115 protein-coding genes and 2 riboswitches (2 of these 117 running past the window's edge) are annotated in these 113,878 nt (G+C 56.8%); of the genes, 70 read left to right on the top strand and 45 right to left on the bottom strand.

The features are described 5' to 3' along the window. The 5 genes in view from L6418_RS13240 to L6418_RS13220 are tightly spaced (at most 29 nt apart) and all read left to right on the top strand, a layout consistent with a single transcriptional unit that may run on beyond the window. On the top strand, window positions 1-407 hold the 3' portion of the coding sequence (locus tag L6418_RS13240; protein WP_237247397.1) for an NYN domain-containing protein. It extends 385 nt beyond the left edge of the window; only the last 407 of its 792 coding nucleotides appear in the window; its start codon lies beyond the left edge, outside the window; its stop codon occupies window positions 405-407. Window positions 408-413: 6 nt separating this feature from the next. Further along, window positions 414-953 carry a gamma carbonic anhydrase family protein gene (locus L6418_RS13235; RefSeq protein WP_237247396.1) on the top strand — a complete coding sequence of 180 codons (540 nt, stop codon included), beginning with the start codon at window positions 414-416 and terminating at the stop codon, window positions 951-953. A 24-nt stretch (window positions 954-977) separates the two neighbouring features. Further along, the gene (locus tag L6418_RS13230; RefSeq protein ID WP_237247395.1) at window positions 978-1,523 is read left to right on the top strand and encodes an NADPH-dependent FMN reductase; all 546 of its coding nucleotides are present in this window, start codon (window positions 978-980) and stop codon (window positions 1,521-1,523) included. Next, complete coding sequence (locus tag L6418_RS13225; RefSeq protein WP_237247394.1) at window positions 1,520-1,822, top strand: DUF2288 domain-containing protein; 303 nt, start codon at window positions 1,520-1,522, stop codon at window positions 1,820-1,822. Before L6418_RS13230 ends, L6418_RS13225 begins: the two co-directional genes overlap by 4 nt. A gap of 29 nt (window positions 1,823-1,851) precedes the next feature. Further along, window positions 1,852-2,307, top strand: coding sequence for a hypothetical protein (locus tag L6418_RS13220; RefSeq protein ID WP_237247393.1), 456 nt, complete (start codon window positions 1,852-1,854; stop codon window positions 2,305-2,307). A 9-nt stretch (window positions 2,308-2,316) separates the two neighbouring features. Here L6418_RS13220 and pap read toward each other — a convergent pair whose 3' ends face one another. Both pap and L6418_RS13210 read right to left on the bottom strand, forming a co-directional pair. Further along, a complete protein-coding gene (gene pap, locus L6418_RS13215) occupies window positions 2,317-3,807 on the bottom strand; it encodes a polyphosphate:AMP phosphotransferase (RefSeq protein WP_237247392.1) in 1,491 nt (496 codons plus the stop codon). 17 nt (window positions 3,808-3,824) lie between these two features. After that, window positions 3,825-4,277 (bottom strand): histidine phosphatase family protein, encoded by a 453-nt coding sequence (locus L6418_RS13210; protein WP_237247391.1) that lies wholly within the window; start codon window positions 4,275-4,277, stop codon window positions 3,825-3,827. A gap of 87 nt (window positions 4,278-4,364) precedes the next feature. Here L6418_RS13210 and L6418_RS13205 point away from each other — a divergent pair, with 87 nt between their 5' ends. Next, window positions 4,365-4,706, top strand: a complete 342-nt coding sequence (locus L6418_RS13205) for a hypothetical protein (protein ID WP_237247390.1) — start codon at window positions 4,365-4,367, stop codon at window positions 4,704-4,706. Here L6418_RS13205 and ppk1 read toward each other — a convergent pair. The 5 genes from ppk1 to L6418_RS13180 form a co-directional block, all read right to left on the bottom strand. Further along, on the bottom strand, window positions 4,703-6,790 hold the full coding sequence (gene ppk1 / locus L6418_RS13200; protein WP_237247389.1) for a polyphosphate kinase 1: 2,088 nt from the start codon (window positions 6,788-6,790) through the stop codon (window positions 4,703-4,705). The genes L6418_RS13205 and ppk1 overlap by 4 nt on opposite strands. A gap of 38 nt (window positions 6,791-6,828) precedes the next feature. Beyond that, window positions 6,829-7,101: an oxidative damage protection protein gene (locus L6418_RS13195; RefSeq protein WP_237247388.1), complete on the bottom strand. Its 273-nt coding sequence runs from the start codon at window positions 7,099-7,101 to the stop codon at window positions 6,829-6,831. 106 nt (window positions 7,102-7,207) lie between these two features. Continuing rightward, the gene (gene argA, locus L6418_RS13190; protein WP_237247387.1) at window positions 7,208-8,539 is read right to left on the bottom strand and encodes an amino-acid N-acetyltransferase; all 1,332 of its coding nucleotides are present in this window, start codon (window positions 8,537-8,539) and stop codon (window positions 7,208-7,210) included. A gap of 95 nt (window positions 8,540-8,634) precedes the next feature. Continuing rightward, window positions 8,635-8,820 carry a 4-oxalocrotonate tautomerase family protein gene (locus tag L6418_RS13185; protein ID WP_237247386.1) on the bottom strand — a complete coding sequence of 62 codons (186 nt, stop codon included), beginning with the start codon at window positions 8,818-8,820 and terminating at the stop codon, window positions 8,635-8,637. An 18-nt stretch (window positions 8,821-8,838) separates the two neighbouring features. Next, complete coding sequence (locus L6418_RS13180; protein ID WP_237247385.1) at window positions 8,839-9,576, bottom strand: 16S rRNA (uracil(1498)-N(3))-methyltransferase; 738 nt, start codon at window positions 9,574-9,576, stop codon at window positions 8,839-8,841. Between the two features lie 78 nt (window positions 9,577-9,654). Between L6418_RS13180 and L6418_RS13175 the strand changes: the two genes are divergently transcribed. Genes L6418_RS13175 through L6418_RS13100 form a run of 16 tightly spaced genes read left to right on the top strand, consistent with a single transcriptional unit; the run spans window position 9,655 to window position 29,114 of the window. Further along, window positions 9,655-10,206, top strand: coding sequence for a thioredoxin family protein (locus L6418_RS13175; RefSeq protein WP_237247384.1), 552 nt, complete (start codon window positions 9,655-9,657; stop codon window positions 10,204-10,206). 28 nt (window positions 10,207-10,234) lie between these two features. Continuing rightward, entirely contained in the window at window positions 10,235-11,608 is a 1,374-nt protein-coding gene (gene trkA / locus L6418_RS13170; RefSeq protein ID WP_237247383.1) for a Trk system potassium transporter TrkA, read from the top strand. Then, complete coding sequence (locus tag L6418_RS13165; protein WP_237247382.1) at window positions 11,608-13,065, top strand: TrkH family potassium uptake protein; 1,458 nt, start codon at window positions 11,608-11,610, stop codon at window positions 13,063-13,065. The genes trkA and L6418_RS13165 overlap by 1 nt, the downstream gene beginning before the upstream one ends. A gap of 51 nt (window positions 13,066-13,116) precedes the next feature. Next, window positions 13,117-13,584, top strand: coding sequence for a PleD family two-component system response regulator (locus L6418_RS13160; RefSeq protein ID WP_269807816.1), 468 nt, complete (start codon window positions 13,117-13,119; stop codon window positions 13,582-13,584). After that, window positions 13,574-13,939, top strand: coding sequence for a PleD family two-component system response regulator (locus L6418_RS13155; RefSeq protein ID WP_237247381.1), 366 nt, complete (start codon window positions 13,574-13,576; stop codon window positions 13,937-13,939). Before L6418_RS13160 ends, L6418_RS13155 begins: the two co-directional genes overlap by 11 nt. Window positions 13,940-13,952: 13 nt before the next feature. Beyond that, on the top strand, window positions 13,953-14,450 hold the full coding sequence (locus L6418_RS13150) for a chemotaxis protein CheW (RefSeq protein WP_237247380.1): 498 nt from the start codon (window positions 13,953-13,955) through the stop codon (window positions 14,448-14,450). A 23-nt stretch (window positions 14,451-14,473) separates the two neighbouring features. Then, window positions 14,474-16,495, top strand: coding sequence for a methyl-accepting chemotaxis protein (locus tag L6418_RS13145; protein WP_237247379.1), 2,022 nt, complete (start codon window positions 14,474-14,476; stop codon window positions 16,493-16,495). A 9-nt stretch (window positions 16,496-16,504) separates the two neighbouring features. Beyond that, window positions 16,505-21,691, top strand: coding sequence for an Hpt domain-containing protein (locus L6418_RS13140; RefSeq protein ID WP_237247378.1), 5,187 nt, complete (start codon window positions 16,505-16,507; stop codon window positions 21,689-21,691). Window positions 21,692-21,739: 48 nt separating this feature from the next. Next, window positions 21,740-22,300 (top strand): YqgE/AlgH family protein, encoded by a 561-nt coding sequence (locus L6418_RS13135; RefSeq protein ID WP_237247377.1) that lies wholly within the window; start codon window positions 21,740-21,742, stop codon window positions 22,298-22,300. Beyond that, window positions 22,293-22,748 (top strand): Holliday junction resolvase RuvX, encoded by a 456-nt coding sequence (gene ruvX, locus L6418_RS13130; RefSeq protein WP_237247376.1) that lies wholly within the window; start codon window positions 22,293-22,295, stop codon window positions 22,746-22,748. Before L6418_RS13135 ends, ruvX begins: the two co-directional genes overlap by 8 nt. Further along, the gene (locus L6418_RS13125; protein WP_237247375.1) at window positions 22,745-23,701 is read left to right on the top strand and encodes an aspartate carbamoyltransferase catalytic subunit; all 957 of its coding nucleotides are present in this window, start codon (window positions 22,745-22,747) and stop codon (window positions 23,699-23,701) included. The genes ruvX and L6418_RS13125 overlap by 4 nt, the downstream gene beginning before the upstream one ends. Continuing rightward, complete coding sequence (locus tag L6418_RS13120) at window positions 23,698-24,975, top strand: dihydroorotase (protein ID WP_237247374.1); 1,278 nt, start codon at window positions 23,698-23,700, stop codon at window positions 24,973-24,975. The genes L6418_RS13125 and L6418_RS13120 overlap by 4 nt, the downstream gene beginning before the upstream one ends. 7 nt (window positions 24,976-24,982) lie before the next feature. Next, the gene (locus L6418_RS13115; RefSeq protein ID WP_237247373.1) at window positions 24,983-27,025 is read left to right on the top strand and encodes a M3 family metallopeptidase; all 2,043 of its coding nucleotides are present in this window, start codon (window positions 24,983-24,985) and stop codon (window positions 27,023-27,025) included. A 12-nt stretch (window positions 27,026-27,037) separates the two neighbouring features. Next, window positions 27,038-27,553: a glutaredoxin family protein gene (locus tag L6418_RS13110; RefSeq protein ID WP_237247372.1), complete on the top strand. Its 516-nt coding sequence runs from the start codon at window positions 27,038-27,040 to the stop codon at window positions 27,551-27,553. Then, a complete protein-coding gene (gene xth, locus L6418_RS13105; protein ID WP_237247371.1) occupies window positions 27,550-28,308 on the top strand; it encodes an exodeoxyribonuclease III in 759 nt (252 codons plus the stop codon). The genes L6418_RS13110 and xth overlap by 4 nt, the downstream gene beginning before the upstream one ends. Further along, window positions 28,305-29,114: an alkaline phosphatase family protein gene (locus L6418_RS13100; RefSeq protein ID WP_237247370.1), complete on the top strand. Its 810-nt coding sequence runs from the start codon at window positions 28,305-28,307 to the stop codon at window positions 29,112-29,114. Before xth ends, L6418_RS13100 begins: the two co-directional genes overlap by 4 nt. 35 nt (window positions 29,115-29,149) lie before the next feature. Here L6418_RS13100 and ntrC read toward each other — a convergent pair whose 3' ends face one another. From ntrC to L6418_RS13075, 5 genes are all read right to left on the bottom strand, one after another. Beyond that, a complete protein-coding gene (ntrC, locus tag L6418_RS13095) occupies window positions 29,150-30,550 on the bottom strand; it encodes a nitrogen regulation protein NR(I) (protein ID WP_237247369.1) in 1,401 nt (466 codons plus the stop codon). 1 nt (window position 30,551) lies between these two features. Next, complete coding sequence (gene glnL, locus L6418_RS13090; RefSeq protein WP_237247368.1) at window positions 30,552-31,607, bottom strand: nitrogen regulation protein NR(II); 1,056 nt, start codon at window positions 31,605-31,607, stop codon at window positions 30,552-30,554. Between the two features lie 36 nt (window positions 31,608-31,643). Beyond that, a complete protein-coding gene (locus tag L6418_RS13085; RefSeq protein ID WP_237247367.1) occupies window positions 31,644-32,108 on the bottom strand; it encodes a DUF4124 domain-containing protein in 465 nt (154 codons plus the stop codon). A 117-nt stretch (window positions 32,109-32,225) separates the two neighbouring features. Next, a complete protein-coding gene (glnA, locus tag L6418_RS13080; protein WP_237247366.1) occupies window positions 32,226-33,641 on the bottom strand; it encodes a type I glutamate--ammonia ligase in 1,416 nt (471 codons plus the stop codon). Between the two features lie 190 nt (window positions 33,642-33,831). After that, complete coding sequence (locus tag L6418_RS13075; protein WP_237247365.1) at window positions 33,832-35,001, bottom strand: cation diffusion facilitator family transporter; 1,170 nt, start codon at window positions 34,999-35,001, stop codon at window positions 33,832-33,834. A gap of 75 nt (window positions 35,002-35,076) precedes the next feature. On the opposite strand from L6418_RS13075, the gene L6418_RS13070 reads away from it, so the two are divergent. Beyond that, window positions 35,077-35,529, top strand: coding sequence for a rhodanese-like domain-containing protein (locus L6418_RS13070; protein ID WP_237247364.1), 453 nt, complete (start codon window positions 35,077-35,079; stop codon window positions 35,527-35,529). A 42-nt stretch (window positions 35,530-35,571) separates the two neighbouring features. Here the strand turns inward: L6418_RS13070 and L6418_RS13065 are convergent, their stop codons facing one another. From L6418_RS13065 to L6418_RS13050, 4 genes are read right to left on the bottom strand one after another with little or no spacing between them, the layout of a single operon-like run. Beyond that, window positions 35,572-36,462 (bottom strand): undecaprenyl-diphosphate phosphatase, encoded by an 891-nt coding sequence (locus L6418_RS13065; RefSeq protein WP_237247363.1) that lies wholly within the window; start codon window positions 36,460-36,462, stop codon window positions 35,572-35,574. Between the two features lie 9 nt (window positions 36,463-36,471). Next, window positions 36,472-36,684: a DUF1289 domain-containing protein gene (locus L6418_RS13060; RefSeq protein WP_237247362.1), complete on the bottom strand. Its 213-nt coding sequence runs from the start codon at window positions 36,682-36,684 to the stop codon at window positions 36,472-36,474. 7 nt (window positions 36,685-36,691) lie between these two features. Continuing rightward, window positions 36,692-36,952 (bottom strand): YkgJ family cysteine cluster protein, encoded by a 261-nt coding sequence (locus tag L6418_RS13055; protein WP_237247361.1) that lies wholly within the window; start codon window positions 36,950-36,952, stop codon window positions 36,692-36,694. Beyond that, entirely contained in the window at window positions 36,949-37,407 is a 459-nt protein-coding gene (locus tag L6418_RS13050) for a very short patch repair endonuclease (RefSeq protein ID WP_237247360.1), read from the bottom strand. The genes L6418_RS13055 and L6418_RS13050 overlap by 4 nt, the downstream gene beginning before the upstream one ends. A 42-nt stretch (window positions 37,408-37,449) precedes the next feature. Between L6418_RS13050 and L6418_RS13045 the strand changes: the two genes are divergently transcribed. From L6418_RS13045 to L6418_RS13025, 5 genes are all read left to right on the top strand, one after another. Next, on the top strand, window positions 37,450-39,003 hold the full coding sequence (locus L6418_RS13045) for a DNA cytosine methyltransferase (RefSeq protein ID WP_237247359.1): 1,554 nt from the start codon (window positions 37,450-37,452) through the stop codon (window positions 39,001-39,003). A 109-nt stretch (window positions 39,004-39,112) separates the two neighbouring features. Further along, window positions 39,113-39,349: a hypothetical protein gene (locus tag L6418_RS13040; protein ID WP_237247358.1), complete on the top strand. Its 237-nt coding sequence runs from the start codon at window positions 39,113-39,115 to the stop codon at window positions 39,347-39,349. Between the two features lie 60 nt (window positions 39,350-39,409). Continuing rightward, on the top strand, window positions 39,410-41,311 hold the full coding sequence (locus L6418_RS13035) for a hypothetical protein (RefSeq protein ID WP_237247357.1): 1,902 nt from the start codon (window positions 39,410-39,412) through the stop codon (window positions 41,309-41,311). Continuing rightward, window positions 41,308-42,141: a hypothetical protein gene (locus L6418_RS13030; RefSeq protein ID WP_237247356.1), complete on the top strand. Its 834-nt coding sequence runs from the start codon at window positions 41,308-41,310 to the stop codon at window positions 42,139-42,141. The genes L6418_RS13035 and L6418_RS13030 overlap by 4 nt, the downstream gene beginning before the upstream one ends. After that, window positions 42,141-42,896, top strand: coding sequence for a DUF6339 family protein (locus tag L6418_RS13025; protein WP_237247355.1), 756 nt, complete (start codon window positions 42,141-42,143; stop codon window positions 42,894-42,896). Before L6418_RS13030 ends, L6418_RS13025 begins: the two co-directional genes overlap by 1 nt. 81 nt (window positions 42,897-42,977) lie before the next feature. Here the strand turns inward: L6418_RS13025 and thiC are convergent, their stop codons facing one another. Further along, on the bottom strand, window positions 42,978-44,849 hold the full coding sequence (gene thiC, locus L6418_RS13020) for a phosphomethylpyrimidine synthase ThiC (protein ID WP_237247354.1): 1,872 nt from the start codon (window positions 44,847-44,849) through the stop codon (window positions 42,978-42,980). A 22-nt stretch (window positions 44,850-44,871) separates the two neighbouring features. Beyond that, window positions 44,872-44,962, bottom strand: a riboswitch (TPP riboswitch). A 128-nt stretch (window positions 44,963-45,090) separates the two neighbouring features. On the opposite strand from thiC, the gene L6418_RS13015 reads away from it, so the two are divergent. Beyond that, complete coding sequence (locus L6418_RS13015; RefSeq protein ID WP_408641564.1) at window positions 45,091-45,735, top strand: protein-L-isoaspartate O-methyltransferase family protein; 645 nt, start codon at window positions 45,091-45,093, stop codon at window positions 45,733-45,735. Between the two features lie 92 nt (window positions 45,736-45,827). Further along, complete coding sequence (locus tag L6418_RS13010; RefSeq protein WP_237247352.1) at window positions 45,828-47,168, top strand: TolC family outer membrane protein; 1,341 nt, start codon at window positions 45,828-45,830, stop codon at window positions 47,166-47,168. Here L6418_RS13010 and rfbD read toward each other — a convergent pair. Genes rfbD through L6418_RS12975 form a run of 7 tightly spaced genes read right to left on the bottom strand, consistent with a single transcriptional unit; the run spans window position 47,149 to window position 53,369 of the window. Continuing rightward, window positions 47,149-48,066: a dTDP-4-dehydrorhamnose reductase gene (gene rfbD / locus L6418_RS13005; protein ID WP_237247351.1), complete on the bottom strand. Its 918-nt coding sequence runs from the start codon at window positions 48,064-48,066 to the stop codon at window positions 47,149-47,151. The genes L6418_RS13010 and rfbD overlap by 20 nt on opposite strands. After that, window positions 48,063-48,611, bottom strand: a complete 549-nt coding sequence (rfbC, locus tag L6418_RS13000; protein WP_237247350.1) for a dTDP-4-dehydrorhamnose 3,5-epimerase — start codon at window positions 48,609-48,611, stop codon at window positions 48,063-48,065. Before rfbC (L6418_RS13000) ends, rfbD begins: the two co-directional genes overlap by 4 nt. Further along, a complete protein-coding gene (gene rfbA, locus L6418_RS12995; RefSeq protein WP_237247349.1) occupies window positions 48,611-49,522 on the bottom strand; it encodes a glucose-1-phosphate thymidylyltransferase RfbA in 912 nt (303 codons plus the stop codon). Before rfbA ends, rfbC (L6418_RS13000) begins: the two co-directional genes overlap by 1 nt. Then, window positions 49,522-49,893: a four helix bundle protein gene (locus L6418_RS12990; protein ID WP_237247348.1), complete on the bottom strand. Its 372-nt coding sequence runs from the start codon at window positions 49,891-49,893 to the stop codon at window positions 49,522-49,524. Before L6418_RS12990 ends, rfbA begins: the two co-directional genes overlap by 1 nt. Window positions 49,894-49,906: 13 nt before the next feature. After that, window positions 49,907-50,977, bottom strand: a complete 1,071-nt coding sequence (gene rfbB / locus L6418_RS12985; RefSeq protein WP_237247347.1) for a dTDP-glucose 4,6-dehydratase — start codon at window positions 50,975-50,977, stop codon at window positions 49,907-49,909. Beyond that, on the bottom strand, window positions 50,974-52,290 hold the full coding sequence (waaA, locus tag L6418_RS12980; RefSeq protein WP_237247346.1) for a lipid IV(A) 3-deoxy-D-manno-octulosonic acid transferase: 1,317 nt from the start codon (window positions 52,288-52,290) through the stop codon (window positions 50,974-50,976). The genes rfbB and waaA overlap by 4 nt, the downstream gene beginning before the upstream one ends. Further along, complete coding sequence (locus tag L6418_RS12975; protein ID WP_237247345.1) at window positions 52,287-53,369, bottom strand: glycosyltransferase family 9 protein; 1,083 nt, start codon at window positions 53,367-53,369, stop codon at window positions 52,287-52,289. The genes waaA and L6418_RS12975 overlap by 4 nt, the downstream gene beginning before the upstream one ends. Before the next feature lie 87 nt (window positions 53,370-53,456). On the opposite strand from L6418_RS12975, the gene L6418_RS12970 reads away from it, so the two are divergent. The 33 genes from L6418_RS12970 to L6418_RS12810 all read left to right on the top strand — a co-directional run bounded on the left by L6418_RS12970 (window position 53,457) and on the right by L6418_RS12810 (window position 88,370). Beyond that, window positions 53,457-53,795 carry a hypothetical protein gene (locus tag L6418_RS12970; protein WP_237247344.1) on the top strand — a complete coding sequence of 113 codons (339 nt, stop codon included), beginning with the start codon at window positions 53,457-53,459 and terminating at the stop codon, window positions 53,793-53,795. After that, on the top strand, window positions 53,792-55,303 hold the full coding sequence (locus tag L6418_RS12965) for a lipopolysaccharide biosynthesis protein (RefSeq protein ID WP_237247343.1): 1,512 nt from the start codon (window positions 53,792-53,794) through the stop codon (window positions 55,301-55,303). The genes L6418_RS12970 and L6418_RS12965 overlap by 4 nt, the downstream gene beginning before the upstream one ends. Before the next feature lie 30 nt (window positions 55,304-55,333). Then, window positions 55,334-56,047 carry a bifunctional 2-polyprenyl-6-hydroxyphenol methylase/3-demethylubiquinol 3-O-methyltransferase UbiG gene (locus tag L6418_RS12960; RefSeq protein ID WP_237247342.1) on the top strand — a complete coding sequence of 238 codons (714 nt, stop codon included), beginning with the start codon at window positions 55,334-55,336 and terminating at the stop codon, window positions 56,045-56,047. A 2-nt stretch (window positions 56,048-56,049) separates the two neighbouring features. Then, the gene (locus L6418_RS12955; RefSeq protein WP_237247341.1) at window positions 56,050-57,132 is read left to right on the top strand and encodes a glycosyltransferase; all 1,083 of its coding nucleotides are present in this window, start codon (window positions 56,050-56,052) and stop codon (window positions 57,130-57,132) included. Window positions 57,133-57,136: 4 nt separating this feature from the next. After that, complete coding sequence (locus L6418_RS12950) at window positions 57,137-58,168, top strand: glycosyltransferase family 2 protein (RefSeq protein WP_237247340.1); 1,032 nt, start codon at window positions 57,137-57,139, stop codon at window positions 58,166-58,168. Continuing rightward, window positions 58,155-59,186: a glycosyltransferase family 2 protein gene (locus L6418_RS12945; RefSeq protein WP_237247339.1), complete on the top strand. Its 1,032-nt coding sequence runs from the start codon at window positions 58,155-58,157 to the stop codon at window positions 59,184-59,186. The genes L6418_RS12950 and L6418_RS12945 overlap by 14 nt, the downstream gene beginning before the upstream one ends. Continuing rightward, window positions 59,186-60,151 (top strand): GDP-mannose 4,6-dehydratase, encoded by a 966-nt coding sequence (locus L6418_RS12940; RefSeq protein WP_237247338.1) that lies wholly within the window; start codon window positions 59,186-59,188, stop codon window positions 60,149-60,151. Before L6418_RS12945 ends, L6418_RS12940 begins: the two co-directional genes overlap by 1 nt. 21 nt (window positions 60,152-60,172) lie before the next feature. Continuing rightward, complete coding sequence (locus L6418_RS12935; RefSeq protein ID WP_237247337.1) at window positions 60,173-61,414, top strand: class I SAM-dependent methyltransferase; 1,242 nt, start codon at window positions 60,173-60,175, stop codon at window positions 61,412-61,414. Window positions 61,415-61,482: 68 nt separating this feature from the next. Next, window positions 61,483-62,499: a glycosyltransferase family 2 protein gene (locus L6418_RS12930; protein WP_237247336.1), complete on the top strand. Its 1,017-nt coding sequence runs from the start codon at window positions 61,483-61,485 to the stop codon at window positions 62,497-62,499. A 1-nt stretch (window position 62,500) separates the two neighbouring features. Next, the gene (locus tag L6418_RS12925; RefSeq protein ID WP_237247335.1) at window positions 62,501-63,256 is read left to right on the top strand and encodes a glycosyltransferase; all 756 of its coding nucleotides are present in this window, start codon (window positions 62,501-62,503) and stop codon (window positions 63,254-63,256) included. Continuing rightward, window positions 63,253-64,218 (top strand): SDR family oxidoreductase, encoded by a 966-nt coding sequence (locus L6418_RS12920; protein WP_237247334.1) that lies wholly within the window; start codon window positions 63,253-63,255, stop codon window positions 64,216-64,218. Before L6418_RS12925 ends, L6418_RS12920 begins: the two co-directional genes overlap by 4 nt. Then, on the top strand, window positions 64,215-65,186 hold the full coding sequence (locus L6418_RS12915; RefSeq protein WP_237247333.1) for a glycosyltransferase family 4 protein: 972 nt from the start codon (window positions 64,215-64,217) through the stop codon (window positions 65,184-65,186). The genes L6418_RS12920 and L6418_RS12915 overlap by 4 nt, the downstream gene beginning before the upstream one ends. A 57-nt stretch (window positions 65,187-65,243) precedes the next feature. Further along, on the top strand, window positions 65,244-65,591 hold the full coding sequence (locus L6418_RS12910) for a MarR family EPS-associated transcriptional regulator (protein WP_237247332.1): 348 nt from the start codon (window positions 65,244-65,246) through the stop codon (window positions 65,589-65,591). Window positions 65,592-65,646: 55 nt separating this feature from the next. Next, entirely contained in the window at window positions 65,647-67,074 is a 1,428-nt protein-coding gene (locus L6418_RS12905) for a mannose-1-phosphate guanylyltransferase/mannose-6-phosphate isomerase (RefSeq protein WP_237247331.1), read from the top strand. Window positions 67,075-67,097: 23 nt separating this feature from the next. Beyond that, on the top strand, window positions 67,098-68,192 hold the full coding sequence (gene gmd / locus L6418_RS12900; protein ID WP_237247330.1) for a GDP-mannose 4,6-dehydratase: 1,095 nt from the start codon (window positions 67,098-67,100) through the stop codon (window positions 68,190-68,192). A gap of 80 nt (window positions 68,193-68,272) precedes the next feature. Next, the gene (rfbF, locus tag L6418_RS12895) at window positions 68,273-69,046 is read left to right on the top strand and encodes a glucose-1-phosphate cytidylyltransferase (protein WP_237247329.1); all 774 of its coding nucleotides are present in this window, start codon (window positions 68,273-68,275) and stop codon (window positions 69,044-69,046) included. After that, entirely contained in the window at window positions 69,028-70,119 is a 1,092-nt protein-coding gene (gene rfbG, locus L6418_RS12890) for a CDP-glucose 4,6-dehydratase (protein ID WP_237247328.1), read from the top strand. Before rfbF ends, rfbG begins: the two co-directional genes overlap by 19 nt. A gap of 13 nt (window positions 70,120-70,132) precedes the next feature. Next, on the top strand, window positions 70,133-71,446 hold the full coding sequence (rfbH, locus tag L6418_RS12885; RefSeq protein ID WP_237247327.1) for a lipopolysaccharide biosynthesis protein RfbH: 1,314 nt from the start codon (window positions 70,133-70,135) through the stop codon (window positions 71,444-71,446). Beyond that, the gene (gene rfbC / locus L6418_RS12880) at window positions 71,447-71,995 is read left to right on the top strand and encodes a dTDP-4-dehydrorhamnose 3,5-epimerase (RefSeq protein ID WP_237247326.1); all 549 of its coding nucleotides are present in this window, start codon (window positions 71,447-71,449) and stop codon (window positions 71,993-71,995) included. A 13-nt stretch (window positions 71,996-72,008) separates the two neighbouring features. Further along, window positions 72,009-72,902 carry an NAD(P)-dependent oxidoreductase gene (locus L6418_RS12875; RefSeq protein WP_237247325.1) on the top strand — a complete coding sequence of 298 codons (894 nt, stop codon included), beginning with the start codon at window positions 72,009-72,011 and terminating at the stop codon, window positions 72,900-72,902. A 12-nt stretch (window positions 72,903-72,914) separates the two neighbouring features. Then, the gene (locus L6418_RS12870) at window positions 72,915-74,453 is read left to right on the top strand and encodes a hypothetical protein (protein WP_237247324.1); all 1,539 of its coding nucleotides are present in this window, start codon (window positions 72,915-72,917) and stop codon (window positions 74,451-74,453) included. A 60-nt stretch (window positions 74,454-74,513) separates the two neighbouring features. Further along, window positions 74,514-75,587, top strand: coding sequence for a glycosyltransferase family 2 protein (locus L6418_RS12865; protein ID WP_237247323.1), 1,074 nt, complete (start codon window positions 74,514-74,516; stop codon window positions 75,585-75,587). A gap of 139 nt (window positions 75,588-75,726) precedes the next feature. Beyond that, the gene (locus L6418_RS12860; RefSeq protein WP_237247322.1) at window positions 75,727-77,466 is read left to right on the top strand and encodes a hypothetical protein; all 1,740 of its coding nucleotides are present in this window, start codon (window positions 75,727-75,729) and stop codon (window positions 77,464-77,466) included. A gap of 72 nt (window positions 77,467-77,538) precedes the next feature. Continuing rightward, a complete protein-coding gene (locus tag L6418_RS12855; protein ID WP_237247321.1) occupies window positions 77,539-77,895 on the top strand; it encodes a multidrug efflux SMR transporter in 357 nt (118 codons plus the stop codon). A gap of 82 nt (window positions 77,896-77,977) precedes the next feature. After that, entirely contained in the window at window positions 77,978-78,847 is an 870-nt protein-coding gene (locus L6418_RS12850; RefSeq protein WP_237247320.1) for a glycosyltransferase, read from the top strand. Window positions 78,848-78,859: 12 nt separating this feature from the next. Beyond that, the gene (locus L6418_RS12845; RefSeq protein WP_237247319.1) at window positions 78,860-79,612 is read left to right on the top strand and encodes an FkbM family methyltransferase; all 753 of its coding nucleotides are present in this window, start codon (window positions 78,860-78,862) and stop codon (window positions 79,610-79,612) included. Between the two features lie 15 nt (window positions 79,613-79,627). After that, entirely contained in the window at window positions 79,628-81,058 is a 1,431-nt protein-coding gene (locus tag L6418_RS12840) for an O-antigen ligase (protein WP_237247318.1), read from the top strand. Continuing rightward, window positions 81,055-82,065: a glycosyltransferase family 4 protein gene (locus tag L6418_RS12835; protein ID WP_237247317.1), complete on the top strand. Its 1,011-nt coding sequence runs from the start codon at window positions 81,055-81,057 to the stop codon at window positions 82,063-82,065. The genes L6418_RS12840 and L6418_RS12835 overlap by 4 nt, the downstream gene beginning before the upstream one ends. A gap of 151 nt (window positions 82,066-82,216) precedes the next feature. Continuing rightward, a complete protein-coding gene (locus L6418_RS12830) occupies window positions 82,217-83,353 on the top strand; it encodes a glycosyltransferase family 4 protein (RefSeq protein WP_237247316.1) in 1,137 nt (378 codons plus the stop codon). 16 nt (window positions 83,354-83,369) lie between these two features. Continuing rightward, complete coding sequence (locus L6418_RS12825) at window positions 83,370-84,329, top strand: GDP-mannose 4,6-dehydratase (RefSeq protein WP_237247315.1); 960 nt, start codon at window positions 83,370-83,372, stop codon at window positions 84,327-84,329. 32 nt (window positions 84,330-84,361) lie between these two features. After that, window positions 84,362-85,762 (top strand): undecaprenyl-phosphate glucose phosphotransferase, encoded by a 1,401-nt coding sequence (locus tag L6418_RS12820; protein WP_237247314.1) that lies wholly within the window; start codon window positions 84,362-84,364, stop codon window positions 85,760-85,762. Between the two features lie 44 nt (window positions 85,763-85,806). Then, window positions 85,807-87,609, top strand: a complete 1,803-nt coding sequence (locus tag L6418_RS12815) for a nucleoside-diphosphate sugar epimerase/dehydratase (protein WP_237248744.1) — start codon at window positions 85,807-85,809, stop codon at window positions 87,607-87,609. A 2-nt stretch (window positions 87,610-87,611) separates the two neighbouring features. Next, a complete protein-coding gene (locus L6418_RS12810) occupies window positions 87,612-88,370 on the top strand; it encodes a glycosyltransferase family 2 protein (RefSeq protein WP_237247313.1) in 759 nt (252 codons plus the stop codon). 75 nt (window positions 88,371-88,445) lie between these two features. Here the strand turns inward: L6418_RS12810 and L6418_RS12805 are convergent, their stop codons facing one another. Together L6418_RS12805 and L6418_RS12800 are read right to left on the bottom strand one after the other, a co-directional pair. Next, the gene (locus L6418_RS12805; RefSeq protein ID WP_237247312.1) at window positions 88,446-89,285 is read right to left on the bottom strand and encodes a glycosyltransferase family 2 protein; all 840 of its coding nucleotides are present in this window, start codon (window positions 89,283-89,285) and stop codon (window positions 88,446-88,448) included. Window positions 89,286-89,287: 2 nt separating this feature from the next. Continuing rightward, window positions 89,288-90,283 carry a bifunctional 2-polyprenyl-6-hydroxyphenol methylase/3-demethylubiquinol 3-O-methyltransferase UbiG gene (locus L6418_RS12800; RefSeq protein ID WP_237247311.1) on the bottom strand — a complete coding sequence of 332 codons (996 nt, stop codon included), beginning with the start codon at window positions 90,281-90,283 and terminating at the stop codon, window positions 89,288-89,290. Window positions 90,284-90,347: 64 nt separating this feature from the next. On the opposite strand from L6418_RS12800, the gene L6418_RS12795 reads away from it, so the two are divergent. From L6418_RS12795 to L6418_RS12780, 4 genes are read left to right on the top strand one after another with little or no spacing between them, the layout of a single operon-like run. Beyond that, window positions 90,348-91,409: a glycosyltransferase family 4 protein gene (locus tag L6418_RS12795; protein WP_237247310.1), complete on the top strand. Its 1,062-nt coding sequence runs from the start codon at window positions 90,348-90,350 to the stop codon at window positions 91,407-91,409. Further along, window positions 91,406-92,644, top strand: coding sequence for an O-antigen ligase (locus L6418_RS12790; protein WP_237247309.1), 1,239 nt, complete (start codon window positions 91,406-91,408; stop codon window positions 92,642-92,644). Before L6418_RS12795 ends, L6418_RS12790 begins: the two co-directional genes overlap by 4 nt. 44 nt (window positions 92,645-92,688) lie before the next feature. Then, entirely contained in the window at window positions 92,689-93,285 is a 597-nt protein-coding gene (locus L6418_RS12785) for a class I SAM-dependent methyltransferase (protein ID WP_237247308.1), read from the top strand. After that, on the top strand, window positions 93,282-94,196 hold the full coding sequence (locus tag L6418_RS12780) for a glycosyltransferase family 2 protein (protein WP_237247307.1): 915 nt from the start codon (window positions 93,282-93,284) through the stop codon (window positions 94,194-94,196). Before L6418_RS12785 ends, L6418_RS12780 begins: the two co-directional genes overlap by 4 nt. A 2-nt stretch (window positions 94,197-94,198) precedes the next feature. On the opposite strand, the gene L6418_RS12775 is transcribed toward L6418_RS12780, so the two are convergent. Then, window positions 94,199-95,203, bottom strand: a complete 1,005-nt coding sequence (locus L6418_RS12775) for a hypothetical protein (RefSeq protein ID WP_237247306.1) — start codon at window positions 95,201-95,203, stop codon at window positions 94,199-94,201. Window position 95,204: 1 nt separating this feature from the next. Further along, window positions 95,205-96,692, bottom strand: coding sequence for an MBOAT family protein (locus tag L6418_RS12770; RefSeq protein ID WP_237247305.1), 1,488 nt, complete (start codon window positions 96,690-96,692; stop codon window positions 95,205-95,207). A 114-nt stretch (window positions 96,693-96,806) separates the two neighbouring features. Here L6418_RS12770 and L6418_RS12765 point away from each other — a divergent pair, with 114 nt between their 5' ends. Next, window positions 96,807-97,628: a symmetrical bis(5'-nucleosyl)-tetraphosphatase gene (locus L6418_RS12765; protein WP_237247304.1), complete on the top strand. Its 822-nt coding sequence runs from the start codon at window positions 96,807-96,809 to the stop codon at window positions 97,626-97,628. Between the two features lie 73 nt (window positions 97,629-97,701). Here L6418_RS12765 and infA read toward each other — a convergent pair whose 3' ends face one another. From infA to gcvT, 9 genes are all read right to left on the bottom strand, one after another. After that, window positions 97,702-97,962, bottom strand: coding sequence for a translation initiation factor IF-1 (infA, locus tag L6418_RS12760; RefSeq protein ID WP_013030991.1), 261 nt, complete (start codon window positions 97,960-97,962; stop codon window positions 97,702-97,704). A 100-nt stretch (window positions 97,963-98,062) separates the two neighbouring features. Beyond that, window positions 98,063-98,269, bottom strand: coding sequence for a cold-shock protein (locus tag L6418_RS12755; RefSeq protein ID WP_237247303.1), 207 nt, complete (start codon window positions 98,267-98,269; stop codon window positions 98,063-98,065). Window positions 98,270-98,450: 181 nt separating this feature from the next. After that, entirely contained in the window at window positions 98,451-99,338 is an 888-nt protein-coding gene (locus L6418_RS12750; RefSeq protein WP_237247302.1) for a fructosamine kinase family protein, read from the bottom strand. Between the two features lie 42 nt (window positions 99,339-99,380). Then, the gene (locus tag L6418_RS12745) at window positions 99,381-99,959 is read right to left on the bottom strand and encodes a VOC family protein (RefSeq protein WP_237247301.1); all 579 of its coding nucleotides are present in this window, start codon (window positions 99,957-99,959) and stop codon (window positions 99,381-99,383) included. Window positions 99,960-100,106: 147 nt separating this feature from the next. Continuing rightward, entirely contained in the window at window positions 100,107-101,045 is a 939-nt protein-coding gene (locus L6418_RS12740; RefSeq protein WP_237247300.1) for a carbohydrate kinase family protein, read from the bottom strand. A gap of 39 nt (window positions 101,046-101,084) precedes the next feature. Then, window positions 101,085-101,606, bottom strand: a complete 522-nt coding sequence (gene tpx / locus L6418_RS12735) for a thiol peroxidase (protein ID WP_237247299.1) — start codon at window positions 101,604-101,606, stop codon at window positions 101,085-101,087. A gap of 143 nt (window positions 101,607-101,749) precedes the next feature. Beyond that, entirely contained in the window at window positions 101,750-104,608 is a 2,859-nt protein-coding gene (gcvP, locus tag L6418_RS12730) for an aminomethyl-transferring glycine dehydrogenase (RefSeq protein WP_237247298.1), read from the bottom strand. 103 nt (window positions 104,609-104,711) lie between these two features. Continuing rightward, window positions 104,712-105,101 (bottom strand): glycine cleavage system protein GcvH, encoded by a 390-nt coding sequence (gcvH, locus tag L6418_RS12725; protein ID WP_237247297.1) that lies wholly within the window; start codon window positions 105,099-105,101, stop codon window positions 104,712-104,714. 19 nt (window positions 105,102-105,120) lie between these two features. Continuing rightward, on the bottom strand, window positions 105,121-106,206 hold the full coding sequence (gcvT, locus tag L6418_RS12720; RefSeq protein WP_237247296.1) for a glycine cleavage system aminomethyltransferase GcvT: 1,086 nt from the start codon (window positions 106,204-106,206) through the stop codon (window positions 105,121-105,123). Window positions 106,207-106,475: 269 nt separating this feature from the next. Next, a riboswitch (glycine riboswitch) is annotated at window positions 106,476-106,564 on the bottom strand. Between the two features lie 34 nt (window positions 106,565-106,598). On the opposite strand from gcvT, the gene L6418_RS12715 reads away from it, so the two are divergent. Then, on the top strand, window positions 106,599-107,609 hold the full coding sequence (locus L6418_RS12715; RefSeq protein WP_237247295.1) for an NAD-dependent epimerase/dehydratase family protein: 1,011 nt from the start codon (window positions 106,599-106,601) through the stop codon (window positions 107,607-107,609). Window positions 107,610-107,682: 73 nt separating this feature from the next. Next, entirely contained in the window at window positions 107,683-108,150 is a 468-nt protein-coding gene (locus L6418_RS12710; RefSeq protein ID WP_237247294.1) for a DUF2269 domain-containing protein, read from the top strand. A 12-nt stretch (window positions 108,151-108,162) separates the two neighbouring features. Here L6418_RS12710 and L6418_RS12705 read toward each other — a convergent pair whose 3' ends face one another. The 8 genes from L6418_RS12705 to dsbD form a co-directional block, all read right to left on the bottom strand. Next, window positions 108,163-108,957: a DUF3426 domain-containing protein gene (locus L6418_RS12705; protein WP_237247293.1), complete on the bottom strand. Its 795-nt coding sequence runs from the start codon at window positions 108,955-108,957 to the stop codon at window positions 108,163-108,165. Beyond that, window positions 108,954-109,844: a 50S ribosomal protein L11 methyltransferase gene (prmA, locus tag L6418_RS12700; RefSeq protein WP_237247292.1), complete on the bottom strand. Its 891-nt coding sequence runs from the start codon at window positions 109,842-109,844 to the stop codon at window positions 108,954-108,956. Before prmA ends, L6418_RS12705 begins: the two co-directional genes overlap by 4 nt. Window positions 109,845-109,847: 3 nt before the next feature. Further along, a complete protein-coding gene (gene accC / locus L6418_RS12695; protein ID WP_237247291.1) occupies window positions 109,848-111,203 on the bottom strand; it encodes an acetyl-CoA carboxylase biotin carboxylase subunit in 1,356 nt (451 codons plus the stop codon). A 60-nt stretch (window positions 111,204-111,263) separates the two neighbouring features. Next, the gene (locus L6418_RS12690) at window positions 111,264-111,404 is read right to left on the bottom strand and encodes a hypothetical protein (RefSeq protein WP_237247290.1); all 141 of its coding nucleotides are present in this window, start codon (window positions 111,402-111,404) and stop codon (window positions 111,264-111,266) included. A 4-nt stretch (window positions 111,405-111,408) separates the two neighbouring features. Continuing rightward, window positions 111,409-111,867: an acetyl-CoA carboxylase biotin carboxyl carrier protein gene (accB, locus tag L6418_RS12685; protein WP_237247289.1), complete on the bottom strand. Its 459-nt coding sequence runs from the start codon at window positions 111,865-111,867 to the stop codon at window positions 111,409-111,411. A gap of 2 nt (window positions 111,868-111,869) precedes the next feature. Continuing rightward, a complete protein-coding gene (gene aroQ / locus L6418_RS12680; protein ID WP_237247288.1) occupies window positions 111,870-112,313 on the bottom strand; it encodes a type II 3-dehydroquinate dehydratase in 444 nt (147 codons plus the stop codon). An 81-nt stretch (window positions 112,314-112,394) separates the two neighbouring features. Next, window positions 112,395-112,763 (bottom strand): YidH family protein, encoded by a 369-nt coding sequence (locus L6418_RS12675; RefSeq protein ID WP_237247287.1) that lies wholly within the window; start codon window positions 112,761-112,763, stop codon window positions 112,395-112,397. A 20-nt stretch (window positions 112,764-112,783) separates the two neighbouring features. Next, window positions 112,784-113,878: the 3' portion of a protein-disulfide reductase DsbD gene (dsbD, locus tag L6418_RS12670; RefSeq protein ID WP_237247286.1), read on the bottom strand. 693 nt of this gene lie beyond the right edge of the window; 1,095 of the gene's 1,788 nt are visible here — the last part of the coding sequence; the start codon falls outside the window, past its right edge — the gene reads right to left on this strand; it ends in the stop codon at window positions 112,784-112,786.

The following is a 113,878-nucleotide window of genomic DNA, read 5'->3' as shown; positions in this document are numbered from 1 at the left end:
CAAGCAAAACTCCAGAGCCCTTTGTAGATGCTTGTTCCCAATTTTTAGATTTGGACAAAATAGGTCAAGAGATTCCCGTTGATGCTGCGGGTAACCTGCAGGCAGAAACACCTTCAAAACCAGCAACCCCGATAAAGGTACCACCAGCTAAACTGCGCCAAGATACTCGTCTAGTAAGTTTATTGAGGAATGCTGTTGATGCCGCGCAAGGTGATGATGGATGGGCGTTGTTGTCATTGGTTCGTAATCACATTTCCAATCAAGCATCATTTGACCCACGAAATTACGGATATACAACATTTAGTAAATTGGTCAGTGCGACAGAATTGTTTGAGATGTCGGGCGAAGGCACTCCACGAGTTTCTGTAAGGGATGTTCGTAAATCGAAAACGAGTAAGTCAACATAAGTCATTATGCCTATCTCTCAATATCTAAAAACCTCCCCCATCCTCGGCGAACGCGTCTATCTGCATCCTTCCTGCCAGGTCATCGGCGACGTGAAGATCGGTGATGACGCCTCCATCTGGTGCAACGCGGTGCTGCGCGGCGATGTGAACCGCATCGTGATCGGGCGCGGGACCAACATTCAGGACCTGAGCATGGGCCATGTGTCGCACCACGTGCCGGAGAAGCCGGAAGGGTCGCCGCTGATCATCGGCGACTACGTGACGGTGGGCCATTCGGTGATCGTGCATGGCTGCCGCATTGGCAACGAGTGCCTGATCGGCATGGGCTCGATCATCATGGACGATGTGGTGATCCCCGACCATGTGATGATCGGCGCCGGCAGCCTGGTCTCGCCCGGCAAGACGCTGGAGAGCGGCATGCTCTACATGGGCCGCCCGGCCAAGGCGGTGCGCGCACTGACGAAAGAGGAGATCGCCTACCTGCGCTATTCCGCCGAGCATTACATGAGGGTGAAAGACAATTACCTGATCGGCCCGGAGCTTTAGGGCGGTCACGGTTCGGTCAAGCCGATGCGGAAATACCGGCTCCTTGCCATCTCGGGCAGTCTGCGCGCCGCCTCGCTCAACAGCGCTGTGCTGCGGATGGCAGCTACGCTCACGCCGGATGACGCGCAGATCCATATCTACGAGGGGCTGGCTGACCTGCCGCATTTCAATCCCGACCTGGAAGGGCGGGAAGCGGCATCGGTGCTCGATCTGCGCAGGCGGCTGCGGGATGCGGACGGAGTCCTGATCGCCTGTCCGGAATATGCCCATGGCTTGCCGGGGGCTTTCAAGAATGCGCTGGACTGGGTGGTGGCGAGCGGGGAGTTCGTGAACAAGCCGGTCGCCTTGATCAACCTGTTCGAGCGTTCGACCTGGGCGCCCGCCTTGCTGAAGGAAACGCTGGCCATGATGACGGCAAATGTCGTCGAACCGGCTTCGGTCACATTGCAGCTTTTCAGCAATAAGGTGAGTGAGGACTTCATCATGGCGGATGTTAAAATTGCGCAAGCATTGCGATCCTCGCTGGATGCCCTGATGCAGGCGATCAAGGAACAAGAAACCGGAACATGACCACCCTGAACCCGCAAGACTTCAAACGCGCCAGCGTGAATCTGGAGACCGCGCGCATCGCGTGGAAGGAATTGCAGCGCTTCTTTGCCAGCGGCTCGGCGATCCTGGTCGGCGCCGAACTCGACCTGGTCGAGGTGGCGTTCCAGATCTCCGAAGACAACAAGGCGCAGGTGCTGGAATGGATGCAGAGGGGGCAGCTCGCCCGCGTTCCCGACGCGCAGGCGCTGGCTTGGTATGAGGCCGATGCCGATGTCTGGGCGGTGGTGGTCAGGCCCTATGTGCTGGTGCAGCAGGCTTGATGTCGTGCAAGTGCGATGAAAGAAAGACGATGAAGAAGATATTGGTCCTGGGGCTGTTGCCCTTGCTGGCGGCCTGCCAGAGCACGCCCAAACTGGAAGACGATACGCGCTACGTGAAGCTGGCAAAGGTGGTGGATGTGCATGTGTTCACCGATGCGGAGCGCAAGGAAGCCGCCAAGACGCTGCCGCCTGGCGACAGCGGGGTCGGCTTCGGTATCGGCATCGGCGTGGGTACCGGCGGCGGTTTCGGCGGGATGATGATCGGTGCGGGCACCGGCCTGGGCGGGCGCGACCGGCGCAAGGAACCGCCGCAAGTCGCTTACGGCGCGAACCGCTTCACGGTGCAGCCGCTGAACACCAGCGAGCGCATCGAGGTGATGAGCTACAAGCATTACAAGGCGGGCGATTGCGTCAAGGTCCTGACCGGGCACCCGACCGAATTTGCGCGGCTGTTCGACCCGAAAGAGGGCGAGCTCTGCAACTGACCGCAACGTCTAGAGCTGCTTCATGGCCGCTTCGATGCGCTGGCACAAGGTCTTGAGTATCTTGATGCGGGCGAAGTTCTTGTCGTTGGCTTCCACCAGCGTCCACGGTGCCGCCTCGGTGCTGGTGCGGTCGACCATGTCGCCGACCGCCTGTTCATAGGCATCCCACTTTTCCCGGTTGCGCCAATCCTCCTCGGTGATCTTGAAGCGCTTGAAGCCGATCTTCTCGCGTTCCTTGAAGCGGCGCAGCTGCTCTTCCTTGCTGATCGACAGCCAGAACTTCACCACCACGGTCTGGTGGCGCACCAGTTGTGCCTCGAAGTCGTTGATCTCGCCGTAGGCGCGCATCCAGTCGGCCTCGGAACAGAACTTCTCCACCCGTTCGACCAGTACGCGCCCGTACCATGAACGGTCGAAGATGGTGACGCGGCCCTTGCGCGGGATGTGCCGCCAGAAGCGCCACAGATAGGGTTGCGCGCGCTCTTCCTCGGTCGGCGCGGCGATGGGGACAATCTGGTACTGGCGGGCTTCGAGCGCGCTGGCGATGCGGCGGATGCTGCCGCCCTTGCCGGCGGCATCGTTGCCCTCGAAGACCGCGATGACGGTGATGTCCTTGAATTTCTCATGCCGGGTCAGCAGCGCCAGCTTGCCCTGGTATTTTTCCAGCTCGGCCTCGAATTTCTTCTTCTCCAGCTTCTGGGTGAGGTCGAGCGTCTCGAGGATGTTCAGCTTGTCGATGGGCGGCAACAACGGTGCAGCGCGGATCGCCGTCTCCTTCTTTTTCTCGGCCTCGGCCAGGCGTTTGCGCAGCGCTTCCAGGATGACCTTGCCGATGGTCAGGCTACGGTAGCGCGCGTCCGCACCTTCGACCACGATCCACGGCGATTCGGCGGTGCTGGTGTGGCGGATGACGCTCTCGTGGATGGTGAGGAACTTGTCGTAGCGCTTGAAGCGTTCCCAGTCGCGTTTGGTGACGCGCCAGCGCGTCTTGGGATTCTTCTCCAGCGCCCGCAGGCGGGCTTCCTGCTTCTCCTTGGACAGGTGCAGCCAGAACTTGATGATGAGCGCGCCTTCGTCGGTCAGCATCTTCTCCAGGCGCTTGGCACGCTCCAGGCTCTGGTCGAGTTCGGCGGCCTTGGTCCTGCCCATGGCCCGGTTCAGGATCGGCCACGTGTACCATGAGCCGAGGAACACGCCGATCTTGCCCTTGGGCGGCAGGGCGCGCCAGAAGCGCCACATCATGGGGCGCTCCATCTCTTCGTCGGAGGGTTCGCCCATGCCGTGGGTCTGGATGAAACGCGGGTCCATCCATTCGTTCAGCAGGTTCACGGTCTCGCCGCGTCCCGCGCCGTCCACCCCGCCGACCAGGATGATGACCGGAAATCTCGCTTTCTCCGCCAGATCGAATTGTGCATCCAGCAGCGCTTCGCGCAGCTTCGGCACTTCCTTGTCGTAGGTCGCCTTGTCAATCTTGTGTCCGAGCTCGGCTGATTCAAACATGACATCTCCTTTCAGAGCTACAGTTGATCCGGTGCAATGACGAGGCGCAATACGGTCTGGAAATCGCCTTCGCGTTCACGCCGGCTGAACCACCAGATGGCCCCCTTCTTGATGCTCCAGTAATCAGCATGTCCCGTCATCAGCAGCGAGGCGAGTTCGCCCATCCAGGGCTGATGCCCGACCAGCAGGGCCGCGCCGCCAGCCATCGGCCAGCCGGCGGTGGCGATCGCCGTTTGCGGGGTGGCATGCACGCCGAGGTTGGGTGCGGTGATGAAACCCTTGTTGAGTGCGGCGGCGGTCTGCTGCGCCCGCACCGCCGGACTGACCAAGATGCGCGTTCCTTGCGGCAGGCGCTCGTTGAGGAATCGGGCCATGTGCTCGGCTTGCCGCCGCCCCTTGTCGGTGAGCGGACGCGAGCTGTCCGGAACACCTTCAGCAGCCTCGGCATGTCGCCACAGAATCAATTCCATCTTCACCGCTCTCCCGTTTATTACACTATCGGATGGCAGGATATACCGTATATACTGAATTCGCCACACTCACTCAGGGAGATCGATATGACCAGAACCGCCCCGCGCAAACCCGCTGCCAGGAAGCCTGCTGTCGCCCGCAAAGCTGTCCCGGCAAAGACTGCCACCAAGCCCGAGAGAAAACAGAAAAAAGAAAAGAAAGCCGACGCCAAGGTGAAGGTGGTGCGCGACAGTTTCACTATGCCGCAAAGCGATTACGAATTGATTGCAGCGCTGAAGCAGAAGGCGCTCAAGGCCGGGCTGCATGTGAAGAAGAGCGAATTGCTGCGCGCCAGCCTGCAGACCCTGAACAAGGTGAGTGCCGCGCAATTGAAGCGCGCCATCTCCGGGCTGGAAAAGATCAAGACCGGGCGCCCGAAGAAAGGTTAGTCTTCCTCGACTGCCTGCAGTTGTCCCAGCTCCTGCAGCAACAGATTCTGGGCGCAGGATGCCGCGCCGCGGGCCGGCGTCTTGCGATGCCAGAAGCCGTTGCAGTCCATCTCCCACGCTTGTACATTGTCTTTCAGGTAGCTCTTCAATCCCTCGTCCAGCACGCGCTTCTTGAGCTTCTCGTCGAGCACGGGGAAGCACACCTCGATGCGCCGGAAGAAATTGCGGTCCATCCAGTCGGCGCTGGCCAGGTAGACATCGTGCGCCAGGTCGTTGCGGAAATAGAATATGCGCGTGTGCTCGAGGAACCGGCCGATGATGGAGATCACGTGGATGTTCTCGGACAGCCCGGCGACACCCGGCCGCAGGGCGCACACGCCGCGCACGATGAGGTCGATCTTCACGCCGGCCTGTGAGGCTTCATACAGCGCGGTGATGGTCTCCGGCTCCAGCAGCGAATTCATCTTGGCGATGATGTGGGCGCGCTTGCCGGCCTTGGCCAGCCGGGTCTCGTTGCGGATCGCATCCAGTATGCTGGTATGCAGGGTGAACGGCGATTGCCACAGGTGTTTCAGCTTGCTCGCCTTGCCCAGGCCGGTGAGCTGCATGAACACCTGGTTCACGTCGGCACAGACCTCTTCGTTGCTGGTGAACAGGCCGAAGTCGGTATACAGCCTGGCAGTGCGCGGATGATAGTTGCCGGTGCCCAGGTGCACATAACGGCGCAGCTTGTTGTCCTCGCGCCGCACGATCATCAGCATCTTGGCGTGGGTCTTGTGCCCGACCACGCCGTACACCACATGCGCGCCCACCTCTTCCAGGCGGCCGGCCCAGTTGATGTTGGCTTCCTCGTCGAAGCGCGCCAGCAGTTCCACCACCACGGTGACTTCCTTGCCGCGCATCGCGGCGGCGATCAGCGCTTCCATCAGTTCGGAATCGACCCCGGTGCGGTACACCGTCTGTTTGATGGCCACCACGTTCGGGTCGGCGGCAGCCTGCTGGATGAAATCGATCACCGGCTTGAACGACTGGTAGGGATGGTGCAGCAGCACGTCGTTCTTGCGCAGCACCTTGAACATGTCCGCGCCCTTTTTCTGCAGCAGAACCGGCATGCCCGGCACGAAAGGCGCGAACTTGAGGTCGTCGCGCGCCACCTGGTCCGGGATGCGCATCAGGCGCACCAGGTTGACCGGGCCTTTCACGCTGTACAGGTCTTCCGCCTTCAGTTCGAACTGCTGCAGCAGGAACTCCGACATGGCGGGCGGGCAGTTGTCGGCGACCTCCAGCCGCACAGCATCGCCGAAGTGGCGTTGCGGCAATTCGCCCTGCAGGCTGACGCGCAGGTTCTTCACTTCCTCCTCGTCCACGAACAGATCGCTGTTGCGGGTCACGCGGAACTGGTAACAGCCTTGCACTTCCATGCCAGCAAACAGCTCGCCGACATGCGCGTGCAGGATGGAGGAGAGGAACACGAAACCGTACGGGCAGCCGGAGATTTCCGGCGGCATCAGGATGGCGCGCGGCAAAACGCGCGGCGCCTGCACGATGGCCTTGGCCGAATTGCGCCCGAAGGCGTCCTTGCCTTGCAGCTCGACGGCGAAATTCAGGCTCTTGTTGAGCACGCGCGGGAACGGATGCGCCGGATCGAGCCCGATCGGCGTCAGCACTGGCATTACCTCGCGCATGAAGAAGTCCTTCACCCAGGCCTGCTGTGCCTCGTTCCATTGCGTGCGGCGCAGGAACTTGATGCCCTGTTGCGCGAGTGCCGGCACCAGTTCTTCGTTGAACAGCTGGTACTGCCGCGCGATCAGCTGGTGCGTCGGGGCATACAGGCGCTTGAGGATCTGGGTTGCTTCCAGCCCGTCGGGGCCGGCCGCGAGGCCGCCCAGCTTGGCCTGTTCCTTCAGTCCGGCGACCCGGATCTCGAAGAACTCGTCCAGGTTGCTGCTGACGATGCACAGGTATCTCAGCCGCTCCAGCAAGGGCACCGACGCGTCTTCTGCCTGCGCCAGCACGCGCCGGTTGAATTCGAGCAGGCCTAATTCGCGGTTGAGGAAGTTTTGCGTCGGGAAGGTCTTTGCCATGAGCGGGTTCGTCAGCGCGCTGACGGGTCAGCGGTGATTCAGTTTTTCGGAGGAACGTATCCTGTCGGCATCTGGGTACCTGCGCCGAAGAAATAATTCTCCATCTGCTCGGCCAGGTATTTGCGCGCCTTGGCATCGGCGAGGTTGAGGCGGTTCTCGTTCACCAGCATGGTCTGGAACTTGATCCAGCCCTGCCAGGCTTCCTTCGATACGCTGTCGAAGATGCGCTGACCCAGCGCACCGGGATAGGGAGGGCGATCCAGCCCTTCCGCCTCGCGGCCGAGTTTTACGCACTGTACTGTTCTTGCCATGATGTAGTTCACTCCGTGAGTATGTTTGAAGAATATGACATTACCGTGAATCCCCGCCCAAATCCAGCGGGCCGGCACGGAAAGCCGTGCACGCCCGCCTTCCGGCCTAGCGCAGCGATCTGACGAAGACCTTGGAGCGGCGCTGGTAGTTGTACAGCGATTTTTTCTGTGCCGGCAGCTGTTCCACGTCGACCTCCTTGAAGCCGCGCTCGATGAACCAGTGCGCCGTGCGCGTGGTCAGCACGAACAGTTTTTGCAGCTTCAGGGCCTGCGCCCGGGCAGCGATGTGCTTGAGCAGGATGTCGCCGTAGCCGTGGTTGCGGTAGGCCGGCTGGATGGCGAGGCAGGCCAGTTCGGCCGCCTTCTCGTCAGCGAAGGGGTACAGCGCGGCGCAGCCGATGATGCGGTGGCCGTGTTCCAGCACCACGAAGCGCCCGATCTCGCGTTCCAGCAGTTCGCGCGAGCGCCGCACCAGGATGCCTTCGGCTTCCAGCGGCTGCAGCAGCTGCAGGATGCCGCCGACATCCTTGATGGTCGCGTCGCGCAGGGTGTTGAGGGTGCTTTCCACCACCATGGTGCCGATGCCTTCGTCGCTGAACAATTCCTGCAACAGGGCGCCGTCGGCGTGGCGGCTGACCAGGTGGGTGCGTGCCACCCCGGCCTCGCAGGCGCGCACGGCGCAGGGCAGGAACAGGCCCACATCGTCCGGCAGCTTGCGCCTGCCGGACAGGATCTTGCCGGCCTCGGCGATGGTCAGTTCCTTCAGCAGCGCGCCTTCCTTGTCGTGCACACCATCGGTATCGGTCAGGAAGATCAGCTTGTCCGCGTCGAGCGCGATGGCGGTGGCGGTGGCGACGTCTTCCAGCGTCAGGTTGAACACTTCGCCTGTGGGGGAATAGCCCAGCGGCGACAGCAGCACCACTTCGCCGAATTCCATGCGGTCCTTCAGCGCGGCGACATCCACCTTGCGCACGCAGCCGGTGTGCATCAGGTCCACGCCGTTGATCACGCCGATGGGCTGGGCGGTGATGAAGTTGCCGCCGGCCACGCGGATGTCGGCGTTGGCCATCGGCGAATTTGCCAGGCCCAGGGACAGCAGCGCCTCGATCTCCACGCGTACGCGGCCGACCGCTTCCTTCACGCACTGCATCGTCTCGGCATCGGTGAGCCGGATGCCGTGGTGATAGCTGCCTTCGATGTTGCTCTGCACCAGCCGCTGTTCGATCTGCGGACGCGCGCCATGCACCAGCACCAGGCGGATGCCCAGAGAAGCAAGCAGGTTGAAATCGTGCGTCAGTTCGAGGAACTTGCCGTCGGCCACCACCTCGCCGCCAAAGGCGATCACGAAGGTCTTGCCGCGAAAGGCGTTGATGTACGGCGCTACGGAGCGGAACCAGGCGACGAATTCCGGAGAAGAGCTGGCGGGGGCGACTGGCATGGTGTTCGGTTAACTCCTCAATTCGGTGGAGAGGCGCAAGATTCGGGCACGGGCATTATATTTCAAATCATGCGGATGATCGGTGCGGCAAGGCGTTACTCTTCGTCGAGCAGCTTGCCCGCAATCGCCCAGTTCTCGTCCGGCAGCTCGTCGAAGGCGATATAGGTATACGACTTCGGTTTGTGCGCGATGCGCTCCAGGGTGTCGGTGATTTCTTCTGCGATCCTGGCTTTCTGTTCGCGGCTGAGAATACCGGCGATGCGGATGTTGACGTAAGGCATGGCAGCTTCCTTTCAGAGTCAGTTGAAATCCCCCCACAGCGTCTGCAGTGCGGCGATGCCGGCGATGGCGGCGGTCTCGGTACGCAGTACGCGCGGACCCAGCAGGATGGGGGCGAATCCGGCTTGCTGGGCGATGTTGGCCTCGTCGGCGGTGAAGCCGCCCTCCGGCCCGATCAGCAGTGTAGCGCGTCCTTGCGGCCTGGGCTGGTTCTGCAGGTTGCTTGCGCCGCCCGGCAGCAGGATGAATTTGCCGCCGGGTTGCTGGCGCTCGGCGTGCAGCCAGGCAGCCAGGTCTTGCGGTGCATGCAACTGCGGCAAGACGTTGCGCCCGCATTGCTCGCAGGCGGAGACGGCGACGTTGCGCCAATGTTCGGTGCGTTTTTCGGCGCGCGGGCCGGACAGCTTCGCCACGCTGCGCTGCGTCTGCACCGGCACGATTTCGGCCGCGCCCAGTTCGGTGGCTTTCTGCACCACCCAATCCATTTTCTCGCTCGTACTCATGGCCTGGGCGAGCACGATGTGCAGGCCGGTCTCCTGCTGGCCCATGAAGGTCTGCAGGTTGCCGAGCACCACATGCTTGCCCTGGATCGAGTTGATGGTGGCATCGAGCGCATTGCCGAGACCGTCGAAGATCTGCACCGCATCGCCGACACGCAGGCGCAACACGCGGCTGGCATGATGGGCGGCTTCGGGCGGCAACTCGTAGTTGGTGCTCAGGGGCAGCGGCGGCGGGCAATAGAATCTTGGCGCAGACATGGCGGGTAAGGGCGTCGGGACGGGCGTGATAATATATTGTCCAGAACAATAACGCAGGTGTTTAAGGAGGAAAAAACCATGGTCAGTCTGCAACCCCCCCTTTGCGATTTCGGCTGGAAGGCCCGTCCGTTCGACTTGCTGGGCGTGGATGGCAAGCGCCACACGCTGGAAAGCGCGCGCGGCAAGAACGGTTTGCTGGTGATGTTCATCTGCAACCACTGCCCTTACGTCAAGTCGATCCGTGACCGCATCATCCGCGACGCGCTCGAACTGCAGCAGCACGGCATCAACAGCATCGCCATCATGTCCAACGATCCCGCCGACTACGCCGAGGACTCGTTCGACAACATGAAGCTGGTGGCGCGGCAGTACAACTACCCGTTCCCTTACGTGTGGGACGAGACGCAGCAGATCGCCAAGGATTACGGTGCCGTGTGCACGCCGGATTTCTTCGGCTTCAATGCCAATCTGGAGCTGCAATACCGCGGCCGCCTGGATGCGTCGCGCAAGGAGGCGGTGCCGGACGCGCCGCGCGACCTGTTCAACGCCATGCTGCAAGTGGCGAAGACCGGGCAGGGTCCGCGCGAGCAGATCGCCAGCATGGGCTGTTCCATCAAGTGGAAGGAATGAGCGTGCGCGGCAGGCGGAGTAGCAAGGCGTGAAGATCCTGATCCTGGGAGCCGGGCAGGTCGGCTCGACGGTGGCGGAGAATCTGGTCGGGGAAGCCAATGACATCACCGTGGTCGATTCGGACGCCGGGAAGCTGCGCCTGCTGCAGGATCGCCTGGATCTGCGCACGCTGGTGGGCAACGCGGCGCATCCGTCCACGCTCGAACAGGCGGGCATCGCCGATACCGACATGCTGCTGGCGGTGACGCAAAGCGACGAAGTGAACCTGGTCGCCTGCAAGCTGGCATCCAGCCTGTACAACACGCCCACCCGCATCGCCCGCATCCGCACCACCGATTACCTCAACCGCGAAACGGTGTTCAGCAAAGACAATTTCTGTGTGGACTTCTCCATTTGTCCCGAGCAGATCCTGACCGACTACATCACCAAGCTGATCGAGTTCCCGGAAGCCCTGCAGGTGCTGGAGTTCGCCGACGGCAAGGTGTCGCTGGTCGCGGTGCGGGCGTTCCAGGGCGGCCTGCTGGTGGGCAAGCCGCTGAGCTACCTGCGCACCCACATGCCGCATGTGCAGACCCGCGTTGCGGCGATCTTCCGCCAGGACCGCGCGATCATCCCGGAAGGCAGCACTGTGGTGCAGGACGGCGACGAGATATTCTTCATCGCCGCATCCGACAATATCCGCCGCGTGCTGAAGGAGATGCGCCGCATGGACAAGCCGGCCAGGCGCGTGATGATCGTCGGCGGCGGCAACATCGGCCGCAGGCTGGCAAAGGCGCTGGAGCGCGACTACCAGGTCAAGGTCATCGAATTCAACAAGAAGGTCTGCCAGAAGCTGGCCGGGGAGCTGACCAGCACGCTGGTGCTGAACGGCGACGGTACGGACGAGAAGCTGATGCAGCAGGAGAACGTCGGCGAGATCGACGTGTTCTGCGCGCTCACCAACGATGACGAGAACAACATCATGTCCGCCCTGCTGGCCAAGCAGGGCGGCGCACGCAAGGTGCTTGCGCTGATCAATCGCAGCGCCTACGTCGACCTGCTGCAAGGCGGCAAGATCGACATCGCGCTGTCACCGGCGCAGGTCACCATCGGTTCCTTGCTGGCGTATGTGCGGCAGGGCGACGTGGCGGCGGTCCATTCGCTGCGGCGCGGCGCAGCCGAGGCGCTGGAACTGGTGGCGCACGGCGATCGCGAATCGTCGCGCGTGGTCGGGCGCCGCATCGACGAGATCGAGCTGCCCAAGGGCGCGACCATCGGCGCGCTGGTGCGGGGCGGCGAGGTCATCATGGGGCATCACGACAAGATGATCGAGGCGGAAGACCATGTGATCGTTTTCGTCGTCGACAAGCGGATGGTGAAGAAAGTCGAAAAACTGTTCCAGGTCAACCTCGGGTTTTTCTGATGGGGCGCGCGCTCACGGTCATCAACGCACTGGGGCTGATGCTGGTGGTGTTCAGCATCAGCTATGTGCTGCCGGTACTGACCTCGCTCATCTATCACGACGACACGCTGACCGATTTCCTGCTGGCGATGCTGTGGACGGCCGGCACGGGGGTGCTGCTATGGATATCGACCCGGCGCTACCGGGGGGAGTTGTCCATCCGCCACGGCTACCTGCTGGTGGTGGCGATGTGGACCGCGATGCCGGCGGTGGCGACGTTCCCGCTGCTGCTGGTGATCGACGGCCTGTCGTTCACCGACGCGTATTTCGAGACCATGTCCGGCATCACCACCACGGGCGCAACCGTGCTGACCGGGCTGGACCACCTGCCGCCCGCCATCAACCTGTGGCGGCACGAACTGAACTGGCTGGGCGGCATGGGCATCATCGTGCTGGCGGTGGCGGTGCTGCCGCTGCTCGGCATCGGCGGCCGCCAATTGTTCAAGGCGGAGACACCGGGGCCGATGAAGGATTCTGCGCTCACGCCGCGTATCACCGAGACGGCGCGCAACCTGTGGCTGGTATATGCCGGCATCACGCTGGCCTGCATCCTGTCGCTGAAACTGGCGGGGATGAACTGGCTGGATGCCGTCTGCCACGCGTTCGCCGCGATGGGGCTGGGAGGATTCTCGACGCATGACGCCAGCGTCGGCTACTTCGATTCGCCGGCGATCGAGTTCGTGCTGATCGTGTTCATGCTGCTGGCGGCGATGAACTTCGCCACGCACTTCCTCGCCTGGCGCGGCAGGAGCCTGCGGATCTACCTGCACGATGCCGAGGCGGTGGCGACGGTCAGCCTGATACTGGGCAGCTGCCTCGGGATAGCGCTGTTCCTGTGGTGGCAGGGCGTCTACCCGGGTTTCTGGACGGCTTTGCGGCATGCCAGCTTCAACCTGGTGTCGATGGCGACAGACTGCGGTTTTGCCAGCGCCGACTTCAATCAGTGGCCGATCTTCGCCCCGATGTGGATGCTGTTCCTCAGCTGCATCACGGCAAGTTCGGGTTCCACCGGGGGCGGCATCAAGATGATCCGCACCCTGGTGCTGGTCAAGCAGGCGGGGCGCGAGTTCCTGCTGCTGCTGCATCCGGCGGCCATCAACCCGATGAAGATCGGCGGCCAGGTAGTGGCCAACAATATCGTGTTTGCGGTGCTGGGCTTCATCTTCCTGTATTTCGTCAGCGTTGCGACTCTGACGTTTGCCTTGCTGATCAGCGGGCTGGATTTCATTTCGTCCTTTTCCGCGGTACTCGCCTGCATCAACAACGCCGGCCCCGGTCTCGGTGTGGTCGGCCCGGCCGGCAATTTCGGCGTGCTGAGCGATTTCCAGACCTGGATATGCACGGCAGCCATGCTGATCGGACGGCTGGAGATATTTACCATCCTGATCCTGTTCACGCCGGCGTTCTGGAAACGCTGAGGGGCGAGGAAACATTGAACGCTCGAGCACAAATGCGGTAGCATCCGAAATATGGGGGGTATCCGCGCGCAAGCGCGGGTGTGGATCAATCAGGGAAGGGGCGACAACGTGGGCGAAGGTCTTGCTGGTATCCGTGTGGTGCTCATTGACGACAGCAATACCATACGCCGCAGCGGCGAAATATTCCTGTCGCAAGCCGGTTGCAAAGTCGTGTTGGCCGAGGACGGTTTCGACGGACTGTCCAAAGTGGTCGACAACAAGCCCGACATCATCTTCGTCGATGTCATGATGCCGCGCCTGGATGGTTACCAGACCTGTGCCCTCATCAAGAACCACGCCGAATTCAAGGACACCCCGGTGGTCATGCTGACCAGCAAGGACAGCCTGTTCGACCGCGCACGGGGCAAGCTGGTCGGAGCCGACGAGTATCTGACCAAACCTTTCAGCAAGAAAAGCCTGATCGAAGCAGTGACGATGCATACAACCAAACAAGGTAGGGGGATGGATTATGGCAATTAAAAAAGTGATGGTCGTGGACGATTCCGCAACGGAACGCCATGTGCTGGGGGATATCCTGGGCAAGAAAGGCTTCCTGGTGGTGTATGCCGAAAGCGGCGAGAAGGCGGTGGAGAGCTCCAAAACCGAGCTGCCCGACCTGATCCTGATGGACGTGGTCATGCCGGGGCTGAACGGATTCCAGGCCACCCGCGCGATCACGCAGGACCCGGCCACCCAGCACATCCCGGTCATCATCTGCACCACCAAGGGGCAGGAGACCGACAAGATCTGGGGCATGCGCCAGGGTGCCAAGGACTACATCACGAAACCGATCGTGGCGGACGAGCTGCTCGGCAAGATCGCTGCATTAGGCTAGGCAACGGCTCGGCATGTCGAAGCGTTTCAACCTGCGCGAATTCCAGCAGAGCGTGTTGGACCGGATGCAAGCCCAGGCGGCTGGCGGGGGTAGCCGTGTCTCCACATTGGGCGTGCAGGTGGGCGACGAATCCTGGCTGGTCGACATGGCGGACATCAACGAGGTGATGTCGCCACCCCCCCTGACCAGGGTGCCGCTGACCAAACCATGGTATTGCGGCGTCGCCAACGTGCGCGGCAATCTATACAGCATCGTGGATATCAGCCTGTACAACGGCGGTGCGGAGATCCCGCATGAGGGGCAGAGCCGCGTGCTGCTGTTGGGCCAGAAGTTCGCTTTCAATGCCGGCTTGCTGGTTTCGCGCGTGCTGGGGCTGCGTAACGCCACGGAATGGGAACGCACCGAGCAGGACGGCAAGGTACTGCTGCGGGATGGCAGCGGGCAGGTATGGCACAAGCTGGAGATAGCACAACTGTTGCAGCAACCGGAATTTTTACAAATCGGCGCATGAGTTGCGCTCGGGAGGACTAGGAAATGGCATTCAAGTTACCGTTCAAATGGTCGCGCAAGCCGCAGCAGAGTTTCGCCAAGAAGGGCGAGATCGCGCCGGCAGAGGTCAAGACGATCCGCATCCCGTGGTTCAGCAAGCAGTCGTTCGACCGGCAATTGCGCGTACTGGGCGGCCTGCTGCTGTTCTTCCTGTTCACCGCTGCGACCTTCACCTACATCGATTCGCGCGATTCCTCCTACAGTTCGCACTATGTGGCGCAATCCTCCAAGCTGCTGATGCTGTCGCAACGGCTGGCCAAGGCTGCTGCTGCCAGCTTCTCCGGAGATTCGACCGCATTCGACGAACTGAGCGATTCGCGCGCCGAGTTCTCCGCCATCCTGGAGACTCTGGACAAAGGCAGTGCCAATTTCCCTCCCACCGAAGGTCCCGCACGCGAACCGCTGAACCAGCTGCTGGCCCACTGGACCCACATGAGCTCGCTGATGGACGACCTGGAAAAGGGCCGCCCGCTGCTGGTGACGCTGCAGCGCGGCGCCGCAGGCCAGCGCGACATGCTGAACCTTGCCAACCAGGTTGCCGAACGTGCCACGCCGGCTTATGCGCAGAAGGCTGACCGCCTGAACCGCCTGATCGAGCAGATCACCAGCGCGGTGCAGCTAGTGCTGACCTCCGCCTCGACGGAAGATTTGCCCGGCCTGGAGCCCAAGATCACCGAAGCGCAAGCGCTGCTCAACGACATGCCGCAGAACGATGCCACGGTGATGTTGCTGAAGGACGACTTCGAAGGCTACCAGTCGGTGGTGGGCTTCATCGCCGCCAACGCGCGCGATGTGCTGACCTCGCGGCTGGCCGGACAACGGGTACAGGAAGAAGGCGACCAGCTGCTGTCGGCAGCGCAGAACCTGGTGAACAACTATGAAGGCTCCACGGCCGGCCGCTTCACCAGCTTCGTGGTGTTCTTCTCCGGCGGCATGTTGCTGTTGCTGTTGCTGCTGCTTTCCAAGATCTACCTGGACGAATCCAAACGCCGCGAGAACGAGGCCGGGCAGACCAACCGCAACAACCAGCAGGCCATTCTGCGGCTGATGAACGAACTGTCGGACCTGGCGGACGGCGACCTGACCATCCGGGCGACGGTGTCGGAGGACATCACCGGCGCCATTGCCGACTCGGTCAACTACACCACGGACGAGCTGCGCAAGCTGGTTTCGCGCGTGACTTCCGCTTCGCAACAAGTGGCGCGCGCCACCGGCGAGGCCGGTAACGTGACCAAGGAACTGCTGGTCGCGACGCAGAAACAGGCGACGGAGATCCGCAGTGCGGGCGGCGCGGTCGAACTGATGGCGAAATCGATCCAGGAGGTCGACAGCAGCGCGGCGCAATCTTCCGAGGTGGCGCGCCGTACGCTGGAGGTGACCGAACAGGGCACCCGCGCGGTGCAGAACTCGGTGTCCAGTATGGACAGCATCCGCGAACAGATCCAGGACACTTCCAAGCGCATCAAGCGGCTGGGCGAAAGCTCGCAGGAGATCGGCGAGATCGTGGACCTGATCTCGGACATTACCGAACAGACCAACGTGCTGGCGCTGAACGCGGCGATCCAGGCGGCGTCGGCAGGCGAAGCGGGACGCGGCTTTGCGGTGGTGGCGGAAGAGGTGCAGCGCCTCGCGGAACGTTCCGCCGAGGCGACCAAGCAGATCGGTATGCTGGTGAAGACCATTCAGACCGACACGCACGATGCGGTGGTGGCGATGGAAAAAAGCACCCAGGGCGTGGTCGACGGTGCGCGCCTGTCCGATGCCGCCGGTCAGGCGCTGCACGAGATCGAGAAATCCACGCGCGAACTGACCGACCTGGTGAACAGCATCTCGGTGTCCACGCAGGTGCAGACCGACATGGCCGGCGAAGTGGCGGGCATCATGCGCGACATTCTGAAGATCACCGAGCAGACTTCGCAAAGTACGCAACGCACCAACGCGTCGGTTTCCCAGCTGGAAGCTCTGGCGTCCGAACTGAACAGCTCCGTGTCGGGCTTCAAACTGTAAAGGACGAGCGTGCAGGCGCAATTCAATCCGCTGCCGTTGTTATCGGTCAAACCCGGGCTGGACAGCTCGCTGGCGAACATCAGCCGCGAGCTGGAGAACTATTTCTCGTCCGGCGGAAAAGATCCGCAGGCGCTGAAGAGCGCACTGGAGGAATTGCATCGTACCGGCGGCGTGCTGCGCATGCTGTCGCTGACCGGGCTGGTCGTGTTTTGTACGGAACTGGAGAAACTGCTGCAGGAGATGGGACAGGCGCCGGATGCCGGCGTCCCGCACCGCGATGTCGTCCGCCGTGCGCTGTTCGGCCTGACACATTACCTGGATGCACTGGCGGACGGCGCCACCAATGCGACCTTGCGCCTGTTCCACGAGTACCAGGAGCTGCTGCAGGCGCGCGGCCTGGAAATGGCCTTCGACGTGGACCTGTTCTTCCCCGTGCTGCAGGTGGAACTGCCGGAATCCCTGCTGCAACCGCCGCAACAGGAAGATGCGGCGGTGCAGATCAAGGCCGCACGCGCGCAGTACCAGCAGGCATTGCTGAGATGGCTGCGCCAGGACGACAAGGCTGCGGCGCTGCGGGAGATGATGGCTGCCGTGCGCAAAGTGACGGTTTGCGTCCCGCAGAACCGGCAGCGCGCTTTCTGGTGGGTGGCGCTGGGTCTGCTGGACTGCCTGTTGCACGACGGCATCCCGCCGGAACTGAACGTCAAGAAATCGCTCAGCCGCATCGACCTCAAGATGAAATCGCTGACCGACGGCAGCGCGTTCGATGAAGAGGCTTCCATCAGCGAGGCGCTGTACCTCATTGCGCGCAGCCATTCGGTCAGCGATACGGTCGAACAGATCAAGAGCGCCTACGCACTGGATGAATACCTGCCGGCGGAGCGTCCGATACCGCCAAGCGAGACCGCTGCCCTGCTCGACAACATGCGCGCGCAACTCCAGGTGGCGGAAGAGTCGTGGGAGCAGTGCGTGGCAGAAACTGCCGGAGCCTGCCAGCAATTCGCTGCCGATATGGAGAAGATGTATCTCCTGTCGGAGCAACTGGATCGCAATACCCTGCAGTTCCTGTGCAAACTGATCCATACCACTGCGCAACAGGTCGACCAGCCCGAACGCGCGCAGCGCATCTCCATGGACATGGCGATGGCATTGCTGCTGCTCGACGGCGGCATCGAGCATTACCAGCATCTGGGCAGCGGTTTCCAGGAACAGGCGCGGATCCTGAGCACGCGCCTGCAGGCCGGCCTGACGCGGATGCCGGAGGACGAGAGCAAGCTCTCCAGCCTGATCTCGCTCTACTACCAGATGGAGCAGCAGGAGGTGATGGCGCCGCTGGCTACCGAGATGCAGGGCAACCTGCAGCACATCGAACAGAACCTGAACGCCTTCTTCAACAACGCGACGAAACGCACGGAACTGTCGCGCATCGGGCTGCTGCTGAGCCAGGTACAAGGCGGGCTGCACATCCTGTCGCTGGATGCGGCAGAACAACTGGTAGGCAGTTTGCACCAGGCAACGGAGCGCTATGTGCAGGGTGCGACGCCATCGGCTGTCGAGATGCGCACCGTTGCGTCGGCCATCAGTGCGCTGGAAGAATATGTCCATGGCCTTGTGCTCGGCCAGAAGCCCGATCCGTCGGTCCTGGGCCGTGCCCTGCAGGACATGGGCGAGATCCGCCCCGCCGAGGGTTATGTAGAAGCGCCGGTGCAGGAAGAGCCGGCACCGGCGGGAGTCTCGATCCGCAAGGGCGACGAAGACGAAGAGCTGCTGGAGGTTTTCCTGGAAGAGGCGCGCGAAGTGATGGAGACCTTGCGCAGCAACCTGGAGGTCAGCCGCTTGCACATGGAGAGCCGCGAACCGCTGGTCACCATGCGGCGCGCTTTCCATACGCTCAAGGGCAGCGGCCGCATGGTCGGCCTCACCGAACTGGGCGAGGTTGCCTGGGCGGTGGAGCGCGCCATGAACAAGTGGCTGCAGGAGAACAAGCCGGCGACCCCGGCGCTGCTCGACATGATCGGAGATGCCGAAGTGCTGTTCCAGCACTGGGTGGACATGCTGAGCAGCGGCAGTGCCACCGCCATGATCGACACCTCATACCTGCTTTCCGTGGCCGACAGTATCGAGAACGGCAAGGAGATCCCGCCGCCCAAGGCCGCATTGCCGGTGCAGGTTGCCGAGCCGCCGCTGCCGGTCGTGACGGAAAGCGAGGAAGAGGGGCCGGTCGAGATCGGCTCGGTCAGCCTGTCCCCGATCCTGTTCAATATCGCCACCGAAGAAGCTGCCGGACACGTGCATGCACTGCATGAACAGCTGGCGATCCTGCATGAGACCGAATCGCATCTCGTCACCTATGACTTCATGCGTGCCGCACACACCCTGGCGGGCGTCAATCGCACCATGGGTTTTGTCCAGATCGCGGAGCTGTCCTATGCGCTGGAACTCTGGCTGGAAGAGCGGATCGACAAGCCGAACGTGGTGAACGAAGCGCAGATGGCGCTCATCGATCAGGTGGTGCAGCAGCTGGAACAGATGTGCGCCATGGTGCGCGAACAGCGGCAGGAGCCGCAGGCGCAGCCGGAACTGATCGCCCGCTTGCAGGCCGACAAGGTGCCCGCAGCCGGCGAGGCCGTTGCGCCTGAGCATGAAGAGATTCCGTTGCTGGAACTGGAAGCGCCGGTTATGCCGGCGGAAACCGTCGCCGAGCCGGAGCCGCTGCCCGAAATCGCGCTGGATCTGGGGTCCGCCGCGCCGCCGGCACTGGAGTTGCCCGTTTTCGAGCCGGAGCTTGCCGCTGGTGAAACGGAACCGTCAGCGGTTGCCGAGATCGCACTGGACATGCTGCCGCCACAGGGCGCGGTGGAACCCGTCGAGCCGCCCGTGGCGAAGGCCGAGACCGAACAGGCCGCGCCGGCGGACGTGGAAGAACACATCCAGCCTGTGCCGCATAAAGAACGCGAAGTGCACGACGAGGTGGACGAGCAGCTGCTGCCGATCTTCCTCGAAGAAGCACACGAACTGTATCCGCAGATCGGCACCACCCTGCGCGCCTGGCGCGAGCAGCCGGGCGATGCACAGCAGGGACGCAACCTGCAGCGCAGCCTGCATACCCTGAAAGGCAGCGCCCGCATGGCGGGCGCGATGCGCCTGGGCGAGCTGACGCACCGCGTGGAAGACCGTGTGGAAAGGGCCATGGCGAGAGGCGAGCTCAACGCCGAGCTATGGAGCGAACTGGACAATTACCTGGATCGCATCGGCAACGCCATCGAACAGCTGCAGCATCCGCCAGCGGCGGTGGCCGTCGAACAGCCGGCCGCAGCCGGTGCGGTACAGCCGCAGGCACAGGTTCAAGCCGCCCAGGCCATTCCAGCGCAGACGCTGGAGATCGGTGCCGAGCGCGCCATGCAGGCGGCATTGCTGCGTGTCCGCTCCGACACGGTGGACCGGCTGGTCAACGAGGCGGGCGAAGTCAGCGTGGCGCGCTCGCGTGCCGAGATGGAACTGGGCGCACTCAAGAACAGCGTGCTGGACTTGACCGACAGCGTGAACCGGCTGCGTAAACAGCTGCGTGAGATCGAGATCCATGCGGAAGGCCAGATGCAGGCGCGCATCGCGGTCAGCGGCGAGAGTGCCGAAAAATTCGACCCGCTGGAGTTCGACCGCTTCACCCGCTTCCAGGAGCTCACGCGCTTCATGAACGAGAGCGTGCACGACGTGCAGACCGTGCAGCAGACGTTGCTGAAGAACCTGGCGGTGACCGAGTCGGCCCTCAATGCGCAGGCGCACCTCAACCGCGATCTGCAGCAGGGCCTGATGGCGATCCGCATGGTGCCGTTCGCCAGCATCGGCGAACGGCTGTACCGCATCGTGCGCCAGACCGGCAAGGAACTCGGCAAGCGCACCAACCTCGAACTGTCCGGCACCGAGGTCGAGCTGGATCGCAGCGTGCTGGAAAAGATGACCGCCCCGTTCGAACACCTGCTGCGCAACGCCGTTGCGCACGGCCTGGAGATGCCGGAGCAGCGTGTACGGGCCGGCAAGGAGCCGACCGGCGAGATCCGCCTGTCCTTGCGGCAGGAAAGCAACGAAGTGGTGTTCGAGCTCAGCGACGACGGTGCCGGTCTGAATATCGCGCGCGTGCGGCAAAAGGCGGTCGAATCGGGGGTGTTGCAGGAAGGCGAGGAGATCAGCGACGAGCTGACGATGCAGCTGATTTTCACGCCGGGACTTTCCACGGCGCAGGAAGTGACCGAGATCTCCGGGCGCGGCGTCGGGCTGGATGTGGTGCGCAGCGAGATCACTGCACTGGGGGGGCGTATCGATGTGGCCTCCAATCCCGGCCATGGCATGCACTTTTCCATCCATCTGCCGCTGACCCTGGCCGTGACCAAGACGTTGCTGGTGCGCGCCGGGCAGCAGACATATGCGCTGCCCTCGAACATGGTGGAGAACGTGCAGCAGCTCAAGCCGTCGGCGCTGGATGCGGTTTACAAGCAACAATACATCGAGTGGCAGGGCGCGCGCTACCCGCTGCATTTCCTGGCGCACCTGCTGGGCGAGGACGATGCCGAGATCGAGGCGCAGCCGCATAACCCGGTGCTGCTGCTGCGCGCCGGCGACAAGCGGATCGCGGTGCATGTCGATGAGCTGCTCGGCAACCAGGAGGTGGTGGTCAAGAACATCGGTCCGCAACTGGCGCGCCTGCCCGGCATCGCAGGGGCGACCGTGTCCGCCAACGGTACGGTGATCCTCATCATCAACCCGGTTGCCTTCACCCAGCGCATTGCGGTGACGCGCAAGATCGCCAAGGCGGCTGCGGAGGCCGTGCACCAGGCGCCGCTGGTCATGGTGGTGGACGATTCGCTCACCGTGCGCAAGATCACCAGCCGCCTGCTGGCGCGTTCGGGCTACCAGGTCGTGACCGCGAAGGACGGCGTGGATGCGCTGGAACAGCTGGCCGACGTCGCACCGGATGTGATGCTGCTGGACGTGGAGATGCCGCGCATGGACGGATTCGAGCTCACCAAGCGCCTGCGCCAGGATGCCAAGATGCAGGATCTGCCGATCATCATGATCACCTCGCGCACCGCCGACAAGCATCGCCGTTACGCACTGGAGCTGGGCGTGAACGAATACATGGGCAAGCCCTACCAGGAAGAAGAGCTGCTGGACAACATCGCCCGCCTGATCGGCAAATGACGCACCCGCCAAATTGAGATTAGGGCGCCAAGCGATTACAATAGCGCCATGGCCGAGTTCAATCTCACGAATCACTTCCTGATCGCTATGCCGGCGATGACAGATCCCTTCTTTGCCAAATCCCTCACCTACGTGTGCGAGCACAACGAGCAGGGGGCGATGGGCATTGTGGTGAACCGCCCGATCAGCCTGACCCTGAGCGAGCTGTTTGCGCAGATCAACATGCCGCTGAAACCGACCGAACTGGAGGACGTGCTGGTGCATTTCGGCGGCCCGGTGCAGACCGACCGCGGTTTCGTGCTGCACGACACGGTCGGCCAGTGGCAATCGACGCTGCAGGTCAACGACAATATCGCCCTTACCACTTCCAAGGATATTCTGCAGGCGGTGGGCGAGGGGCAGGGCCCGCAGCACCTGCTGGTGACGCTGGGATATGCGGGCTGGTCGGAAGGGCAGCTGGAACAGGAGCTGGCCGATAACGCCTGGCTCAGCGTGCCCGCCAACGAGCACATCCTGTTCGAACTGCCGGCCGAAGAACGGCTGCCGGCCGCGATGGCGCTGCTGGGAATCGATTTTGCATCGCTGTCGGACGAGGCCGGGCATGCCTGACGGCATGAACCCCACTCCCTCCGGCACGCTGCTCGCTTTCGATTTTGGCACCAGACGCATCGGCATCGCGGTCGGCAGCACCTTTTCCGGCACCGCCCGCCCGCTTGCCACCATCGACGACGAAAAGAACGAGACGCGTTTCGCCGCCATCGCGGCGCTGCTTGCCGAATGGCAGCCGGCCGCGCTGGTGGTCGGCCTGCCCTGCAACGACGACGGTACTCCGCACGAGTTGACCGCATTGTGCCGCCGCTTCGCCAATCGCCTGAAAGGCCGCTTCAATCTGCCCACCCTGCTGGTGGATGAGCGTTATACTTCTGCCGCCGCGAGCTCAGCGCTGGACGAGGCAGGGATACATGGCAGGAAACAGAAGCCCCTGATCGACCAGTATGCCGCGCAGCAGATACTGCAAGCGTATTTTGATGAACCCAGCGCTGGAATCTACGCATGAATAATCCACAACTGAACAAGAACGGCGAGCTGCAGCACCTGCTGACCACCGAAGGCCTGCCTGTCCGCATCCTGCGCGACATCCTGGACAAGGCTTCCGGATTCGTGAGCCTGGCTGAAGGGCACGAGATCAAGAAAGTCCCGCTGCTGCACGGCAAGTCGGTGTTCAACATCTTCTTCGAGAACAGCACCCGCACCCGCACCACCTTCGAGATCGCCGCCAAGAAACTGTCGGCCGACGTGGTCAACCTGAACATCGGCTCGTCCTCCACCAGCAAGGGCGAGACGCTGCTGGACACGGTGGACAACCTGTGTGCCATGCATGCCGACATGTTCGTGGTGCGGCACTCCACCAGCGGTGCCGCGCACCTGATTGCCAAGCATGTCGCGCCCAGCATCCATGTCATCAACGCCGGCGACGGCCGCCATGCGCACCCGACGCAGGCACTGCTCGACATGTTCACCATCCGCCATTACAAGCAGGATTTCCACAACCTGCGCGTCGCCATCGTCGGCGACATCCTGCATTCTCGCGTGGCGCGTTCGCAGATCCACGCGCTGACCACCCTGGGCGTGCCGGAGGTGCGCGTGGTCGCACCGAAGACCCTGCTGCCGACGCATGTCGAGAAGCTCGGCGTGCGGGTCTACCACGACATGGCGCAGGGATTGAAGGACGTCGACGTGGTGATGATGCTGCGCCTGCAGAACGAACGCATGCAGGGTGCATTGCTGCCGTCGGCGCAGGAGTATTTCAAATATTACGGCCTGACGCAGGAGCGGCTGGCGCTGGCCAGGAGCGATGCCATCGTGATGCATCCGGGGCCGATGAACCGCGGCGTGGAGATCGACTCCAGCGTGGCCGACGGCGCGCAATCCGTCATCCTGCCGCAGGTCACGTTCGGTATCGCGGTGCGCATGGCGGTGATGAGCACGCTGGCAGGGAGCAAACAATGAACATCCATATCAAGAACGGTCGCCTGATCGACCCGTACAACAAAATCGATGCCAAGCAGGACGTGTTCATCGCGGACAAGCATATCGCCGCCATCGGCAAGGCCCCGCAAGGTTTCGTCGCCGCACAGGTGATCGACGCCTCCGGCCTGATCGTGATCCCCGGCCTGGTGGATGTGGCCGCGCGCCTGCGCGAACCGGGTTACGAATACAAGGCCACGCTGGAGTCGGAGATGGATGCCGCGATGGCGGGCGGGGTGACTTCGCTGGCCTGTCCGCCGGACACCGATCCGCCGCTGGACGAACCGGGGCTGGTGGAGATGCTCAAGCATCGCGCCCGCTCGCTCAACCAGGCACGCGTGTTCCCGGTCGGTGCATTGACCTACGGCCTGCAGGGCGCTGAACTGACCGAGATGGTTGAGCTGACGGAAGCCGGATGCAAGGCGTTCAGCCAGGCCGACACGCCGCTCACCGACACGCGCGTGCTGATGCGCGCGATGCAGTACGCGGCGACCTTCGGCTATCGCGTATGGCTGCGCCCGCAGGATGCGTTCCTGGCCAAGGACGGCGTGGCGCACGACGGCGAAGTGGCAACGCGCCTGGGTTTGCCGGCAATCCCGGTAGCAGCGGAAACCATCGCCCTGGCGACCATGCTGCAGCTGGCGCGCGAGACCGGCGCGAAGCTGCACATCTGCCGCATTTCCAGCGCCGAAGGCGTGGAGCTGGTGCGTGCCGCCAAGCGCCAGGGGCTGGCGGTCACCTGCGACGTATCGATGAACCACGTGCACCTGTCCGAGATGGATATCGGATTCTTCGACGCCAACTGCCACCTGATACCGCCGCTGCGCAACCAGCGGGACAAGGCGGCGTTGCGCGCCGGACTGCTCGACGGGACCATCGACGCGATCTGCTCCAACCACTCGCCGGTGGACGAGGACGCCAAGCAACTGCCGTTCGCCGAGGCCGAAGCCGGTGCGACCGGCATGGAGCTGCTGCTGCCGCTGATGCTGAAATGGGCGGATGAGGAAAAGATACCGCTGCTGGATGCGCTGGCCCGCGTGACCATCAATCCTGCGCAACTGCTGGGCGTGAAGATGGGCCACCTGTCGGTCGGCGCCCATGCCGATGTCTGCGTGTTCGACCCCGCCGCCGCCTGGAAGATCGAGCCGGCCGCGCTGAAGAGCCAGGGCAAGAACACGCCATTCAACGGCTACACCCTGCAAGGCAAGGTGCACCACACCATCGTCGAAGGTCATGTCGCATATTCAACCAGGTAGTTGTTAAATGAATCCATTGCTTGATTTTTCTGGCCTGCCGCGCTTTGCGGAGATCAAACCCGAACACGTCACCCCCGCCGTCGACGAGCTGCTGGCGCGCAACCGCGCGCTGGTCGAGCAGCTGCTTGCGGCGGATGTTCCGCCCACCTGGGGAAATTTCGTGCAGCCGTTCGAGGATGCCAACGAGCACCTGACGCGCGCCTGGGGACAGGTCGGCCATCTCAACATGGTGATGAACGCGCCCGAGCTGCGCGAGGTATATAACGCTAACCTGCCCAAGGTCACGCAGTACTACGCCGAGCTGTCGCAGAACCTTGCGCTCTACAGGAAATACAAGGCGATCCGCGAAGGCGGCGGTTATGTGCAGCTGAACGCCGCGCAGAAGAAGGTCATCGAGAACGAGCTGCGCGATTTCCGTCTCGGCGGCGCCGAACTGCCGGAAGAGCAGAAAGCCAGGTTCATGGCGATACAGGAGGAGCTTTCTGCACTCTGCTCGAAATTCTCCGACAACCTGCTGGATGCCACCAATGCCTACACCTGCGTGGTGGAGAGCGAGGCAGAGATCGCCGGGATCCCGCCGGATGAGCGGCAGGTCGCTGCCGAGGCTGCGCAGCAGGCCGGAAGACAAGGCTGGCTGTTCACGCTGAAGGCGCCTTCCTATGGGCCGGTGATGCAGTATGCCGACAACCGCGCCTTGCGCGAACGCATGTACCGCGCCTACACCACGCGGGCCAGCGAACAGTTGGCGGAAGGAGCCAAAGCTGATTGGGACAACACGCCGCTGATGTCGCAGATCCTGCTGCTGCGCGGCGAGGAGGCGCGCATGCTGGGTTTCGCCAATTACGCCGAACTGTCGCTGGCCAGCAAGATGGCGGAAACGCCGGCGCAGGTGGCCGAATTCCTGCATGAGCTCGCCCGCCGGGCCAGGCCGTTCGCGGAAAAGGACCTGCAGGAATTGCGTGCGTTCGCGGAAACGAATCTGGGCATGAAAAAAATGGAGGCGTGGGACATCGGCTATGCAAGCGAGAAGCTGCGCCAGCAGCGCTACGCGTTCTCCGAGCAGGAGGTCAAGCAATACTTTCCCGAGGATGCGGTGCTCGCGGGGCTGTTCGGGCTGGTCGAAGCGCTGTTCGGACTCAAGGTCAGGCCATCGGCTGCGCCGGTCTGGCATGAAGCGGTGCGCTTCTTCGACATCCGCGACGGCCAGGATGTCCTGGTCGGCCAGTTCTATCTCGACCTGTACGCGCGCGCCAGCAAGCGCGGCGGTGCCTGGATGGACGACGCCATCACAAGGCGCCGCACGGCCAGGGGCATCCAGACCCCGGTGGCCTACCTCAATTGCAACTTCGCGGCGCCGGTAGGCGGTCGTCCGGCACTGTTCACGCATGACGAGGTCATCACCTTGTTCCACGAGTTCGGGCATGGCCTGCATCACCTGCTGACCCAGGTCGAGGAACTCGGCGTGTCCGGTATCAGCGGCGTGGAATGGGATGCGGTCGAGTTGCCCAGCCAGTTCATGGAAAACTTCTGCTGGGAATGGGATGTGCTGCAAGGCATGACGCGCCATGCGGACAGCGGGGAAAAGCTGCCGCGCAGCCTGTATGACAAGATGATCGCGGCCAAGAACTTCCAGAGCGGGCTGCAGATGCTGCGCCAGATCGAGTTCTCGCTGTTCGACCTGCGTTTGCACAGCGATTATGATGCTGCGGGCAAGCAAAGCATCCAGCAAATGCTGGACGAGGTACGCGCAGAAGTGGCCGTGCTCATCCCGCCCGCGTTCAACCGCTTCCAGAACAGCTTCTCGCACATCTTCGCCGGCGGGTATGCGGCAGGCTATTACAGCTACAAGTGGGCAGAAGTGCTGTCGGCGGATGCATACAGCCTGTTCGAGGAAAACGGCGTACTGGATGCGGCCACAGGCAGCCACTTCCGCCAGGAGATCCTGGCGGTGGGCGGCAGCCGCGACGCGATGGATTCGTTCATCGCATTCCGCGGGCGCGAACCGAAGATCGATGCGCTGCTGCGGCACAATGGATTGGCGACGGAATAGGCAAAGGGGGCAATGATGAAAAGGTATTTCCTGTTGGTGGGGTTGCTGATTGTCACGAATGCACAGGCCGGCGAGTTGTACCGTTCGGTCGACAGCAGCGGCAAGGTGCATTACAGCGACAGGCCGCTGCAAGGCTCCGAGGATGTGGAAGAACTGAAGCTCGGCAAGGAGCCCCAGCCCGGCGAAGAGCTGCCTTACGAAACGCAGCGCGCGATGCAGAACTTCCCCGTCACGTTGTATACCTTCCCGGATTGCGGCGCGCTTTGCGAACAAGCACGCGACCTGCTGGTCAAGCGCGGTGTCCCGTTCACCGATAAGAGCCTGGTGACGCAGGAAGATATGAATGCATTCCGCAAGGATTCCGGCGACAACCAGCTGCCGGCGCTCAGCATCGGCAAGACCTGGCTCAAGGGCGTGCAGGCAGAGCAGTGGAACAAGGAGCTGGATTTTGCCGGTTACCCCAAGAGCGTGCTGACCTACCGTCCACCGCGTCCCGCCGCTCCGCCGGCAGCACAGCCCGCGCAATGAGACTGGCGACCTGGAACGTCAACTCGCTGAAGGTGCGCCTGCCGCATCTGCAGGAATGGCTGGCGGCGAACCCGGTGGATGTGGTGTGCCTGCAGGAAACCAAGACCGAGGACAAGAATTTCCCGCATGCCGAATTGCAGGCGGCGGGTTATCACAGCCTGTTCAGCGGGCAGAAGACCTACAACGGCGTGGCCATCCTGAGCCGCCAGCCGGCCAGCGACGTGCAGTGCGGCATGCCCGGTTTCGAGGACGAGCAGAAGCGCGTCATTGCGGCGACCGTCGACGGCGTGCGCGTGGTGTGCGTGTACATTCCGAACGGTCAGGAGGTCGGTTCCGACAAATACCAGTACAAGCTCAAGTGGCTGGCGGCGCTGAATGCATGGCTGAAGGACGAACTGAAAAAGTATCCCAGGCTCGCCTTGCTGGGCGACTACAACATCGCGCCGGATGACCGCGACGTATACGACCCGGTGGCCTGGCAAGGCCAGGTGCTGTGCAGCGAGCCGGAGCGGGCGTCCTTCCAGTCCCTGCTGCATCTGGGCCTGCGCGATGCCTTCAGGCTGTTCGAACAGCCGGAGAAGAGCTATTCATGGTGGGATTACCGCATGATGGCGTTCCGTCGCAACATGGGGCTGCGCATCGACCACATCCTGGTCAGCGATGCGCTGCAATGCAGTGCCTGTACCATCGACAAGGCGCCGCGCAAACTGGAACGTCCTTCCGATCACACGCCGGTGATCGCCGAGGTGGCATGATCAGGCGCTGGCTGTTGCCGATGCTGTTGCTGGCACAGCCGGCGTTCGCCGGCGCGCTGCCGCAGCCGGATCACATCGTCATCGTGATCGAAGAAAACAAATCGTACGCGCAGATCATCGGCAATCGCGATGCCGCCTACATCAATGCGCTGGCCAAACGCGGCACATTGTTCACCCGCTCCTACGGCGTCACCCATCCGAGCCAGCCCAACTACCTCGCGCTGTTTGCCGGCACCACGTTCGGCATCAGCAGCAATGTCTGCCCGCTGGATCTGGTCGGCAAGAATTTGGGCAGCTCCCTGCTGGACGCAAAGCGGAGTTTCGCCCTCTATGCGGGGGCGCTGCCCAGGGCCGGCGCCGACGATTGCATTTACGGTGCGTATTACCGCAAGCACAATCCGGCCGCGGACTGGCGGGAGCTGGCGGCCTACAATCTGCCGTTCGGCGATTTTCCGCAGGACTTCTCGAAACTGCCCACGGTGGCGCTGGTGGTGCCCGATATGCTCAACGACATGCACGATGGCAGCATCGCGCAGGGCGACGGGTGGCTGCAGCAGAACATCGAACCCTACGCAAAATGGGCGATGGAGCACAACAGCCTGCTGATCGTGACCTGGGATGAAGACGACGGGTCGGCGGACAATCGCGTCGCCACCCTTTTCGTCGGTGCGATGGTCAAGCGCGGCAAGAGTGCGCAGCGCATCAACCACTACAACCTGCTGCGCACGGTCGAGGATATGTACCGCCTGCCGCGCCTGGGCGAGAGTGCCACCGTGCCGCCGGTAAAAGGGGTGTGGCGAAAATAGCCGCAGCAAGGCACAGCCTGCAAGCGCCGGCTGCGCTACTCGTGTTCCTCGTCCAGCCCTAACTCCTGGATCTTTCGCGTCAGCGTGTTGCGCCCCATGCCGAGCAGCGTGGAGGCCTCGATACGGCGTCCGCCGGTGTGCTGCAGCGCCTGCGTGATGATGGTGCTCTCGAATTGTTTGGTCAGCGTGTCGAGGATATTCGGCTCGTTGCGCTGCAGCGACAGCGCCACCTGGTGCGCGAGGGCGCTGCGCCAATCCTGGTTGAGCGCAGTGCTGGCCTGGGTGTCGCGCCATTCGGAAGGCAGGTCGGCGATCTCCACTACGCGGGTGGGCGTCATCACCGTAAGCCAGTGGCACAGGTTCTCCAGCTGGCGCACGTTGCCCGGAATGTCCTGCGCGGAGAGATAATTGATCGCCGCATCGCTCAGCGTCTTCTGCTCGACCCCCAGTTCCTTTGCACTCTTCTGCAGGAAATATTTCGCCAGCAGCGGGATGTCTTCGCGCCGTTCGCGCAATGGCGGCAGGCGCAGGCGGATGACGTTGAGGCGGTGGAACAGGTCTTCGCGGAACAGGCCCTGCTTCACGCGTTCGTCCAGGTTCTGGTGCGTGGCGGCGATGATGCGCACGTTCGCCTTGATTGGCTGGTGGCCGCCGACGCGGTAGAAGTTGCCGTCCGACAACACGCGCAGCAAGCGCGTCTGCAATTCGGCCGGCATGTCGCCGATCTCGTCCAGGAACAGGGTGCCGCCCTCAGCCTGTTCGAAACGGCCGTGGCGCGTGGTGGTGGCGCCGGTGAAGGCGCCGCGCTCATGGCCGAAAAGCTCGGATTCCAGCAGGTCCTTCGGGATGGCGGCCGTGTTGATGGCGACGAAGGGTTTGTCGGCGCGCGGACTGTGCCGGTGCAGGGCCTGCGCGACCAGCTCCTTGCCGGTGCCCGACTCGCCGTTGATGAGCACGGTGGCGTTGGATTGGGCGAGACGGCCGATGGCACGGAACACTTCCTGCATGGCGGGCGCGTGGCCGAGGATGTCCGGCGCGGCCTGCGCGTCTTCGGCGTGCGTGCTCTTGCGCTGGCTCTGCTCCAGTGCGCGGCGGATCAGCTCGACGGCGTGGTTCACATCGAAGGGTTTGGGCAGGTATTCGAACGCGCCGCCCTGGAAGGCCGATACCGCGCTTTCCAGGTCGGAGTAAGCGGTCATGATGATGACCGGCAGGTTGGGATGGTCGTTGCGCAGTTTCTGCAGCAACTCCAGTCCCGAGCTGCCCGGCATGCGGATGTCGCTGATGACCATCTGCGGCAGGTTGCCCGGCAACTCGGCCAGCGCCTCGTCGGCGGAGGCGAAACTCTTGTAATCGATCTCTTCGCGGGCGAGCGCCTTTTCCAGCACCCAGCGGATAGAGCGGTCGTCGTCGATGATCCAGACAGGTTTGTCCATGTTATTTCCCCAGATGTGTGAGCGGCAGTATCACGGTGAAGCAGGTACGCCCCGGTTCGCTTTCGAATTCGATGCTGCCCTGATGCTGGCTGACGAAATCCTGCGCCAGGGTCAGGCCCAGTCCGTGGCCGTCGGCGCGCCCCGAGACCAGCGGATAGAAGATCTTGTCGCGCAGGTGGGCGGGAATGCCGGGGCCGTTGTCGATGATCTGCACCATCACTGCCAGGCGATGCAGTTTCTTCATCAGCGTGACCTGGCGCGTGATGCGCGTGCGCAACAGGATGCGGCCTTTCCCGTTCATGGCCTGCGCCGCATTGCGCACGATGTTGAGCACGACCTGGATCAGCTGCTCCTTGTCGCCATGCAGCTCCGGCAGGCTGAGGTCGTAGTCGCGCTGGATGACCAATCCTTCGGGCAGCTCGGCGAGCACCACACTGCGGACCCGTTCCAGCACCTCGTGGATGTTCAATGCACTGAAATGGGGCACATGCTGGGGGGTGAGCAGCTTTTCCATCAGCGAGCGCAGGCGATCGGCTTCCTGGATGACGACTTGGGTATATTCGCGCAACGCCGGCTTTTCCAGTTCCTGCTCCAGCAACTGCGCCGCTCCGCGTATGCCGCCCAGCGGATTCTTGATCTCGTGCGCGAGGTTGCGCAGCAGCAGGCGATTGGCCTGGGTCTGGTCCAGCATCTGCTCTTCGCGCGCCAGTTTCAGCGGCCGGTCCATGGTGTGGAATTCCAGCAGCAGCGCGTAGGGAGGGAACTGCAGCGGTGTGGCGGTGCAGCTCAGATGCAGCTTGCTGCCGGTGGCGTGCGTGCTCAGCGTCAGTTCATGCTCGATATGGCTGGCACGGCTGGCGAGCGCAGCCTGGATGGTGCTGAACAGCTGCTCCGTATGCGCAAAGGCATACTGCAAGGGATGGCCGATCAGGTTGGTATTGCTTAAACCGAACAGGTGTTCCGCTGCCGGATTGATGTAGGCGATGCGCGATTCATCGTCCAGCAGGACGATGGCGGTGGAGAGATATTCCAGCGTTGGGAGCGAGGGGGTAGGCATGTCAGTCTACTAGCAGAAAACATGCCATGCGAAGCACTATTTGAGGTTGGACAACTCGGTCTTGAGGGCTTCGACGTTCTTCTCGTGCGAACTGACCTCTTCCTGCAAGGCGCTCACCTTCTCGTCATATTTTGCCACGTTGCGAAAGGTCTGGCCGCTTGGGGTCTTGTAGACCTCGGGCGTGTCCTGGCCTTCCTTCAGTTTGACGCGCGCCTCATCCAGCGCCTTCTGCTCGCTGGCAAGCTCGTCTTCCAGGATCTTGCGCCGGGCATTGTCGCGGCGGTTCTGTGTTTCGGAGTTCACGCGGAAATCCGCCGTGTCCCCCTTGTTCGGCGGGGCCATGGTCGGGAGAGGTTCCAGATGGAGTTTCTTTCCGCCCTTGATGGGGGTGCTGGAATAAGTGACATGCCCGTTTTCGTCCACGCGCTTGTAGATTTCCGCCTGCGCGCCGGCGGCGAGCAACATCGAACAGGACAAGGCGAACAGGTAACGTAATTTCATGGTTATGTCCGGAAAAGGGTGGATGCAGTATAGGTCAAGGCTTGCGTGCTGAAAAGGCCACCCGGAAAAAGGAACGGAGCCGCAAGGGCTCCGTTCCGTGCATGCAATCGATGAGGATTACAGGCTGTAGTACATATCGAACTCGACCGGGTGGGTCGTCATGCGGATGCGGTTCACTTCTTCCATCTTCAGGTCGATGTAGGCATCGATGAAGTCGCTGGAGAACACCCCGCCGCGGGTCAGGAACTCGCGGTCCTTGTCCAGCGCTGCCAGTGCTTCATCCAGCGATGCACACACGGTTGGGATCTTTGCATCTTCTTCCGGCGGCAAGTCGTACAGGTTCTTGTCGGCGGGATCTCCCGGGTGGATCTTGTTCTGGATGCCGTCCAGGCCGGCCATCAACAAGGCGGCGAAACACATGTACGGGTTGGAGGAAGGATCCGGGAAACGGGTCTCGATGCGGCGAGCCTTGTCGCTGGCGACGTGCGGGATGCGGATCGAGGCGGAACGGTTCTTGGCCGAGTAAGCCAGCTTCACCGGAGCTTCGTAGTGCGGTACCAGGCGCTTGTAGCTGTTGGTGCCGGGGTTGGTGATCGCGTTCAGCGCCTTGGCGTGCTTGATGATACCGCCGATGTAGTACAGCGCCAGCTCGGACAGTCCGGCATAGCCGTTGCCTGCGAACAGGTTCTTGCCGCCCTTCCAGATCGACTGGTGCACGTGCATGCCGGAACCGTTGTCGCCAACGATGGGCTTCGGCATGAAGGTGGCGGTCTTGCCATACTGGTGCGCCACGTTCTGGATCACATATTTCTGGGTCTGGGTCCAGTCAGCACGGCGTACCAGCGTGTTGAACCTGGTGCCGATCTCGCACTGGCCGGCGTTCGCCACTTCGTGGTGGTGCACTTCGACCGGGATGCCGATCTCTTCCAGCGCGATCACCATGGCAGCGCGGATGTCGTTCAGGCTGTCGACCGGGGGAACGGGGAAGTAACCGCCCTTCACTGACGGACGGTGGCCGGTGTTGCCGCCTTCGAAGGTGTGGCCGGTGGCCCAGGCGCCTTCTTCGGAATTGATCTTCACGCCGCAGCCGGACATGTCCACATGCCACTGCACGGAGTCGAAAATGAAGAATTCGGGTTCCGGACCGAAGTAGGCGGTGTCGCCGATGCCGGAAGACTTCAGGTAGGCTTCAGCGCGCTTGGCGATGGAGCGGGGGTCGCGGTCATAGCCCTTGCCGTCGGTGGGCTCGATCACGTCGCAAGTCAGCACCAGGGTGGGCTCGTCGTAGAACGGATCGACATAGGCAGATTCGGGATCCGGCATCAGCAGCATGTCGGAAGCCTGGATGCCCTTCCAGCCGGCGATGGAAGAACCGTCGAAGGCATGGCCGGACTCAAACTTGTCGGCATCGAAATGGGAAACCGGAACGCCAACGTGCTGTTCCTTGCCTTTGGTGTCAGTGAAACGGAAATCTACAAATTTGATGCCTTGTTCCTTAACCAGCTTCAGAACGTCGGCGGCTGTCTTGGACATACTCGAATCTCCCATGAAAATTTAAGACGCTGCGATTTTTGAAACGAAAACTATTTAGTGAAACAAGCGTGGCGCAGCAGAAAATGTGCCAGCACGTGAAACCCTGTAGGGGACGCATTGTGCCATATTCTCCAAATGGGTGTGAATGCAATGCACGCCCCCGAACGGGGCGTTGCGCAGCCGCGATGCACTACTTTGGTGCGCACTCCTGATAAAGCTGGATGCTGCGGAAATAGGGGTCGTTGGCGGTGATGGTGCGGCATTTGTCGCGCAGCGCCTCAAGATCGGTCGGGCTGTCGAACAGCAGTTCGGCTTCCACCTTGCCGCCGAGATAATGCAGCACGATGCGTGCGGAAGGCGGCAAGGGCTCCCCCAACCGGCTGCCGAGGTGCGCCAGCAGCAGGTGGCGCTGCGGCAGGTGGGCGCTGGGCCGGGCCTGGGCGTCGTCCTCCGAATCGATATGCACCATCACGTCCATCACGTGGTGGGCTTTCAATACCGCGATGCGCGCCGCCTCGGCGATGTAATGCCCTTCCGAGACGCTGATCTTGGGCTCGACGATGATGTGGGCGTCCACCAGCGCATTGTCGGCCATCTTGCGCGTGCGCAGCTCATGCAGCCCGATCACGCCCGGCACCGCTTTCAGGGTGTTGCGGATCGCGCGCACCTTTTCTTCGTCCAGGCCGGTATCTATCAGTTCGGCCAGCGCATCGCGCGCGAACTGGATGCCCATATAGGCGATCATCACGCCGACGACGGCGGCGGCGACCAGGTCGAGGAAGGTATAGCCCAGCAGGTTGCCGACGATGCCGATGATCACCACCAGCGACGAAGCGGCGTCGGAACGGGCATGCCAGGCGTTCGCCACCAGCATCTGCGAACGCACGCGTTGCGCGACGGCAAGCATGTAGCGGAACATCCCCTCTTTCGCGGCAAGCGCGATGATGCCGATCCACAGGGTGAAGGGATGGACGGCCTGGACCTGTTCCGGATGCTGCAGCCGCATGCCGGCAGCCACCAGCAGGCCGATGCCCAGGGCGGCCAGACTGGCACCCAGTATCAGCGAAGCGGCGGTCTCGATGCGCGCATGGCCGTATGGATGGTTGGCATCGGCATGCTTGTTGCCGTGCCGGTTGGCGAACAGCACCAATACATCGGAAAGCAGATCGGCCAGCGAGTGGAGGCCGTCGGCCATCAGCGACTGCGACTTGCCGAAGAAACCCGCCAGCACCTGCAGAATCGTCAGTCCCAGATTGATGAAGATGCTTACCCAGGTGCTTTTGCGCGCGGCGGCGAAGCGTACGGGATGTGCAGGTTCGAAGGCGGCGGACTTATCGTGTGCGTGGGTGTGATTTTTCATTGCTGTTGGGATAGTATGCAGCCGTGATGTGCAGGATATCACTTGCATGGTACAGATTAAACACGGGCAAACAGCATGGGAAAGATCACCGAGATTCTGGCAGCTGCACAGCAACGGGCAAAAGACCTCAACCTGCCCTATGAGGGCGCGCTGACGCCGAAGGAGGCTTACGAGCTGATGCGATCCGCGCCGGGCGCAAAGCTGGTGGACGTGCGTACGCGGGCAGAGATCGACTGGGTCGGGCGCGTTCCCGGCGCCGTGGAGATCGAATGGGCGACTTATCCCGGCATGAAGCAGAACCCGAATTTCCTTGCCGCGCTCGAACAGCAGGTCGATAAAGAAGCGCTGGTCATGTTCCTGTGTCGCAGCGGCCACCGCTCACATGGCGCGGCCATGGTCGCCACCCAGGCCGGCTATCGCGATTGCTACAATGTCCTCGAAGGCTTTGAGGGCGACAGGAACCCGGCGAACCGGCGCAATGCGCTGAACGGCTGGCGGGTCGCCAACCTGCCGTGGGAACAAAGTTGAAGGTTGCTTGCTGACCAGAAAAAGCCCGCATTGCGGACTTTTTTATTCCGCCGACCAGTGCACCAGGCCTGAGTAGTATGTGGCCAGCACCGCCAGGCCGAAGGCGATGCGGTACCAGGCGAACACCGTGAAATCGTGGTGGCTGATGAAACGCAGCAGCCAGCGCACACACAGGAAGGCACTGACGAACGAAGCCAGCCCGCCAACCAGGAACAGGCTCCAGTCGTGGGCATGGAACAGATGGCGGTACTTCACCACCTCATACACCGTCGCGCCGAACAGGGTCGGGATAGCCAGGAAGAAAGAGAACTCCGTCGCCGCCTTGCGCGACAGGCCGAACAACAGGCCGCCGATGATGGTGGCGCCCGAGCGCGACGTACCGGGAATCAGCGCCAGCGTCTGCGCGCATCCCACTTTCAACGCGTCCTTCCAGCTCATGTCATCTGCCGTTTCCACCGTGATGGTGTGCTTGCGCTTCTCCGCCCACAGGATGATCAGGCCGCCGACGATGAAAGCCATCGCCACCGGAACCGGCGCGAACAAATGTTCCTTGATCGCCTTGGCGAACAACAGGCCCAGCACTGCGGCGGGCAAAAAAGCGATGATGAGATTGATTGCAAAGCGTTGTGCGGATTTTTTTCGGGACACATCAACGGAGACCCAGTTCCCTTCAACTCGCTTCTGCAACTGAGAGGGGGTGTCTTGAACAAATAAACTAGAAAATACCTCTAGAATCTTGGCACGATATTCCCAGCACACCGCAAGGATGGCCGCGAACTGGATGATGATCTCGAACACCTTGCCGCGCTCGTCGTTGAAATTGAGCAAGTCGCCCACCATGATCAGGTGGCCGGTGGAAGAGATGGGCAGGAATTCGGTCAGACCTTCGACCACGCCAAGAATGGCGGCTTTAATCAGGATGATGATGTCCATACGGTTTCGTCATTCCGGTGCAGGCCGGAATCCAGTGGTTTTCAAATTGGCGATACGTTGATTGACTTGCCGTCGTTCTGTCTCGGTCATTTCCACCCAGCGTGTGATTTCATCAAAGGTACGCAGGCAGCTGCGGCAAACATCGTCGCCCAACACCGTTGTGCAATGACCGATGCAGGGCGAATCGGCAGTGACCTCAATAATCTCTTCGGAAGTAAACATGGCGGGATTATACCGGCTGCGTGGCCTGTTCCAGCTTCGACAACCAACTCATCGCATTTTCGCGCGAAGATCCGCACATCTCGGCAGAAGGCTGCAACCCGCCGCAAAAGGCCGGTCGCTGCGGCTGGCCAAAGACTTTGCAGCGCAACTCGTCATCCAGTTGCACGCACGGCACCCCGGCAGGCTTGCCGTTCGGCATGCCGGGCAGGGGAGAAGTGATGGAGGGCGCGATGCAGCAGGCGGCGCAGTGGGGACGGCAGTTACTCATTTCCTTTTGACTTCACGGGGCCATTCGACGAGTTGCTCATTTCCGAATTGTATTTCAGGCGGTAACCATTTCAGCAGAGACTCGCCAGATTTTCTGAGACCGCACTCCCACAGAACTATGACACGCCAGCCGTTTTGTATTAGCGCTTTTGTGTTCTTTCGGTCGCGCATAACATTCTGCTGGAATTTCGTTTGCCAAGCGATTTTGTTGCTGGCTGGCATATAACTCAGGCGGCATCCCTTATGCCGATGCCAGAAACACCCCTGTACAAAAATGACAGTTTGATATTTTGGCAGGCAAATATCCGGCGTACCAGGAAGAGTCCGGACATGCAGCCGATAGCGGAATCCGCAAGCATGCAGATAGCGTCGCACTTTCATTTCTGGCTGAGTATTTTTGCCGCGGATTTCGGACATCATGCGGGAGCGGGTTTGTTTATCGACTATGTCAGCCATTCCTGGTAATCTCCGCTAGTTCCTAAACAAGTACTTGAGTGTATGTCCCAAACAAAGCCGATTCCCATAGTTGATTTATTCGCCGGGCCGGGTGGGCTGGGCGAGGGCTTCTCATCTGTTGATGATGGTAAAGCATTCAGAATCATTGTTTCAGCAGAAATGGATGCCTCAGCACATGAAACTCTGAGATTGCGTGCGTTCTACAGAATCCTTCGAAGAAAGGGAAAGGCCGCACTGAAAAGCTATTACCGCTACTGTAATGGTGAAGCAAAGCAACCGTATGATGATTCAAATTTTTCGGAATGGGAGCAAGCCGGAAATGAGGCACGACAGCTTACCTTGGGGAAGCCGGAAGATAACAAGGAGTTAGATCGAATCCTGAAAAAGGAGGGGATAAGCCCCCAGCAGAATTGGGTGCTGATAGGTGGCCCGCCATGCCAAGCCTACTCGCTTGTTGGCAGGGCTCGCAACAAAGGAAAAGCAGATTACAAAGCAGAAGAGGACCATCGACATTTTCTGTACAAGGAATATCTGCGCATCATTCAGCAATACAGACCAGCTGTGTTTGTTATGGAGAATGTCAAAGGCATTCTTTCTTCCAAGGTCAAAGACCAATTTATCTTTCACACCATACTTCGCGATCTGGCCAATCCGGATCGTGCTTTAAAGAAACAACAGCAGGGACTGGGCTACAAAATACATTCTTTAGTTGTGCCAACTGTGTTTGATAGTGAAACAGACCCCAAAGATATCGATGTGCGAGACTTTATTATCAGGGCTGAGGAATATGGCATACCTCAGGCACGCCATCGTGTAATTCTGCTGGGGATCAGAGAGGGTATTGACGTTCTCCCCGCGCGACTAAATAAACAGGAGTCGGTCAGGTTTGATGACGTAACAAACGATTTGCCCAAGCTGAGAAGTAAGCTCAGCAAGGAAAAGGATAGCGATGAGACTTGGGCAAAGGTCATCAAGAAGCATCTATCCGAGCTCGCGCTTGAGGCTTCGCATGTGGAGGGTCTGGAGAAACTGGAAACAGTGCTTAGCCGCCACTCAGGCAATATTTCCTCGAAACATAAAACTGGTAGCCTGAGAATAACTAAGCCCGAAAATGCCAAACAACTCGCACGTGAGCACGCCAAGTGGTACGGGGATGATGAGCTCGAGGTGTGGCTGAACCATGAGGCGCGCGGGCACATGAATAGTGATCTCCGGCGATATGTGTATGCCGCCGCGTTTGCAGAAGCCTATAAGCGCTCTCCCAAGGGGCATGAGGAATTTGGCCTTAAGGGTTTGCGACCAGAGCACGCTAATTGGGAGACCGGAAAGTTCTCTGATCGATTCAGAGTGCAGTTGAAGAATTCACCCTCCACCACGGTGACTAGCCATATCGCAAAAGATGGGCACTATTTCATCCATCCAGACGCATTGCAGTGCCGCAGCCTGACGGTGCGTGAGGCTGCTCGCCTGCAAACGTTTCCAGATAACTACTATTTCAAGGGAAATCGGACTCAGCAATTCCATCAGGTTGGAAATGCTGTTCCGCCTATGTTAGCCAAGCATATAGCCAGTATTGTCAAAGACATACTTCGCTAACGCGGAAAACTGCCGCAGTACATTCCATGAATGTACTGATTGACTGCACTATATGCATCACATATATTAGCTACGCATTACATACAAAGTGAACATATAAGGTTTTTCCATGAGTGACCAAGCCGAATCCAAAAACAGGGCCAAGTTCGTTGAACTAGCTGAAAAGAGGGTCTCGCGAGCTATCAAAGACATTCGCCTTATTGGCAATCTCTCCAACCGTAGCAACTATTCATATACGCAAGAAGAGGCTCGAAAGATCGTGAAAGCATTGCGGGACGAGGTGGAGGCGGTTAAGGCGCGCTTTGAAACCAAAGGCGGCGATGTAAAAGCAGTATTTAAACTCTGAAATACCAAGGAGTCGGGGGGCTTGTGAAACTGCAATTTAAATCACAGTTTGGGGGTGGTCATGCTTAAGAATGAAAACGATGTACTTTTGAGTTTTCTGCCAAATGTGGCTGATATCAATCAGGGCTTGGGGGATGCAGGCATCGAAACGTTCAGGGATTCACCTTATGCTAGCCTCGCAAGAGAATGTGCACAAAACAGCACGGATGCAAGGTTAAAGAATCCCGTTACTGTTTCTTTCGACATGCTAGAAATAGCCGCAACACAGCTTCCATCGCTTGATTCATTCCGGTCTTCAATCAGTTGCTGTCTGCAAAAGGCAAAAGATACAAATACCGAGAAGGAAGTGGAGTTCTTCGCAAACGCGAAGAAGTCACTGGATCGAGAAAATATCAAGATATTAAGAATTTCAGATAGCAATACGAAGGGCCTAGAAGGGCCGTGCAGGGATAAAACTCCCTTTCATAGTCTGCTCAAAGGCTCTGGTGTAAGTATCAAGGATGACGCCACGTCAGGTGGATCATTTGGTATAGGAAAAAATGCTGCTTTTGCGATTTCTGATATTCAGACAGTATTTTATTCAACTCAATACAGGGATGGCGAAACTGGCGACCTAAAATTTTTGTGTCAAGGCAAATCAGTGTTGGTTTCACATACTGACAAGAACAATATTCCGAATCTTGCTACCGGATATTGGGGTCAAAAGCCCTATATGCCCGTCACTCGCTTAGAGGACGTTCCTGAATGGCTAAGAAGGTCGGAAATCGGGACTTCAGTATTTTGTATTGCCTGCCGAGAGTCTCCTAGTTGGGAGGCAGGGCTCGCAGCATCATTGATACAGAATTTCTTCTGCGCAATTTACCGAAATGAAACGATCTTCAGCGTAAATAATGGTGGCACAGTAATAAATAAAGACACGCTGATTTCGTTATTTGGTAACCCTATTATCAAACAAGCGGCGGCTGATAATGGGCACGAAGAAGACTTTGAATTCGCAAGGGCCTTGTGTGAGTGCCTGATGTCTTTAGAAACCAAGGAAGAAATTGTTGTCATACCCGAACTAGGTAAGGTCGCGATCAGGATACTGGTTCGGGAAGGTTTGCCCAAACGCGTCAGCATTATAAGAAACGGAATGTATATAACGGACAATCTTGAAAACTTTGGTGAAAAATTCAGACGATTTCCCTTATACAAAGATTTCGTAACTCTAGTTGAACCGATAGACCATGATGGAATTACATTTTTCAAGAATCTCGAAAATCCGAGGCACGACGGATTTTCATCAGAACGTATTCCTGATACCGACAAAAGAAATTCAGCAGCGCGGGTAATGAAGCAGCTTGCCAAAGCAATTCGTGATGCCATCAAATCCCAAAGCCTCGAAAGTCCAAAGGACTCAGTAACAATTAATGAATTAAGTGAATTCTTTGCTGATCAAGTTGATCCGGAAAAACTACAAGATCCGAATGCAATTGACGAGAATCCGGAGATTCTCAAGTACAAGCCGAGTAAGAAGCAACCGCCTAAATCACCAAGCCAAGGGAACGAAAAAGGCGGGGATGAGGGCGGTAGTGGCACCAACGACGGTAAGGGTGGTGATACTGGAGGGAGTGGCTCAGGTAGCGGGGGCGGAACGGGTGGGGCCGGAAATAATTTCGGCGGTAAGACAATTGCGTTGCGCAATGTAAGAAATCTTATAGGTGAAGGCCAATCGAGAAAACGGCAACTAATCTTAACACCAGAGGAAACTGCAACAGCGACGGTTGCTGTATTTGCTGCAGGAGTAAATAGCCCGGAAAGACTACGTATCACCGGTACTGACGCAGGCGAAGTTGCGTCCGGCTCAGTCAAAGTCAATTTTACTAAAGACAAAAAGCTCGAATTCACAATCGAATTTTCTGATGAATACGACGGCCCGATTGAAGTCATAGCAAAAAGTTTTGCTGAACGGGAGGCGGCATGAAAATTAGTCGGCTGGCTCGGTTTCCACACCCGGTTCTAGAAGAGTTTACCAATGACTACGTCAAAGGGGAGTTCGAAATTGGAATTGAAATAGCGGAATCTATGAAAACCGGAGCCCTACGGGTTCACTACAATTTTCGCTTAACGGAAGAAACACTTTCAAAGCATCTGGCAGAGAAGAAAGCCAAGGCTTGCCTGTTTATTACCTGCTTGGAAACCTACTACAACAGGCTACATCAAATTGACTCTTCAAACGGCGAACTGGAAGTCGACCAAGGACTGCTCTCAGGCAACGTCAATCTGTTGCCGCTAATTATTGCTGCAGAGGAAGGTATCATTCTTTCAAGCGACAAATTGCATGAAGATTTCCATAATTTGAAGTTCCACTTGGGAAATGGCGAAATTCTAGCGATAGGTAACGAATTCCAAATTAATGTAGGCAGGGAAAAACTTGCTCCAATAGAATCAATTTTTGACATGGCAATAAATAATGATGTACCACCAGGTCAATATCGAGTGAATCTTGATGAAGAACGCATCACGATACTTGCTGAAAAAGAAACATACACATCAATCTACAACATGCGTTACACGGCGCCAGGGAAACCGATACTACTTAACAGCGTGTATTTGCCTGCGGTAATGGAAGTTCTGACGGTTCTTCAACAGGATGTGGGCTCATATCAAGATAAGCGTTGGTATAAAGTATTCGAGGCAAAGTGTGCCCAAGAAAATGTTGACCTTGCGAATCCTGATTTGCTGAAGGATTCTCAGAAGCTGCTGAAATCACCCTTTAATCGGGTTGTTACGCTGATGCAGGAGCTAAGCTAATGCCAACCGAATCTTTGAAATATCTATCGCAAAAGACGGCAGACTTTTTGCACTCTTCTGTACTACAAAATCTTGAAAGATACAAAACCGGAGATTTTGTTGACCTTGCGGAAAAGGGCGGCTGGTCGATTGAGCTGTCTCTCCGCCTCGATCTGGAACCTCTTAATCATCTAGTGATGGCTAAAGATTCTGAAGCGGAAATCAAAAACACTATGCTTGTATGGAATGCATTAAACAGGTTGCATCCTAGTCTTGCTTGTGAAAATCGGCTGTGGACTCGACTAACTCATATCGAATGTCTTGAATACTCACGCTACAGATGGCTTGATGCCGATACAAAAGATGACGAGAAACTTGTGAAGGATATAAAAACGCACTTCTTCGCTAATACGCAAACGCGCTATAGAGATGATAACGCCATATCGCGTCTGTGGTGGAATGGGTATATCGCCAAATTGGCCGCGCCCGACGACCAAGAACAGGCGTTGCGGATGATTTTGAAAACAACAGATATCAGAAGCAATTTTGTGGAAAGATCGAAAACCGTGAGTCGGTCTGTTCTCGCGGCAGGCATCGTTAGAGCGATGATCTCGGAATCGTGGCTTACAGGAAAAGAGGCTCACTTTAGGGAATTCATGAAAATATTGAACATGCAAGGAGGGGGAAAGGTATTTGAAGTATGGCCTCAAGCTAAGGTGGATGAATTCATGACGAGATGCATGTCACTTGCGCAGCATACCGTAGCAACGACCTAAGTTGCATAGCTATGAAAGCGACATAACGACATATTCTATCGAGGTAGTGTAGGCGCATTACTACCTCGGAAAAATACTGGCTCACGCCTTGTGATAAACCTCCGCCCCCTGCTTCACAAACTCCACCGACTTCACTTCCATCCCTTTTTCCAACGCAGCTTGCTCGGATAGGCCTTCCTTCGCCGCGAAGTCGCGCACGTCCTGGCTGATCTTCATCGAGCAGAACTGCGGGCCGCACATGGAGCAGAAGTGGGCGACCTTGGCAGATTCCTTGGGCAGGGTCTCGTCGTGGAATTCGCGCGCGCGGTCGGGATCGAGGCCTAGGTTGAACTGGTCTTCCCAGCGGAATTCGAAGCGCGCCTTGCTCATGGCGTTGTCGCGGATCTGTGCGCCGGGGTGGCCCTTGGCGAGGTCGGCGGCGTGGGCGGCGATCTTGTAGGTGATGATGCCTTCCTTCACGTCGGCCTTGTTGGGCAGGCCGAGGTGTTCCTTGGGCGTGACGTAGCACAGCATGGCGGTGCCGAACCAGCCGATCATCGCCGCACCAATCGCGCTGGTGATGTGGTCGTAGCCGGGGGCGATGTCCTGCGTGAGGGGGCCCAGCGTGTAGAACGGCGCTTCGTGGCACCACTTCAGTTGCAGGTCCATATTCTCCTTGATCATGTGCATCGGCACATGGCCGGGGCCTTCGATCATCACCTGCACGTCGTGCTTCCACGCGATCTGCGTGAGTTCGCCCAGCGTCTTGAGCTCGCCGAGTTGCGCTTCGTCGTTGGCGTCGTAGACCGAGCCGGGACGAAGGCCATCGCCCAGGCTGAAGGTTACGTCGTAGGCCTTCATGATCTCGCAGATCTCTTCGAAGTGCGTGTAGAGGAAGTTCTCCTTGTGGTGTGCGAGGCACCACTTGGCCATGATGGAGCCGCCGCGCGAGACGATGCCGGTCATGCGCTTGGCCGTCATCGGGATGTAGCGCAGCAGCACGCCGGCGTGGATGGTGAAATAGTCCACGCCTTGCTCGGCCTGCTCGATCAGGGTGTCCTTGAAGATTTCCCAGGTCAGATCCTCGGCCTTGCCGTTCACCTTTTCCAGCGCCTGGTAGATCGGCACGGTGCCGATGGGGACGGGCGAATTGCGGATGATCCATTCGCGCGTCTCGTGGATGTTCTTGCCGGTGGAGAGGTCCATCACCGTGTCGCCGCCCCAGCGGATGGCCCAGGTCATCTTCTCGACTTCTTCCTGGATGCTGGAGCCGAGCGCGGAATTGCCGATGTTGGCGTTGATCTTCACCAGGAAGTTACGGCCGATGATCATCGGCTCGATCTCGGGGTGGTTGATGTTGGCGGTGATTACGGCGCGTCCGGCCGCGACTTCGCTGCGCACGAACTCGGGCGTGATCTCCTTGGGCATCTTCGCGCCGAAATTCTCGCCGGGGTGCTGTTTCAGCAGCATCTCGGAAAGGCCTTCGCGCCGCTGGTTTTCGCGGATCGCGATGAATTCCATCTCCGGCGTGATGATGCCTTTGCGCGCATAGTGCATTTGCGTGACGTTCATGCCCGGCTTGGCGCGGCGCGGCGTGTGCTTGAGGTTGAAGCGCATGTCGGCCAGGGCCGGGTCGTTCAGCCGCTGGCGGCCGTATTCGGAAGTCAGGCAAGGCAGCGCTTCGGTGTCATTGCGCTCTTCGATCCATTTTGCGCGCATCTCGGCCAGGCCTGAGCGGATATCGATCTTCACCGACGGGTCGGTGTAGGGGCCGGAACAGTCATACACATGGATAGGTGGGTTATGCTCGACGCCGTTGTTCAGGTGGGTGTCAGTCAGCGTGATTTCGCGCATCGGCACGCGGATATCAGGCCTGCTGCCTTCGACATAGATCTTGCGCGAATTGGGTAGCGGTTTGATCGCCGCCTGGTCGACATGGGCGGCGGAGGCCAGGAACTGGGGATTTGCATTCATGATGGTGCTCCAAAAAATCAGGAAGCACCGAAAGGAGCTTCCCTACGACGGCATTACCCGTACAGGTTCAAAGGGTGTTTCTCACTTCGTAACGAAGACCCCTAGCGAGGTCGCAAGGTACTGGAAAGCTTTGACAAAGGCAAGCCGGGGGCCGACTCAATTCATTGAGCGCACCTGATGGGCTTGTTATACTGCATGCCGAGTTGAAATAAACATATCTAGAGGACAGGGGATGAACAGCATGGAACTCGCTCGCTTCAATATGGTGGAACAACAGATACGTCCCTGGGACGTGCTGGACGTGAATGTGCTCGAGCTCATCAAGAAGGTCAAACGCGAACATTTCGTGCCGGTGGACAAACAGTCGCTGGCCTTTATGGATGTCGAGATTCCCCTAGGGCACGGTGCGTTCATGTGGTCGCCGAAGCTGGAAGCGCGTGCGCTGCAGGCATTGAAGCTGAAACATACCGACCGCGTGCTGGAAGTGGGCACCGGCAGCGGCTATCTCACCGCGCTGATATCGCGCATGGCACAGCATGTGACGAGCGTGGAACTGGTGCAGGAGCTGAGTGCGCGTGCGGCGCGCACGCTTGCGGCCCACCATTACGACAATGTCACGCTGGAGATTGGCGATGCTTCCACGGGCTGGGGCGGCGAGAAGTACGATGCCATCGTGCTGACAGGTTCGGTGCCCCTGCCGCCGGAATCCTTCTATGAGATGCTGAACGCGGGCGGACGCCTGTTTGCCATCGTGGGCGACGCGCCGGCGATGCATGCGATGCAGGTGACCTGCGTGGCCCCCGGCGTGTTCGAGACCGTCACCCTGTTCGAAACCAGCGTGGCGCCGCTGCAGAACGCGCCGCAACCGCAACGTTTCGTATTCTGATCGACTCCCGGCGCTGCCGGGAAGCCCGTATTTGCTTGAATTGTTTAGTCGCAGCATGTAATATTAGAAAACTCTAATATTTGGAAGAGGCTATGAAACCAACTAAGACGGCGTTAAGCGTGATCCTGGCCATGAGCATCAGCCCATTGGCGGGTGCGGCGGACTTGCTCCAGTTCTACCATGCGGCACAGAATCAGGATGCCGTGTTTGCATCGGCACGCGCAGCCCATGATGCCGGCCAGGAAAAACTGACGCAGGGCCGCTCGCTATTGCTGCCCAACGTCAATTTCAACGCCAACACCACCTACAACGACGTCAATACCCAGTACACCGGTGCCGCCGCCGCACTGTTCCCGTTCCCGTCCGGCACGCAGCGTTTCAATAGCCACGGTTACGGGGTGAGTCTGGTGCAGCCCCTGTTCCGCGAGCAGAACTGGGCCGTGTACTCCGAATCCCAGTTGCAGGTGATCCAGTCCGAGGCGCAGTACAGGATCGCCGAACAGGATCTGATCCTGCGCGTGGCGCAGACCTATTTCGATGTGCTGATCGCGCAGGACAGCGTGCAGCTGGCCGCAGCGCAGAAGACGGCCATCGCCGAACAGCTGGAACAGGCCAAACGCAATTTCGAGGTCGGCACCGCCACCATCACCGATACCCACGAAGCGCAGGCTCGCTACGACCTGATCGTTGCACAGGAGATCTCGGCGCAGAGCAACCTGGAGGTGAAGCGCCGCACCCTGCAGCAGCTCATCAATGCCGTTCCCCAGGATCTGAATCCCCTGGGCCAGTCCCTGATGCTGGAGCAGCCGCAGCCGGTCGACCTGGATAAATGGGTGAACGAGGCGCAGCTGCACAACTACCAGGTTGTCATGGCACAGGCGAGCGCCGAGATCGCGGAGAAGGAAGTGGATCGCAACCGGGGCGGACACCTGCCCACTGTCGATCTGGTGGCGAACTACAACAGAAGTATTGCCAACGGCAGCGTCTACGGCATCGGTACGGATTCCACCGCAACCTCGGTGGGCGTTCAGCTCAACGTGCCGCTGTTCCAGGGCGGTGCAGTCCAATCCAAATGGCGCGAGGCGGAAGCCAACCGCGAGCGCGCCCGGCAGGAACTGGAAAATACGCGTCGCAATGTGGAGCTGCAGACGCGCCAAGCGTATCTCGGTGTAGTGAACGGGATCGCCCAGGTACAGGCGCTGCAACAGGCGCTCAAATCGAGTGAAAGCATGCTGGAGGCAAGCAAGCTCGGCCATGAAGTCGGCGTGCGCACCAACATAGACGTGTTGAATGCGCAGCAGCAGGCATATTCGACGCGGCGCGACCTGTATCAGGCGGAATACAACTACCTGATCAGCCAACTCAGCCTGCAAGCTGCAGTGGGCGGGCTGTCCGAAGACGACCTGTCAAAGATCAACCAGGCACTGCACTAACCGGCTGCTGGTAAATCAGGCGTACGCATTCGGCGAGGCTGTCCTGCCACGCCGGCAGTGCGATGCCGAAGGCAGCGCGGATCCTGTCGTTCGCCAGCACCGAATTCACGGGCCGTTTGGCGGGGAGAGGATATTCGTGCGTGGCGATGGCGCGGATATCGAGTGCTTTGGATGCGAGCGCGGGATCATACTGGCGCGCAAGACGCACGATTTCTTCGGCATACTGGTGCCAACTGGTGCGCCCCGCCGCGGTGAGGTGATAAAGCCCGCCCAGACTGCTATCCCAATCCTTTTGCGACCAATTCTGCAGTACCGATGCGGTCGATTGCGCCAGATCCCGCGCCCAGGTCGGGGCCCCGAACTGATCCGCCACGATGCGCAACTCGTTGCGCTCCCTGGCCAGACGCAGCATCGTCTTCACGAAATTCCCGCCATGCACGCCATATACCCAGCTGGTGCGCAGGATGAGGTGTTTGCAACCGGAGGCGCGTATCGCCTGCTCGCCTGCCAGTTTGGTCCTGCCGTAGACGCACTGCGGGTTGGGCGCATCGGCTTCGGTATAAGGTGCTGATTTGCTGCCATCGAACACATAGTCGGTCGAGTAATGCACCAGCACCGCATTCAGCCGCAGCGCTTCCGCGGCCAGCATGCCGGGCGCGTCGCCATTGACCGCCTGCGCCAGGTCCGTTTCGGTCTCGGCCTTATCGACTGCAGTATAGGCTGCAGGGTTGACGATGAGATCGGGTTTGACTTCGCGGACGACGCGACGGATCGCCTGCGGATCGGCAAGATCCAGTTCCCCGGAATCGGTGGCGACGACTTCGCCGAAGTCAGCCAGGGAACGTTGCAATTCCCAGCCAACCTGGCCGTTCTTGCCCGTGAGCAATATCCTGGTCATGCAAAAGTCTCTGCGTCGCGCAAGCCCTTGCCGGCCTGGTCCTTGGCGGAAAGCAGCGGGACAGCGTCACCCAATTGCCAGTCGATGGCCAAATCGGGGTCGTTCCAGACAATGCAGCGCTCATGTTCGGGCGCCCAGTAATCCGTGGTCTTGTACAGGAACTCGGCCGAATCGCTCAGCACCACAAAACCATGCGCGAACCCTTGCGGGATCCACAGCATCTTCTTGTTCTCGGCGGACAGCCTAACGCCCACCCACTTGCCGAAACTGGGGGAGTTCCGGCGGATATCGACGGCGATATCGAGCACCTCGCCGGCGATCACGCGCACCAGTTTTCCCTGCGGCTGGCGGATTTGGTAATGCAGGCCGCGCAACACGTTGCGCGCCGATTTGGAGTGGTTGTCCTGCACGAAGGCATCGGCGATACCGGTCAATTCGGTGAAGCGGCGCTGGTTGAAGCTTTCGTAAAAGAAACCGCGGTCATCGCCGAACACTTTCGGCTCGACGATCAGCACATCGGGGATGGCGGTGGCGATGACCTGCATCAGCGTTTTTCCTCTAGCAGCAGACGCTGCAGGTACTGGCCGTAACCGTTTTTGGCCAGCGGCGCGATCAGCTTTTGCAACTGCTCGGCCGAGATGTATCCCTTGCGATACGCGATCTCCTCGGGACAGGCGATCTTCAGCCCCTGCCGCTTCTCCAGCGTCTGGATGAACATTGAGGCTTCCAGCAGCGATTCGTGCGTGCCGGTGTCCAGCCACGCATAGCCGCGTCCCATCAGCTGCACATCCAGCTTGCCGCGATCGAGGTAGATCTGGTTGACGGTGGTGATCTCCAGCTCGCCGCGCGCGGAGGGCTTAATCGACTTGGCGATCTGCACCACATCGTTGTCGTAGAAATACAGGCCGGTCACGGCATAGTTCGATTTGGGTTTGAGCGGTTTCTCCTCGATGCTGAGCGCCCGCCCGGACGCATCGAAATCGACCACGCCGTAGCGTTCCGGGTCGTGCACATGGTAGGCGAACACCGTGCCACCGTCGCTCTTGCTCGCCGCCGGAGTCAGCAGGGTATCGAAAGCGTGGCCATAGAAGATGTTGTCGCCCAGCACCAGCGAGCAGGCATCGTTGCCGATGAAGGATTCACCGATGATGAAGGCTTGCGCCAGGCCGTCCGGAGAAGGCTGCACCGCATAGGAAAAATTCATGCCCCACTGCGATCCGTCGCCCAGCAGTTGCTCGAAGCGCGGCGTGTCCTGTGGTGTGGAAATGATTAGCACGTCACGGATACCTGCCAGCATTTGCGTGGACAGGGGGTAGTAGATCATCGGCTTGTCGTAGATCGGCAGCAGTTGTTTGGATACCGGCAGTGTCACCGGGTAAAGCCGGGTGCCGGAACCTCCGGCGAGGATGATGCCTTTCATCGAGTGCTGGGCGTTGAGTGCTGAGTGCTGAGTCATTATGCTGTACCTTGTCTTTTTACGGATGCCCTGAGTCCCCCGACCAAACGGGCCACTTCTTCTGCTTGCTGCATCGATTCATCAAATTGCCGTTGGTCAATGTAACCGACATCGAGAGCGACATAAAGCTGCGCACGCAATTCGGCACAAGAAGCTTTGGCAATAACGAGAAACTGATGGAATTCCGCTGAGCCACCCCGCTCGAACCCCTCTGCTATATTTGACATGACTGAAACGGCTGCACGTTGAATCTGATCCTTCAGACCGAAATCCCTGGAAAAAGCATCCTGCGAGGTAAGTCGATAGATCGCAGCGGCAAGCCCCCGCGCCTTTTGCCAAGCGATCAACCCCTCAAATCGTGAGACTCCCATCGATTTTTCTGACTCAGGACTCAGAACCCAGTACTCGGTACTGTTTGTTGATCCAGTGCTGATAGTCGCCACTGGTCACGCCGCGCACCCAATCGGTGTTGTGCAGGTACCACTCCACTGTCTTGCGCAGGCCGGATTCAAAATTCTCCTGCGGCTTCCAACCAAGATCACGCGCGATCTTGCTGGCGTCGATGGCATAGCGCTTGTCGTGCCCGGGGCGGTCGGCCACATAGGTGATGAGCTTGCTGTGTGGCGCGCCCTGCGGGCGCAGTTCATCCAGGATGGCGCAGATGGACTGCACCACTTCGAGATTGGTCTTTTCGTTCCAGCCGCCGATGTTGTAAGCCTCGCCGAGTGTTCCGCGTTCCAGCACCAGCCGCAAGGCGCGGGCGTGGTCGTCCACATACAGCCAGTCGCGGATGTTGTCGCCCTTGCCGTAGATGGGCAGCGGCTTGCCGTTGACGGCATTGAGGATCACCAGCGGGATGAGCTTCTCGGGGAAATGATACGGCCCGTAATTATTGGAGCAGTTGGTGGTGACCACCGGCAAGCCATAGGTGTGATGCCAGGCGCGAACCAGGTGATCGGAAGAGGCCTTGCTGGCGGAATAAGGCGAGTTGGGCTCGTACGCGGTCTCCTCGGTGAAGAAGCCGTTCTCGCCCAGACTGCCATACACCTCGTCGGTGGAGATGTGATGGAAGCGGAATGCCGCCTTGCGATCGGCATCGAGCGCGCTCCAGTAGTTGCGTGCCGCTTCCAGCAGGGTGTAGGTGCCGACGATGTTGGTCTGGATGAAATCGGCCGGGCCGCTGATGGAACGGTCTACATGCGATTCGGCGGCCAGGTGCATGATGGCATCCGGCTGGTGTTCGCCGAACACGCGGGCCACTTCGGCGGCATCGCAGATGTCGACCTTCTCGAAACGATAACGCGGATTGTCCGACACCGATGCCAGCGACTGCAGGTTGCCGGCATAGGTCAGCTTGTCGACATTGACCACGCTGCATTCGGTATCGTTGATGAACTGGCGAATGACGGCAGAGCCGATGAAGCCGGCGCCGCCGGTGACGAGGATCTTATTCATGGGGCGGATTTTACCTGACCGGAAACGATTTCGTTATACAGCGAATGGCTGAGTGCTAGGCCGATGAGCGTCAACGCATGCTCGGTCGCCCCCCGGTTATCGCTGACGAACTGAAGCCCGGCCTTGCCCATCCGGGCCAGGGCGGTGCCGTCATGCATCAGGATGTTGAGCTGATGCACAAGATCGTCGGCATGGCTGATCTGCATCGCGGCACCGCAGGCAACGGCCAGTTCGGTGGCCTGGGAGAAATTGTAGGTATGCGGCCCGATCAGCACGGGCTTGCCGACGGCGCAGGCCTCGATCAGATTTTGCCCGCCGAAGGGCAGCAGGCTGCCACCGATGAAAGCGACATCGCAGGCCGCATAATAGGCGAACATCTCGCCCATGCTATCACCCAGCACCACGCGGGTATGCGGAGAAACCGGCTCGTTCGCGCTGCGCCGTTGCATATGCAGGCCGCGGCTCTCGATCAGCGCAGCTACCTCATCGAAACGTTGCGGATGCCGCGGTACCATGACAACAAGCAGATTCTCGATTTCCATGTATTGCAAAGCATCGAGCAACAGAGCTTCCTCGCCCTCTCGCGTGCTGGCAGCCAGGAAGACCGGCCGGGTTGCGCCGAACTGCTCGCGCAACCGTTTCCCCAGCTCCAGCATCGGGGGTGGCGGAGCGATGTCGAACTTCAGGTTTCCCATCACCGGCGTGGCATGATTGCCCAGCGCGGCAAAGCGCATGGCATCGTCTTCGGTCTGCGCGGCGATCAAGTGCAGGCTATGCAGGCTGGCCCGGGCCAGCCTGGGAAAGCGCGCGTAACGCCGGGCCGATCTTTCCGACAGGCGCGCATTGAGCAGCAGCAGCGGGAGCGATCGGGCATGGCAGGCATGAACCAGGTTGAACCAGATCTCGGTTTCCAGCAGCACGCCGACCCGTGGCTGGAAATGCCGCAAGAAACGGCGGATCGCAAACGGGTAGTCATAGGGAAGGTATACGCGCACCACGTCATCACCGTACAACTGCTCGCTCGCCTCACGGCCGGTGGGCGTGGTGTGGGTGAGCAGAATCTGGTGATCCGGGTAGCGTTCGCGCAGGCCGCGCACCAGGGTTAACGCCGCGCGCGTTTCGCCGACCGACACGGTATGCAGCCAGATGACAGGTTTATCGCATGTACAGGAGTAGCGGCCGAAACGTTCGCCGATGTGATCAAGATATTCCGGCTGCCTGCGCGACCGCCACCAGAGGTGGAAGAACGCATAGGGCAGCAGCAGCCATAGCAGTGCCGTGTAAACGGGGCGCGAATCGAAAAGTCTCATCATCCAGGTTGGCCCAGTATTTTTTCCAGCTGCCGCATGACATCGGCGACCTCGATCAGGGACATCGCATCGGCGTGATGGACCCGCGTATTCCATGGCAGCTGGCGGACATCCTTGCCCAAATATTTTTCCACGGCCTGCGGATAGCGGTCCACGCAATATTCCAGTTGCCGGTAAGGCCCGGTCAATTGCGGGGAGGCCACGGCATACAGGCCGACCACGGGGGTGCCCATCGCCCGGGCAATATGCACCGATCCTGTATCCGGGGCAACCAAGACATCCACCTGACTCAACAATGCAGCAAGCTGCTTGGGCGTGGTCTGGCCGCAAAGATTGAGCACATTGGCCGGGGCAAGCCGCGAAAGCTGTTCGCATTGCGAGATTTCCGCAGGCGCATTGCCGCCGGTTAGCAACACACCGCATCCCCAGCGCGCAACAGCTTCGCCGACGACGGCCGCATAGCGCTCCGGTTTCCAGTTGCGTTCAACTTTGCTGGCATAGGGGTGGAGCGCTACCCAGGGCTTGGGCAAGGCTGCCAGTTGCTCACGCGCCCAGTCCATATCGATATTGTCGACCGGCAAATCCCAGGTCGCAGCCGCCGGATCGCCGGTCAAGGTTTCGATGAAAGACAGGAAGCTGTCCACCAGATGGGAGTCGTTGTAAGGGATGCGTCGATTGCAGAACAGCCATTGTCCTTCGCGGGCGCGGATGCGGTCAAAGCCGATCTTGATGGGGGCGTGCAATGCCGGGTAGAGCAGGTTGATGCGCAGGTTGGCTTGCATTGCCAGCACCACGTCGAACGGGCGATGGCGGAATGCGCGATAAAAAGCCAGGTAATCTGCCAGCGAACGCGGCTTCTCCATCACTTCGAACTGCACACCCTCCATACCCTTGAGCAAAGCATAAGCCGGCGGGCTAGTGATCCAGGTGATCTGTGCCGCCGGCAGGCTGCGCTGCAAGGCGCGCACGGCGGCGGACACCATCACCACATCGCCCAAGGCGGAAAAGCGGACGATGGCGATGCGGAGATAGGATTGATCGGGTTCTGTCACGAAGGCAGTCAGGTTGGCTGGGTGCGCCATTGTATCGAATCCGGCCCGCTGATTGCTTGACACAATCCGTTCTGGCCTGCTGTAATGCGCGCCGTTCACTGACTGAACGCGCCCCGAATGCAAGACGAAACCATACATTGCAGCCATCTCAAGATGCTGGAGGAGAACTACGGGAATTCGCGACGGGGGCTGGCGAGAAAACGGGGAAATATCGATTTTTGCCTTAATGAAGTGCTCGTAGAGGAAGGCTACAAAATCGATAATCTCTACAGAGGCGACCATAACCCCACTTATTCATTTATCACCGTTCAATACGATCACGAACCACCGGCACATGACGGAAATTCTTCAACGAGCAGCATTGCCAGCCTGAAAAGGCGGGTCAAGCTTAGCCATCGCAAAGCGATAAAGCGGGTAGACATGATGCAGACAGCTTTCATGAGTGCTGGCAAATGAGTTTGAAGCGGAATTTTTCTGCTGGCCTGCTAAGCTCATTATGGGCCGCTCTTCTTGGTTTGGCGGTAGTTCCTTTGTACCTCAAGTATCTGGGCATTGAGGCATATGGTCTGATCGGGTTCTTTGCAACCACACAAGCACTGTTGCAGCTATTGGATTTGGGGTTATCGCCCACGATTAATCGGGAAGTGGCTCGCGCCTCTTCTTCGGGCGATATGCATGAGGCGCAGGATTTATTGCATACGCTGGAAATTGTATTCTGGGTTACGGCCGCAGTGATTGTGATCGGGATAGTAGCGTTGTCTCCGGCTATTTCAGGTCACTGGCTGCAATCAAAGGGGCTTCCCCAAGAAACGGTCACTCATGCGTTGATGCTAATGGGGCTGGTAGTGGCGTGCCGCTGGCCGGTTGGCCTCTATATGGGGGCCTTAATGGGAATGCAGAAAATTGCGCTCTCTAGCACAATCAGTGCAGCTGCTACCACGCTTTCGAGCATAGGGGCGATTGTAATCTTGGCCTTTGTCTCGCAAACGATCGAAGCCTTTTTCATTTGGCAGGCTAGCATCGGCATACTCTATGCCTTATTCGTGCGATGGGTCGCATGGCGAGAGATGGGCCCAGAAACTGATACCAGTCAATTCAGGATGGCCACCTTGAAGAAGGTCTGGCGCTTTTCAGCCGGAATGAGTGGAGTGGCAATCACCGGAATTATTTTGATGCAATTGGACAAGGTGATGCTCAGCAGGCTGCTAAGCCTTGAAGATTTTGGCCGCTACATGTTGGCGGTTGTTACGGCAGGAAGTTTGTATATCCTGCTGACTCCTTTGTTCAATGCAATATATCCCCGTATGGCTGCGCTGGTCTCCTCGGGCGAGATTGAGAAACTGGCTGATCTGTATAAAACCGGTACACGATTATTTCTGGCAGTGCTTTTCCCGATTGCCATCATGATGGCGGTGTTTTCTGAAGATTTGCTCTACCTGTGGACTCAAGATCGTGAGCTGGCCAGAAGTTCTGCACTGGTGGTTTCACTATTTCTGATGGGAACGAGTCTAAATGGAGTCATGCATTTCCCATATGCCTTGCAACTTGCTTATGGCGAAACGCGATTGCCGCTGATAATCAACGCAATTCTGATAATCATCATGGTGCCAATGACTATCTATCTGGCGATGTCTTATGGAGCAGCGGGTGGAGCAGGTTCATGGGCGCTACTAAATTGTATTTATCTGCTGGTAGGCACATGGTTGACGCATAGGACATTGCTAAAGGGAGCAGGTACCAAGTGGTTGCTAGGCGACGTATTGCTGCCATTGTTTATAGCAGTTATGGCCGGCGGGGCGGGGGCACTGGCTCAAAAATATGAATTTCAGCCCTACATCGAACTGGGTATTGGTATGGTACTGATAGGAATTTCTTTCACCATCACGGTGATGATTTCACCAAGGCTCAGGGCAACAATGCGAAACATGCGATCTAAAGGCATTGTCGGGGTAAATCCAATTTGATGTGCACATGAAACGAAGTGGAGTCGCTATATGAGTATGGAAGTTTTGCAAAACGAATCTGCAATCGCTCTCTCCAGGAGTGTGTTGAAAAGAAAAGGCGCTTCATCCTTGGATTCACCCTTGCAGGCATTTCTTCGCCGTTACGGAATGGCAAAAGGAATTGCAGTCGGTGATCAGGTAAAAAGCTGGGACGTATTGGAGACATTGAATTTCATTGAAAGGCATGTGCAAAAAAACGAGGCGATATTGGACATCGGTTGTTACGCTTCAGAGATTATTGTTGCCTTGCATAAGGCGGGATACACACATCTGACCGGGGCAGACCTGAATCCGGACTTGAAACAAATGCCGTATCAGAAAAGTATCCGCTATGAGAAGGTAAATTTCATGCAAACCCCCTTTGCTGATGCATCCTTCAAGGCGATCACCTCGATTTCCGTTATCGAGCATGGATTTAACGGTGCGGTCTTATTGAGAGAGATGTCGCGATTGCTGCAGGCAGGTGGCTACTTCATCGCGTCCTTTGATTACTGGCCGGAGAAAATTGATACAACAGGAATCAAGTTCTTCGACATGGACTGGCTCATTTTCTCCAGGCAAGACGTGATCGACTTTGTTGCGCAGGCAGCTGAGTACAACCTGATTCCTGTGGGAGAAATGCATTTTGAAGGCGAAGACAAACCTATCGAATGTGCAGGGAAGAAATATACCTTTGGTTGGCTAGTGCTTAAGAAGATGAAATAACAGTGAAAGTCCTAATCATCACGGGAGCATATCCTCCCGCAAAATGCGGAGTGGGGGACTACACTGCACATTTGGCTGAAGCGCTGGCAGTGAAACCGAATATCGAGGTCGCCATACTTACTGGTCGCGAGTCCGAAACTATACAAGAATTATCGGCGGTCAAAGTATTTCGAGTCATGCCAAGCTGGCGAATCTGGCATATTGTGCAAGTTAAACGCATCGTCGAAAATTTTAAGCCTGACATCGTACATGTCCAGTATCCTGCGCAAGGCTACATAGGATTGCTCCCGAAAATATTACCTCTATTTTTTCGGATATCAGGCCTGCCCGTTGTACAGACGTGGCATGAGCATTACGTTGAATGCGAAGCTATAGGCTGGCCTAATTTGCTGGCGTGCGATGGCATGATTTACGTTCGGCCTGATTTTATTTCGAAACTGCCTTCCTGGGTAAAAACAGCACTTGCAAAGACGTCAATCAAGCATATCCCTAATGCATCTACCATCCCCACCCTGTCTTTAAGCGTTGACCAGGCACGAGATATCAAAAATAAGCTGTCAGCCAGCAAGCCGATTGTTTGCTATTTTGGATTTGCACACCCCAATAAGGGCGTAGAACGGTTATTTCAAATAGCCGATCCGGAAAAGCATCATTTAGTATTAGTGTGTGATTTGAATGAAAAATATCCCTACCAGAAAAAAATACTGGATTTGGCAAACCAGACACCTTGGACTGGGAAAGTTACGGTCACTGGATTCCAGACCGCGCAACGCGTAGGAGAAATTCTTGCCGTAGCGGATGCAGTTGTTTTTCCATTTCCTGGTGGGGCTGGCGAATGGAATACGTCTTTGAAGGCCGCGGAGCAGGCGGGAGCATTTACCATTGCAACAACTCATACCGCAGACTTGCTGGGATACCATGAGGAAAAAAATATATATTTCGCTGGCTGCGACGACATTTCTTCGATGAAAGAAGCCCTGAATCGCTATCTGGGAACAAGAAAAACTCCTGTCGTAAACGATTACTGGGAAATTATCGCGTCATCGCACATACAACTCTACCGGGCGCTTTGTGGGGTCAAATAAGGACATGGCAATCAAGCTATCCATTTGTATCCCGATATACAACTGCGGGGAATTTATCGGACAGGCATTGGACTCTATCCTGCCGCAATCGGATGAAGAGATCGAGGTCGTCGTCTATGACGGCGGTTCAACCGACGATACGTCAACTGTGATGGGGAAATATGTAAGTACCTGGCCAAATTTGCGATATTACCGGGGTGCTGTGCGAGGTGGCATAGATGCTGACCTGGCAGAATGTGTCGGCTATGCAAATGGCGAGTATTGCTGGCTCTTCAGCGGTGACGATGTGATGCGGGCAGGTGCAATCAAGCGAGCTTTGGAATGGGTAAAACGCGGATGCGACATCCTCATATGCAAGCATACGATATGCACCAAAGAGATGATCACGATGCATGAGCAGCCTGTTCTGCAACCGGACCAAACATTTATCGCCAATCTGTCAGATGCAAATGAGCGCGTTGAATGGTTCGGGCGTGCTGCGACTACAGAAGCATTCTTCAGTTTTCTTAGCGGGCTGGTTGTTCGACGAGAAAAATGGCAAAGCGGTGAACTGCCAGAGTTGTTCCGTAAAAGTTGCTGGGGGCATGTTGCAAGATTCTTTGGTCTGATTTCCTCCGGATTGACGGTTTGCTATATTGCGGAGGTGTGGCTGGATCAGCGCGGCGATAATGATTCATTTGCCGACAGGGGAATAGTCAACCGTTTCAGAATTGCCATCGAAGGCTACCATGGAATGGCAGATTGCTACTTTGGGCACGACAGCATAGAAGCATTCCATATCAGACGCGTAATTCAAAATGAATTCAAATTAAGTGCATTCCTCTTCGCCAAAATGCAATGCAAGAGAAGACCGGAAATCGAAAGCAAGCTGTTGCTGGATAAGCTAGTGAAAATGACATGGTCCGATAAATCTGCAGCAGGTTATTTGACTCGCATAGGCTACCTTGCAATCCCTTACGGACTGTATGTTGCGGTTCGATTCCTTTATAGGAAACTCAAGCAATATCTGTTTAGGTACAAACATGCTCAAGCCTAAATTGACCATCTGTATCGCGACATACAAAAGAGGCAAATTTATCGGCGAGACACTAGATTCGATTCTGGGCCAGATGCTGCCGGGGGTTGAATTGGTTGTCGTCGATGGTGCGTCACCGGACAATACTCCTGAGGTCGTGACTGAATATGCAAGGAAGTACCCTGAGCTTCATTATTACCGGGAGAGCGAGAATTCGGGGGTTGATGGTGACTACGATAAGGCAGTTGGATATGCGACAGGTGAATACTGCTGGCTGATGACCGATGACGATCTGCTGTGCCCAGGAGCTGTCAGGAAGGTACTTGATAAGCTGGAACAAATCGATTTGCTTGTCGTCAATGCGGAGGTTCGGAGTGCCGATTTCTCCATCATGCTGGATGAACGCCTGATCAGGCTTGAAAATGATAAGGTTTACGGCGTAGGCGACGAGGAAAACATGTTCCGGGAAACGGTGCAGGGCTTGTCGTTTATCGGCTGCGTGGTGATTCGGCGAGAAGTGTGGCTCGCTCGGGATCGCCGGTCATACTATGGGTCGTTGTTCGTGCATGTAGGGGTGATATTTCAACACACTCCAATCGCACGGGCGGTGTTGATCGCAGAGCCGCTCATTACCATACGGTATGGCAATGCCATGTGGACTCCACGAGGGATGGAGATATGGATAGCGAAGTGGCCAGAATTGATCTGGTCGTTCAAGGACTTTACCGATAAGACAAAGTCCATTTTATGTCCTCGCGGCGGCTGGCACTTGATCAAACGGTTAGTTTTTTATCGAGCAACGGGCGCCTATACCGGCAAGGAATATGACGAGATCGTGAGCATAAAATTTGCGGGACTTACCCGCATGGCATCGAAATTTGTCGCAATAGTCCCGGTGACTTTGGCCGGCTTCATTGCGTGCATATATTCTGTATTCTTGGGGGGGCGAGGCTCCAGAATGATTATGTATAGCCTGAACAATGGCCAACACCGTAATGCGGCCACCCGCTGGGCAGCGAGAATCGTAGGCGTTTGCTGATGCAGAAAGTGGCTTTGATAACCGGGATAACCGGGCAGGATGGTACTTATTTGTCCGAACTCCTATTGGGAAAAGGATATCGAGTGGTGGGCGCTGTACGGGATGTACCTGCGGCCGCAGCGAAACTTCCAAGGCAATGGAGGGAGAGTGTCGAACTCATTGAATGGGACATGCTGAGCCAACAAAAAATGATAGAAGTCCTATCATTTGTTCGCCCAACAGAACTATATAACCTTGCAGGATATTCCACAGGGGCGGGTATGTTCGATGATCCGGTTGGAATAGGCGAGGTGAACGGTCTGGCGGTCACACGCATTTTAGAGGCGATACGTGCGGTAGATGCGAAGATTCGGTTTTGCCAGGCATCCAGCAGGGAAATCTTTGGCGAGGCCCATGAAAGTCCGCAGACTGAGAATACTCAAGTCAATCCCCGCAGTCCTTACGGCTCAGCCAAACTCTATGCGGACACAATGATCCGGATATACCGGCAACGCTATGGTCTATTCGCATGTTCGGCAATCCTGTTCAATCACGAAAGCCCGCGCCGCGGGCTGGCGTATGTGACGAGAAAGATTACCCATGAGGCCGCCCGAATCAAGTTAGGGCAGGCAAAGGAGTTGCAATTAGGCAATCTGGATGCGCTACGGGACTGGGGATTTGCCGGCGATACTGTGCGCGCTATGTGGTTGATGCTGCAGTATGCGTACGCTGATGAATTTGTGGTGGCAACAGGGGAAACACATTCGGTACGTGAATTTTGTGAAATGGCATTCGGCCATTTGGCACTCGATTACCGGGAATACGTGCGCGAAGACAAGGCCGTTTTTCGTCCAGCGGAACCGGCGGTATTGGTAGGCAATGCCGAAAAGGCAAGTACAGTATTGGGTTGGCATCCAGAGATCGGATTTCACGATTTGGTAAGCATGATGGTCGATGCCGATATGCAGATATTGGACAGAATCTAAATATTAGAGAGGTATTTGGCGATGTATAAGAAAGTAGAGAGATGCAGAATTTGTGGGAATAGCCATCTGGAGTGTGTGCTCGATTTAGGCGAGCAAATGCTAACGGGTGTTTTTCCGCGCGAGAAAAATGCAAAGCTAACATCGGGTCCGCTGCGCTTGGTTAAGTGCACAGGTGGAGAAGATGCATGCGGATTGCTGCAGCTTGAACATTCTTACGATTTGGGCGAGATGTACGGTGAGAACTATGGCTATCGCTCCGGTTTGAACGCCAGCATGGTGGCGCACCTGAACAACAAGGTAAAAAGAATTCTCGATCTGGTAAAGCTGAATGACGGCGACCTGATAATCGATGTCGGCAGCAACGACAGTACAACATTGCAGGCATATCCATCAAAGGGGCCGCTATTAGTCGGAATTGACCCGACGGGCATCAAATTCCATAGTTACTACCCTTCGCACATCAAGCTCATCCCGGATTTCTTTTCAGCCGCTTTGGTAAAAGAGCGATTCCCAGGCAAGAAGGCAAAAGTCATTACCTCTTTTTCCATGTTTTACGATCTTGAAGACCCCATAGAATTTATGCGGCAGATTTATGACGTGTTGGCGGATGACGGAATATGGGTGTTTGAGCAAAGTTACATGCCGAATATGTTGTACACGAATTCGTTTGATACCGTATGTCATGAACATCTGGAGTTTTATGCGCTACGCCAAATCAAGTGGATGGCTGATCGGGTAGGATTTAAGATTATTGACGTTGAACTTAACGATACTAATGGCGGCAGCATCTCCGTATCCGTCTCGAAATCCCATGGAGATACGGCAGTGCCCCACTCGGTGCAAAAGATTCTTGATGAAGAGCATACGCAGGGGCTTGATACGTTGGAGCCCTATCGAGCATTTGCAGAACGCGCAGTTCAGGCCAAACGGGATTTGCTGAAATTCATCGAAACTGCCCATGCTGAAGGTAAAACGGTTGCGGCGCTGGGGGCCTCAACCAAGGGTAATGTGCTGTTGCAGTACTGTGGAATAAGCACAAAAGAAGTTGAGTATATCGGCGAAGTGAATCCGGAAAAATTTGGGGGCTATACGCCGGGCACGTGGTTGCCGATCATCTCGGAACAGGAGTTACTGTCGAAAAATCCGGATTACGTCATCGTGCTGCCATGGCATTTCAGGCATTTCTTTGTGACGAATAAAAAGTTCTCGAACATGAACCTGGTATTCCCCTTGCCCAAGCTCGAAGTGGTTAAGGTAGGCTAACAGCGTGCCAGACGTGAAACGAGAAAAAGATCGGACGCGACTCAATCTTGTTCTAATGGGCGGCGGCCGTGACTGAAGGTTCTTCGTTCCGTCCAGGATCGGCAGCGAAGCGCATCGCGATCGTGATGGCTACCTATAACGGCAGCCGATATATCGATGAACAGATTGAAAGCATCCGTGCACAAAGCTATCCAGACTGGACGTTGTATGTGCGCGACGATGGGTCTCGCGACGATACGGTGCAGAAGATAGAGCAGATTGAGCGCACAGATAACCGCGTAAGACTGATGCGGGACAAACTTGGCAATCAGGGGGCTGCAGGGAATTTTTCAATCTTGATGCAGACGGCAGTTGAAGAAAATGCAGGTTATCTCTTCTTTGCCGACCAGGATGATGTCTGGTATCCGGAAAAGTTGGCAGTGATGCTGGATGCGCTTCGCCAACTGGAATTGAAGCAGGGGACTGAAACGCCATTGCTGGTGCATAGCGATCTGCTTCTGGTCGATGAGGCACTGCGGCCAATAGCAGATTCATTTGTGACATATTCCGGGTTGTCGCCAGCTAAATTGAATCTCGGTGTGCTGCTCTGCGAGAACCAGGTCACGGGTTGCGCGAGCGCCATCAATCGCTCCTTGCTGGAATTGGCAACGCCGATACCCCGAGAGGCATTGATGCACGACTGGTGGCTGGCCCTGCTGGCATCGTCTACGGGCAAGATAGAATTTATATCCAGACCATTGGCGATGTACAGGCAACATGCCGGAAATGTATTGGGCGCCACGTCTTACTGGCAGCGGATCGGCAGGTTCCTTTTCTCGCTACGGCAATGGAAGGTACAGATGACACGCATCAGGGACAGCCTTATGCAGGCGGCAGTGCTTGAGCAAAGGGTCAGGACAAGAGGAATGAAATTGCCGTTGAGCACACAGCAAAAGATAGATGCATACGCCAACATATTGAATGTCCGGCGCCTGAACAGAATAGGTACTTTGCGTGCTCAAAGCATAGGCAGATCGGCGCTTGGGGCTCGATGGGCCCATAATTTGTTGATCGGAGCCATGGCAAGAAAGCAGGAGGCCCGTTAAATTGCCGGAACTTTCCATCTCGATAGTCAGCCATCGCCAGATCGGACTGGTGCAAAAACTGCTATCGGACATTCAACGCTATTGTGCCGGCACATTGGTCGAAGTGATCCTGACCAGCAATGTGGAAGAACAGATTCCATTCGAGGCATCTGATTTTATGTTTCCGCTCCGGATTATCCGCAATTTGGCCCCGAAAGGATTCGGAGCGAACCACAACGCTGCGTTCAGGCTGGCCAGAGGAGAGTTCTTCTGCGTCCTTAACCCCGATATCGGATTTTCGATGAATCCGTTTCCAGTGCTGATTGCACAAGCAAAAACAGAGAATGCAGGTGTGGTGGCGCCGCTCGTCACCAACAGCGCTGGCGTTCCTGAGGATAGCGCACGCCGATTCCCTTCGCCGCTTGAAATAATCAGAAAGATATTTGGAGGCAGATCGGCCATACAGGCTGACATCAGGCAGCCGATTTCCCATCCAGACTGGGTGGCCGGAATGTTTATGCTTTTCCCACAAAGGGTTTTCCGGAAGGTCGGCGGATTTGACGAGCGCTACTTCCTCTACTACGAAGATGTGGATCTATGTGCGCGGCTCACGCTTGCCGGTTATCGGGTTATCCTGTGCTTTATGGCTTCGGTCGTGCATGACGCACGGCGCAGCAGTCACAAGAACCTGCGCTATATGCGTTTGCACCTGGCAAGCGTGCTGAGATTCTTTTCGTCCCCCGTATATCGTGCCCTTCTGCGGAGAGCGTCGAATTGAGAGAAGGCCCTATATTGGTAACCGGTGCCTCAGGTTTCGTCGGCAAGGCGTTGTGCGAAAGATTGGCTGCATGTAACTACCGGACGCGTGCAGCCATGCGAGGCGGCGTCGACACGAGCTTGCGCGGTTGTGAAATAGTCCGCATTCCAGACATCTCTGCGGATACTGACTGGGCAAATGCCTTGAGCGGAGTGGCGACGGTCATTCATCTGGCCGCTCGTGTGCATGTCATGCATGAGAAAGCGCCCAACGCTTTGGCAGAATTCCGCAAGGTGAATGTTGCCGGAACGGAGCGGCTCGCCCGCTCGGCCGCCGCAAACGGGGTCAGGCGGCTGGTGTACGTCAGCTCGATCAAGGTGAACGGAGAATCGACCCATGGCGACCACAGATTCGCGGAGTCGGATGTTCCCTTACCACAGGATCCTTATGGCATCTCCAAATACGAAGCAGAACTGGCACTGCATCGCATTGCCGATGAAACCGGGCTGGAGGTGGTAATACTTCGCCCTCCCCTGATTTATGGCGCAGGTGTGAAAGGCAATTTTGCACACATGCTTAAGATACTCGCCAAGAGGATACCGCTGCCGTTAGCGTCAGTGCGGAATCAGCGCAGCCTGGTCTATGTCGGGAACATGGTTGATGCTCTGATTGCTTGCGCAGCACATCCCGCCGCTGCCGGGCAAACTTATCTGGTCAGCGATGGAGAGGATGTTTCAACGCCGGATCTGCTGCGCCGACTGGGCGTAGCGATGGAGTGCTCGGCCAAATTGTTTCCTTGTCCTTCCTCCTGGTTAAGGCTGGCAGGTCTCATAACCGGGAAATCAGAACAGATCGGGCGCCTGCAAGAATCGTTACGGATCGATAGTGTTAAAATCCGCCGCCAACTTAACTGGAACCCTCCATATAGCTTGCAGCAGGGGCTGCAGGCAACCGCGGAGTGGTATCGAAATACCCATTCATGAGCCATTACTCTCCCATCGTCGCAGCGCTGGTCACCATGTTGTTGACCACACTTATCCTGATCAGCAAGTTCGGTAAAGATATCCCGGACATCCCTAACGAACGTTCATTGCATGATGCGCCGGTTCCGCGTATCGGCGGTGTGGCGATAATGGCCGGTTTACTGGCCGGCTGGGCGCTGATGCTCACCTCCCTTAAGTGGTGGATAGTATTGCCCATGATCGGGTTGTTCATCATTTCCCTGCTGGATGACATGCACAGCCTGCCGGTCAAGAAACGCTTAATGGCCCAGCTGGCGGCGGCCGCGATCCTGGTGCTGGGTTCGGGTTTGTTCGCCCAGCAAGGGCTTGCGATTGCACTATTCGTGTTGTTGCTCACGGTATGGATGACCAATCTCTACAATTTCATGGATGGTGCCGATGGATTATCAGGAGGCATGGCGCTGTTTGGCTTCAGTTTCTATGGCGTCGCTGCGCTGATGAACGGCGATGACACCTTCGCAATGATGAATTTCACCATTGGAGCCGCAGCACTGGGATTTCTCTACAATAATTTTCACCCCGCCAAAGTATTCATGGGCGATGCAGGTTCCATTCCATTGGGTTTCCTGGCGGCCGGGATGGGGTTGTGGGGATGGCAGCAAGGATATTGGCTGGGCTGGTTCCCGTTGGTGGCATTCATGCCTTTCGTGCTGGATGCCAGCGTCACATTGGTGAAGCGCACCATGCGTGGGGCGAAAGTCACAGAAGCCCACCGCGAACATTACTATCAGCGCCTGATACAAATGGGCTGGAGCCACAGTAAGCTAGCGCTGGTTGAATACATGCTCATGTTGGCGGCAGGGCTTGGGGGACTTGTATGCATCAAACAAGCATTGCCTTGGTATTTGCTTCTGGTTTGGGCAGGAATCTATCTTATCTTGATGCTTATTATTGATTCTAAGTGGAAAAAATGGCGTGCCCCAGCTTGACACGGCGGCGTAGAAATTGATTAAATGCCGTCCGTTCATCGATTGAACAGACCATCCATGCTCGACGAAGCCACACACTACAGCCTGCTCAAAACACTGGAAGAGAATCCCGGGCTTTCCCAAAGAGATTTGGCGAAAAAACTGGGCGTCAGCCTGGGAAAAATCAATTATTGCCTCAACGCCCTAGTTGAAAAGGGCAACCTCAAGATCAACAACTTCCGTAACAGCGACAACAAGCTCGCCTATGCTTATCTGCTGACACCGCGCGGCGTCGAGCAAAAGGCGCGCATGACGGTACAGTTCCTTAAAAAAAAGGTGCAAGAATACGAGCGGTTGCGTGCCGAGATTGCGGAGTTGCAGCGCGAGGCGGAACAAAAAGGATTGTTGAAGCAGGACAATGAATAAGCTGCTCATATGAACAGAGCCCCTGTTTTTATACACATTTGATGAGTTCACTATTATGAAACTGATTCCAACAATCCTATGCGGCGGGGCTGGATCGCGGCTCTGGCCGGTTTCGCGGGAGTTGCATCCCAAGCCTTTCATCCGCTTGGCGGATGGGCAAAGCCTGTTGCAAAAAGCCTGGCTGCGAGGGGCGATGTTGCCGGGAGTCATCGAGACGCTAACCGTCACAAACCGTGAGCTGTTTTTCAAGACCGAGGACGAATACCGAGAGGTAACGCCTGTTCTGGCAAAGCAAGGCATGGTCAATCGCTTCATTCTCGAGCCTTTTGGCCGCAATACGGCACCGGCCATCGCTGCAGCGGCACTCCAGGTTGCGGCTACACATGGAGAGGATGCTTGCCTCCTGGTATTGGCAGCTGACCATCTCATCGCCGATCAACCTGCGTTCGAAAAAGCCGTTGCGCGGGCCATGGAATTGGCGGCGCAAGACAAGCTGGTTACCTTCGGCATAAAGCCGGATACGCCGGAAACCGGATTCGGATACATTGAATACGACGGCAACAGCGTCAAGCGTTTTGTAGAAAAACCGAATCTGGAAAAAGCCCGGGAATACGTCGCATCGGGTCGTTACCTGTGGAACTCGGGCATGTTCTGCTTCCAGGCAGGCACGATATTGCAAGAGATGCAGCAACACTGCCCCGCCATCCTTGAAGCCACTCGCGCCTGCATGGCGCAATCCCGTCTTTCCGAAGGCAAAGGTTTCAGCCAGATAGAACTGGAAGCCAAGGCTTTCAAACAAGTGCCGGACGATTCCATCGACTATGCCGTCATGGAGAAATCCGCCAAAGTCGCAGTCGTCCCCTGCAACATCGGCTGGAGCGATATCGGCTCCTGGGCTGCCTTGGGCGACCTTACCGCAGCGGATAGCGACGGCAATCGCATAGAAGGCGAAGCCATCCTGCACGATGTCAGCAATTGCTATATCCAGAGCAACCAGCGGATCGTCGGGGCGGTGGGCGTCAAGGATCTGGTGATCATCGATACCCCCGATGCAGTGCTGGTCGCAGACCGCAGCCGCGCACAAGACGTCAAACATATCTTCGCGCGACTCAAGGCGGCAGGCCACGAAGCCCACCGCCTGCATAGCACCGTGCATCGCCCGTGGGGCACTTATACCATTCTGGAAGGCGGCTCTCGCTTCAAGATCAAGCGCATCGAGGTGAAACCCGGTGCGAGCCTGAGCCTGCAGATGCACCATCATCGCAGCGAACACTGGATCGTCGTCAGCGGCATGGCGCGCGTGGTGAACGGGACACAGGAGCTATTCGTCAATACCAACGAGTCCACTTACATTCCGGCCGGCCATAAGCACCGGCTGGAGAACCCGGGTTTGCTGCCGCTGGTGATGATCGAAGTGCAAAGCGGAGAGTACCTGGGTGAAGACGACATTGTTCGTTTCGAAGATGTGTACGGTCGCGAATAGAAATTTTTTATCGGGAGAATGAATTGAGCAAGCAAAAAGTCGCGTTGATCACCGGCATCACAGGGCAAGATGGAGCATACCTGGCCGAACTGTTGCTGAATAAAGGCTACATTGTGCACGGCCTCAAGCGCCGTTCCTCCTTGTTCAACACCGATCGGATCGATCACTTGTATCGGGATCCTCATCTCGACAACACAAAGTTCAAGCTGCATAACGGCGACCTGACCGACTCGACGAACCTCATTCGCGTCATCCAGCAGACCCAGCCCGACGAGATCTACAACCTGGCTGCCATGAGTCACGTCGCGGTTTCTTTCGAGACTCCGGAGTACACCGCAAACGCAGACGGCATCGGCACACTGCGCATTCTTGAGGCAATCCGCATCCTGGGGCTGGAGAAAAAGACGCGTTTTTACCAGGCATCGACCTCGGAACTTTATGGCCTGGTGCAAGAGATTCCGCAGAAAGAAACCACACCTTTTTATCCGCGCAGCCCTTATGCGGTGGCGAAGATGTACGCCTACTGGATCACAGTGAATTACCGCGAAGCTTATGGCATCTATGCATGCAACGGCATCCTGTTCAACCATGAAAGTCCGATCCGGGGCGAGACCTTCGTTACCCGCAAGATCACCCGGGCACTGGCCCGCATCAAACTGAACCTGCAGGATTGCCTGTACCTCGGCAACCTGGATTCCCTGCGCGACTGGGGTCACGCCAAAGACTATGTCGAAATGCAATGGATGATGCTGCAACAAGACAAGCCCGAGGATTTCGTCATCGCCACCGGCGTGCAATACAGCGTGCGCGATTTCGTGAATGCGGCAGCCAAAGAGCTCGGCATCGGCGTGCGATGGGAAGGCAAAGGGGTGGATGAAAAAGGCTACGACGCATCCACAGGCAAATGCATCGTTCAAGTCGACCCGCGCTACTTCCGTCCCACTGAAGTGGAGACCCTGCTTGGCGACCCGAGCAAGGCAAAACAGAAGCTCGGCTGGACTCCCAAAATCACCTTTCAGGAGCTCGTTTCCGAAATGGTGCGGGAAGACCTCAAGAGTGCGCAGCGCGACGAGCTGGTCAAAAAGCACGGCTTTGCCGCTTTCGATTATCACGAATAGGTACCGATGTGATCCGGGCAGAAGCGGGTTTTATTCGCAGTTCACCCGGTACCGTTACCTGATTTTTGTAGGAGCAGTCAATGAAGGCAGTCATTCTTGCAGGGGGATTGGGCACGCGAATCAGCGAAGAGACATCGACCCGTCCCAAGCCGATGGTGGAGATCGGCGGAAAACCGATCCTGTGGCACATCATGAAATTATATTCGGCGCACGGCATCAACGAATTCGTGGTTTGCTGCGGCTATAAGGGCTATGTCATCAAGGAATATTTCGCCAATTATTTCCTGCACATGTCGGACGTGACTTTCGACATGGAGCACAACAAGATGGAAGTGCACCAGCGGTATGCCGAGCCATGGAAAGTAACCCTGGTGGATACCGGCGAAGACACCATGACCGGTGGCCGCCTGAAACGCGTAGCGAATTACATCAAGGATGAAGAGGCGTTCTGTTTCACTTACGGCGATGGCGTGGGGGACGTCAACATCACCGAGCTGATTGCTTTCCACAAGGCGCAGAAAGTTAAAGCCACTTTGACTGCTGCCGTTCCCCCGGGGCGATTCGGCGCATTGGATATGGTCGGAAACAAGGTCAACAGTTTCCGTGAAAAACCCAAAGGCGATGGCGCCATGATCAACGGCGGCTTCTTCGTACTGTCCCCGCAAGTCATCGATTACATCGCCGAAGACAAGACCATCTGGGAGCGCGACCCGCTGGAGCGCCTGGCGGAAGAGGGTGAGTTGGCTGCATTCCACCATAACGGTTTCTGGCAGCCGATGGATACCCTGCGTGACAAGATGCATCTCGAAGAGCTGTGGCAATCCGGCAAGGCTCCATGGAAGATCTGGAAATGAAGGCGGAATTCTGGCGCGGCAAGCGCGTGCTGCTGACCGGGCATACCGGTTTCAAGGGGAGCTGGCTATCGCTCTGGCTGCAATCCATGGGCGCGCAAGTGGTGGGTTATGCTTTGGCGGCACCCTCCAACCCAAGCCTGTTCGATGTTGCAGAGGTGGGCCAGGGTATGACCAGCATCATCGGTGACATCCGCGATCTGGAACATCTGCGCAAAGTGTTTGCTGAACACAAGCCCGAGATCGTGATTCACATGGCGGCGCAAGCATTGGTGCGCTATTCCTATGTCGAGCCGGTCGAAACCTATTCCACCAACGTGATGGGTACGGTAAATCTGCTCGAGGCGGTTCGCGGCACGAACAGCGTGAGGGCTGTGGTAAACGTGACCAGCGACAAATGCTATGACAACCGCGAATGGGTGTGGGGCTACCGCGAGAACGAAGCGATGGGCGGCTACGACCCATACAGCAACAGCAAGGGCTGCGCAGAGCTGGTGACGGCTGCCTACCGCAATTCCTACTTCCATCCGGACAAATATAAAGAGCATGGCGTTGCCATTGCTTCCGGGCGTGCGGGCAATGTCATCGGTGGCGGCGATTGGGCTGAAGATAGGCTGATCCCCGATATCATGCGCGCCATCACCCAAGGTAAACTGGTCAGTATCCGCAACCCGCATGCCATCCGGCCATGGCAGCACGTGCTCGAGCCGCTTTCCGGTTACCTGGTGCTGGCGCAAAAGCTCTACGAAGAAGGTGCGGCCTATGCCGAAGGCTGGAACTTCGGCCCGAACGATGAAGACGCCAAGCCTGTGCAGTGGATCGTGGAAAAGCTGACCAAGGCCTGGGGCGGAGGTGCTGGCTGGGAACTCGATGGCGGTGAGCATCCGCATGAAGCACATTACCTGAAGCTGGACTGCTCCAAGGCAAAGATGCGGCTGGACTGGCATCCCAGATGGCATCTCGAAGATGCACTGGGCGCGATCATCGAATGGCAACGGGCATATCGGGACGGAAAAGACATGCGCGAGCTGACGTTGCGCCAGATCGGCGCATACAACGGTATTCAAAAACATTAGCAGGGGTCACAAAGTGGACAAAACAGAACTGAAACAGCAGATATTGAACCTGGTCGAGCAATACAGCGCATTGCAATATGCGGCAAAACCTTTCCAGGCCGGCAGCAGCGTTATTCCACCTTCCGGCAAAGTGCTCGGTGCCGCGGAGCTGAAGAACATGGTCGAGGCCTCCCTGGATGGGTGGCTTACCACCGGGCGCTTCAACGAGGCATTCGAGAAACGTTTTGCCGAATTCGTTGGGGTGCCTTATGCGCTGACCACCACTTCCGGTTCGTCGGCGAATCTGCTGGCCTTCACGGCACTGACCTCGCACAAGCTGGGTGCGCGCGCATTGAAACCCGGCGACGAAGTCATCACCGTGGCAGCCGGCTTCCCCACCACCGTGAACCCGATGTTGCAGAACGGCATGGTGCCGGTGTTCGTGGATGTGGATATTCCTACCTACAACATCGACCCGAAGAAGATCGAAGCGGCGGTCAGTCCAAAGACCAAAGCCATCATGGTGGCGCATACGCTGGGCAATCCGTTCGATCTGGATGTTGTGATGGCGGTGGCCAGGAAACATGATCTGTGGGTCATCGAAGATTGCTGCGATGCGCTCGGCTCACGCTACAAAGGCCAGCATGTCGGCACCTTCGGTCACATCGCCACCTGCAGTTTTTATCCTGCGCACCATATCACCATGGGCGAGGGCGGCATGGTATTCACCAAGGATCGCGACCTGCGCACCATCATCGAATCTTTCCGCGACTGGGGGCGCGATTGCTATTGCGCACCGGGCTGCGACAATACCTGCGGCAAACGCTTCGGCTGGAAGCTGGGTACGCTGCCCGAAGGCTACGACCATAAGTACACCTATTCGCATTTAGGTTACAACCTCAAGATTACCGACATGCAGGCCGCCTGCGCGCTGGCGCAGATGGATCGCCTGCCGGAATTCGTCGAAGCACGCAAACACAATTTCGCATTCCTTAAAGAGCGGCTGAAATCCTGTGAAGAATTCCTGACCCTGCCGGAAGCTACCGCAGGCAGCGAACCTTCCTGGTTCGGCTTCCCAATCACCTTGCGCGAAGCGGCAGGGGTGAATCGCGTCGAGCTGCTGAAATACCTGGATCAATACAAGATCGGCACGCGCCTGCTGTTCGCCGGTAATCTCACTCGCCAGCCGTATTTCGAAGGCCGCAGTTACCGTATCAGCGGAGAACTCGCCAACACCGACAAGATCATGAACGACACGCTCTGGATCGGCGTGTACCCAGGTCTGACCGAGGAGATGCTGAGCTTTGTGGTCGAGAAGATCGAAGCGTTTTTTGGCGTGAATTTCTAAGTGTTCGACGTCAAACCAAGCAAGCTCGCGGGTTGCCTTGAGCTGCAACCGAAAGTATTTGATGATGCGCGTGGTCGGTTTGTGAAAGTATTTCACGAACAGGCTTTTGCGGCTCAAGGCCTGGAGACCGGATTTGCCGAAGAGTATTACTCCGTTTCCCACAAGAATGTGATCAGGGGGTTGCATTTCCAGTTGCCGCCAATGGACCACGTCAAGATGGTGTACTGCGTCGCAGGTGAAGTAATGGACGCCGTTGTCGACCTGAGGGCAGGATCCCCTACCTATGGTCAGTTCGACCTGTTTGAATTGAGCGCCGCCAAGGCCAACAGCATCTATATCCCCAAAGGCATGGCGCATGGCTTCTGTGCACGAAGTGATCAGGCCATCATGGTTTACAAAGTAGGTACGATATATTCACCGGCTCATGATGCAGGTGTGCTTTGGAATTCCGTCGGCATACCTTGGCCGACAACCGAGGCCATTCTCTCGGCGCGAGACCAAAGCTTTCCGTCCTTCGACAAATTCGCAAGCCCATTCCGTTATGAATGACCTGGATTTCCAAATGATCGAACGTAAAGCCGTTGCGCTTGTCACCGGAGCAACGGGTTTTGTCGGCAGTCACCTTGTCCGGCGCTTGGTGACAGAGGGATGGGAAGTTCACATATTGAACCGTGCAGAATCGCGTTTGCCTGATCACCCGGAATTCGCGCAGACAACAAGACACATCCATGACGGCAGCACACAAGGCATGGCGGAGTGTGTGGCCCAGGCCAAGCCGGATGTGGTATTCCATCTGGCCTCGCTATTTCTTGCACAACACGAATCCAAGGATATCGAACCGCTGGTCTTGAGCAATGTGCTGTTCGGCAGTCAGCTCCTCGAAGCGATGCGGATCAATGGAGTGGACAAGATTGTTAACACCGGAACATCGTGGCAACACTACAACAACGAAGACTACAACCCGGTTTGTTTGTATGCAGCAACCAAACAGGCATTTGAAGATATTCTGGCCTACTATACGGAAGCCGCATCGTTAAAGGCGGTCACGCTGCAGCTCTTCGATACTTACGGGCCGGGCGACCCCAGGCCTAAACTTTTTCATCTCCTGGCCAAAACAGCCAAGAATCAGGAAGCACTCGCCATGTCTCCGGGCGAGCAGCTGATCGACCTTGTTTACATTGATGATGTTATTGATGCGTTCCTTTGCGCAAAGGATGTGCTCTACGAATTGCCAAAAGGGCATCAGGTATATGCCGTATCGTCTGGACAGCCCCTGCAACTTCGAGAGCTGGTTGCCATTTATGAGAATGAACTGGGAGTGAAATTACCCATAGAGTGGGGAAAGCGCACCTACCGCCCACGAGAAGTCATGACGCCATGGAACAAGGGCCGCACCTTGCGAGGCTGGCATCCAAAAGTCGGTTTGGTTGAAGGCATCCGACGTATCTCTAGATAACAGAATGCAGGCATGAGCGTTCAACGAAAGATATTGAGGGGAGTGTCAGGCGGGGCCTTTTTTTCTGTAGTTTCAATCATTGTATTGATTATCCAGTTGCGGCTGGTATTGGACTACTTGTCGCCCGGTCTTGCCGGAACGTGGTTGTTGTTCGTCTCCGTTGGTTCTTACATTGCATTTTTCGACTTGGGTCTGAGCCCAACTGTCGCTAGGGAAATCAGCTTTCATTTGGGTACCCCAAGCCACGATGAACAACAAAGAAGCAAACTGATTGCCGATCTGCTTGCGACGAGCAATCTGCTTTTTCGTATCCTCGCTGTCGCTGCCTTTTTCCTGGCGGTGCTGATTGGTGGCTATTTCGTACATGCAAGCACTCCGGCATCCGAATACGCTCAAGTGGCGTGGGCATGGTTCATTTTCTCAGCCGGCGCTGCACTTAATCTGTGGGCGAGCAGCCCACTTGCAGCGCTTTATGGCATGGGATATTTGGGCACTGAGCGGATGATTCGATCATTTTCGCTCATGATGGGATTGGCTTTGACATTCATGCTGCTATACGCCGGGTTCGGCCTCATCGGGCTTGCTGTCGCCTGGACGGTCCAGGGATTTCTGGCCAGATACGCGGCAAAACGGATTCTGTACAACAAATGTCCGGACGTATTCATGATCCGCAGTCAGCCGGATCTTCAACTTGCAAAATCCATCATTCTGCCAAGCCTGAAATGGGCAGTGATGGGCTTCGGAGCGATCCTGATCCTGCAAACCGACAATGTCATCATAGCGGCGATACTTGGTCCTGCAGCAATCCCTAACTACGAAGCGGCCGCCAAAATTGCAATCAGCACGATGACCGCTGCCCTATTGTTGGTGACTGCCACCTCGCCGCAAATTTCAAAAGCATACGCCGAGAAAGATTCAACTCTGGTAACCTCGCTTTTGTCGCAAAGCGTCAGGCTGAGTGTTTCAGCTGTCGTTTTCCTGGTTGCCTTCGTGTCGGTTTTCGGCGATTCCATTATTGCACTCTGGCTGGGAAACGGGAGGTTCGTCGGCTTTCCAGTACTTTGGACACTGCTGCTGATGGTGCTTCTGGAGGCTCACCATGTAGCGATGGCAACAGCAACTGTTGCTACAGGTCATGTGGTGTTTGCCAAGCCAGCTATGATTGCGGGCTTATTAAACCTGGCGATCTCCATTCTGCTTGCATCCCAATTAGGTCTGTGGGGTGTGGCTTTGGGCACATTGATCGCACAAATCCTGACCAACAACTGGTATGCACCCTACATAGCGCTCAAGCATTTTGGCATTCCATTCGGCTCGCACTTCAAGTCAGTCTTGACCCCGACATTTATACTGTTACTGGTTCTGTTAGGAGCGAACTTTGAAATGAAGCAATTACTGACTGATCTTGGCAATCTGAGTATGCTTACTATTGCCTTTGTTATATCAATACTACTTGCCGCATCAGTTTCGTACTTATTGGTTTTAACAAGAGGGGAGCGGCAATCGCTGAATAAATTAGTGACTTCACAAATCGGACAGACCGTTAAGTGATAGCGCACAAAAATTCGATGATGCAGTTAGGGGAAGCTGGCTAAGACTATGAAAGGCATTATGAGAAATAAGACCTGTAACGAAGAGCATATAGACGAAATCGTTAATCGGATTGACCGACTTGAAAGACTAGTCTTGCAGATTCGGGGCGTTCGATCTGTGCTTGCAGAAGAACAAATAAATAGTTGCAAACTTACTTTCATTTCGCCTTGCTACAACGAAAAAGAAAATTTGCAAAATTTGTATACCCGTATATTGAATTCGTGTGAAGAATCCGGGTTGGATGATTTTGAAATTATCTGGATTGAAAATGGATCGTTTGATGGCTCTATCGAATCAATGATGCAATTGGCAGAGAAAGATAGCAGGTTGCGCATTATCCAATTGTCTAGAAATTATGGCTACCAAGGAGCAATCACTTGTGGTTTGGCACATGCGCGAGGGGAGTTCGTGGCCATTTTAGATGGTGATTTACAAGATCCTCCTGAATTAATCGTCAAGATGTTATCTATTGCGGAAAACGATGGTTTTGATGTTGTGTATGGAGTTAGAAAAAAAAGGAAGGAAAACATATTTAAGCGATTTGCCTATGCGGCATTCTATAGGCTCTGGAAATTTACTGCAGAAATCGAGATTCCCTTGGATGCTGGTGATTATTGTGTAATGAGGCGTCAAGTGGTGAATGCAATGAATAGTATGCCTGAGCGCCAAAGATTCACCCGCGGACTTAGAGCTTGGGTCGGTTTTAAACAAACTGGTTTTCAGTATGAACGAGATGCTCGTGCTGGAGGGGAAAGCAAGTTTGGGCTATCGGGCATGATAAATCTGGCTTTGGATGGGCTTGTTGCGTATTCAGTTGCGCCCCTACGCATGGCTACCATCATTGGAATATCCGTATCTGGCTTAGCATTCGCACTTATCTTGATTCAGGGAGTTGGGCGATTAATAGCATACGCACTTGGTAGTACATTTGTAGGAGTGCTCCCCCCCGGAATTTCACAAACCAATTTATTAATGGCCAGTCTGTTCGGAGTTCAAATGCTTGTCGTAGGAGTTCTGGGCGAATACATAGGCAGAATATATGTCGAAGTCAAGGATAGGCCAATTTTCTTGATCAAAGACAAGATCAATTAAAAATGAAGAGCGGCGTCAAGCGTAAGCGCTTAATTGCACAAGCTGGGGAATTCTTACAGTGGGAATTGAAGTTGCTATATATATTTATTTGCTGGTTAACTCCCAATTTCGGTAGCAGAAATCCTTATTGAAAGAATGCATGGAACGAATCTCAATACTGTTTTCGATATTGCTTGCTGGCTATCTCTCATGGAGCATATTTAAAGGAAAGGCGCTGGCATTCAAATTCGTTAGCGCATTAATTCTTTTTACTTCCACAGTTGCATTGACTGGATTCATCAGTGGAAGCCTAGGCCAACGAGTTGACGGCATTGCAGTGTTTTTCGGATCGATGATTTCTCTGATTCTGGGGAAGATATTGATAAATTTGGACAGTAAAAAAACCCTTGCGCTGAATGTTCCTGACTTAAGTGCCTCACAGGCCCTTAACCATAAGGGGGATAAATCTTCATGGGTTTTTTTATGTGCATTTCTGGGCTGGGCAGTTCTAAATCTATATCTCTCTTCTTGGCAAATAATTCCCCAAAGCGTATCAGTTGATTCAGCGGCTCACTACTCACTGGTCAGATACTTGTACGAGTACAAACACCTTCCGGCCAGTGACTGGTCATTCCTGTGGGAGATAGCCAACTATCCATTTGGCTTCCATTTGACGGTGGCAATCGCCGCAACTCTGTTTGGCGTTGATCCATTTTATGTTATGTGGATATTTGCTGCGCTACTTATGGGCATTGTGGTTGCAACAGCATGCACAATGATTTACAGCGATTTACGAACCAGACTATATGCCGCAGTAGTGGCAGTCTTGTGGGCATTTGCAATGTTTTTAGTAAGTCCCTATATAACAGAATCTTATTCAAGAAGCGGATTCTATCCGATGGTGCTTGGGTTGGTTTATATAGTTATGTTTATCTGGTGTTTGCGATGTTTCGCAGAAATAACTTGGGGGAAGATTTTTTTTGTATCAATTGCGCTTTCCGGCATGGGGCTAACATATCCGCAGTGGCTCCCACTTCTTTTCTTAATGTATGCATATCTTGTTTACATCAAGATAGGTCTATCTGGGGCAAGAAGAATAGTGGTGCTACTGATTCCCATCATAATTTCCACAGCAATCGGAGCCGATTTTGTGCTGCGGAATTGGGATGGCCTAAAGTATATATACAACATAGAAGGAGGAGTTAGTATGGACTCGCGCTATCTCGCTATCTTGGCGGGAGGGAGCTTTCTGTTACTACTTTCAATTTCGTTTAAAAAAATGTCAGAGGGTGCACAAGTGACAATTGCTATCTCGTTAGAAAACTTGTGTCGCGATTACATATTTGTGTTGCTGATTGTTGTTGGGCTAGTTGGATTGGTCGTTATTAGTAAAGTAATTGCGGGTTTTGGAGGGATGTATCCAATTTATAAATATGCGTATGTATTAACGCCGCTATTTATTTTATTTCTTTCGCAGAGTTATGTATTCAGAAAAGGCGAAGGAATTCGCGAGCAATTTAAAATCGCGATTCCAGCGGTTGTTTTGCTTGGAACGTTGCTTCATTTTGGACTGCACAAGTTTTCTCCTGCTATCCAGGAGAATGAATTCAATGCCTTGAAATGGGTCAAGAAAAATATAGCCAATGATAGTGTCACTTATTTAAACGAGGCCCCTTTTCCATTGTTTGGCTATGCAATAACTGGGAAGCCGCAAACAAAAGGTGAATTCGAGTGGTGGGTACATCCATCACCCCAGTTTGAAGCATGGAAGTCTCAGGCCGGCCCGGGGGAAATCGCTATACGGTCGTACGTTCGGGAAGATGTTGTTGAGAAGAATAACAACGGAAATTTTCAGGTGTTATATAAAGATGGGGATTGTGTGGTGATAAAAAAAATCTGATGCTGCACAAAATTCTACTTTGTGTTGATTTAAAAACTTCTATTGTTCGAGTGCCGAACATGGTTACAGCGTATGAAATGGCTAATTCTAATTCTCGGTATTGTATCCAGCGCATCTGCAAGTGTTTGTATCAAGCTGGCCACAATGCCTCCTCACAAGCTTCCTTCTTTCAATGATCCACTAGCTATATTGAGCAACTTGCCATTATGGTTCGGCGTGGGGTTTTATGGGCTAGCTTTTTTGCTTTATACGGCAGCGTTAAAACTTTTGCCGCTCAATGTTGCTTACCCTGTTTTGACATCAGGAGCAGTGGCGGTAGTGGCACTTCTTTCGGCACTAATATTTCAGGAGCCGTTTAATTGGATGACGGTATCTGGGATCGTACTAGTAATAGCAGGCGTAATACTAATTACTGCCAAATTAATCTGAATTCACCCGCAATGCTAATGAACATCGGCAAACTAGCGAAGCAATCATTTAATCTTTTGTTTTCAATTCTGGTAAATAAGCTGTGAAGACAGATAATCAGCCCCAAGTGTCGGTATGTATTCCTGTGTATAACGGCGCAAAATACATCGCTGAAACCATACAGTCTGTCTTGGCACAGACATATCCAAGGATCGAGATCCTGATTCAGGACAACGCTTCAACCGACAACACGAAAAGTATTCTGAATGAATTCGCAACCAAATATTCTCAAATCCATGTGGAGCAGAATGAGCAAAACTGCGGCATGACAGCGAATTGGAATTTGGTGATTAACCGGGCGCGTGGAGACTACGTCATGCTGTTGAGTGCTGACGACCTCCTAATGCCTCAGTTCATAGAAAAATGCCTTTTGATTTTCGAACAAGATGCAGTTGATGCGGTAGTTACCAATCACCTTTTTATCAAATCGGGGACAAGAAGCCCTCGCAGAAAGCTTGTCGCAACAGGTGTGTACCAAAACCATAGTAAGGTGATATTACTGTATAACCCTTTTTCAGTTAATTTCACTTTATTTAGCAGGGCATTAATTGAAAAGATGAAGGTTCAGGGAAATCTATTCCGTTCATTTATGACTTGTGATTACGACTTGTGCTTAAGGATTTCATTGTCTGAAATGAGAGTCGCGTATTGCGAAGAAGCCTTGGGGATTTACAGAGTGCATGATTCAAATCTTTCAAAACAAGGCAAAAAGATGTTGCGACAGGCAGCACTCGTTGTTTTATCGCACAAGAATGCGCTCCAAAGCCATAGTCGTACAGCATATCGAATAACACTTCTACGTTTTATGCTCCGAGCCCTTTTTCAACTGCTGCGCACCAACGTTTATGATGGCAGGCTTGTAGGAATATTGAGAGCCGAAATATCTCGTGAAGCCATTAGATTCTTGAAGTAAATGGGAGAGATAATGTTCAAATCAATACGCGATACCATATTTAATTTGATTCCCAAGCGATATCATCTGCCGGTTTTTTATTTTTACTACAGAGCATTTGGAAAGCTTGAGCACGAGTTAGTAGTGCTACCTAAGCTTGTTTCGGAGTGCAGAGTCGCTGTCGACATCGGTGCGAACCGAGGCTTGTACACATATTCCCTGGCAAAATTTTGCAAGAAGGTTGTTTGCTTTGAACCACAGCCTTGGTGCTATTCGAAAATTGCTGCATACGCCAAGCCTAATGTTGTTGCTCATAATGTTGGGTTATCCAGCAGCCTGGGTACCCTAAATCTCTATATACCTCATGATAGCCGCGGTACCAAATTAGATGGGTTGGCAAGCTTTCGCCCCACTACTAACTCAGAAATGCTTGAAGTCCCAGTAAAGCGTCTTGATGACTTTATGCTTGCCGAAGTTGATTTCATAAAAATCGATGTGGAAGGACATGAATACGAAGTTCTAGAAGGTGCTAAAGAAACAATTTTGGCGAATAAGCCTGTTCTGTTAATCGAAATAGAACAAAGACATCTTAATCGACCAATTGACGAAATTATCAATAAAATTATCCAGTTTGGATATGAAGGCTTTTACTTGCACGAACAAGATATGGTCAATATCAGTAACTTTTCATATGAGATACATCAAAAGCCATATTTGGAAAATGTTTTCGACAATAGATATGTGAATAATTTCTTTTTCTTTCCCAAATCAGATGCTAAAAAATAGAATAATTCCAATTTGATGGAAATCACATTAGTAGGTTGGTTCCTAATTTTGTTTGGACCGGTGTTGTTTATCTTTGCTCCAAACTGGTTATATTTTTTGGCAATTTTCCTTATTCCATTCTCCGCCACTGCAGTGATCAATATGTCGGTAGGCGGTGAATTAAAGGGCGTTCCCGCCATACTGCTAGTTGGAAGCCTCTGGCTTGGTCGAGAGTTTTATGCTCTGACGCGCTTGAGGCCATTGGTATTACCCAAATACATTCAGGCGTTCGGGGCAATGTGCCTTCTTTACATCGCAATATTGGCCTGTTCTCTGGTTGCGCTTTGGCAGATGCCAAATCAATTTGTGGTTCACTCACCAAGGCTTGATGCTCCCGGTTCATTTCTGCTGTCCCTTTCGGCTCACAATATCACCCAGTTCCTTTACGCAGTGTTTTGGATCTTGATGACATTATTGATTGTCATGCGGAATCAAAATGAGGAAGCTCTGATCAGAACAATTAGAATATTTGTTATGTCGGCGGTGTTCGTCAGCTGTTGGGGTATTTTTCAATGGGCTGCTTACCATTATGGTTTCGATTACCCTCAGACTATATTCAATAGCAGTGAAACTTCATCTGCACGAGGATTCACCGGTGTGATAAAGGAAGCTGGGTTTAAGCGCATCACTTCGGTTGCTGTGGAAGCATCAATACTGGCACAGTTCCTATTGGCTGCTGTCCCATTGCTTATGGCTGTGGAGTGGTTCAAATCCCCGATCTTTTCAATTTTCACAGATAGAATGATCTTGGTGCTTTTACTTCTGGTGCTTTTACTATCAACTAGCTCCACATCCTATCTTGGAATATTCGTGTTGCTGCTCGGGTTTCCTGTGCTTCTGAAGCTGAATTGGCAGTCTTTAAGGCGCTATATATTTTTGGCGGTGGCGTATGGGCTTGTGGAGGTGTCTTTAATAGCCATAATGTCGCATTTCACTGCACAAATAGATCAACTGGAATCTGTTGCCATCCATTCATATTCGATTGAAGAAAGAATTTATACTATTCACAACGCATGGCAGTCATTCCTGGAATCTCCTGTACTTGGGCTAGGTTGGGGCAGTGTTACCTCTCATGATTTGTTTGTAAACCTGCTGGCTAATAGTGGACTAATAGGATTGTGGGGGTTCATATTGCTAATTTTTGGACCGTTATCGACTCAATTTGTCGCACTCGAAAAATCCCCCATCAATAATCAGAATGCAGCGTTGGGGTTCGGAATCTTAAGTTCTTTTTTACTGATGTTAGCAATAAACATTGTCAGCGGTTTTAGCTACGTGTTTGGCCATTTCTGGTTATTGCTGGCTCTTCTGGTTAGTTCAGGAATGCTGCTACGTTCCAACGCACTACCTGAAAATCGCATTTCTGGGGGGTGTAATAAGACGCTTTCGGTAGGGGAGACAATATGAGGGTTGCAATGGTCACGGGCTCATATCCTCCCATGCCATGCGGCATCGGCGATTACACGGCCAAACTGGTTGAGGCTTTGGCGGCAATTGGGGTGGAAGTAGATGTGTACTCAAAAAACGTTGACTGGAGCCTTTTCAAGGCCAAACAGCTGGTGGCAAGAATTGCTGCATCGTCACCGGATATTGTTCACATTCAATATCCAGCGACAGGCTACGGCCATAAGCTTGGGCCACAAGCGCTGAGCTTGTTATTGAAGCCCTGTGTTGTCACCCTCCATGAAATCAGCCAAGTGCACTTGCTGAGGAAGCTTGCGCTTTACCCATTTGCATATGGTGCCGAGCAGTTGATATTTACTTCCGAGTTTGAACGGCGATACTCGATTAAGTATGCGCCATGGATAGCAAGGCGGTCTTGCTCAATCCCCATAGGCAGTTTTATATCAGTACCTGCTGCGTTATGTGAGAAAGACCTGCCCGATATTGTGAGTTTCGGATTGATTCGGCCGGACAAGGGAATCGAGCAGGTGATTGCCTTGGCGGCGTTGATCAAAGCAAAAGGCTTGTCACTGAAGGTGCGCATAATCGGTGCGATTGATCCTAAGCAGCCGGCTTATATTGAAAAACTGCGAGCCGAGTCAGAGGCTTTACCCATTACATGGCAGATTGGCCTAACTGAACCCGAGGTGGCCAGCATTCTCGCAAGGTCACGCGTAGCGTATATGCCATTTCCGGATGGCGCGTCAGAACGCCGTTCTTCATTATTGGCTGTCTTGTTGAATGGCGTTGCTACGGTTTCAACCAGGGGTAGCTTCACGACGAATGAATTAGCCGACACACTTGCATTTGCAGACTCTCCAGAACAAGCCTTGCAAACAATTTCCCAAATTCTGGGACAACCTGCAAGGCTCGATGCATTGGCACGGCGAGCCCGCGAATATGTGCAACGGCGCGACTGGAATCAGATTGCATCGCAGCATGTAAAGATTTACAAAAACATTTTGCTATAAATAAAGTTACTCGGATTGGCAAACTGGTTGTTTGGTATGATTGATTTTAACAAATAACGTTGTCAATTGTGGCTTGCCGTAGCCAAGTTCATGGTAATCAACCACAAGCGAGTGTGGGTGTAACTTAGAAAGCTGCAAATTGTTTTTCCCTATGAATAAATTGAAAATCGCCATAGTTCACGACTGGCTCACAGTATATGCAGGAGCAGAGCGGGTACTTGAACAGATGTTGGTCTGTTTTCCTGATGCAGACCTATATAGTCTGGTTGACTTTCTTCCTGAAGAAAACCGCGATTTCATTCTGAATAAGAAAGTGACAACTTCTTTTATTCAACACCTGCCATTGGCTCGCACAAAATATCGTAATTATTTACCGATGATGCCATTGGCAGTAGAACAATTTGACTTGTCGGGCTATGACTTGGTTATATCCAGTTCGCACGCCGTTTCTAAGGGCGTGCTGGTTGGGCCAAATCAGCTTCACCTTTGTATGTGCTACTCACCTATTCGCTATGCATGGGATTTGCAGCATCAATATTTGAGGGAGTCAGGATTGGACCGCGGCTTGAAAAGCTGGGTTGCGCGCTGGATCCTGCACAAGATGCGCCTGTGGGATGTGCGTACTGCAAATGGCGTTGATGAATTCATCGCTATTTCGCGCTTCATTGCCAGACGCATAGACAAAACGTATCGTAGAAGCTCAACTGTCATTTATCCGCCGGTTGATGTATCTGCATTCACGCTCCAGACTGAAAAAGAAAATTTCTATCTAACGGCATCGAGAATGGTGCCCTACAAGAAAATTCCGATGATAGTTGAGGCCTTTGCTTCCATGCCGGATAAACGCTTGGTGGTGATTGGTGACGGACCGGACTTGGCTAAATGCAAGGAAGTAGCTGGCTCCAATGTCGCTCTCATGGGATGGCAGCCTTTTGAAGTATTGAAAGATCACATGCAGCGCGCAAAAGGTTTTATCTTTGCCGCAGAAGAAGATTTTGGTATCGCTCCACTGGAGGCCCAGGCGTGTGGAACGCCAGTTATTGCGTTTGGTAAGGGGGCTGTTTTGGAGACGGTGCATGGGCTTAACGCGGACGTGCCAACCGGAGTATTTTTCCAGGAGCAAACTCCCAAAGCTGTAGTTGAGGCATTGCATATTTTTGAAGTAGAAGGTGGGAGCATTTCCGCCCAAGCGTGCCGTGAAAATGCGCTACGTTTTTCGCCTGAACGTTTTCGCAAGGAATTTACAGAGTTTGTAGATGCATCATGGCGAGCCTGGAATCGCAGTTAACTGGGCGAGTAAACATATGAAACGTGCATTAATTTGTGGTGTGGGTGGACAGGACGGTGCGTATCTGGCGAAGCTGTTGCTTGCTAAGGGATATGAAGTAGTTGGAACCTCTCGTGATGCTGATACAACACCCTTCACGAATTTGGAACGCTTGGGGATATTGGAACATGTAAGTACTGTTTCAATGCGCATTGATGACTATCATAGTGTGCAATCAATTGTCAGTTCTACCAAACCAGATGAAATCTATAATCTCGCTGGACAAAGTTCGGTGGGGTTGTCATTTGATCATCCGGTCGAGACTATGGAAGGCATCGTCTGTGGGACGATGAATCTACTGGAGTCGATCCGCGCTGTAGAGAGTTCAATCCGAATATTTAATGCTGGATCAGGTGAGTGCTTTGGTGAAGCAGGACAAATACCTGTGACAGAAAGCTCACCATTTCATCCTCATAGTCCTTATGCTGTGGCAAAGACGGCAGCCCACAATTTGGTCAAGACATATCGTGAAGCATATGGAATGTTTGCTTGTACTGGAATTTTATTCAACCATGAATCTCCATTGCGTTCAAAACGTTTTGTGACGAAGAAGATTGTTTGTGCGGCTGCAGATATATTTGCAGGACAAAATACCAAACTTCAACTTGGCAATCTGGATGTTTATCGAGACTGGGGTTGGGCGGAAGAATATGTCGAGGCCATGTGGCTCATGCTGCAACAAGAAGCGGCAGATGATTATATTATCGCAACTGGCAAGACTGTTAGCCTTGAGTATTTTGTTGAGAAGGCTTTTGCCTATTTCAATCTGAATTGGAAAGATCATACAGAAATTGACGCTGCTCACTTCCGATTGTCTGACGCTCAATATATTAGTGCCAATCCCGAAAAAGCCAACAAGCAACTCATGTGGCGCAGCACCGTCGGGGTCGAAGAGGTAATTAATAGATTGTGCAAAGATGCATCAGAAGCGAGATAGTGGAACCAATTGATTAGTACTGGAAAGTTTAAATGCCTTATCGCAAAGGAATGATTCGCCAACACGGCAGCGAACTGAGCGTTTTCCATCGCATGCTGGATGCCGCAATCATCCTGACTGCTTTATGGGTTTCTGCAAAAGGATACGGAGTTTCTCCGGATCTTCATTATCAACTGGCGGGAGCAGTTGCGGTACTTGGTTTTTTATTTTTTGCAGAGTGGCACACCCTGTATAGTTCCTGGCGAGCTGACTCGGTCGGGCGTGAGATGTGGGTACTCATGTCAATATGGATACTGGTCTGTTGTGTGCTGCTTGCCCTGGCATTCATTAGCAAATCTTCGGTGCATTTTTCCCGGGTGACGATTCTTGCGTGGTGGGCAACGACGCCGATCCTGCTTGTTACGGAGCGGTTGCTGCTGCGCGTTGTGCTACGGCGGTTCCGCAAATTGGGTTTGAATACACGTTCAGTGGCCATTGTGGGGGGCGGGAAGGCCGTCACACAGATCGCTGATGCCATCATGAACTCTCCGTGGATGGGTTTGAGTATCAAAGGAATATACGACGATGCTGACGCCCCCCAACGTGAGCAAGCAGCAAATCTGCTGCCGCGGGACTTAAAGACGTTGTTGCAACAGGTGCATGAGGGACAGATCGATTGCGTTTATATAGCCTATCCGATGCACCAGGAAGAAAAAATAAGTCATCTTGTAGATATGCTTGCCGACAGCACAGTATCGGTTCACATCGTTCCTGATGTCTTCGTTTCGGAGTTGTTCCACGCACGCTGGTCAAGCCTGGGTGGCATGCCGGTTGTAAGTGTCTTTGAAAGTCCAATCTATGGAAGCAACGCGTTCTTGAAAAGATTGGAAGACGTTGTTATGGGCAGCCTGATCCTTTTGCTGATATCCCCGGTGATGCTGTCGATTGCACTGGCCGTGAAGCTGACCTCTCCAGGCCCGGCCATTTTCAAGCAAAGACGCTATGGCCTGGATGGGAAGGTGATCGAGGTGTGGAAGTTCCGCAGCATGTCCGTGCTCGAAGATGGGCCAAACATTCCGCAAGCCCAGAAGAACGACCCTAGAATAACCCCGTTAGGGGCATTTCTGAGAAGAACTTCCCTGGATGAACTTCCGCAATTCATCAATGTGCTGCAGGGAAGAATGTCGATTGTGGGGCCGCGACCTCATGCAGTCGCACATAACGAGCAATACCGCAAATTGATTCATGGCTATATGCTGCGCCATACGGTCAAGCCAGGAATAACTGGATGGGCACAGGTAAATGGCTGGCGCGGCGAAACCGATACCATGGAAAAGATGGAGATGCGGGTGAGGTACGATCTGGAATACATCAATAACTGGTCGATAATATTCGACCTGAAGATAATATGGATGACCATTTTTGGCGGGATGCGCGGTAAGAACGCATACTGATCTTGCTAGGATATCTCAGGAAAAATTTCCGTTCTTTACTGGCCATGCTGCACGATCTTGTTGCAGCGGGTTTTGCATGGTTACTCGCCTATTTATTGCGATTCAACTTTGAGCTGCCGGCAAATTTCATTGCAGAAATCTGGCATACCTTGATTTGGGTGGTGGTGCTGCAAGGCATCGTATTTTGGCGCTTCGGTTTGTATCGTGGCGTATGGCGTTATGCCAGCGTGAATGATCTCAGGCGCATTCTCTGGGCAGTGATCGTGGCGGCAGGCGCTATCCCCCTGTTGTTCTGGATGTTGCGGATGACGGTCGTGGTTCCCCGTTCCGTACTGGTTATCTATCCGATATTGCTTTTGCTGATGATGGGCGGCGGGCGCTTGATCTATCGTCTTTGGAAAGAGCAGGCATTGTTTGCCGATATCAAACTTCACGGCGAGCCGGTTTTGATATTGGGGGCCGGTGATGCGGCCGTCAACCTGGCCAAGGAATTGGCACGCAACCCCTTATGGCGTGTGGTTGGATTCCTGGACGACGATGAAGGCAAGATCGGGAACATGCTGAACGGTGTGCGGGTATTGGGGAAGCAGGAAGAGCTTGTCCATTGGGCAAACAAGTTGAGCGTGAATCAGGCCATCATTGCAATGCCTGAATCAACCCACAGCCAGCGCAAACGAGCCATCGAATTGTGCAATCAGGCTGAAATCAAGGCATTGACCGTTCCTTCGTTCGATGATCTGCTGAGCGGCAAGGTGACGTTGTCGCAACTGCGGGCAGTGGAGCTGGAAGATTTGCTGGGACGCGATTCAGTGCAATTGGACAATGCCGGCCTGCAAGAACAATTGACTGGCAAGGTGGTATTGGTGACAGGAGCCGGGGGCTCGATCGGCTCTGAGCTGTGCCGTCAGATCGGACGATTCACCCCCGGGAAATTGGTGCTATACGACGCCAATGAATTTGCGTTGTACAACATACAACAAGAGCTGGATGGAACATTCCCGCAGCTGGAAATAGCTTATTTGGCAGGCGATGTGCGCGACGATGTGCGGCTGGAGCAGGTATTCAGGGAGTATAGGCCCAACGTGGTATTCCATGCTGCTGCCTACAAACATGTGCCATTGATGGAGCGGCACAACGCTTGGCAAGCGGTACGCAACAATGTGTTCGGAACCTGGCGCGTGGCAAGTTGTGCACAAAGGCATGGCGTAGAGAAATTCGTGCTGATTTCCACCGACAAGGCAGTGAATCCAACCAACGTGATGGGGACTACCAAGCGTATGGCGGAGATCGTGTGCCAGGGTCTGCAGAAGCCCGATGGTACGCGTTTCGTCATTGTGCGTTTCGGCAACGTGCTCGGCAGCAACGGCAGCGTGATTCCAAAATTCCGCGAACAGATTGCCAAGGGGGGACCGCTTACCGTCACGCATCCAGAGATTACACGTTTTTTCATGTCCATTCCCGAAGCGGCACAACTGGTAATGCAAGCGGGCTATATGGGCAAGGGCGGCGAGATCTTCGTGCTCGATATGGGCGAGCCGGTGAAGATCGTCGACCTGGCGAAGGATATGATTCGTCTTTCAGGTTTCAATGAGGGCGATATCAAGATCGAATTTACCGGTCTGCGCCCCGGCGAAAAACTGTATGAAGAGGTATTGGCTGATAGCGAGCATACGCTACCGACGCCTCATCCCAAGCTGCGTATTGCCCAGGCGCGTCAGGTTGCCGCCGGCGAACTGCAGGCGATGCTGGATTGGGTGAATTCGGATGCGGCAAATGATGATGTTGTTGTACGTGAGCGTTTGCGGCACTGGGTGCCGGAATACACGCCGACGCTGAACGGGCGTTAAACATGCCGACGCTATCCGTCATTATCATCACCAAGAACGAAGCCGCCAACATCCGCGATTGCCTGCAATCGGTGGCCTGGGCGGATGAGCTCATCGTCGTGGATTCCGCCAGCAGCGACGATACCGCTGACATTGCTCGTGCAATGGGCGCCCTGGTATATGCGCATGCCGACTGGCCCGGTTTTGGCCCGCAAAAGAATCGCGCACTCGGCTATGCGAGCCAGGATTGGGTGTTTTCCATCGATGCGGACGAGCGGGTGACGCCAGAGCTGCGCGCCGAGCTCGAACAGGCAATGCGCACAGGCAATGCCGACGGCTATTACTGCCCGCGCCTGTCGCAGTTCTGCGGCAAGTTCGTGCACCATTCCGGGTGGTATCCGGATTACGTGCTGCGCCTGTTCAAGCGCGGTACAGGCAGGTTTTCGGATAGCCTAGTGCACGAAAGCGTGCTGCTGACAGGCGGCACGAGCAAGTTGAAAAATCCTTTGCTGCACTACAGCTATCTCACAGTGAACGATGTGGAACGCAAGATCGAGCATTATTCTTCAGCTGCAGCAAAGCAGATGTTTCAGTCCGGCAAGCGTGCCGGCTGGTTGCGGGCGATTCTGAGTGCGTGGTGGGCGTTCGTGAGGACTTATATCGTGCGGTTAGGCGTGCTGGATGGCAGTGCGGGATGGAACATTGCCCGCATGAATGCGCGTACGACTTACCTTAAATATCGCAAGCTGGCTGCGCTGAATGCCGAGGGGAAGTTTCAATAATTCGTCATTCCGGCGCAGGCCGGTGTGACGAAATCTGAAATATTTTGAGGTGCAAAGCATTCGGCGCGGGTGTTGTTACCCCAGCGCGCGCTTCAAGCGGCTGCGAAACAATTGCCAGCGCAACTCGCGAGTGTCTTTCGGTTCTTCCAGTACCAACCCTTGCGCAGCCTGTCCACGCCGCAAGTAATAGCGGTCGAACACCGACTGGCGCATGCCCCACTTGTGCAGGAACTGTTTGCCGCCGTCGTTCTTCTTCACCTTGCCAGTCGATTTGCACTGGAAGTGATAGACCAGCGAATTTCCCACGCCGAGAAACACGCGGCAGCCCGCGTGCCACAGCTTCATGGAGAAGTCATTGTCGCTGCTCATGCCGGGTGAAAACTCGCTGCTGTAACCGCCGACCTTGAACCACCAGCGCTTGCTTACCAGCGTGGGCGGCCAGGTCGCCCCGTTCCAGTCGGCCTTATGCTGCTGCGGCAATTCGGCCAGTAGGCGCGTTTCGTCGAAATTTTCGGCATCGCTGCCGTAATCGCGCACGATCACACAGGGGTTGTTGGTTTCGCGCGGTTCGATCATGGTGCCGGAAAGCATGAACAGGTCGGTATCCAGTTGCTTGAGCTTGTTGACCAATGCCGTATCCCAGCTGGGACAGCAATACATGTCGTCGTTCAGGTACAGGATGTAATCCTGGCTGGCATGCATGGCCGCTTCGTTTACCGCCAGGCAGATGCCGACGTTCTCGGGCGAGGCGGTATGGGTGATGCCTTGCTGGCGCACCCATTCCAGCGAACCGTCGCTGCCGTCGTTGACGTGCACGATGATCTGGTGGGGGTAGGCGGAATTCTGCCGGATGCTGCGTATGCACAGCTGCAGCAGCGCGAGGTTGTTCCAGGTCGGGATGATGATGGAGAACATGGTTATCCGTTCTGAAGGGCGGGTTTGCGTGCGCGGATCAATACGTTTTGCCCGGTATGGGGTTGAATGGCTTGTGTATGGTATTCCTGCAGTTCCTTGTCATAGCTCCAGATCAGCAGCTTGAGTTCGTTCAGCCATGAGAATGGGCTGGATTGCTGATTGCCGCGGCTGACGCGGTAGACCACGGCAGCACCGGCAGAGTAGGTGCTCGCCTCGGCCACGTCGAAGCCGGCGCGCCGGGTGAGTTTCTGCAGCGATTCAACAGTGAACAGGTGCAAATGGCGGGGTGCTTCCCAGCCGCGCCAGAAAGCGCCGAACTCGGTGGCGCCGAGGCTGAGTGCGTTGGGGGTGGTCATGACCAGCAGGCCGCCCGGCTTCAGGATGCGCAGGCACTCGCGCAGCGTTGCCTGCGGGTCGTACAGGTGCTCGATGGTCTGGCTCATGGTGATCACATCGAAACTGTCGGCAGGCAAGGCACATTGCGACAGATCGCCAACGTGCGTTCTGATGCCGTAGCGTGAGGTAACCTTCCTGGTCGCTTGTTCATCGAAATCGGTGCCTTCGACCTGCCAGCCGCGCTTTTTCATCCTGTTGAGGAAGCGGCCGCCGCCGCAGCCTACGTCGAGCAAACTGCCGGCAGGCTCCCGGGATAGCGTCATGAAGCGCAGATAGTCGGCTTCCCGTTTAAGTCCGTTGGCGACCCACAGCGGCAGCAAGCCAAGCCGAATAAGGCGATGAGCCAGGCTCAGCGTGGACTTGGCCAGGCGATGGCCGGATTTGCGCGTATGCGTGTGGTAGGTGGCATAGGCTTTCCAAAGTTCGTGCGGCGGGGGGGCGGGGTCCAGCCAGTACACTCCGCATTCCGGATTGCTGCAGCGCTGGAAACCCCATGTACCCGCCAGATTGCCGTCAGGATCGGCGATGCCTGATTGAACGAGTTCACCCTTGGAACCGCACAGGTCGCATAGAGGGCGGGGTTCGCTTGTTATACTATCCATATTTCGTGGTTCGAATGGGTCGACAGGCGCATTCTATAACGGCGACCCAATATTTAGAGGCAGGATGAAGATAATTCACATCGTACGGCGCTACGGGCCGGCAGGCGGGATGGAGCGCTACGTTTGGGAGACCACGCGCGAACTCGCCAGACTCGGGCATGAAGTGCAGGTTTTATGCGAGACCTGCGTGGCCGAGAAGCCGACAGGAATAGCGGTACACGAGCTGGGTACGATGGCCTATCGCCCGCGCTGGCTCTATTACTGGCGCTTTGGCCGGCGCGTGGAAAAATGGCTGCGCGCTCATCCGCAACCGGGCTGGGTCATCCATAGCCACGAGCGCGTCGGGGTGCACGATGTCACCACCTTTCACGGGCCGCCGTTCGCGACGGTGCGCGACAAACCCTGGTGGAAGCGGATTTCGCTGCGCGTGGCGATGCAGCTCTATATGGAACGGCGCGAATTGCGCGTGGCGCAGAAGATTGTGCCGAACTCGGAGATCATCGCCAGGCAGCTGGCGCATTACTATCCCGAATATGCGCACAAGATTACCGCTCCGGTCGTGCCCGGCGTCCTGCCTGGAGTGATGCGGGCGCCGCATCCAGTGCCACACGATGGCGGCATCATCGGATTCGTGGGCAGGGAGTGGCAACGCAAGGGGTTGCCGCTGGCAGTCGAGATTGCTGCGCAACTGCGACGTGATCGCCCGAAGTTGGAAATGTGGGTGATCGGGCCCGACGAACGCGAAGTGCAGCATTTGTTCTCAGATTGGCGGGGTGGCTATCGCCTGCTGGGATGGCGCACTGACAATGCGCATTTCCAGGATATCGACGTGCTATTGCATCCGGCGAAAGCGGAACCATACGGAATGGTCATCACAGAGGCGATGGCGGCACGGGTGCCAGTGGTCGTTTCGGATGCATGCGGGGCGGCTGCACAGGTGGATGACGGTGCTGGGGCAGTGATACCGCTCGGTACGGCGCTTCAACAATGGACGCTGGCAGTATCTTCCCAACTGGATAGACCCCAAGCTTCAATGGCATTCGTGCGTGGCTGGGATGTGGTTGCGAAGGAATATGAGACAATTTACCGTATCTGGTTGCCAACAAATCACGCATCAAAAATATGAAAAATTATTTGATAACAACCCGCAGTATCCAGGCCATCCTGTTCGCATACCCTGTCTTGTTGTTAACTGTAAAAGGCGGCATGGGTACCGGGTTCATTTTGTTGGTTGCGCTCTCCGTTTACCTGATGTTTTGTAATGCAAGCAGCGGCATCCGGCAAAACATGGATCGCGACCTTGTCCTGTTCGGTGTGTCAATGAGCGCAACGATCATCAGTATTATGCTGAGCCAGTTTTATCATTTGAGCGCCAATGCGCGCGATTTTGACTCGGCATCCAGATTCCTGTTTTCCATTCCGATATTTCTTGTGTTGAGAGAAACAGACTATAAAGTGTTCAAGCCCCTGCAATACGGACTTGCTGTTGGCGCGATCCTGATCGGTTTCATCATAGTGATCTCCGGACAGAAAATGATCGCATCGACATATTTTCTTATCCACATCCATCTTGGTGACCTGGCGCTCATGCTGGGCTTCCTGTCGGTATTCAGTATCAACTGGATGCAAAAGGACTCTCATTTCGTCGTGATATTGAAAGTGATCGGATTGGTGGCTGGTCTTTATGTCTCGATGGTTTCAGGTGCACGCGGAGGATGGGCTGCCATCCCCATTTTCCTGCTTATCTGGATACTGTTGTCCCCAAATTTCAAAAATGGCCTGGTCATCAAGTTGATCATTACAGTTGCAGCGATGATTTTCGGTTCTGTGGTCGGCTATATGACGATTAATGTGGTGCACGTTCGTATGGACGCAGCCATCCACGATTTGACGGCGGTCACTCCGGATACTTCGCTCGGCATACGATTCCAGCTTTGGAAAGCCGCTGTTCAGTTATTTATGCAAAATCCGGTTTTTGGAGTGGGCGCTGACGGATTTGCTTTGGCAATGGACAGAATGGCGGATTCGGGTGTTGTAACCAGAATGGCAGCAGATATAGGAAAAGGCGAAGTGCATAGCTATTACTTTGCTACGCTGGCTCGTTACGGAATTGCAGGAATGATATCGCTCGCCTTGCTTTTTTTCCTCCCGATGAGGATGTTCTATAAGGCATCCTCATCGCAATACCAGTTTCACAGGGTGGCAGCGAGAATGGGACTTTGTGTGGTACTGGGCTTTCTTGTATTTTGTATTACCGTGGAAATGTTCAATTTGAAAATGATTGCGACTTTCTATGGGATGACTGTGGCAGTGCTGCTGTCTGCTGCAACCAATCGCACTGTTGGAAAAGTTGCCAACTAAGAATATGCAATATAACTACTACCTGCTCGAACAAGAAGGAAATCATGTCGAATCATCTTGATCTGGGTTGCGGTACCAATCCACAAAACCCATACCATAGGGCAAATTTATTTGGCCTGGACATTCGAGACGATGCTCAAGAACTGCTTGCGCAACGCGGGATCGGCATAAGGAAAGCGAATCTGATCTTTGAAAAGATTCCGTTCGAAGATAATTTCTTTGAAAGCGTCTCTGCGATTGATTTTTTGGAACACGTGCCGCGGCAGATTTGCCTGGGAAGTTCGAATGAAGTCGTTTATCCGTTCATTAACCTGATGAACGAGGTTTGGCGGGTCCTCTCCCCCGGTGGAAGGTTTCTTGCAGTCACTCCGGCATATCCTTCACCGTTGTCTTTTGCAGATCCGACCCACGTCAATCACATCGCCCGGGGGACCCATGAATATTTTTGCGGTGAACATCCTGCCGGACATATTTACGGGTTTCACGGCCGATTCATTGCGCATATAGCAAAACTGTCGGCACCAACGAACTACAGGAACATGCCGCATGATCCCGTGAAATCGGCGATTCGCGATTTGAGCAGGCGCTTGACGACGAATGGATTGCATCACATGGTATGGGAACTTGAGGCGGTAAAATGATCAGTATCGTCATTCCCAGCTGGAACAACCTTCCCTATCTGAAACTTTGTGTGGAAAGCCTGCAAAGGCATTCCAGCTTTGAGCACGAGATCATCGTCCACCTGAACGACGGTTCGGATGGATCGCTGGAATGGGTCAAGGCGCAGGGTATCAAGTATACGCAGTCGGCCAGGAACGTCGGTGTCTGCCTCGCGGTGAATCATGCGGTGGCGCAAGCGAAGCATGACTGGGTGTTGTTCATGAACGACGACATGGTGGCGGCGCCGGGCTGGGATACGGCCTTCACTGCGGCGATCGAATCGCTGGATACGGATCTGGCGTTGTTCTTCGGTACGCTCATCCAGCCGGAGATCGGAGGCAGCGAAGTCATCATCAAGCAGGATTTTGGTACAACGCCGGCCGATTTCGATGAAGCGAAGTTCCTGCAGGGCTACATGGCGGATGGGCGTGGCGACAAGGAGGGTGCGGCTTCGCAGCCGACGCTGTTCCACAAGAAATGGTGGAACATGGTCGGCGGATACAGCCTGGAGTATTCGCCCGGGATGAGCAGCGACGACGATCTGATGATGAAGTACTGGGTGGCCGGTTGCCGCAATTTCCGCATCGTCGGTGCTAGCCGTTTCTACCATTTCGGCTGCAAGAGTACCGGTCGGATCAAGCACAATCTGGGGGGGCGCATCTTCGTGATGAAGTGGGGTATCACCCAGATCGAATTCCATCGCCTGTACCTGCCTTCGCTCAGGAATCCGGATGGCGGCAAGACTGCGGGAAACCCACACAATTGCGTGCGTTCTTCGTGGCTGGGCAAGTTGCGCCGCATCGGCTATGCCCTGCGCTACAACTATCCTTTGCAGGATATTGAGGCTTGGGATCCCATGCCGGGAAGCTGCGAGTGGAGCGAGGGAAGCTGATGTTATTGATGCTGTTGTTGCTCCATCGCCTTGAAAATTTCATTGCCCATTAACAGGTATCCTGTGGTCGAGAAGTGCGTGTTGTTTGCCGGGTAAAGATCGATGGTCTTCGCCTGGATTGCCTGTTGAGTCATGTGCAGCAGATTGGGGGCATGGAATCGCTGTTCTGCCATGTTCCAGAATTGCTTGCCCGGATAAAGATAGCTCGTAGATTTATTGGGCACAAAAACCCAGATCGGCGTGATTCCGACCAAGCGGTGGTTGAGGATCTCGATGTCTTGCAGCGCGATGTCGCTTACCTCCTCCGGTTTATCCAGTGTGTAAAAGAGTGAATCGTTGCAGCGCAGGTGGCTAAATAGTCCGCAACCGTTCGCTACTCGTTCCAGCTGGACCTCGTTTGGCAGTAGCCAGCGCTTGAAATTCGCAGATTGCTGCAAACGCTCATATTGCAGGACGTGCAACTGTGTTTGAATGCCCGTGGAGAGTTTGCCGGCATAGTTGCCTCGGTTTATATCGAAATCAACGATCGGCGGATAACGGGGGGCATCGGTTTTTAAGTTTGGATGGTATTGCATCTGCTGGCAGGCAACCGATTTATTCAGGTCATCCACCAGATTGCGTTCGATAGATTCGAGTACTACATATCTGCCAGTGAAGCCTTGTGCGCGTAGCCAAGGCATGAAGTCGGCGCAGATGCCGCGCATACTGTCCCAGGATTCGGTGCGCACTTTCAAGCCATGCTGCGTCAATATGGTTTGCCAGACGCGGCTTTCGGAGAAGCTATCGCCTATGACCAGCACATCGGCGCTTTTCATCGTGGCTTGCTGCATCCACTTCATATCCAGCTGTGGTTGCGGTTTGGTCCAGCCGAATAGCGATTCGGGCAGGAGGGCCATGCGTGTCAGTTCACCTTGGAAAGTTGCCATTGGCAAGAAGTAGAAGGCTACTGCGCCGTAGCCCAGTAGTACGGTGAACACGAAGATGGAAAAATACTTGGCGTGTTTCATGTCAGAACTGGAAATAGAGGAAGGGGCTGTAGCTGCCGAACTGATCTAACACCAGATAAAGCAAGCCGAGAACGACGACAGCTTGAAGTGCGGCGAGCAGTGCACTGTTCTTGATAAAACGGATGTGCGTTGAGTTCGGCAACAGCCATACCCAAAGCAACCCAGGTACCAGCAAGCGCAGCAGGTCGCGACCCGACATATCAGTCAGTAACAGCAGGTTGCCATGGATGACCGCATCGAACGGGATTGGCCGGGCCGCGATGCCGAACATCGCTTTCAGGATGACCAGTGCCTGTTCCAGGTTGCCCGCGCGGAATACCACCCATGCAGCCACGACGGCGATGAAGGTCAGTGTGCCGCCAGCCAGCGCACCCAGCCAGTTCGGGATCCAGCGCAAGTATTTCTCCGACACGAGATCGCGCCACAGATTGTTGATGACGAGATAGGCACCATGCAGCGCTCCCCAGATCACGAACGTCCATCCTGCGCCGTGCCACAGTCCACCCAGCAGCATGGTCGTCATCAGGTTCGCGTAGCGGCGCAGCTTGCCGTGACGGTTGCCACCCAGCGGGATGTACAGGTAATCGCGCAGGAAGGTGGAGAGCGTGATGTGCCAGCGTCGCCAGAATTCGATGATGCTGGTCGATTTGTATGGAGAATTGAAGTTGATCGGCAGGTGGATGTTGAACATCAATGCGATGCCCAGTGCCATGTCGGTGTAGCCGGAGAAATCGAAATAGATCTGCAGCGTATAGGCGAGCGCTCCCGACCATGCTTCGTAGATCGTGGGCAACATGCCGGTCGTCATGCCGTGCTGGGCGCCGTCGAAGATGGCGGTAGCGAACGGAGCGATCGAATCCGCCCACAGTACCTTCTTGCACAGCCCCAGCGTGAACAGCAGCAACCCGGTGGCGACATGGTCCCAGTTGATGCGATAGGTAGAGTTATGCGCGAACTGGGGCATCATGTCCTTGTGATGCAGTACCGGCCCGGCGATCAGGTGAGGGAAGTAAGTGACGAACAGCACGTAATGCACGAAGTTGTATTCCTTCACCTTGCCCTGGTAGGTATCGACCAGGAAGGCGATCTGGGTAAAGGTGAAGAACGAAATGCCCAGCGGCAGGATGATGTCGCCCAGCGACAGGCTGGCCCCGGCCAGGCTGTTCACGCTGGAAAGGAAGAAATTGGTGTACTTGAAATAGCCCAGCAACAGCAGGTTGGCCGTCAGTGCAAAGACCAGCAGCTGTTTCTTGCGTGCCGCAGCCTGTTGCACGCCAGCCTTGGCGATCCACATGCCGAAAGCGTAGTTGCAGATGATCGAGCCGAGCAGCAGCCCGACATAGGCGGGGTTCCAGTAACCGTAGAAGAACAGCGACGAGATCGCCAGCCAGGCACCCGCATAGGCATGGTGGATGCGGGCCAACTGATAGAAGCCCAGCAACACGACGGGCAGGAACAGGAAGATGAAACCGTAGGAGTTGAATAGCATCGATCAGCTTTTGGCAATGCAGCCAAAGGTTGGCAGGTTGGATGGAGTCGGTTTCATCGAGGCTTCGGAAATTTCTGTTACTCTATTTTACAGACAAACGGGCGGGAACAAGAAATGGCGGTCTATGCCGTAGGCGATATCCAGGGGTGTTACATCGAGCTGCAGCAGATGCTGGAGCAGATACGCTTCGATCCTGCGCAGGACAGGTTATGGCTGGTGGGCGACCTGGTCAATCGCGGGCCCGGTTCGCTGCAGGTGCTGCGCCTGGTCAGATCGCTGGGGGATAGTGCGATCACCGTCCTCGGCAACCATGACCTGCACCTGTTGGCTGTGGCCGAGGGCGCGGCGGAACTGCACCGGACCGATACGCTGGATGAGATATTGGCTGCGCCGGACCGTGACGAACTGCTTGCCTGGCTGCGCCAGCAGCGCCTGGTCCATGCGGAAGGGGACTACATGCTGGTTCATGCCGGCCTGCTGCCGCAATGGAGTGTCAAGCAGGCGGCCAGTCTTGCCCGCGAGGTCGAGGATGCGCTGCGCGGCCCGGATTACGCGACTTTTCTCGCACGCATGTACGGCAATACCCCGCATGCCTGGGATGACGACCTTGCCGGCTACAAACGCCTGCGCGTCATCGTCAACGCCTTTACCCGCATGCGCATCTGCACCCTGCAGGGTGAGATGGAGTTCAGGTTCAAGGGAGAAGTGGAACACATCCCGGAGGGCTACCTGCCCTGGTTCGAGGTGCCCGATCGCAAGAGCCGGAAAGCCACGGTCATTTTCGGCCACTGGTCTGCCCTGGGGCTGAAAGTCATGCCCAATGTCATCGCCCTGGATACCGGATGCCTGTGGGGCGGGCCGATGACCGCCATCCGGCTGGAAGACCGCCAATTATTCCAGGTGAGCTGCAAGAACCCGGTAGCGCAGAACTGGTAGGGCCGGGAGAGGGCAGATCGCACTGCTTCGGCAATCTCCAGGCGGCCCCGGCCGGAACGATGTTGAGGCGCCGTCAGAATCGGCGTTTCTGTTGCGGGACCGCGGGACCGCGGCCTTCGATATGGCGGAACGTGATGCGTCCCTTGCTCAGGTCGTAGGGCGAGAGTTCCAGCGAGACCTTGTCGCCCGCAACGATGCGGATGTGGTGTTTCTGCATCTTGCCCGCGCTGTATGCGATGAGTTTGTGCCCGTTGTCGAGCGTCACGCGAAAGCGCGAATCCGGCAGGATTTCGTCCACCACGCCGTTCATTTCAAGCAGTTCTTCTTTGGCCATGGCCAATCCTCCTGGGGGATTCGGAAACAAAAAGCCCGGCAGGTGCCGGGCTCATAGTTAGGACTGACGGCATGGCGATGCGCCATGCCTGCCTGACCATTTATTCCGCTGCGCGGATGTTCGCTGCCTGCTGGCCTTTGGGGCCGGCAACGACGTCGAAACTGACTTGCTGTCCTTCGGCCAGGGTCTTGAAACCCGAGCTCTGGATCGCGGAAAAGTGGGCGAAGAGATCATCGCCGCCATTGGATGGGGTGATGAAGCCGAAGCCCTTGGAATCGTTGAACCACTTGACTGTACCTGTTGCCATTTTGAATCTCCTGTAAAACTGATAAAGGGGGCAAAGCCCCACGCTAGGGCGAAGTTCAAGACGGCAAGAAGATGAAGGAAGGATTACCGCAGAATACGGAGACTAACCAGACAACCACGACAGACTTGAGGATCGCGGAACGCACTATGGACTGTATCGGGGAGAATAGCAAACGAAATATTCAGGCGGTCGCGGCCAACAACCTTTGCATCATCTGTTCGGCCTGGCGCGCATATCCGCCGCCGAACAGGTTGGCGTGGTTGAGGATATGGTAGAGATTGTACAGATCGCGGCGTTCTGCGTAGCCGTCATCCAGCGGCCAGGCGGCGCGATAGGCGGCATGGAAGTCCGCGCCGTAGCCGCCGAAAAGTTCCGTCATCGCGAGGTCGCACTCGCGGTCGCCGTAATAGGCGGCGGGGTCGAATATCGTGGGTGTGCCATCCGCCAGATAGGCGTGGTTGCCGCCCCACAGGTCGCCGTGCAGCAGCGCGGGCCGCGGTGCATGACCGGCAAAGAAGACGGGCAGCGTTTCCAGCAGTTTCTCACCGAGGCTTTGCAGTCGGCCGCCGTAGCCGTTCTTTGCCGCAAGCTGCAACTGGAACCCAAGTCGATGCTCGCGCCAGAAGGCGGTCCAGTCTGATGTCCATTTGTTCGGCTGCGGCGTACTGCCGATGAAATTGTCGCGAGCGAAGCCGAACTGGCCGTTCGAGCAGCGATGCAGTGCGGCGAGTTGTTCGCCGAGCGAACGCGCATCGCCGCGCGGGTTCAATGCCAGATACTCCAGCACCAGATAGCTGTGGCCGTCCGCGATGCCGTGCGCTATCGGGTGCGGCACGCGCAATGTGCCGGTGGCGGCGATGGCGTCCAGTCCGGCGGCTTCCGCCACGAACATGGAATGATGCCGCTCCTCGTTGAGCTTGAGGAAATAGCGTGCGCCTTCCGTACCTTCCAGGCAGAACGTTTCATTGATGTCGCCGCCGCCGACCCGGGGCGCATTGCGCACCGTGAACGGGCGCTCCGTTGCATCGCTGATGGCGCCGGAAATCAAAGTGAAGAGTTTGGCTTGCATGGGATAAGTCGTGCTGCTTGCAAGGGTGGCGCCGTGAGCGCTTCACTCCCTGAACCGCAGATCGCCGTGTTCGCTGAAGTCGAACATCGGGCCCCATGCCACTTCCCAGTAATGCCCGTCCGGGTCGCTGAAGTAACCGCTATGGCCGCCCCAGAAAGTATCCTGCGGCGCTTTGGCGATGTGGGCACCTGCCCTGGCGGCATGGGCGAAGATACTGGCGATCTCATCCTTGCTGCGCGCGTTATAGGCCAGGGTGAAGCCGCGGAAGGCGGAGCGGGCAGAAGCGCCTGCCGGTCCCGCAGCATGCGCGGGCATGAGGTGCGTGCTGCCGCGTCGCCCCGCCACGTATGTGCCAGTCGCTTCGCTGCGGGCGCCTTGTACCAAGGGTGTTTGCGGAGGTTCTGCAAGATGTCCCGGCCGCGGCGCAGGCATCTCGATGCCGATATCCTCGGCAAGTTTTTCCAGCGGGTACAGCGAAAGCCACACGCCGGGCAGCGGGATGAAGGTAACGCCTTCGTATTGCGTGATGGGCGGCGTCGAGAAGATCTCGCGATAAAAGTCGGTGGAGCGGGCAAGGTCGGATACGCCCAAGGTGATCACAGTCATGCGCGGGATCTTCATGCTGCCTCCTTTTCCTGTCATTCCGGCGCAGGCCGGAATCCAGCCAATTAACAAACCCCGTGAAGCGGACATCAACAATCGTGCTTTGTCTGCTACGCAGAATTATTGATTAACTGGATTCCGGCCTGCGCCGGAATGACGCAACTTCTACAACGCGATGCGGGAACCGAAATGCTGTTTGTACAGATCGGCCAGTTCGGCGCGCGAGTACTTGTGGTTCTGCCCGCCGCGGCTGGCGATCTTCAGCGAGCCCATCAGCGAGGCCAGGCGCCCCGTGGTTTCCCAGTCCCAGCCCTGCTGGATGCCGTGCAGCAGGCCGGCGCGATAGGCGTCGCCGCAACCGGTGGGGTCGACGATGGCCTTGGGCTTCGGCGTCGGGATGGCGATCTGCTTGCCGTCGGCGTAGATCAGCGAGCCGTCGCCGCCTAGCGTGACGATCAGCGCGTTGACGCGCTGCGCGATCTCGGCCAGCGTCTTGCCGGTCTTGTCCTGCAACAGCTTGGCCTCGTAATCGTTCACCGTGACGTAGGTGGCCTGTTCGATGAAATCCATCAGTTCGTTGCCGGAGAACATCGGCATGCCCTGGCCCGGGTCGAACACGAAGGGGATGCCGGCCTCGGCGAAATCGCGCGCGTGCTGCAGCATGCCGTCGCGCCCGTCCGGCGAGACGATGCCGAGCGTGGCTTCCTTCGCGTCGGCGACATGGTTGAGGTGCGAGTACCCCATCGCCCCAGGGTGGAACGCGGTGATCTGGTTGTCGTCGAGGTCGGTGGTGATGAAGGCCTGGCCGGTGAAGTTTCCCGGTACATGGCGGATATGCGTCTGCGGCAGGCCGAGGTTCTCCAGGCGTTGCGCGTAGGGGGCGAAATCGTCGCCGACCGTCGCCATGATCAGCGGATGGCCGCCCAGCAGTTGCAGGTTGTAGGCGATGTTGCCGGCACAGCCGCCATATTCGCGGCGCATTTCCGGCACTAGGAAGGCGACGTTCAGGATGTGGATCTGTTCGGGCAGGATGTGTTTCTTGAACTGGTCCTTGAACACCATGATGGTGTCGTAGGCCATGGAACCGCAAATCAATGTCTTCATGTCGTCTCGGGAAATGGGCGGGTTGGTAAATGCTGCCGTCTATCGTAATACAGCAAGTGCTGCGTCGTAATCTGGTTCGTGCTTGATGTCGTCCACCAGCTCGGCGTGGATGATCCGGTCCTTGTCGTCGAGCACCAGCACGGCGCGTGCCGTCAGTCCGGCCAGGGCGGTGTCGGCGATCTTCACGCCGTAATTGCGCATGAAATCGCGGCCGCGCATCAGCGACAGCGTGACGACGTTCTGCAGCCCTTCCGCCACGCAGAAGCGGCTCATCGCAAACGGCAGGTCAGCCGAGATCACCAGCACCACGGTGTTGTTCAGCTTGCCGGCGGTCTCGTTGAACTTGCGCGTGGAAGTGGCGCACACGGCGGTATCCAGGCTGGGCACGATGTTGAGCACCTTGCGCTTGCCGGCGAAGTGCTGCAGCGAGACATCCTTCAGGTCCTTGTCGACCAGCGTGAAATCGGGTGCTGCCTGTCCGACGGCCGGGAAGGTACCGAACAGGGTGACGGGTGCGCCGCCGAGGGTGGTGGCGGGTTTTTCATTTTTTTCTTTGGCCATGATGTGTCTCCTAGAGTTTCCGTCATTCCGGCGAAGGCCGGAATCCAGTTTGATAAAACAGGCCCTCGCGCAGCGAGGACAAAATTCAAAAGCATATTGAATAAACCCGCTGGATTCCGGCCTTCGCCGGAATGACGGGGCAATCAGATGTAGCTAGATATCGGCGGGCAGGAACAGATCAGGTTCTTGTCGCCGTATACATTATCCACCCGCGCGACGCTCGGCCAGAATTTATTATCCCGCACCCAGGGCAGGGGGAATGCCGCCTGTTCGCGCGAATAGGGACGCATCCAGGAATCTGCCACCACGGCCCTGGCGGTATGCGGCGCATGCTTGAGGATGTTGTCTTTCTTGTCCGCCTTGCCGAGCAGCACCTGGTCGATCTCGCCGCGAATCGCGATCATCGCCTCGCAGAAACGATCCAGTTCGGCCTTCGATTCGCTTTCGGTCGGCTCCACCATCAGCGTGTCCACCACCGGGAAGGAAGTGGTCGGCGCATGGAAGCCGAAGTCCATCAGGCGTTTTGCGATGTCCGCCACTTCGATGCCTGCATCGCGCTTGAACGGGATGCAGTTCAGGATCATCTCGTGTGCGCAACGGCCGTTCGCGCCGCTGTACAGCGTGGGGTAGTGGTCCTTCAGCGATTCCTTGATGTAGTTGGCGTTGAGGATTGCCATCCGGGTTGCTTCGGTCAGGCCCTTGCCGCCCATCATCTTGATGTAGCCGTAGGAGATCAGCAGGATCAATGCGCTGCCGTAGGGCGCTGCGGATACCGCATGGATGCCCTGCGCGCCGCCGACCTTGACCAGCGGGTGCGATGGCAGGAACGGCGCGAGGTGCGCGGCCACGCCGATGGGGCCGGCGCCCGGTCCGCCGCCGCCGTGCGGGATGGCGAAAGTCTTGTGCAGGTTGAGGTGGCACACGTCGGCGCCGATGTTGCCGGGGCTGGTGAGGCCGACCTGCGCGTTCATGTTGGCGCCGTCCATGTACACCTGGCCGCCGTTGGCGTGGATGATCGCGGTGATGTCCTTGATGCTTTCTTCATACACGCCGTGCGTGCTGGGGTAGGTCACCATCAGGCAGGACAGGTCTGCCTTGTGTTCTTCCGCCTTGGCGCGCAGGTCGTCCACATCGATGTTGCCTTTGCTGTCGCACTTCACCACCACGATGTTCATGCCGCACATCGCTGCGCTGGCGGGGTTGGTGCCGTGTGCGGAGGCGGGGATCAGCACCACGTTGCGCTGCTCCTCGCCGCGCGAACGATGGTACGCCTGGATCACCAGCAGGCCGGCGTATTCGCCGGAGGCGCCGCTGTTGGGCTGGAAGCTCATCTGCGCGAAGCCGGTGATCTCGGTCAGTGCCGAGTTGAGTCCCTCGATGACCTCCTGGTAGCCCTCGGCCTGTTCCAGCGGCACGAAAGGATGCAGGTTGGCGAACGCGGGCCAGGTCAGCGCCAGCATCTCGGAAGCCGCATTGAGTTTCATGGTGCAGGAACCCAGCGAGATCATCGAGTGCGTCAGCGACAGGTCCTTGTTCTCCAGCCGCTTGATGTAACGCATCATCTCGGTTTCGGAGTGGTAGCTGTTGAACACCGGATGGCTCAGGATGGCCGATGACCGCGGCTTCGCGAGCAACGTCTGGGCGGAGATCTGCACCGCGGCAAGCGTCGGTGCGGTCTTGCCCGCAGCCTGTGCGAATACCGCGAGGATGGCGTTGAGGTCATCGACCGAAGTGGTCTGGTCGAGCGAGATGCTCAGTCCGTCGCCGGTGTAACGGAAGTTGATCCGGGCTGCCTCGGCCAGCGCATGGATCTTCACGTTGTCGGTGTGCATCAGCTTCAGCGTGTCGAAGAACACGCCTCCGGCCAGGGTGTAGCCCAGCTTTTTCAGTTCGCCTGCCAGCGCCACCGCGGACTGGTGCACATGGCCGGCGATGCCGCGCAGGCCTTTCGCCCCGTGATACACCGCGTACATGCTGGCCATGATCGCCAGCAGCGCCTGCGCAGTGCAGATGTTGGAGGTTGCCTTCTCGCGGCGGATATGTTGTTCGCGCGTCTGCAGCGCCATGCGCAGGGCCGGGTTGCCGTCGGCATCGACCGACACGCCGATGATGCGCCCCGGCATCGAGCGCTTGTGCGCATCGCGGCAGGCAAAGTAGGCGGCGTGCGGGCCGCCGTAGCCCATCGGCACCCCGAAGCGCTGTGTCGAGCCCAGCACCACGTCGGCGCCCCATTCGCCCGGCGGCGTGAGCAGCACCAGGCTGAGGATGTCGGCCGCGACCGCGATGGTCATGCCATGCGCCTTGGCGCGCTTCACGAAATCGGCATAGTCGTGCACCGCGCCGTCGGCGGTCGGGTATTGCAGCAAGGCGCCGTACAGCTTGTCGTTCAGCGTCACGGCCCGGAAGTCGCCGATCACCAGTTCGATGCCGAGCGGCCTGGCGCGCGTCTTCAGCAATTCGATGGTCTGCGGGAAGCATTCGTTCGACACGAAGAAGCTGTTCTTGCCCTGCTCGGCGGCTTCGCGCGAACGCAGGCCGTGCAGCATGGTCATCGCTTCAGCGGCGGCCGTGGCTTCGTCCAGCAGCGAGGCGTTGGCGATCTCCATGCCGGTGAGGTCGATGATCATGGTCTGGAAGTTCAGCAGCGCCTCCAGGCGACCCTGCGCGATCTCGGCCTGGTAAGGCGTGTAGGCGGTGTACCAGCCGGGGTTCTCCAGCACGTTGCGCTGGATCACCGGCGGCACCACGGTGTCGTAGTAACCCAGGCCGATGTAACTCTTGTACAACTTGTTCTTCGCCGCGACGCCGCGCAGATGCTGCAGGAAAGCGTGTTCGCTCATGCCATCCGGCAGATCCAGCGGTTTCTTCAGGCGGATGGCGGCCGGCACGGTCTGGTCGATCAGCGCGTCGAGCGAGGGCGCGTTTATTTTTTTCAACATGGCCTGCACGTCTTGCGTGCTCGGACCGTTGTGGCGATTCACGAATTGTTCAGTGTTGTTCATGGCGGGCTTGGGAATATTGGAGAATCAAGAGCAATTTGCCACAGAGTCCGCAGAAATGTCCGCTTGGGTATTTCTCTGTAGTCTCTGTGGCTACTTTGGGGGTTTAATGCGCTTCGCTGTCGACGACAGCCTGGTAAGCAGTCGCATCCAGCAGCGCAGCGACATCCGCCGCATTGTCCGGTTTCATCTTGAAGATCCAGGCGCCATACGGGTCGCTGTTGATGGCTTCCGGAGCGGAATCCAGCGCGCCGTTGGCGGCGGTCACCGTGCCGGACACGGGGGCATACACGTCGGCGGCGGCCTTCACCGATTCCACCACGGCGCATTCTTCCTTGGCTTTCAGCTTGCGCCCTGTGGCAGGCGCTTCGACGAACACCATGTCGCCCAGCAGTTCCTGTGCATGCTGGGTGATGCCGACGGTGATGGTGCCGTCGGCTTCGGTTTTGACCCACTCGTGGGAGGCGGTGTATTTCAGGTTGCTTGGGTTGCTCATGGTCATGTCCTCAGAAAAATTAAATCAAGCCCTTGCCGTTGCGGGCAAACGGATACTTCACTACTTTTGCATTCAACAATTTGTCGCGGATCTCGACATGCACGGTGTCGCCGATCTGCACGCCGTTCGGCACGCGCGCCAGCGCGATGGATTTCTCCAGTGTGGGCGAGAAGCTGCCGCTGGTGATCTCGCCGTCGCCGTGTGCGGTCTTGACGTGCTGATGGCCGCGCAGCACGCCGCGATCCAGCAGCACCAGGCCGACCAGCTTCTTGCTCGGCGGGTTTGCCAGCAAGGCGGCCTTGCCGATGAAATCGCGTTCGCTCTTCAGGTCCACGGTCCAGCCCAGGCCTGATTCCAGCGGGCCGACCGTCTCGTCCATGTCCTGGCCGTACAGGTTCATGCCCGCTTCCAGGCGCAGCGTGTCGCGCGCACCGAGGCCGATGGGCTTCACGCCTTTTTCCGCAAGCGTGTTCCAGAAGAATGTCGCGGCCTTGGCCGGGAGCATGATCTCGAAACCGTCTTCGCCGGTGTAGCCGGTGCGCGCGATGAACATCGCGCCCATTTCCACGGCGCTGAAAGGAACCAGGCCTTCGCTCAGTTCCCGGCTGCCGGGCAGCGCTTCCCATACTTTCGCGCGGGCATTCGGCCCTTGCACGGCGATCATCGCCAGTTCGGGATGGTCGGCGATGTCCAGTGCGGGCGCATGAGCGGCGGCTTGCGCCTTCATCCACGCGATGTCCTTGTCGGCAGTGCCGGCGTTGACCACGATGCGGAACCATTCTTCCGTCATGAAGTAGACGATCAGGTCGTCGATCACATGGCCGTCCGGGCGCAACATCGCCGAATACAGCGCCTTGCCCGGCATGGTCAATTTATCCACGTTGTTGGCCAGCAGGTAACGCAGGAACTTGCGCACCCCGGCACCTTTCATGTCGACCACGCGCATGTGCGAGACGTCGAACATGCCGCAATCGTTGCGCACCTGGTGGTGCTCGTCGATCTGCGAACCGTAGTTCACCGGCATGTCCCAGCCGCCGAAATCCACCATCTTGGCGCCCATGGCGCGGTGGGATGCATTCAAGGGAGTCTGTTTGAGAGTCGTCATTTGATACCTCTGTAATTTTGTTTTCCGGGTGAATCGCTACGTCGCGTGCTCGCTCATTCCTTGCCTACCAGTTACGGTATGTCTCGTCATTCGCTGCGCGGCTCCTTGCGCTTCATCCCGCAAAACGAAATTCCAGGGGCATCACGCAACAAATGAAAAAGGCGCGGCACAAACTGTGCAGCGCCCCATCTGTCCTTGATACCTGAGAGATTACGGATGAACCGTGTGCCCCTTCGGTGGTCGGGCTGGCCGACGCTCTCCAGATTCGCCTGTTCCGATTGGTTCTTGAGCCTGAGCGGTTACGGGTGTTGCGCCTTCGGCGGTGCCATGGATCGGCACGCTCTCCCAGTCGGTTTCAACGGCGGGTCGGATTATGCCGGAATCAGGCCGGTTTGCCAAAGACCTCGAAACGGCCGGTCGTACCGCTGTTGACCGGGATAACCGGCATTGGTACGGTGCTGCAATGCGAGCGCTGGCGGCCGGTTCCTGTGGCTGCGGCCGGGCCGGAATCGATACAAGTCATGGAGGTCATGGACGATATGAGGATACTCATCTGCGGGGCCACCGGATTCGTCGGCAGGCATTTGACGGAGGCGCTGCGGCAGGCGGGGCATGAGGTGATACGTGCCGTGCGCAAGCCCGTGGACGGGCAGGACATCGCAGCGGACTTTCGCAACGACACCAGCAGGGAGCGCTGGCTGGAGCGACTCAATGGGATCGACGCAGTCATCAATGCGGTCGGGGTGCTGCGCGACAGCCGGGATAATCCCATGCAGAAACTGCATCGGGAGACACCGCTGGCCCTGTTTGCCGCTTGCGCCGAAGCGGGGGTCGGGCGCATCGTGCAGATCTCGGCGCTGGGCGTGGACAGCGGGATCGGTACGGCTTATTTCACCTCCCGCCTGGCGGCGGAGCATGCGCTGAGTCGACTGCCCGCTGCCACGCGCTGGCTGTGTTTGCGTCCCTCGGTGATCTATGGGGAAGACGGTGCCAGCGCGCGCATGTTCCGGTTATTGGCCGGCTTGCCGATCCACGGTCTGCCGATGGGCGGCAGGCAGACATTGCAGCCGGTGCACATCGATGACATTTGCGCGGCGGTCGTACGCTGGCTGTCCGATGCCGCGGCATCCAGCCAGCTCGTCGCCGCAGTTGGGGCAGAGGCTGCCACCATGCGGGAAATGCTGGATAGCTACCGGGAACAGTTGCATCGTCGCCCGGCATTGCATGTGGCGATACCTGCTGCGTTGGTCCGGCTGGCGGCCAAGATCGGCGACCGCATACCGGCGAGCCCGTTGTGCAGCGATACCCTTGCCATGCTGGCTGCAGGCAACACGGCTGACCCTGCCGCTTTCGCCGCGCTGCTCGGGCGTCCCCCGAGAAGCTATCGCGGATTCATCGAATGAACGGGGGGTGCGTCATGCAGACTATGGCGCGCTCGTCTTGTCGCCTGCCGCCGGGACGCGAAGTGAGGCTGGCGTGAGCGCCTACTTGCTGCTCAAGTGGCTGCATATCGTTTCCAGCGTGGTGCTGGTCGGGGTCGGATTCGGCAGCGCGTTCTATCTTTATTTCATCCATCGCACCCGGAATGTCACGGCAATCGCAGAAGTGCTCAGGCTGGTCGTGCGGGCGGATTACTGGTTCACCTCACCTGCCGTCGTCATCCAGCCGGTCACCGGAATTGCCATGGCGTCGATAGCGGGGTACTCGTTGCTGGAACCTTGGCTGGTGGCAACCTGGGCATTGTTTGCCGTCGCTGGCGCGTGCTGGTTGCCGGTGGTCTGGCTGCAGATCCGGATGGCCGCAATGGCAAGGGCGGCAGCGGACAATGGCGCGGACCTGGGGCCGCAATATTGGCGTTATGCACGCATCTGGGAACGGCTCGGCATGGTGGCTTTCCCGGCAGTGCTGGCGATTTACGGATTGATGGTGTTCAAGCCCGCCTGAGGCGAGCGCAACTTAACGCGACTCGGGATAGAAAAGGAACAGGCGATACCCGGCTGGTTTGAGGTCGGTGGTGTCCAGATGCACTTTGATGTCGAGGTCGCGATTGCCGGGGATGCCCTGTTTTTCGCTCGTCCCCGCAGGCAGGTAATCCGCCGCATGGAACATGCGTCGTGCGACAGGCTGATCCAGCGCGCTGGTGAGCGTGAGTTCCAGGCTGGGGTAGGCTTGCGCATACGGTGCGCGGTTGTGGATCAGCGCATGCAGCGTGACGATGTTGCCCTGCTCCGGATCCGATTCCAGTTCGGACGATTCGATGGCGAGGAGGTCGATCTTTTGTGGCAGCGCGACGTTGCAGTCGAGCAGCGCGCAGTAGTCCTCCAGCATCGGTTTGAGCCCGGGCAGCTGTGTGCCGATCTCGCCGGGGAAGAAATACAGGGATTGCCCCAGCAGCGACAGGGTCAGCAGCAATATTGCCAGGATGCTTATCCAGCTGGTTTTGCGGGGCGGCATTTCGAGGACTTCGTCGGTGAGTTCCTCGACGAACTGTACCTGCTGTGCCAGGGTGATCGGCTCTTCTTCGAGTCCGGGCACGTCGGCGATCGGGGTCAGGTCTGCCTGACTTTCAGGCGGAGCGGCATCGATGGGCAGGCTCAGTTGCGGGCTGGGCTCGTCGTCGTGCAGGTGTTTGGATGCATCGAACACCTCATGACAGCGCCCGCAGCGCACCAACCCGTCATGCGCATCGAGCTGCGCCTGGGTCACCTTGAAGCGGGTGCCGCATTGGGGGCATTGCGTGATCTCTGTCATCTTTTTGCACCGGACAAACAACACCAGCCATCTTCCAGCACCGCAGGTGCGAGGTCAAACCATTGCGCGTAAATGCGCATGACCTCCTCTGCCTGTTCGGCCAGGATGCCGGAGAGCACGATGCGTCCGCCGGCGCGGGTGGCGCTGGCCAGCAGGGGTGCCAATGCGCGCAGCGGATTGGTCAGGATGTTGGCGACGACCACGTCGTATTGCGAGAGCGCGATGCCGTCGGGCAGGTAGAAATCGGCATGTACCTGGTTGGCCAGGGCATTGTCGCGGCTGGCCTGTACCGCCTGTGCATCCACGTCGACGCCGATGGCGTTGCCTGCGCCGAGCTTCATCGCAGCGATGGCCAGGATGCCGGAACCGCAACCGTAATCGAGCACCGTTTCGCCGCCACGGATATGCTGGTCCAGCCAGCGCAGGCACAGGCGCGTGGTGGGGTGGCTGCCGGTACCGAAGGCCAGGCCGGGATCGAGCGCGATATTGATGGCGGCCGGGTCGGTGGGGGTATGCCAGGTCGGCACGATCCACAGACGGTCGCTGATGCGGATGGGGTCGAACTGCGCCTGGGTGATACGCACCCAGTCGTGTTCTTGCAGTGTTTCGATCTTGTGTTGCGGGATGGTCGCGAGTCCGAGCTCGGTGCAGCAGTCCTGCAGGATGTGCGCGACATCGGTGTCGCTCTCGAACAGGGCGTTGACCAGATTGTGCTGCCAGACCGACGAGGTCGGTTCGCCCGGCTCGCCGAAGATGGCCTGCTCATCGGGCGTGTCGGCGTCCGCATCCAGCATGTCCACCGACAGCGCGCCGTGTGCCAGCAGCGCCTCGCTCAATGCCTCCGCATAGTCGGCGGAGGCAGTCACCGACAGCGTGAGCCAGGGCACGGCTTATTTCCCCTTCGATTTCTCTGCCAGCTTGTGTTCCAGATAGTGGATGCTGGTGCCGCCGCGCACGAACGCTGCGTCGTTCATCAACTCCTGATGCAGCGGGATGTTGGTGTTGATGCCTTCCACCACCATTTCCGACAGGGCGGTGCGCATGCGGGCGATGGCCTGGTCGCGCGTATCGCCGTAAGCGATGATCTTGCCGATCATCGAGTCGTAATGCGGCGGGATGAAGTAGTTGTTGTACACGTGGGAATCAACGCGGATGCCGGGGCCGCCGGGCACGTGCCAGTTGGTGATGCGGCCGGGTGAAGGTACGAAGGTGTAGGGATGCTCCGCATTCACGCGGCACTCCACGGCATGGCCGCGGAACTGGATGTCCTTCTGGCGGAAGGACAGCTTCTCGCCGGCGGCGATGCGGATCTGCTGCTGCACGATGTCGATGCCGGTGATCATCTCGGAGACCGGATGTTCGACTTGCACACGGGTGTTCATCTCGATGAAATAGAACTCGTCGTTCTCGTACAGGAATTCGAACGTGCCTGCACCGCGGTAACCGATCTTGCGGCAGGCTTCCGCGCAGCGTTCGCCGATCTTGTCGCGCAGTTTGGTGTTGAGCAGCGGGGCCGGTGCTTCCTCGATGATCTTCTGGTGGCGACGCTGCATGGAGCAGTCGCGCTCGCCCAGGAACACGGCGTTGCCGTGCTGGTCGGCCAGCACCTGGATTTCGATGTGGCGCGGGTTCTCGAGGAACTTCTCCATGTATACCATGGGGTTGTTGAACGCCGCCTGGGCCTCGGTCTTGGTCATGGTCACCGCGTTGAGCAGCGCAGCTTCGGTGTGCACCACGCGCATGCCGCGTCCGCCGCCGCCGCCGGAGGCTTTGATGATGACCGGGTAGCCGATGAATTTGGCGATACGCATGATCTCGGCCGGATCGTCCGGCAGGGCACCGTCCACGCCGGGCACGACCGGTACGCCCGCCTTCTTCATGGCGTTCTTGGCGGAGACCTTGTCGCCCATCAGGCGGATGGTTTCGGCGCGCGGGCCGATGAAGACGAAGCCGGATTTCTCCACGCGTTCGGAAAAGTCCGCATTTTCGGACAGGAAACCGTAACCGGGATGGATGGCCTGGGCGTCGGTCACTTCCGCGGCGCTGATGATGGCCGGGACATGCAGGTAACTCTGGCTGGAGGGGGCCGGACCGATACACACGGATTCGTCCGCCAGCTTCACATACTTGGCCTCTGCGTCGGCTTCGGAGTGCACGGCGACGGTCTTGATGCCCATCTCGCGGCAGGCGCGCTGGATGCGCAGCGCAATCTCGCCCCGATTGGCAATGAGGATCTTTTCAAACATGACGGGATTCTCCGGCGGTGCGGGAGGACGGGGTTTGCGTTCGAATACGGCCATGATGGATCAGCCGATGATGAACAGCGGTTGGCCGAACTCGACGGCTTGCCCGTTTTGGCTTCGGCCGCCGCTTTGCGGCTTAACGTTCGCTGCGCTTACATTAGCCTGCGCCGAAACGGTCATTGCTTTGGTGTATGTATCATTCATGGCATCACCCAATAATGAACAGTGGTTGACCAAACTCGACGGCTTGCCCGTTTTCAACGAGGATGGCCTTGATCACGCCGGATTTGTCCGCTTCGATCTCGTTCAGCAGCTTCATCGCTTCGATGATGCACAGGGTATCGCCCTCTTTGACGCTCTGGCCGACATCGACGAAAGCCTTGGCCCCCGGCGACGGCGAACGGTAGAAGCTGCCGACCATCGGCGATTTGACCACATGGCCTTCCGGCGCAGCAGGTGCGGCTGGAGCCGCGGGTGCGGTGGCAGCGGCAGGAGCCGGTGCGGACGCCGCCTGCGGGGCGGCTGCGGCATAAACATGCTGCACGGGGGCGGCAACGGAACTTGCGCGCGAAATGCGCACATGCTCTTCACCCTCGGTCAGTTCCAGTTCGGCGATGCCCGAATTCTCGACCAGCTCGATCAGTGTCTTCAGTTTGCGTAGGTCCATTTTCAGCTCCTTACAGAATGTTGTAGTGCGAATTGCAAAGCGAGTTCGTAACCGGTTGCGCCCAAGCCGCTGATGACCCCGACGGCGATATCGGAGAAATAGGATTGCTTGCGGAACGCCTCACGGGCGTGCACGTTGGACAGATGCACCTCGACGAACGGGATGGCTACCGCTGCCAAGGCATCGCGGATCGCCACGCTGGTGTGCGTGAACGCCGCCGGATTGATGATGATGAAGTCGGTGCCGTCTGCGCGCGCCTGCTGGACGCGATCGACCAGTGCCGCTTCGGCATTGCTCTGGAAGTGGGCCAGTTTGGCACCCTTCGATACCGCTAGTGCCGCCATTTTGGCGTTAATTTCGTCCAAAGTGACGCGACCATACACCTCCGGCTCGCGTGTGCCGAGCAGGTTCAGGTTGGGGCCGTGTAGTACCAGAATGTTCTTCATGGGGAGCGGAGTTTGCCGAAAAAGGGTGAGATTGTCCACCTTTTCGACGAAATTAAGAAAATACAGGCTGTTAGCAGCAGTTTAGACGCCGTGGAAGAAATAGATCGTCAGGATGATGCCCAGGGCGGCCACCAGCAGGTTGGTGATGATGCCCGGATCGGTCCGGTACCCTTGCGGAATCTCTGCGGGTTTCAGGGTGCGCAGCACTTTCTGGTATTGCACGGTTGAGAAAAGGGCGACGAATACCCCCAGCAGGACAAAGGCCAGGCCGGTCCAGAAGGAGATGCCGCGTTGCAGCGGCATGCTGTGCTGCGGCATCAGGATGGAGACAAACAGGCCGAAGCGTTCGATGACGAAGCCGAACGCCATCAGGGAAAGGCTGGTACGGTTCCAGGCGAGCAATGTCCGTTCGGCGGCAAAGAACACCCTGGGGTCGTTCAGGTCGGACATCGCTGCTCCTTATATGAGGTTCACAGACCCGCGTTCTTCAGCGACTGCAGGAACTGTGCGGCGTCCTGGTAGCCGGTCACGCGCAAGTCGGACTGTTCCTTGCCGTCCGCGGCGAAGAACAGGGTCGCAGGCGGGCCGAACAGCTGGAAACGCTGCAACAGGGACTTGTCCTCGGCGTCGTTGGCGGTCACATCGGCTTGCAACAGTATTGCGCCGCCCAGCCTGGACTGGACCGCCGGGTCGCTGAAGGTCAGCCGTTCCATTTCCTTGCACGAGACGCACCAGTCGGCATAGAAATCCAGCATCACAGCCTTGCCTTTGGCCTGGGTGATGCGGGAGTCCAGTTGCGTCAGGCTCTTGATGCGTTCGAAATGCAGCGTGGCAGGGGGGGGCGCAGCGGCGTGCCCGATATTGCCCAGCGGGCGCAGGATGTCGCGGGCGCCGGACAGCGCACCGACCAGGTAGGCCACGCCCAGCAGCAGGGCGAGTATGCCGATGCTTTTGCCCAGCTTGTGCAGGCCGTGCGTATTGTGCGGCAGCGGGTCGAGCGCATGCAGATGGATGGCCGAGAAGATCAGCAGCGCTGCCCACAGCAGCATCTGAACGCTGACCGGGATGACCGGGGAGACGATCCAGATCGCCATCGCCAGCATCAACACGCCGAATGAGCGCTTCACCGCTTCCATCCAGGGGCCGGCCTTGGGCAGCAGTGCCCCCGCAGAGGTGCCGATGACCAGCAAGGGCACGCCCATGCCCAGCGCCAGTACGAACAGCGCGACGCCGCCCAGCACCGCATCGTGCGTCTGGCTTATATATAGCAATGCGCCAGCCAGCGGCGCGGCGACGCACGGCCCCATGATGACGGCAGACAGTGCGCCCATGGCGAATACGCCGGAAATATGCCCGCCGTGCAACCGGTTGCTGGTATCGGACAGCCTGCTTTGCAGCGCGGTGGGCAGCTGCAATTCATACAGGCCGAACATCGCCAGCGACAGCAGCACGAACAGCGCGGCGAAACTGCCCAGCACCCACGGCGTTTGCAGCGCATTGGAGACGAGGTTGCCGGAATAGCCCGCGGCCACGCCGGCAATGGCATAGGTGATCGCCATGCCCAG

It is taken from the genome of Sideroxyarcus emersonii (assembly GCF_021654335.1).
GTDB classification, from domain to species: Bacteria; Pseudomonadota; Gammaproteobacteria; order Burkholderiales; family Gallionellaceae; genus Sideroxyarcus; species Sideroxyarcus emersonii.
This window is presented reverse-complemented; position numbering and strand designations above follow the sequence as displayed.

Coding starts and splice junctions, on each gene's coding strand:
- L6418_RS12705 (WP_237247293.1), bottom strand. CDS start 108,957: ATGACAGAGATCACGCAATGCCCCCAATGCGGCACCCGCTTCAAGGTG.
- L6418_RS12820 (WP_237247314.1), top strand. CDS start 84,362: ATGCCTTATCGCAAAGGAATGATTCGCCAACACGGCAGCGAACTGAGC.
- L6418_RS12875 (WP_237247325.1), top strand. CDS start 72,009: ATGATCGAACGTAAAGCCGTTGCGCTTGTCACCGGAGCAACGGGTTTT.
- L6418_RS13040 (WP_237247358.1), top strand. CDS start 39,113: ATGAGTGACCAAGCCGAATCCAAAAACAGGGCCAAGTTCGTTGAACTA.
- L6418_RS12965 (WP_237247343.1), top strand. CDS start 53,792: ATGAGTTTGAAGCGGAATTTTTCTGCTGGCCTGCTAAGCTCATTATGG.
- L6418_RS12960 (WP_237247342.1), top strand. CDS start 55,334: ATGAGTATGGAAGTTTTGCAAAACGAATCTGCAATCGCTCTCTCCAGG.
- xth (WP_237247371.1), top strand. CDS start 27,550: ATGAGACTGGCGACCTGGAACGTCAACTCGCTGAAGGTGCGCCTGCCG.
- infA (WP_013030991.1), bottom strand. CDS start 97,962: ATGGCCAAAGAAGAACTGCTTGAAATGAACGGCGTGGTGGACGAAATC.
- thiC (WP_237247354.1), bottom strand. CDS start 44,849: ATGAATGCAAATCCCCAGTTCCTGGCCTCCGCCGCCCATGTCGACCAG.
- argA (WP_237247387.1), bottom strand. CDS start 8,539: ATGCCAGTCGCCCCCGCCAGCTCTTCTCCGGAATTCGTCGCCTGGTTC.
- L6418_RS13060 (WP_237247362.1), bottom strand. CDS start 36,684: ATGTTTACTTCCGAAGAGATTATTGAGGTCACTGCCGATTCGCCCTGC.
- accB (WP_237247289.1), bottom strand. CDS start 111,867: ATGGACCTACGCAAACTGAAGACACTGATCGAGCTGGTCGAGAATTCG.
- L6418_RS12815 (WP_237248744.1), top strand. CDS start 85,807: ATGCTGCACGATCTTGTTGCAGCGGGTTTTGCATGGTTACTCGCCTAT.
- accC (WP_237247291.1), bottom strand. CDS start 111,203: ATGTTTGAAAAGATCCTCATTGCCAATCGGGGCGAGATTGCGCTGCGC.
- L6418_RS13110 (WP_237247372.1), top strand. CDS start 27,038: ATGATGAAAAGGTATTTCCTGTTGGTGGGGTTGCTGATTGTCACGAAT.
- ppk1 (WP_237247389.1), bottom strand. CDS start 6,790: ATGGCAAAGACCTTCCCGACGCAAAACTTCCTCAACCGCGAATTAGGC.
- L6418_RS12690 (WP_237247290.1), bottom strand. CDS start 111,404: ATGAATGATACATACACCAAAGCAATGACCGTTTCGGCGCAGGCTAAT.
- L6418_RS12755 (WP_237247303.1), bottom strand. CDS start 98,269: ATGGCAACAGGTACAGTCAAGTGGTTCAACGATTCCAAGGGCTTCGGC.
- gcvP (WP_237247298.1), bottom strand. CDS start 104,608: ATGAACAACACTGAACAATTCGTGAATCGCCACAACGGTCCGAGCACG.
- L6418_RS13205 (WP_237247390.1), top strand. CDS start 4,365: ATGACCAGAACCGCCCCGCGCAAACCCGCTGCCAGGAAGCCTGCTGTC.
- L6418_RS13145 (WP_237247379.1), top strand. CDS start 14,474: ATGGCATTCAAGTTACCGTTCAAATGGTCGCGCAAGCCGCAGCAGAGT.
- L6418_RS12845 (WP_237247319.1), top strand. CDS start 78,860: ATGTTCAAATCAATACGCGATACCATATTTAATTTGATTCCCAAGCGA.
- L6418_RS12675 (WP_237247287.1), bottom strand. CDS start 112,763: ATGTCCGACCTGAACGACCCCAGGGTGTTCTTTGCCGCCGAACGGACA.
- rfbF (WP_237247329.1), top strand. CDS start 68,273: ATGAAGGCAGTCATTCTTGCAGGGGGATTGGGCACGCGAATCAGCGAA.
- L6418_RS13155 (WP_237247381.1), top strand. CDS start 13,574: ATGGCAATTAAAAAAGTGATGGTCGTGGACGATTCCGCAACGGAACGC.
- L6418_RS13180 (WP_237247385.1), bottom strand. CDS start 9,576: ATGTCTGCGCCAAGATTCTATTGCCCGCCGCCGCTGCCCCTGAGCACC.
- L6418_RS13225 (WP_237247394.1), top strand. CDS start 1,520: ATGACCACCCTGAACCCGCAAGACTTCAAACGCGCCAGCGTGAATCTG.
- L6418_RS12795 (WP_237247310.1), top strand. CDS start 90,348: ATGAAGATAATTCACATCGTACGGCGCTACGGGCCGGCAGGCGGGATG.
- L6418_RS12935 (WP_237247337.1), top strand. CDS start 60,173: ATGTATAAGAAAGTAGAGAGATGCAGAATTTGTGGGAATAGCCATCTG.
- L6418_RS12750 (WP_237247302.1), bottom strand. CDS start 99,338: ATGCAAGCCAAACTCTTCACTTTGATTTCCGGCGCCATCAGCGATGCA.
- L6418_RS13065 (WP_237247363.1), bottom strand. CDS start 36,462: ATGGACATCATCATCCTGATTAAAGCCGCCATTCTTGGCGTGGTCGAA.
- rfbB (WP_237247347.1), bottom strand. CDS start 50,977: ATGAATAAGATCCTCGTCACCGGCGGCGCCGGCTTCATCGGCTCTGCC.
- L6418_RS12825 (WP_237247315.1), top strand. CDS start 83,370: ATGAAACGTGCATTAATTTGTGGTGTGGGTGGACAGGACGGTGCGTAT.
- L6418_RS13025 (WP_237247355.1), top strand. CDS start 42,141: ATGCCAACCGAATCTTTGAAATATCTATCGCAAAAGACGGCAGACTTT.
- L6418_RS13035 (WP_237247357.1), top strand. CDS start 39,410: ATGCTTAAGAATGAAAACGATGTACTTTTGAGTTTTCTGCCAAATGTG.
- L6418_RS13070 (WP_237247364.1), top strand. CDS start 35,077: ATGGGAAAGATCACCGAGATTCTGGCAGCTGCACAGCAACGGGCAAAA.
- ruvX (WP_237247376.1), top strand. CDS start 22,293: ATGCCTGACGGCATGAACCCCACTCCCTCCGGCACGCTGCTCGCTTTC.
- rfbG (WP_237247328.1), top strand. CDS start 69,028: ATGGAAGATCTGGAAATGAAGGCGGAATTCTGGCGCGGCAAGCGCGTG.
- L6418_RS12945 (WP_237247339.1), top strand. CDS start 58,155: ATGCTCAAGCCTAAATTGACCATCTGTATCGCGACATACAAAAGAGGC.
- L6418_RS12770 (WP_237247305.1), bottom strand. CDS start 96,692: ATGCTATTCAACTCCTACGGTTTCATCTTCCTGTTCCTGCCCGTCGTG.
- L6418_RS13220 (WP_237247393.1), top strand. CDS start 1,852: ATGAAGAAGATATTGGTCCTGGGGCTGTTGCCCTTGCTGGCGGCCTGC.
- L6418_RS13195 (WP_237247388.1), bottom strand. CDS start 7,101: ATGGCAAGAACAGTACAGTGCGTAAAACTCGGCCGCGAGGCGGAAGGG.
- L6418_RS12905 (WP_237247331.1), top strand. CDS start 65,647: ATGAAACTGATTCCAACAATCCTATGCGGCGGGGCTGGATCGCGGCTC.
- gcvT (WP_237247296.1), bottom strand. CDS start 106,206: ATGACGACTCTCAAACAGACTCCCTTGAATGCATCCCACCGCGCCATG.
- L6418_RS12940 (WP_237247338.1), top strand. CDS start 59,186: ATGCAGAAAGTGGCTTTGATAACCGGGATAACCGGGCAGGATGGTACT.
- rfbC (WP_237247350.1), bottom strand. CDS start 48,611: ATGCAGGTCATCGCCACCGCCATCCCCGATGTGCTGATCGTCGAGCCG.
- L6418_RS12765 (WP_237247304.1), top strand. CDS start 96,807: ATGGCGGTCTATGCCGTAGGCGATATCCAGGGGTGTTACATCGAGCTG.
- rfbD (WP_237247351.1), bottom strand. CDS start 48,066: ATGACCAGGATATTGCTCACGGGCAAGAACGGCCAGGTTGGCTGGGAA.
- L6418_RS12835 (WP_237247317.1), top strand. CDS start 81,055: ATGAGGGTTGCAATGGTCACGGGCTCATATCCTCCCATGCCATGCGGC.
- L6418_RS13185 (WP_237247386.1), bottom strand. CDS start 8,820: ATGCCTTACGTCAACATCCGCATCGCCGGTATTCTCAGCCGCGAACAG.
- L6418_RS12865 (WP_237247323.1), top strand. CDS start 74,514: ATGAGAAATAAGACCTGTAACGAAGAGCATATAGACGAAATCGTTAAT.
- L6418_RS12785 (WP_237247308.1), top strand. CDS start 92,689: ATGTCGAATCATCTTGATCTGGGTTGCGGTACCAATCCACAAAACCCA.
- L6418_RS12975 (WP_237247345.1), bottom strand. CDS start 53,369: ATGGCGCACCCAGCCAACCTGACTGCCTTCGTGACAGAACCCGATCAA.
- L6418_RS13045 (WP_237247359.1), top strand. CDS start 37,450: ATGTCCCAAACAAAGCCGATTCCCATAGTTGATTTATTCGCCGGGCCG.
- L6418_RS13210 (WP_237247391.1), bottom strand. CDS start 4,277: ATGGAATTGATTCTGTGGCGACATGCCGAGGCTGCTGAAGGTGTTCCG.
- glnA (WP_237247366.1), bottom strand. CDS start 33,641: ATGTCCAAGACAGCCGCCGACGTTCTGAAGCTGGTTAAGGAACAAGGC.
- ntrC (WP_237247369.1), bottom strand. CDS start 30,550: ATGGACAAACCTGTCTGGATCATCGACGACGACCGCTCTATCCGCTGG.
- L6418_RS13165 (WP_237247382.1), top strand. CDS start 11,608: ATGGGGCGCGCGCTCACGGTCATCAACGCACTGGGGCTGATGCTGGTG.
- L6418_RS12790 (WP_237247309.1), top strand. CDS start 91,406: ATGAAAAATTATTTGATAACAACCCGCAGTATCCAGGCCATCCTGTTC.
- tpx (WP_237247299.1), bottom strand. CDS start 101,606: ATGGCCAAAGAAAAAAATGAAAAACCCGCCACCACCCTCGGCGGCGCA.
- waaA (WP_237247346.1), bottom strand. CDS start 52,290: ATGATGAGACTTTTCGATTCGCGCCCCGTTTACACGGCACTGCTATGG.
- L6418_RS13175 (WP_237247384.1), top strand. CDS start 9,655: ATGGTCAGTCTGCAACCCCCCCTTTGCGATTTCGGCTGGAAGGCCCGT.
- L6418_RS13010 (WP_237247352.1), top strand. CDS start 45,828: ATGAAACCAACTAAGACGGCGTTAAGCGTGATCCTGGCCATGAGCATC.
- L6418_RS12950 (WP_237247340.1), top strand. CDS start 57,137: ATGGCAATCAAGCTATCCATTTGTATCCCGATATACAACTGCGGGGAA.
- L6418_RS12910 (WP_237247332.1), top strand. CDS start 65,244: ATGCTCGACGAAGCCACACACTACAGCCTGCTCAAAACACTGGAAGAG.
- L6418_RS12990 (WP_237247348.1), bottom strand. CDS start 49,893: ATGGGAGTCTCACGATTTGAGGGGTTGATCGCTTGGCAAAAGGCGCGG.
- L6418_RS13230 (WP_237247395.1), top strand. CDS start 978: ATGCGGAAATACCGGCTCCTTGCCATCTCGGGCAGTCTGCGCGCCGCC.
- L6418_RS12780 (WP_237247307.1), top strand. CDS start 93,282: ATGATCAGTATCGTCATTCCCAGCTGGAACAACCTTCCCTATCTGAAA.
- L6418_RS12740 (WP_237247300.1), bottom strand. CDS start 101,045: ATGAAGACATTGATTTGCGGTTCCATGGCCTACGACACCATCATGGTG.
- L6418_RS13030 (WP_237247356.1), top strand. CDS start 41,308: ATGAAAATTAGTCGGCTGGCTCGGTTTCCACACCCGGTTCTAGAAGAG.
- L6418_RS13115 (WP_237247373.1), top strand. CDS start 24,983: ATGAATCCATTGCTTGATTTTTCTGGCCTGCCGCGCTTTGCGGAGATC.
- L6418_RS13120 (WP_237247374.1), top strand. CDS start 23,698: ATGAACATCCATATCAAGAACGGTCGCCTGATCGACCCGTACAACAAA.
- L6418_RS12915 (WP_237247333.1), top strand. CDS start 64,215: ATGAGCCATTACTCTCCCATCGTCGCAGCGCTGGTCACCATGTTGTTG.
- L6418_RS12805 (WP_237247312.1), bottom strand. CDS start 89,285: ATGTTCTCCATCATCATCCCGACCTGGAACAACCTCGCGCTGCTGCAG.
- glnL (WP_237247368.1), bottom strand. CDS start 31,607: ATGCCTACCCCCTCGCTCCCAACGCTGGAATATCTCTCCACCGCCATC.
- L6418_RS13050 (WP_237247360.1), bottom strand. CDS start 37,407: ATGGCTGACATAGTCGATAAACAAACCCGCTCCCGCATGATGTCCGAA.
- L6418_RS13135 (WP_237247377.1), top strand. CDS start 21,740: ATGGCCGAGTTCAATCTCACGAATCACTTCCTGATCGCTATGCCGGCG.
- L6418_RS12970 (WP_237247344.1), top strand. CDS start 53,457: ATGCAAGACGAAACCATACATTGCAGCCATCTCAAGATGCTGGAGGAG.
- L6418_RS13160 (WP_269807816.1), top strand. CDS start 13,117: ATGGGGGGTATCCGCGCGCAAGCGCGGGTGTGGATCAATCAGGGAAGG.
- L6418_RS13015 (WP_408641564.1), top strand. CDS start 45,091: ATGGAACTCGCTCGCTTCAATATGGTGGAACAACAGATACGTCCCTGG.
- pap (WP_237247392.1), bottom strand. CDS start 3,807: ATGTTTGAATCAGCCGAGCTCGGACACAAGATTGACAAGGCGACCTAC.
- L6418_RS12860 (WP_237247322.1), top strand. CDS start 75,727: ATGGAACGAATCTCAATACTGTTTTCGATATTGCTTGCTGGCTATCTC.
- L6418_RS13055 (WP_237247361.1), bottom strand. CDS start 36,952: ATGAGTAACTGCCGTCCCCACTGCGCCGCCTGCTGCATCGCGCCCTCC.
- rfbA (WP_237247349.1), bottom strand. CDS start 49,522: ATGACTCAGCACTCAGCACTCAACGCCCAGCACTCGATGAAAGGCATC.
- L6418_RS12745 (WP_237247301.1), bottom strand. CDS start 99,959: ATGAAGATCCCGCGCATGACTGTGATCACCTTGGGCGTATCCGACCTT.
- L6418_RS13150 (WP_237247380.1), top strand. CDS start 13,953: ATGTCGAAGCGTTTCAACCTGCGCGAATTCCAGCAGAGCGTGTTGGAC.
- L6418_RS12840 (WP_237247318.1), top strand. CDS start 79,628: ATGGAAATCACATTAGTAGGTTGGTTCCTAATTTTGTTTGGACCGGTG.
- L6418_RS12810 (WP_237247313.1), top strand. CDS start 87,612: ATGCCGACGCTATCCGTCATTATCATCACCAAGAACGAAGCCGCCAAC.
- aroQ (WP_237247288.1), bottom strand. CDS start 112,313: ATGAAGAACATTCTGGTACTACACGGCCCCAACCTGAACCTGCTCGGC.
- L6418_RS12775 (WP_237247306.1), bottom strand. CDS start 95,203: ATGAAACACGCCAAGTATTTTTCCATCTTCGTGTTCACCGTACTACTG.
- L6418_RS12830 (WP_237247316.1), top strand. CDS start 82,217: ATGAATAAATTGAAAATCGCCATAGTTCACGACTGGCTCACAGTATAT.
- L6418_RS13085 (WP_237247367.1), bottom strand. CDS start 32,108: ATGAAATTACGTTACCTGTTCGCCTTGTCCTGTTCGATGTTGCTCGCC.
- L6418_RS12800 (WP_237247311.1), bottom strand. CDS start 90,283: ATGGATAGTATAACAAGCGAACCCCGCCCTCTATGCGACCTGTGCGGT.
- L6418_RS13100 (WP_237247370.1), top strand. CDS start 28,305: ATGATCAGGCGCTGGCTGTTGCCGATGCTGTTGCTGGCACAGCCGGCG.
- L6418_RS12855 (WP_237247321.1), top strand. CDS start 77,539: ATGAAATGGCTAATTCTAATTCTCGGTATTGTATCCAGCGCATCTGCA.
- L6418_RS13235 (WP_237247396.1), top strand. CDS start 414: ATGCCTATCTCTCAATATCTAAAAACCTCCCCCATCCTCGGCGAACGC.
- gcvH (WP_237247297.1), bottom strand. CDS start 105,101: ATGAGCAACCCAAGCAACCTGAAATACACCGCCTCCCACGAGTGGGTC.
- L6418_RS12870 (WP_237247324.1), top strand. CDS start 72,915: ATGAGCGTTCAACGAAAGATATTGAGGGGAGTGTCAGGCGGGGCCTTT.
- L6418_RS13075 (WP_237247365.1), bottom strand. CDS start 35,001: ATGAAAAATCACACCCACGCACACGATAAGTCCGCCGCCTTCGAACCT.
- L6418_RS13125 (WP_237247375.1), top strand. CDS start 22,745: ATGAATAATCCACAACTGAACAAGAACGGCGAGCTGCAGCACCTGCTG.